Annotated in this window: 96 protein-coding genes and 1 riboswitch (1 of these 97 only partly in view); of the genes, 45 read left to right on the forward strand and 51 right to left on the reverse strand. The window is 60.8% G+C overall.

Annotated features, from left to right (window positions below; genetic code table 11):
• The 12 genes from ASE04_RS05625 to ASE04_RS05680 all read left to right on the forward strand — a co-directional run.
• Positions 1-54, forward strand: the 3' end of a protein-coding gene (locus tag ASE04_RS05625; protein ID WP_056813313.1) for a Rieske (2Fe-2S) protein. Its footprint begins 621 nt before the window's first position; 54 of the gene's 675 nt are visible here — the last part of the coding sequence; its start codon lies off the left edge, out of view; it ends in the stop codon at positions 52-54.
• Complete coding sequence (locus ASE04_RS05630) at positions 54-686, forward strand: glutathione S-transferase family protein (protein ID WP_056813316.1); 633 nt, start codon at positions 54-56, stop codon at positions 684-686. The genes ASE04_RS05625 and ASE04_RS05630 overlap by 1 nt, the downstream gene beginning before the upstream one ends.
• An 18-nt stretch (positions 687-704) precedes the next feature.
• Positions 705-2,507, forward strand: a complete 1,803-nt coding sequence (locus ASE04_RS05635; RefSeq protein WP_056813321.1) for an adenine deaminase — start codon at positions 705-707, stop codon at positions 2,505-2,507.
• Positions 2,504-3,430, forward strand: coding sequence for a LysR family transcriptional regulator (locus tag ASE04_RS05640; protein ID WP_244490349.1), 927 nt, complete (start codon positions 2,504-2,506; stop codon positions 3,428-3,430). The genes ASE04_RS05635 and ASE04_RS05640 overlap by 4 nt, the downstream gene beginning before the upstream one ends.
• Positions 3,431-3,521: 91 nt before the next feature.
• Complete coding sequence (locus tag ASE04_RS05645; protein ID WP_056813328.1) at positions 3,522-4,022, forward strand: thiamine pyrophosphate-binding protein; 501 nt, start codon at positions 3,522-3,524, stop codon at positions 4,020-4,022.
• Complete coding sequence (locus ASE04_RS05650) at positions 4,019-4,627, forward strand: thiamine pyrophosphate-dependent enzyme (protein WP_056813331.1); 609 nt, start codon at positions 4,019-4,021, stop codon at positions 4,625-4,627. Before ASE04_RS05645 ends, ASE04_RS05650 begins: the two co-directional genes overlap by 4 nt.
• Positions 4,628-4,635: 8 nt before the next feature.
• The gene (locus ASE04_RS05655; protein WP_056813662.1) at positions 4,636-6,198 is read left to right on the forward strand and encodes a GMC family oxidoreductase; all 1,563 of its coding nucleotides are present in this window, start codon (positions 4,636-4,638) and stop codon (positions 6,196-6,198) included.
• A 30-nt stretch (positions 6,199-6,228) separates the two neighbouring features.
• Positions 6,229-7,611 carry an amidohydrolase family protein gene (locus ASE04_RS05660; protein WP_056813336.1) on the forward strand — a complete coding sequence of 461 codons (1,383 nt, stop codon included), beginning with the start codon at positions 6,229-6,231 and terminating at the stop codon, positions 7,609-7,611.
• A gap of 9 nt (positions 7,612-7,620) precedes the next feature.
• On the forward strand, positions 7,621-8,490 hold the full coding sequence (locus ASE04_RS05665; RefSeq protein WP_056813338.1) for an aromatic ring-hydroxylating oxygenase subunit alpha: 870 nt from the start codon (positions 7,621-7,623) through the stop codon (positions 8,488-8,490).
• An 8-nt stretch (positions 8,491-8,498) separates the two neighbouring features.
• The gene (locus ASE04_RS05670) at positions 8,499-11,639 is read left to right on the forward strand and encodes a molybdopterin cofactor-binding domain-containing protein (protein WP_082597273.1); all 3,141 of its coding nucleotides are present in this window, start codon (positions 8,499-8,501) and stop codon (positions 11,637-11,639) included.
• A complete protein-coding gene (locus ASE04_RS05675; RefSeq protein WP_244490350.1) occupies positions 11,636-12,142 on the forward strand; it encodes a (2Fe-2S)-binding protein in 507 nt (168 codons plus the stop codon). The genes ASE04_RS05670 and ASE04_RS05675 overlap by 4 nt, the downstream gene beginning before the upstream one ends.
• Before the next feature lies 1 nt (position 12,143).
• Entirely contained in the window at positions 12,144-13,658 is a 1,515-nt protein-coding gene (locus ASE04_RS05680; RefSeq protein ID WP_056813342.1) for an aldehyde dehydrogenase family protein, read from the forward strand.
• Between the two features lie 99 nt (positions 13,659-13,757).
• Here ASE04_RS05680 and ASE04_RS31140 read toward each other — a convergent pair whose 3' ends face one another.
• Positions 13,758-13,916, reverse strand: coding sequence for a hypothetical protein (locus tag ASE04_RS31140; protein WP_200960687.1), 159 nt, complete (start codon positions 13,914-13,916; stop codon positions 13,758-13,760).
• A 384-nt stretch (positions 13,917-14,300) separates the two neighbouring features.
• Here ASE04_RS31140 and ASE04_RS05690 point away from each other — a divergent pair, with 384 nt between their 5' ends.
• Positions 14,301-15,200, forward strand: a complete 900-nt coding sequence (locus tag ASE04_RS05690) for a LysR family transcriptional regulator (protein WP_056813671.1) — start codon at positions 14,301-14,303, stop codon at positions 15,198-15,200.
• Positions 15,201-15,226: 26 nt separating this feature from the next.
• Here the strand turns inward: ASE04_RS05690 and ASE04_RS05695 are convergent, their stop codons facing one another.
• Positions 15,227-15,481, reverse strand: a complete 255-nt coding sequence (locus ASE04_RS05695) for a CBU_0592 family membrane protein (protein WP_056813347.1) — start codon at positions 15,479-15,481, stop codon at positions 15,227-15,229.
• A gap of 255 nt (positions 15,482-15,736) precedes the next feature.
• Here ASE04_RS05695 and ASE04_RS05700 point away from each other — a divergent pair, with 255 nt between their 5' ends.
• The 7 genes from ASE04_RS05700 (at position 15,737) to ASE04_RS05730 (ending at position 24,546) form a co-directional block, all read left to right on the forward strand.
• A complete protein-coding gene (locus tag ASE04_RS05700) occupies positions 15,737-17,302 on the forward strand; it encodes an ABC transporter substrate-binding protein (RefSeq protein WP_056813674.1) in 1,566 nt (521 codons plus the stop codon).
• Positions 17,302-18,249 carry an ABC transporter permease gene (locus tag ASE04_RS05705; RefSeq protein WP_056813350.1) on the forward strand — a complete coding sequence of 316 codons (948 nt, stop codon included), beginning with the start codon at positions 17,302-17,304 and terminating at the stop codon, positions 18,247-18,249. Before ASE04_RS05700 ends, ASE04_RS05705 begins: the two co-directional genes overlap by 1 nt.
• Entirely contained in the window at positions 18,246-19,070 is an 825-nt protein-coding gene (locus ASE04_RS05710) for an ABC transporter permease (protein ID WP_056813354.1), read from the forward strand. Before ASE04_RS05705 ends, ASE04_RS05710 begins: the two co-directional genes overlap by 4 nt.
• Positions 19,067-20,680 (forward strand): ABC transporter ATP-binding protein, encoded by a 1,614-nt coding sequence (locus tag ASE04_RS05715; protein ID WP_056813358.1) that lies wholly within the window; start codon positions 19,067-19,069, stop codon positions 20,678-20,680. Before ASE04_RS05710 ends, ASE04_RS05715 begins: the two co-directional genes overlap by 4 nt.
• A 34-nt stretch (positions 20,681-20,714) precedes the next feature.
• The gene (locus ASE04_RS05720; protein WP_056813360.1) at positions 20,715-22,721 is read left to right on the forward strand and encodes a CocE/NonD family hydrolase; all 2,007 of its coding nucleotides are present in this window, start codon (positions 20,715-20,717) and stop codon (positions 22,719-22,721) included.
• Between the two features lie 231 nt (positions 22,722-22,952).
• Positions 22,953-23,312, forward strand: a complete 360-nt coding sequence (locus tag ASE04_RS05725) for a hypothetical protein (RefSeq protein WP_056813365.1) — start codon at positions 22,953-22,955, stop codon at positions 23,310-23,312.
• 118 nt (positions 23,313-23,430) lie between these two features.
• Positions 23,431-24,546, forward strand: coding sequence for an RHE_PE00001 family protein (locus tag ASE04_RS05730; protein WP_056813368.1), 1,116 nt, complete (start codon positions 23,431-23,433; stop codon positions 24,544-24,546).
• A gap of 123 nt (positions 24,547-24,669) precedes the next feature.
• On the opposite strand, the gene ASE04_RS05735 is transcribed toward ASE04_RS05730, so the two are convergent.
• From ASE04_RS05735 to ASE04_RS05765, 7 genes are all read right to left on the reverse strand, one after another.
• Positions 24,670-25,386, reverse strand: a complete 717-nt coding sequence (locus tag ASE04_RS05735) for a Bax inhibitor-1/YccA family protein (RefSeq protein WP_056813371.1) — start codon at positions 25,384-25,386, stop codon at positions 24,670-24,672.
• A gap of 19 nt (positions 25,387-25,405) precedes the next feature.
• Positions 25,406-26,170: an anti-sigma factor family protein gene (locus ASE04_RS05740; RefSeq protein ID WP_056813373.1), complete on the reverse strand. Its 765-nt coding sequence runs from the start codon at positions 26,168-26,170 to the stop codon at positions 25,406-25,408.
• On the reverse strand, positions 26,157-26,696 hold the full coding sequence (locus ASE04_RS05745) for a sigma-70 family RNA polymerase sigma factor (RefSeq protein WP_056813377.1): 540 nt from the start codon (positions 26,694-26,696) through the stop codon (positions 26,157-26,159). Before ASE04_RS05745 ends, ASE04_RS05740 begins: the two co-directional genes overlap by 14 nt.
• Before the next feature lie 90 nt (positions 26,697-26,786).
• Positions 26,787-27,182, reverse strand: a complete 396-nt coding sequence (cueR, locus tag ASE04_RS05750; protein WP_056813380.1) for a Cu(I)-responsive transcriptional regulator — start codon at positions 27,180-27,182, stop codon at positions 26,787-26,789.
• A gap of 9 nt (positions 27,183-27,191) precedes the next feature.
• On the reverse strand, positions 27,192-29,678 hold the full coding sequence (locus ASE04_RS05755; RefSeq protein ID WP_056813382.1) for a heavy metal translocating P-type ATPase: 2,487 nt from the start codon (positions 29,676-29,678) through the stop codon (positions 27,192-27,194).
• 109 nt (positions 29,679-29,787) lie between these two features.
• Positions 29,788-31,869, reverse strand: coding sequence for a penicillin-binding protein 1C (gene pbpC / locus ASE04_RS05760; protein WP_056813384.1), 2,082 nt, complete (start codon positions 31,867-31,869; stop codon positions 29,788-29,790).
• Positions 31,866-37,334 (reverse strand): alpha-2-macroglobulin family protein, encoded by a 5,469-nt coding sequence (locus ASE04_RS05765; RefSeq protein ID WP_056813386.1) that lies wholly within the window; start codon positions 37,332-37,334, stop codon positions 31,866-31,868. Before ASE04_RS05765 ends, pbpC begins: the two co-directional genes overlap by 4 nt.
• A gap of 279 nt (positions 37,335-37,613) precedes the next feature.
• Here ASE04_RS05765 and ASE04_RS05770 point away from each other — a divergent pair, with 279 nt between their 5' ends.
• The gene (locus ASE04_RS05770; protein WP_082597262.1) at positions 37,614-38,021 is read left to right on the forward strand and encodes a response regulator; all 408 of its coding nucleotides are present in this window, start codon (positions 37,614-37,616) and stop codon (positions 38,019-38,021) included.
• A 9-nt stretch (positions 38,022-38,030) separates the two neighbouring features.
• On the opposite strand, the gene ASE04_RS05775 is transcribed toward ASE04_RS05770, so the two are convergent.
• From ASE04_RS05775 to ASE04_RS05790, 4 genes are all read right to left on the reverse strand, one after another.
• On the reverse strand, positions 38,031-38,633 hold the full coding sequence (locus ASE04_RS05775; RefSeq protein WP_056813389.1) for a HupE/UreJ family protein: 603 nt from the start codon (positions 38,631-38,633) through the stop codon (positions 38,031-38,033).
• A 100-nt stretch (positions 38,634-38,733) separates the two neighbouring features.
• Positions 38,734-39,615 (reverse strand): copper homeostasis membrane protein CopD, encoded by an 882-nt coding sequence (gene copD / locus ASE04_RS05780; protein ID WP_056813678.1) that lies wholly within the window; start codon positions 39,613-39,615, stop codon positions 38,734-38,736.
• Between the two features lie 63 nt (positions 39,616-39,678).
• A complete protein-coding gene (locus tag ASE04_RS05785) occupies positions 39,679-41,163 on the reverse strand; it encodes an oligosaccharide flippase family protein (RefSeq protein WP_082597263.1) in 1,485 nt (494 codons plus the stop codon).
• Between the two features lie 43 nt (positions 41,164-41,206).
• Positions 41,207-47,725, reverse strand: a complete 6,519-nt coding sequence (locus ASE04_RS05790) for a type I polyketide synthase (protein ID WP_082597264.1) — start codon at positions 47,723-47,725, stop codon at positions 41,207-41,209.
• A gap of 341 nt (positions 47,726-48,066) precedes the next feature.
• Here ASE04_RS05790 and ASE04_RS05795 point away from each other — a divergent pair, with 341 nt between their 5' ends.
• Positions 48,067-52,626: a MupA/Atu3671 family FMN-dependent luciferase-like monooxygenase gene (locus ASE04_RS05795; RefSeq protein WP_244490351.1), complete on the forward strand. Its 4,560-nt coding sequence runs from the start codon at positions 48,067-48,069 to the stop codon at positions 52,624-52,626.
• 11 nt (positions 52,627-52,637) lie between these two features.
• Entirely contained in the window at positions 52,638-53,291 is a 654-nt protein-coding gene (locus tag ASE04_RS05800) for a 4'-phosphopantetheinyl transferase family protein (protein WP_056813399.1), read from the forward strand.
• 9 nt (positions 53,292-53,300) lie between these two features.
• On the opposite strand, the gene ASE04_RS05805 is transcribed toward ASE04_RS05800, so the two are convergent.
• A complete protein-coding gene (locus ASE04_RS05805; RefSeq protein ID WP_082597266.1) occupies positions 53,301-54,095 on the reverse strand; it encodes a WecB/TagA/CpsF family glycosyltransferase in 795 nt (264 codons plus the stop codon).
• 301 nt (positions 54,096-54,396) lie between these two features.
• On the opposite strand from ASE04_RS05805, the gene ASE04_RS05810 reads away from it, so the two are divergent.
• Both ASE04_RS05810 and ASE04_RS05815 read left to right on the forward strand, forming a co-directional pair.
• Positions 54,397-55,584, forward strand: coding sequence for a glycosyltransferase family 2 protein (locus ASE04_RS05810; protein WP_274533866.1), 1,188 nt, complete (start codon positions 54,397-54,399; stop codon positions 55,582-55,584).
• 58 nt (positions 55,585-55,642) lie between these two features.
• Complete coding sequence (locus ASE04_RS05815; protein ID WP_056813404.1) at positions 55,643-57,133, forward strand: O-antigen ligase family protein; 1,491 nt, start codon at positions 55,643-55,645, stop codon at positions 57,131-57,133.
• A gap of 15 nt (positions 57,134-57,148) precedes the next feature.
• Here the strand turns inward: ASE04_RS05815 and ASE04_RS05820 are convergent, their stop codons facing one another.
• The 9 genes from ASE04_RS05820 to ASE04_RS05860 all read right to left on the reverse strand — a co-directional run bounded on the left by ASE04_RS05820 (position 57,149) and on the right by ASE04_RS05860 (position 65,781).
• The gene (locus tag ASE04_RS05820; RefSeq protein WP_056813406.1) at positions 57,149-57,658 is read right to left on the reverse strand and encodes a hypothetical protein; all 510 of its coding nucleotides are present in this window, start codon (positions 57,656-57,658) and stop codon (positions 57,149-57,151) included.
• Between the two features lie 93 nt (positions 57,659-57,751).
• Complete coding sequence (locus ASE04_RS05825; RefSeq protein ID WP_056813409.1) at positions 57,752-58,519, reverse strand: fumarylacetoacetate hydrolase family protein; 768 nt, start codon at positions 58,517-58,519, stop codon at positions 57,752-57,754.
• Between the two features lie 81 nt (positions 58,520-58,600).
• On the reverse strand, positions 58,601-59,980 hold the full coding sequence (locus tag ASE04_RS05830; RefSeq protein WP_056813412.1) for an FGGY-family carbohydrate kinase: 1,380 nt from the start codon (positions 59,978-59,980) through the stop codon (positions 58,601-58,603).
• A complete protein-coding gene (gene rhaM, locus ASE04_RS05835) occupies positions 59,977-60,297 on the reverse strand; it encodes an L-rhamnose mutarotase (RefSeq protein ID WP_056813414.1) in 321 nt (106 codons plus the stop codon). The genes ASE04_RS05830 and rhaM overlap by 4 nt, the downstream gene beginning before the upstream one ends.
• On the reverse strand, positions 60,294-61,307 hold the full coding sequence (locus tag ASE04_RS05840) for an ABC transporter permease (RefSeq protein WP_056813418.1): 1,014 nt from the start codon (positions 61,305-61,307) through the stop codon (positions 60,294-60,296). Before ASE04_RS05840 ends, rhaM begins: the two co-directional genes overlap by 4 nt.
• Positions 61,304-62,305, reverse strand: a complete 1,002-nt coding sequence (locus ASE04_RS05845; RefSeq protein ID WP_056813423.1) for an ABC transporter permease — start codon at positions 62,303-62,305, stop codon at positions 61,304-61,306. Before ASE04_RS05845 ends, ASE04_RS05840 begins: the two co-directional genes overlap by 4 nt.
• Positions 62,306-62,315: 10 nt before the next feature.
• Positions 62,316-63,851, reverse strand: a complete 1,536-nt coding sequence (locus tag ASE04_RS05850) for a sugar ABC transporter ATP-binding protein (protein WP_056813426.1) — start codon at positions 63,849-63,851, stop codon at positions 62,316-62,318.
• A gap of 74 nt (positions 63,852-63,925) precedes the next feature.
• Entirely contained in the window at positions 63,926-64,921 is a 996-nt protein-coding gene (gene rhaS / locus ASE04_RS05855; RefSeq protein ID WP_056813430.1) for a rhamnose ABC transporter substrate-binding protein, read from the reverse strand.
• A 50-nt stretch (positions 64,922-64,971) separates the two neighbouring features.
• Positions 64,972-65,781 (reverse strand): DeoR/GlpR family DNA-binding transcription regulator, encoded by an 810-nt coding sequence (locus ASE04_RS05860; RefSeq protein WP_056813433.1) that lies wholly within the window; start codon positions 65,779-65,781, stop codon positions 64,972-64,974.
• A gap of 198 nt (positions 65,782-65,979) precedes the next feature.
• Here ASE04_RS05860 and ASE04_RS05865 point away from each other — a divergent pair, with 198 nt between their 5' ends.
• Entirely contained in the window at positions 65,980-68,076 is a 2,097-nt protein-coding gene (locus tag ASE04_RS05865) for a bifunctional rhamnulose-1-phosphate aldolase/short-chain dehydrogenase (protein ID WP_056813436.1), read from the forward strand.
• A gap of 62 nt (positions 68,077-68,138) precedes the next feature.
• Positions 68,139-69,431: an L-rhamnose catabolism isomerase gene (gene rhaI, locus ASE04_RS05870; protein ID WP_056813439.1), complete on the forward strand. Its 1,293-nt coding sequence runs from the start codon at positions 68,139-68,141 to the stop codon at positions 69,429-69,431.
• Positions 69,432-69,491: 60 nt separating this feature from the next.
• Here rhaI and ASE04_RS05875 read toward each other — a convergent pair whose 3' ends face one another.
• A complete protein-coding gene (locus tag ASE04_RS05875; protein WP_056813442.1) occupies positions 69,492-69,950 on the reverse strand; it encodes a carboxymuconolactone decarboxylase family protein in 459 nt (152 codons plus the stop codon).
• Positions 69,951-70,061: 111 nt separating this feature from the next.
• Between ASE04_RS05875 and ASE04_RS05880 the strand changes: the two genes are divergently transcribed.
• A complete protein-coding gene (locus tag ASE04_RS05880; RefSeq protein WP_056813444.1) occupies positions 70,062-70,931 on the forward strand; it encodes a sigma-70 family RNA polymerase sigma factor in 870 nt (289 codons plus the stop codon).
• Positions 70,932-71,006: 75 nt separating this feature from the next.
• On the opposite strand, the gene ASE04_RS05885 is transcribed toward ASE04_RS05880, so the two are convergent.
• Positions 71,007-71,216 carry a hypothetical protein gene (locus ASE04_RS05885; RefSeq protein ID WP_056813446.1) on the reverse strand — a complete coding sequence of 70 codons (210 nt, stop codon included), beginning with the start codon at positions 71,214-71,216 and terminating at the stop codon, positions 71,007-71,009.
• A gap of 126 nt (positions 71,217-71,342) precedes the next feature.
• Between ASE04_RS05885 and ASE04_RS05890 the strand changes: the two genes are divergently transcribed.
• A complete protein-coding gene (locus ASE04_RS05890; protein ID WP_056813451.1) occupies positions 71,343-71,966 on the forward strand; it encodes a TetR/AcrR family transcriptional regulator in 624 nt (207 codons plus the stop codon).
• A gap of 74 nt (positions 71,967-72,040) precedes the next feature.
• Positions 72,041-72,229: a hypothetical protein gene (locus ASE04_RS05895; RefSeq protein WP_056813684.1), complete on the forward strand. Its 189-nt coding sequence runs from the start codon at positions 72,041-72,043 to the stop codon at positions 72,227-72,229.
• On the opposite strand, the gene ASE04_RS05900 is transcribed toward ASE04_RS05895, so the two are convergent.
• The 4 genes from ASE04_RS05900 to ASE04_RS05915 form a co-directional block, all read right to left on the reverse strand.
• Entirely contained in the window at positions 72,226-72,657 is a 432-nt protein-coding gene (locus ASE04_RS05900; protein ID WP_056813453.1) for a DUF1810 domain-containing protein, read from the reverse strand. The two genes, ASE04_RS05895 and ASE04_RS05900, sit on opposite strands and share 4 nt — an antisense overlap.
• Positions 72,658-72,978: 321 nt before the next feature.
• Complete coding sequence (locus tag ASE04_RS05905) at positions 72,979-74,025, reverse strand: flagellar hook-associated family protein (protein WP_056813456.1); 1,047 nt, start codon at positions 74,023-74,025, stop codon at positions 72,979-72,981.
• Between the two features lie 2 nt (positions 74,026-74,027).
• Positions 74,028-75,488, reverse strand: a complete 1,461-nt coding sequence (gene flgK, locus ASE04_RS05910; RefSeq protein WP_056813459.1) for a flagellar hook-associated protein FlgK — start codon at positions 75,486-75,488, stop codon at positions 74,028-74,030.
• Positions 75,489-75,500: 12 nt separating this feature from the next.
• Positions 75,501-76,796 (reverse strand): flagellar hook protein FlgE, encoded by a 1,296-nt coding sequence (locus tag ASE04_RS05915; protein WP_056813461.1) that lies wholly within the window; start codon positions 76,794-76,796, stop codon positions 75,501-75,503.
• A 453-nt stretch (positions 76,797-77,249) separates the two neighbouring features.
• Here ASE04_RS05915 and ASE04_RS05920 point away from each other — a divergent pair, with 453 nt between their 5' ends.
• From ASE04_RS05920 to ASE04_RS05935, 4 genes are all read left to right on the forward strand, one after another.
• Complete coding sequence (locus ASE04_RS05920) at positions 77,250-77,885, forward strand: TetR/AcrR family transcriptional regulator (protein WP_056813464.1); 636 nt, start codon at positions 77,250-77,252, stop codon at positions 77,883-77,885.
• Positions 77,886-77,981: 96 nt separating this feature from the next.
• On the forward strand, positions 77,982-78,821 hold the full coding sequence (locus ASE04_RS05925; protein ID WP_056813468.1) for a DUF6502 family protein: 840 nt from the start codon (positions 77,982-77,984) through the stop codon (positions 78,819-78,821).
• Positions 78,818-79,882, forward strand: coding sequence for a DUF5666 domain-containing protein (locus tag ASE04_RS05930; protein WP_056813470.1), 1,065 nt, complete (start codon positions 78,818-78,820; stop codon positions 79,880-79,882). The genes ASE04_RS05925 and ASE04_RS05930 overlap by 4 nt, the downstream gene beginning before the upstream one ends.
• Positions 79,883-80,035: 153 nt before the next feature.
• Positions 80,036-80,332 carry a hypothetical protein gene (locus ASE04_RS05935; protein ID WP_156408710.1) on the forward strand — a complete coding sequence of 99 codons (297 nt, stop codon included), beginning with the start codon at positions 80,036-80,038 and terminating at the stop codon, positions 80,330-80,332.
• Between the two features lie 11 nt (positions 80,333-80,343).
• Here the strand turns inward: ASE04_RS05935 and ASE04_RS05940 are convergent, their stop codons facing one another.
• From ASE04_RS05940 to ASE04_RS05955, 4 genes are all read right to left on the reverse strand, one after another.
• Complete coding sequence (locus tag ASE04_RS05940; RefSeq protein WP_056813476.1) at positions 80,344-80,658, reverse strand: DnaT-like ssDNA-binding protein; 315 nt, start codon at positions 80,656-80,658, stop codon at positions 80,344-80,346.
• Between the two features lie 14 nt (positions 80,659-80,672).
• Positions 80,673-82,856, reverse strand: coding sequence for a DUF1217 domain-containing protein (locus ASE04_RS05945; RefSeq protein ID WP_056813482.1), 2,184 nt, complete (start codon positions 82,854-82,856; stop codon positions 80,673-80,675).
• Between the two features lie 197 nt (positions 82,857-83,053).
• A complete protein-coding gene (locus ASE04_RS05950) occupies positions 83,054-83,401 on the reverse strand; it encodes an ArsR/SmtB family transcription factor (protein ID WP_056813484.1) in 348 nt (115 codons plus the stop codon).
• Positions 83,402-83,827: 426 nt separating this feature from the next.
• Positions 83,828-84,487 (reverse strand): TetR/AcrR family transcriptional regulator, encoded by a 660-nt coding sequence (locus ASE04_RS05955; RefSeq protein WP_056813487.1) that lies wholly within the window; start codon positions 84,485-84,487, stop codon positions 83,828-83,830.
• Between the two features lie 181 nt (positions 84,488-84,668).
• Here ASE04_RS05955 and ASE04_RS05960 point away from each other — a divergent pair, with 181 nt between their 5' ends.
• Positions 84,669-85,430: an EF-hand domain-containing protein gene (locus ASE04_RS05960; RefSeq protein ID WP_082597268.1), complete on the forward strand. Its 762-nt coding sequence runs from the start codon at positions 84,669-84,671 to the stop codon at positions 85,428-85,430.
• Between the two features lie 80 nt (positions 85,431-85,510).
• Here ASE04_RS05960 and ASE04_RS29855 read toward each other — a convergent pair whose 3' ends face one another.
• Entirely contained in the window at positions 85,511-85,813 is a 303-nt protein-coding gene (locus ASE04_RS29855) for a hypothetical protein (protein ID WP_082597269.1), read from the reverse strand.
• A 222-nt stretch (positions 85,814-86,035) separates the two neighbouring features.
• On the opposite strand from ASE04_RS29855, the gene ASE04_RS05970 reads away from it, so the two are divergent.
• From ASE04_RS05970 to ASE04_RS05980, 3 genes are read left to right on the forward strand one after another with little or no spacing between them, the layout of a single operon-like run.
• Entirely contained in the window at positions 86,036-87,406 is a 1,371-nt protein-coding gene (locus ASE04_RS05970) for an amidase (RefSeq protein ID WP_056813495.1), read from the forward strand.
• Between the two features lie 53 nt (positions 87,407-87,459).
• Positions 87,460-88,320: a sugar phosphate isomerase/epimerase family protein gene (locus ASE04_RS05975; RefSeq protein ID WP_056813498.1), complete on the forward strand. Its 861-nt coding sequence runs from the start codon at positions 87,460-87,462 to the stop codon at positions 88,318-88,320.
• A gap of 20 nt (positions 88,321-88,340) precedes the next feature.
• Positions 88,341-89,138, forward strand: coding sequence for an HpcH/HpaI aldolase family protein (locus tag ASE04_RS05980; RefSeq protein ID WP_056813501.1), 798 nt, complete (start codon positions 88,341-88,343; stop codon positions 89,136-89,138).
• Here ASE04_RS05980 and ASE04_RS05985 read toward each other — a convergent pair.
• The 5 genes from ASE04_RS05985 to ASE04_RS06005 all read right to left on the reverse strand — a co-directional run bounded on the left by ASE04_RS05985 (position 89,126) and on the right by ASE04_RS06005 (position 93,276).
• Positions 89,126-89,812, reverse strand: coding sequence for a hypothetical protein (locus tag ASE04_RS05985; protein WP_056813504.1), 687 nt, complete (start codon positions 89,810-89,812; stop codon positions 89,126-89,128). The genes ASE04_RS05980 and ASE04_RS05985 overlap by 13 nt on opposite strands.
• An 87-nt stretch (positions 89,813-89,899) precedes the next feature.
• Entirely contained in the window at positions 89,900-90,187 is a 288-nt protein-coding gene (locus ASE04_RS05990; RefSeq protein WP_056813507.1) for a hypothetical protein, read from the reverse strand.
• A gap of 90 nt (positions 90,188-90,277) precedes the next feature.
• Positions 90,278-90,919 carry a ThuA domain-containing protein gene (locus ASE04_RS05995; RefSeq protein WP_056813509.1) on the reverse strand — a complete coding sequence of 214 codons (642 nt, stop codon included), beginning with the start codon at positions 90,917-90,919 and terminating at the stop codon, positions 90,278-90,280.
• An 18-nt stretch (positions 90,920-90,937) separates the two neighbouring features.
• Positions 90,938-92,038 carry a Gfo/Idh/MocA family protein gene (locus ASE04_RS06000; RefSeq protein WP_056813511.1) on the reverse strand — a complete coding sequence of 367 codons (1,101 nt, stop codon included), beginning with the start codon at positions 92,036-92,038 and terminating at the stop codon, positions 90,938-90,940.
• A 38-nt stretch (positions 92,039-92,076) separates the two neighbouring features.
• Positions 92,077-93,276, reverse strand: a complete 1,200-nt coding sequence (locus tag ASE04_RS06005) for an ROK family transcriptional regulator (protein ID WP_056813514.1) — start codon at positions 93,274-93,276, stop codon at positions 92,077-92,079.
• Between the two features lie 225 nt (positions 93,277-93,501).
• On the opposite strand from ASE04_RS06005, the gene ASE04_RS06010 reads away from it, so the two are divergent.
• The 3 genes from ASE04_RS06010 to ASE04_RS06020 all read left to right on the forward strand — a co-directional run bounded on the left by ASE04_RS06010 (position 93,502) and on the right by ASE04_RS06020 (position 96,662).
• Positions 93,502-94,812, forward strand: a complete 1,311-nt coding sequence (locus ASE04_RS06010) for an ABC transporter substrate-binding protein (protein WP_056813517.1) — start codon at positions 93,502-93,504, stop codon at positions 94,810-94,812.
• Between the two features lie 67 nt (positions 94,813-94,879).
• Positions 94,880-95,821 carry a carbohydrate ABC transporter permease gene (locus tag ASE04_RS06015; RefSeq protein ID WP_056813520.1) on the forward strand — a complete coding sequence of 314 codons (942 nt, stop codon included), beginning with the start codon at positions 94,880-94,882 and terminating at the stop codon, positions 95,819-95,821.
• A complete protein-coding gene (locus ASE04_RS06020; RefSeq protein ID WP_056813522.1) occupies positions 95,814-96,662 on the forward strand; it encodes a carbohydrate ABC transporter permease in 849 nt (282 codons plus the stop codon). Before ASE04_RS06015 ends, ASE04_RS06020 begins: the two co-directional genes overlap by 8 nt.
• 21 nt (positions 96,663-96,683) lie before the next feature.
• On the opposite strand, the gene ASE04_RS06025 is transcribed toward ASE04_RS06020, so the two are convergent.
• The 5 genes from ASE04_RS06025 to ASE04_RS06045 form a co-directional block, all read right to left on the reverse strand.
• Complete coding sequence (locus tag ASE04_RS06025; RefSeq protein ID WP_056813525.1) at positions 96,684-97,448, reverse strand: 3-oxoacyl-ACP reductase; 765 nt, start codon at positions 97,446-97,448, stop codon at positions 96,684-96,686.
• Entirely contained in the window at positions 97,445-98,266 is an 822-nt protein-coding gene (gene thiD, locus ASE04_RS06030) for a bifunctional hydroxymethylpyrimidine kinase/phosphomethylpyrimidine kinase (RefSeq protein ID WP_056813528.1), read from the reverse strand. Before thiD ends, ASE04_RS06025 begins: the two co-directional genes overlap by 4 nt.
• A complete protein-coding gene (gene thiE, locus ASE04_RS06035; protein ID WP_056813531.1) occupies positions 98,263-98,898 on the reverse strand; it encodes a thiamine phosphate synthase in 636 nt (211 codons plus the stop codon). Before thiE ends, thiD begins: the two co-directional genes overlap by 4 nt.
• Positions 98,895-99,698, reverse strand: coding sequence for a hydroxyethylthiazole kinase (thiM, locus tag ASE04_RS06040; RefSeq protein ID WP_056813534.1), 804 nt, complete (start codon positions 99,696-99,698; stop codon positions 98,895-98,897). Before thiM ends, thiE begins: the two co-directional genes overlap by 4 nt.
• 50 nt (positions 99,699-99,748) lie before the next feature.
• Positions 99,749-99,845, reverse strand: a riboswitch (TPP riboswitch).
• 59 nt (positions 99,846-99,904) lie between these two features.
• On the reverse strand, positions 99,905-100,375 hold the full coding sequence (locus ASE04_RS06045) for an Lrp/AsnC family transcriptional regulator (protein ID WP_056813536.1): 471 nt from the start codon (positions 100,373-100,375) through the stop codon (positions 99,905-99,907).
• 28 nt (positions 100,376-100,403) lie between these two features.
• On the opposite strand from ASE04_RS06045, the gene putA reads away from it, so the two are divergent.
• Positions 100,404-104,204 (forward strand): trifunctional transcriptional regulator/proline dehydrogenase/L-glutamate gamma-semialdehyde dehydrogenase, encoded by a 3,801-nt coding sequence (gene putA, locus ASE04_RS06050; RefSeq protein WP_082597270.1) that lies wholly within the window; start codon positions 100,404-100,406, stop codon positions 104,202-104,204.
• A 52-nt stretch (positions 104,205-104,256) separates the two neighbouring features.
• On the opposite strand, the gene tehA is transcribed toward putA, so the two are convergent.
• The 7 genes from tehA to ASE04_RS06085 all read right to left on the reverse strand — a co-directional run bounded on the left by tehA (position 104,257) and on the right by ASE04_RS06085 (position 112,128).
• The gene (gene tehA, locus ASE04_RS06055; RefSeq protein ID WP_056813543.1) at positions 104,257-105,270 is read right to left on the reverse strand and encodes a dicarboxylate transporter/tellurite-resistance protein TehA; all 1,014 of its coding nucleotides are present in this window, start codon (positions 105,268-105,270) and stop codon (positions 104,257-104,259) included.
• A gap of 76 nt (positions 105,271-105,346) precedes the next feature.
• Positions 105,347-106,549 (reverse strand): MFS transporter, encoded by a 1,203-nt coding sequence (locus ASE04_RS06060; protein WP_056813546.1) that lies wholly within the window; start codon positions 106,547-106,549, stop codon positions 105,347-105,349.
• A 91-nt stretch (positions 106,550-106,640) separates the two neighbouring features.
• Positions 106,641-108,077: a M81 family metallopeptidase gene (locus tag ASE04_RS06065; protein WP_056813549.1), complete on the reverse strand. Its 1,437-nt coding sequence runs from the start codon at positions 108,075-108,077 to the stop codon at positions 106,641-106,643.
• Between the two features lie 10 nt (positions 108,078-108,087).
• On the reverse strand, positions 108,088-110,007 hold the full coding sequence (locus tag ASE04_RS06070; protein ID WP_056813550.1) for a beta-N-acetylhexosaminidase: 1,920 nt from the start codon (positions 110,005-110,007) through the stop codon (positions 108,088-108,090).
• Positions 110,008-110,040: 33 nt separating this feature from the next.
• The gene (locus tag ASE04_RS06075) at positions 110,041-110,817 is read right to left on the reverse strand and encodes an SDR family oxidoreductase (RefSeq protein WP_056813552.1); all 777 of its coding nucleotides are present in this window, start codon (positions 110,815-110,817) and stop codon (positions 110,041-110,043) included.
• Positions 110,818-110,849: 32 nt separating this feature from the next.
• On the reverse strand, positions 110,850-111,713 hold the full coding sequence (locus ASE04_RS06080) for a MurR/RpiR family transcriptional regulator (protein WP_056813556.1): 864 nt from the start codon (positions 111,711-111,713) through the stop codon (positions 110,850-110,852).
• 25 nt (positions 111,714-111,738) lie between these two features.
• Entirely contained in the window at positions 111,739-112,128 is a 390-nt protein-coding gene (locus ASE04_RS06085; protein ID WP_056813560.1) for a RidA family protein, read from the reverse strand.
• Positions 112,129-112,238: 110 nt separating this feature from the next.
• On the opposite strand from ASE04_RS06085, the gene ASE04_RS06090 reads away from it, so the two are divergent.
• The 3 genes from ASE04_RS06090 to ASE04_RS06100 are packed head-to-tail and all read left to right on the forward strand — an operon-like array spanning position 112,239 to position 115,321.
• Positions 112,239-112,724 carry a hypothetical protein gene (locus ASE04_RS06090; protein ID WP_056813563.1) on the forward strand — a complete coding sequence of 162 codons (486 nt, stop codon included), beginning with the start codon at positions 112,239-112,241 and terminating at the stop codon, positions 112,722-112,724.
• Between the two features lie 21 nt (positions 112,725-112,745).
• Positions 112,746-114,221, forward strand: a complete 1,476-nt coding sequence (locus tag ASE04_RS06095) for a M81 family metallopeptidase (protein ID WP_056813566.1) — start codon at positions 112,746-112,748, stop codon at positions 114,219-114,221.
• Complete coding sequence (locus ASE04_RS06100; RefSeq protein WP_056813569.1) at positions 114,221-115,321, forward strand: D-TA family PLP-dependent enzyme; 1,101 nt, start codon at positions 114,221-114,223, stop codon at positions 115,319-115,321. The genes ASE04_RS06095 and ASE04_RS06100 overlap by 1 nt, the downstream gene beginning before the upstream one ends.
• Positions 115,322-115,343 lie beyond the last annotated feature (22 nt).

Below are 115,343 nucleotides of genomic sequence, written 5' to 3' on the forward strand. Positions count from 1 at the left end.
ACCATCCGCACCCGCCTTGAAGAGCAGACGGCCCGCGCCGTGGAGATCGCCTGATGCCCGAAATTACGCTTTACGATTACGAGCTGGATGAATCCGGCTACCGTGCACGCCTGCTGCTCTCCATGCTCGGCCTGACATGGAAAACCCGTGCCGTCGATATGTTCCCGGGGCAGGAGCACAAGAAACGGGCGCTGCTTTCACTGAATCCGCTAGGTGCCCTCCCTATCCTGCAGGACGGAGATTTCGTGCTTTATGGCACCAGCGCGATCCTTCTCTACCTGGCCAAGGCCTACGATACGGAAAAGCGTTTCCTGTCGGACGATGCGGCTGGGTTCGGTGCGGTCTGCAAGTGGTTGGGCTTCAGCGATGCCGCACTCGCGCCCGCAATCGAGGCGCGGCTGCAGTCACTCTTCAACACGGCTGGAGACGAGACTGCGCAAAGGGCGCAGGCGCGCAAGGCCTTCCGCATCATGGACGATCACATGACCGCCCGCCATTTCGACGGCAAGGAGTGGTTCGTGGGGAACGCGCCGACACTTGCCGACATCTCGCTATTTCCTTCGTTCGCATTGAGCCGAGACTACGGCATCGATCACGACGAGTACCCGGCATTGCGGCGCTGGATCAGGCGCTTCCGAGCCATCGAAGGCTTCAAGACGATGCCCGGAATTCCTGACTATCATTGATTTCAGACTGGAGTTTTCATGAGCACTTTAAATCGCTTTTCCGTAAATCCGCTGTCGACGCTGACGCGGACCCTGGCGGACGTCGCCTTCGGTCGGCGCGATCCGGATCTTGTCATTCAGGGTGCAAGGGTCCTGTCTACCTACTCAGAGCGTATTCTTGCGGAGAAGGAAATCTGGGTTTCAAACGGGCGCATCGCAGCCGTCAAACCATCGGGCAGCTACAAGAGCGGCGCTGCGCGGCTTTATGATGCGCGCGGCGGCATTATCGCGCCGGGCCTTGTGGATCCTCACATCCATATCGAGTCCAGCATGGTCACTGCCTGCGCCTATGCTGAAGCGGCATTGCTCAACGGAACGACGACGATTTTCTGCGATAGCCACGAGATCGGCAACGTCATGGACGTCGCCGGCGTCGAGGCGATGCTCGAGGATGCCCGCCATGCGCCCTTGTCGATCTTCCTGACCGTCCCGAGCACGGTTCCGGCGACATCGCCCGCATTGGAAACTGCAGGCGGTGACCTGACGCCGGACAAGATTGCGGCGCTCTTCGACAACTGGCCGGAAGCCGTAGCGCTCGGCGAGAAGATGGACTTCGTGCAGGTCGCCATGGGTGACGAGCGCAGCCACGCGATTCTCGCCGCGGCCCTCAGCCGTGGACGGCCGGTTTCGGGTCACGTCTATGGGCGTGAGTTCGTCGCGGCTTACGCAGCATCCGGCGTCACCGACACTCATGAGGCGATCGATCGGGAGATCGCCGACGACTTGCTGGAAGCCGGCATATGGCTGTTCCTGCGCGGCGGTCCGCCAACGACGCCGTGGCACAGCCTGCCGCACGCGATCAAGACGATCACCGAGCTTGGCGCCTCGCACAAGCGCATCGCCGTTTGCACCGACGACCGCGACGCCGATGACCTCCTTCAGTTCGGCCTGGACTGGGTGACGCGGGAGGCCATCAAGGCCGGCATGACACCGGAGCAGGCCTGGGCGATGGGCTCCCTTCACGGGGCGACACGCTTTGGCATGGAAAATGAAATCGGCGGGCTTGGCGGCGGACGCCGCGCCGACCTCGTTCTACTCAACGATGATCTGGTGCCGGTCAATACATGGTACGGCGGCGAACTGGTCGTCGAGCAACGCAAAATCACGCCAATTCTGGAAGAGGCGCTTTCGAAGCCCTACCGATATCCGGAGGCCGCCTACCATACCGTCAAGCTTCCGAAGGCCTTGAAGCTGACACCCGATCTGCCGACGGAAACGGTGGTTGCCCATACTATCAAGACGGAATTGCCCGGTATCACGCTCGGCCATGTCACCGTCACGCTGGAACCTGCCAACGACTGGCAAACCCATTTCGACCGGCATAATCTATGCTTCGTGAGTGTGGTCGAGAGGCACGGCAAATCGACGGGCAATGTGGCGCATGGTCTGTTGAACAGCTTCGGGCTCAAGAAGGGCGCCGTCGCGTCCTCTGTCGGTCATGACAGCCACAACATCATCATCGCAGGCACGAACGAGAGCGACATGCAGATCGCCCTCAAGGCCATCGAGGAAAAGCAGGGGGGCGTTTGCGTCGTCATGGACGGCAAGGTGACGGCAATGGTGCCGCTTCCGATCGCCGGGTTGTTGTCCGACAAGCGCGTGCACGAGGTGGCCGAGGAGGTGAAGGCGCTGAAGGTCGAGTGGGAAAAGGCCGGCTGCACCATTGCCTACATGGGCTTCAACCTCATTCCTCTGTCCGTCATCCCCGAGATACGCATTACCGACAAGGGACTGGTGCTGGTGCCGGAGATGGGGCTGCAACAACTGTTCGAGACCATATGATGGATCCATATCGCCTGGGCCTCGTCGCGACCCGCATCCACTACTTTCAGTTGGTCGCCAGACTTGGCTCCATTCGCCAAGCGGCCCAGACGCTCAATGTTGCTCCCTCCTCGGTCAGCCGGATTCTCCGCCAACTCGAGGAGGAACTGGGCACGCCGCTGTTCGAGCGTGTTCGTCAGCGCCTGAAGCTGACAAGCGCGGGCGAACTGATGCTGTATCATGCGCGTCTCAGCCTTTCGGAGCTGAACCGTGCCTGCAGCGAAATCAATGACCTGCACGGTCTCCATCGCGGCACCGTGTCGGTGGCGGTCATCGAAAGTGTTGCGCGTGGGATCATGCCGCGTGCGTTGCAGGAGTTCTGGGAACGGCATCCGGGAATTTCCGTCAACGTCAGGGTCATGGGCTCGCAGCAAGCCGCGAACGCCGTTTCGGAGGGGGAGTGCGACCTCGCCCTTGTCTTCGACGTGAAGGTCCCGCGCAATGTTCGCCGGATCGCAACGGTGTCGTTGCCCCTCGGCGTGCTCGCCTTGCCGGGGAGCCGGTTCGCCGAGAAGAAGGAAATCAGGCTTTTCGACCTTGCCGGCGAGCAAGTGATTCTGTCGGACGCCAGCCTGACCCTTGGAAGCTGGATCGAAGAGGCCTTCAGCCGCCAGCTTGTCGACCTGAACCATCGCACGAGAACCAATTCGATCGGGCTGATGGTCGATCTCGCCAAACGAAACCTCGGCACCGTGTTGCAGACCCGGATCGGGATCGAACAGGAGATCGCCGAAGAAAGCCTGAAATTCGTGCCGTTGCGTGATCCGAAGCTGAATCCGCGGAAGCTGATGCTGCTGTCGCGCTCCGAAAAGGAAATGTCTGATGCTGCCGCGGCACTTGGCAAGCTGCTGGCGCAATCGATCGATCGGCCCCACGACGACTAGCTGTTGCCTTGTGCGCACCACTTGGATCGAAAATGAACGACTATTCGAAACACCTGCGGTTTGACATTTTTGGCGCAAACGAGGGCGCAACATGAAAAAATCCGCAGTGGATGCCGTCATCAGAGGCTTGAAGAAAGCTGGTGTCAGCATCGTTTGTTATCTTCCAGATTCGCTTTTCAAGGAACTCTATCCGGCACTCGATGCAGATCCCGATATCCGCACCATTCGCGTGACGAATGAGGGCGAGGGCGCAGCCATCTGCGGCGGTGTGTTTCTGTCCGGAAAGCGGGCCGCGCTGATCATGGAAAATTCCGGCTTACGCGCATCCGTCGAACCGCTTGCCCGCATGGGCCTTGGCGCCGGCATCCCTGTTGTCATGCTGATGAGCTACCGCGGCGAGCTTGGCGAAAACAACTGGTGGGCAATACCGCACGGTATCACCATGGAGCCGGTGCTGGATGCCTTACGCATTCCCTATCGTATCGTGCGCGAGGAAGACGCCATCGAGCAGTCGATCGCTGACGCCTACAACTGGTCCTACGCCGCCTACTACCATTCGGCCATCGCCCTTGGCGGGGAGATTGTTCGATGAAGCGCTTTGACTGCATGAAATCGCTGGCCGCGCGATTGAAGGACGAACTGGTCATCCTGTCACTCGGCGGCAGCGTCGATGAATGGTACAACGCCGCGCCGCATATGCGCGAGGCGAGCCTGTTCCAGCAGCAGCTCGGTTGCGTAACACCACAGGCCTTTGGGCTTGCCGCCGGCCTGCCACACCGCCGCATCGTCTCGCTCGATACGGACGGCGGGATGATGTTCAATCTCGGAATTCTGGCAACGCTCGGAAACGAACAACCGGAAAACCTGTTTGTCGTTGTCTGGGATAACGAAAGCTATCAATCGATCGGTGGGCCGCCGACGCACACCGCTTTCGGCCGTGTGGATATTGCCGCCATTGCGCGCGGTTGCGGCATTGAAAATGCCTATACGGCGCGCACCGTCGAAGAGTTCGATGGGCATTGCGCGGCCGGGCTTGAGGCGAAGGTGCCTTACGTCGTCGTTGCCAAGGTATCGGGCAGTGTTCAGCCCGACATCAAGCGCAAGCACAGCGATGGGCGCGAAGACAAGTATATCTTCGTGCGTCATGTCGAGGCTACGGAAGGCATCGTCATCATGGGTCCGAGCGAGCACAACTAGGACAAATGATGGAAGCGCCAATCATACCGACGAGATCCATTGCCCCCGCCTACGACTACATCGTCGTCGGCGCTGGTTCGGGTGGCTGCGCCGTCGCGCGCCGTCTGGTGGATAACAGCGACGCCAGCGTCCTGCTGCTCGAAGCCGGACCTTCAGGTATAGGCATTGCGGAGATCGATGACCCCACGCGCTGGGTTCCCCTCGGGCGCGGGACGTATGATTGGGGCTACGACTACGCGCCGACCGGGCGGGTAAATGGGCGCACGATCGGCATCCCGCGCGGCAAGGTTCTCGGAGGGTCGAGCAGCATCAATGCTATGATGTGGTATCGCGGCCATCCGATGGACTACGACGCCTGGGCGGCATCCGGCGCGGAAGGCTGGGCGTTCAACGACGTCTTGCCCTATTTCAAGCGTTGCGAGGATTGGGAAGCGGGCGAAACCGCGCTGCGCGGCGCCAGCGGCCCGCTTCGCATCGAACGCAGCCGCGCGCCGCATCCGGTTGCGGACGCCATGCTCGGCGGGTGTGCCGAGCTTGGCATTCCCGTCATCGACGATCCGAACGGGCCGTCGAATGAAGGTGCGGCTCTCGCCAACCTGAACATTTGCGGCAATGAGCGCTGGAGTTCGGCGAGGGGGTACCTTTGGCCGATCCTCGACAACGAACGGCTGACAATCCTCACAGGTGCGCTGGCGGTCGATCTGGGCATCGAACACGGCCGCTGCACCTCCGTGAGGTTCACGCATGGCGGGCAGTATCACGAGGTTCGGGCAACAACCGGTACCGTGCTGGCGCTTGGTGCCATCAACACGCCGAAGCTGCTGACCCTTTCAGGGATTGGTGATCCGCTCGATCTGGCGCGGCTCGGGATCGATATCAAGGCAGCGCTTCCCGGCGTCGGAAAGAACCTCCAGGATCATCCGCTCATACAGGCCTGCGTGTTCCGCGCGACAAAACCGCTCGGCGCGGTGCGCGACAATGGCGGCGGGACCGTCATTAACTGGAAGTCATCCCAGAGTTTGCCACAGGCAGATCTCCATGCATTTCCCGTGCAGGGCAACAGCGCCGAAGCGCGTATTCGCGAACTCTATGACCTGTCCGGCGATGTCTTTTCCATCGGCTGCGGGCTCATGCGGTCGAAAAGCCGAGGATATATGCGCGTGCTGTCGAGCGCGCCTGACGGCGCGATTGAAATCCAACCGAACTACCTGGCGGAACAGTCCGATCTGGATGCCCTCATCGTCGCGGTAGAAACCATGATGGAGCTTGCAGCGACGCAAAGTTACGCCGACTGGTTTGGCGCCTATGCGGCGCCACCCCGGCGGCTGTCTCGTGCCGAGCTCGTCGATTATGTCCGAAATGCCTGTTCGACCTTTTTCCACGTCGTCGGCACATGCGCGATGGGAAATGACGATGCAGCTGTTGTCGACAGCCGCCTGCGCGTTCGCGGCGTTGAAGGGCTGAGCATCGCGGATGCCTCCGTAATGCCGACGATCCCGACCTGCCATACCCATGCTCCCGTCACGATGATCGGCGAACGCGCCGCCGATTTCCTGCTCGGTGCCGCGTGACATGAGTAATCCTCGAAACGGACGGAAGAGATGACAATTCAAAAGCAGATAATCGCCGGCGATTACCTCCTGACGATGGACGCACAGAACCGTGTCATCACCGATGGTGCGGTCCTTGTCGAAGGCTCCAGGATCGTGAGTGTCGGGCCGCTTGCTGAACTGCAGGCAAGCCATCCGGATGTTGGCGTGCGCGTCATTTCCGATGCGGTCCTCATGCCCGGCCTTATCAACGCCCATGCTCATTCCGGCTTTCTTAGGGGCACGGCGGAACACCTGCCCGTATGGGATTGGCTGACGCTGCACATCAATCCGATGCATCGCGTTCTTCTGCCGCATGAAGCGGAAGCTGCCTCGTGGCTTTGCTACGCTGAATCCGTTCTCGGCGGCACGACCACCGTCGTCGACATGTGGCGTTTCATGGACGGCAGCGCGAAGGCCGCATCGGCGATCGGCAATCGCCTGGTAGCGGTTCCCTATGTCGGCGAGCACCCGGAATACAACTATTTCGATACGCTCGACATGAACGAGGAGATGATCGAGCGCTGGCACCGCAAGGCAGACGGACGCATCAACGTCTGGGTCGGGCTGGAGCATCTCTTCTACGCCGACGAACCGGGGCAAAGACGGGCGATCGATCTCGCCAGGGCGCACCACACCGGTTTCCATACCCACTGCAGCGAAGCTGAAATCGAGTTGGCCGAATTCCAGAAGCGCTATGGCAAGCGGCCGATGTATGCGCTTGCCGATTTCGGCTTTTTCGATACGCCGCGCACGATGATCGCCCACGGTGTCTGGCTGGACAAGGGGGAGGTGGAGTTCATCGCCCAACATCGCGTCTCGATCGCGCACAACCCAGTGAGCAATATGAAGCTGGCGAGCGGCATCGCGTTAGTGGGCGATATGCTTGCGGCCGGCGTTCCCGTCGGCATCGGCACGGACGGCGAAAAGGAAAACAACAACTTCGATATGTTCGAGGAGATGAAAGTCGCCTCCCTGCTCGGCAAGCTCAAGGATCTTGATGCCGCCGCCATGGACAGCTGGGATGTCCTGCGGATGGCCACGATAACCGGCGCCAAGGCGATCGGTCTCGACCATGAGATCGGCTCGCTCGAGGTCGGAAAGCGCGCGGATCTGATCGCGGTCCGGACCGATACGCCACGCATGACCCCGATCTTCGGAGAGGGGCCATACTTCAATCTGCAGCACAATCTCGTGCACGCGGTACGTGGTGGAGACGTCTGCATGACGATGGTCGACGGCCAGATCGTTGTCGATGACGGAAAGCTGAAAACCGCCGACATGGGCGACATCATCCGTGAGATCGGCCGTATCGCACCGCCGCATTTCGCAAGGCGCGCGGCGTGGTTGGCGGATAACCGCGAGGGCACCGCGCAATGGACTAAGGCAAGCTGAGGGCACCGCATGGCAAAGACGACGGATAAGGCCGCGCTCAACGAGTGGTATGCCATCGAAACGGCGGCGGAACTGACCGCCAAGCCCGTCCGCAGCCGTCTGCTCGGACAGGATATCGAGCTGTTCAGGCGGGAAGACGGACAGCCGGTCGTTCGCGAGATGGAGGCTGGATGGCCGACGGGTCCTGCTCTGCCTGTCCGGGAAAAGTACGGGTGCATATGGACGACGCTCGGTCATCCGAACAAGGAAATCTTCGAAATCTCGGAGGCCGATGAAACCGATCGCCGCTTCGTTCCCTGCGGTTGGGTTAAAATGCGCGCATCGGGGTTGCGCGTCGTCGAGAATTTCCTCGATATGGCGCACTTTCCGTTCGTCCACACGGATATTCTGGGCTCCGAGCCGCATACTGAAGTGCCGGGCTATCTCAGCGAAATTCGTCGCGATATCGACGAGGTATGGGCCACGAACTGCACCTTCTTCCAGCCGCGTATCGCGGCGACCGAAAGCGAGGGAGCCTTTGTCCAGCTGGCCTACCGGGTTCCCACACCGTTTGTCGTCATGCTCTACCGGGTCTGTCCAACAGCGCCTGAACGACTGGATGCGATCGCCCTCTTCATCCACCCGATCGAGGAGGATCTGTGCCGGGCACAGCCCGTCATGTATCTCGTGGACAGCAGTTCGACCCACACCGCGCTGCTCAATTTCGAACAGGTGATCTTCATGCAGGATCGCATCATTGTCGAAAATCAGCGTCCCGTGCTTCTGCCGCTCGAAGCGCGCCAGGAGATCCCGACACGGGCGGACAGCTCATCGGTCGCATATCGCCGCTGGCTCAAGGAGAAGGGCATACGCTTCGGCACGACGATGGGGGCCGGCTGATCGTGGGCATGCCGCTGACGGTGCTCAAGCCTTCCTCGTCTGCTCAATCCCTGGCGATGATGCAGGAAAGCGAGCAGGCGCGTCTTGTTGCGGGAGGCACCGCCTTGCAACTCGAATGGGCGCGAGGTTTGCTCAAGCCTCCGGTGCTCATCAGCCTCAATGCAATTGCAGGTCTCTCGGGCATCTCGTTTTGCGGAGGCGGCATGCGGATAGGCTCCGCTACGACGCTCGCTGCGCTTTGCCGTGAGCCGCTGGTTATGGAGCATCTGCCGCTCCTTGCCGCAGCTTCGCGATCGGTGGCCGCCCCTTCGGTTCGCAATCTCGGAACTCTCGGCGGAAACATAGCCGCCCGCAATGGTTGCCTTCTGCCGGCTCTCCTGGCTCTCGACGCCATTATCGAAGGCGAACGGGCGACTGGTCGGTTCCATGAGCGGTCGCTGGACTGGCTGCAGCGGCCGCCTGAACGCTGCGAGGTCATCGAGGCCGTCTACATCGGAGCCATGGCCGCTGTATCGCGCTGGACCCATCGCAAGATTGGTCTGCGGGCGGCCTTTACGCCAAGCGTCATCGGTGTTGCCGCTTCGCTCGACATAAGGGACGGCAGAATAGTGAGCGCCCGGCTGGCTGTCGGCGGCGGGAGCGTTGCTCCCGCCCGTCTGCGGGTCGCAGAAGAGTTGCTGGCGTCGCAACCCGTCGACACGATCGACTGGACCGAATTAAAGACGCAGCTTTCGCAGGAGATATCAGCGCCTGACGATGCCTTCCGGAGCGCGCGCTACCGCAAGATGGCGGCGGCGAACGCGCTCGTCTGGGGGCTTCAAGACCAGACGGCATCGAAGCGGCAAACCTCACCCGACACGGCGAAGTCGGCAGGTTCGTCCGGCGAAATCAGGCTAAGTCGCGCCGATCAGCCCTCACGCTGGCATGTCAGGCCCGATGTCGCGGCCAAGGTCGATGGCACCTTCTCTTATCTCACGGACAGGCGTGAGGAGGATATGCTGGTCGGACGCATTCTTCGGGCGGGCGTTGCGCATGCGCGGATCCGCTCGATCGATACGTCTGCAGCCGAAGCGCTCGACGGTGTCGCGGCTGTTGTGACCCACCGCGATATTGCAGGCCAAAACGCCTTCGGGATCGTCGTCCAGGATCAACCGGCCTTCTGCTTCGACAAGGTCCGCTACGTCGGTGATGTGGTCGCGGCTGTGGCGGCTGTTGATGCCGCAACCGCCGATGCGGCGCTCGCTTTGATCAAGGTTGACTCTGAGCCTCTGCCGGTTGTCGATGATCCGGCGGCAGCCCTTGAGGACGGCGCGACTGTCGTTCATCAGGCCGGCAACCTGCAGCGGGTGATCGAGTTTGGGCGCGGTGATGTCGATCAGGGTTTTGCCGCTGCGACCCACATCCTAGAACGCACCTATACCACCTCCCGGCAAATGCACGGCTTCATGGAAACCGAAGGTGGCTATGCGACGATCGACGCCGATGGGACGCTGGCGATCTTCGTCGGCGGGCAGCACGGCGCGCGCGATCGCCTTCAGCTGTCGCGCATCCTTGCGATGGACGAGGGAAAAATTCGGGTGGTGACCAGCCCGACCGGCGGCGCCTTTGGCGGCAAGGACGAGCTGACGGTGCAGCCGGCACTGGCGCTTCTGGCGCTGAAGTCTCGTCGGCCCGTGCGCATCCAGTTGTCGCGTGCGGAATCCGTGATCGCAGGCGTCAAACGCCATCCCATGACCATCCGCATGCGCACGGCCTGCGATGGTGAGGGGCGGTTGCTCGCGCAGGAGGTCGATGTCCTCGCGGATGCCGGCGCTTATGCGTCGCTTGGGTCTGGCGTTCTCGAGACGGCGCTTGAGCATGCGGCCGGCCCCTATCTCGTTGACAACGTCCGCACACGGGGACGCCTCGCTTACACCAACAATGGTGTCGGCGGAGCTTTTCGCGGCTTTGGCGCCAACCAGATGACCTACGCGATCGAATGCCAGATGGATGAGTTGGCAAAAAGATGCGGCATCACGCCTGCCGAGATCCGACGCCGGAATCTGAGAAGCCCGGGACTGCCCGGCTATCTCGGTCAGGTGGTTGCTCCATCCGAGCGGCTCAGCCAGATGCTGAGTGCAGCGACCGCAAGTGAGTTGTGGCGCAGACCAGACTCCGATGTCGACGCCGAGGAGATCGTAGGTGTCGGCATGGCGCTCAACTACCAGGGGAACGGCTTGGGCTCCGCGGTGCCCGATCCGGCCGGCGGCGCATTGCGACTGAATAGCGACGGGATGATCGAGGCAGCCTATGGGCTTGATGAGATGGGGCAGGGGCTGCTGACATCCATCCAGGCGGCGGTCTCGGCTCAGATGGGTTGCGCGCGCAACGACGTCCTTCCTGTCGTCGGTGATACGCGCTGTACTCCGGATTCCGGCTCGACGACGGCCTCGCGAGGGGGCTACGTGGTCTGGGAGGTGGCAAGGACGGCAGGGCCTGAGTTCTCGCGCAGGCTTCTGGTGGCAGCAGCTGCCTTGCTCGCGCGGTCGGAGGAAACCTTGAAGATCGGCGCCGGAGGTCTTGTGGAGGCCGGAAGCAACAGCGGCGAGCTTCTTCTGAGCTTCCGACAGCTTGCCCAATCACTTGCTCCGGATGCGTTGCCAAGTGTCACTGTCGCATTCGACTTTCCGAAAACCGACTATCAATCCGGCAACGCCCGCTACATCTTCGCTTTTGGCGCCTGCCTTGCTCGCGTTGCCATCAGCCGCGTCACTGGCGCCGTCAGGGTTCTGGACATCCACCAGCATACGGCCGCCGGCCCTGTCATCGATGTCGCTGCCTATCTCGGCCAGATGGAAGGCGGCGCTATCCAGGGGCTTGGCTTCACGCTCACCGAAGACGCCATCATGGCTGCGGGTGAGTATGTAACGAAGAACCTCGACAGCTACATGTTGCCCAGCGTGCGCGATACCGCTGCCCGGATTTCGGTCTTTGCACTCGAAGACCTCGATCCCGGCGACACTCTTGGGCCTCGCGGCGCCGGCGAACTGGGCATCGGTGCGATCACGCCGGCGATTGCCAACGCCGTCGCGGACGCAATCGGACACTTCCCGACATCCATTCCTGTCAGCCCCAAGCGGGTTCTTGATGTACTGGAGGCTGGCCGATGAGCGCGATGACTTCGCTGCCGCTACGGTTTCGGCTGAACGGCAAAACGGTATTGCTGGACGTAGAGCAGGAAAAGCGCCTGTCAGACATTCTGAGAGAAGATCTCGGTCTTACGGCAAGTAAGAACGGCTGCGGCATTGGCAGATGCGGAGCCTGCATGGTGCTGATGAACCGACAGGCGGTCAACGGATGCCTTGTCATGGCTTGGCAGATGCAGGATGCGGAGATCATCAGTCCGGAGGGCCTTGACGATCTCGATATTGCGCGCGCGGTCAAGGCCGGCTTGGTGCAAGAAAACGCATTCCAGTGCGGCTATTGCGCCCCAGGCTTCACAATCTCTCTCGTATCGCTTCTCGGTGAAAAGCCTGATGCAACGGAGGCGGATGTGCTGACGGCGCTCGAAGGCAATATCTGCCGCTGCACCGGTTACCATTCGATTATTCGCGGCGCCCTCACTGCCATAAACCAAATTCGTGCCTCACATGCACTATCCGGAGAAGACTGACATGTCCCTTTCCATCAAGGCTTTCGAGCCCACCAGTGCCGGTGCGCGTGCCTTTCTCGCTCGCCCACAGAAGCAGCTTCTTATCGATGGCTCATGGGTCGATGCGGCAGAGGGAAAGCGCTTTTCCACCTATGATCCGGCCAACGGGCGCTTTCTGGCGGAACTCTCGGAGGCAAGTGCCGCGGATGTGGATGCCGCAGTCCTTGCCGCGCGCCGTGCCTTCGAATCCGACGCCTGGCGCGGGCTCACGCCATCCGCGCGCGGCAAGCTGCTGTGGCGAATTGCCGACCTTATAGACAGCCATGCCGACGAACTCGCCGAACTGGAGACGCTGGATCAAGGAAAATCCTTCAAGACCGGCCGACTGGGTGAAATTCCCGCGTCGGCCGAGCAATTTCGCTATTTCGCCGGCTTTGCCACGAAAATTCTCGGAACGACGATACCGACATCGATTGCCTATCAACCCGCGGGCAAGCGTGTCTTTGCTTACACCACCCGCGAGCCGATCGGCGTCGTCGCAGCGATCACGCCCTGGAATTCGCCGATGCTGATGGCCGCCATGAAGCTCGCGCCGGCGCTCGCGGCAGGCTGCACCGTCGTCCTGAAACCAGCGGAAGAGACGTCGCTGACTGCCTTGCGCCTCGGTGAACTGATGATCGAGGCAGGCCTGCCTGACGGCGTCGTCAATATAGTAACGGGCTTCGGCGAATGCGTTGGTGCAGCGCTCACGGCCCATCCCGATGTGGACAAAGTGGCTTTCACCGGATCGACTGATGTCGGCAAGCTGATTGTCGGTGCGGCGCGCGGCAATCTGAAGAAGCTGACGCTCGAACTTGGCGGAAAATCGCCGGCGATCGTCATGCCGGATGCCGACATGACGTTGGCGGTTCCCGGTATTGCCCGAGGCATATTCGCCAACGCCGGACAGGTCTGCGTCGCGGGTTCGCGGGTCTACGCGCATCGAGCGGTCTATGAGCAACTGGTCGATGGCCTGACGCGTGAGGCAGAAAAGCTGACGCTTGGCCACGGCCTCGACCCGCAAACCGACCTCGGGCCGTTGGTCAATCGCAAACAGGCGGATCGAGTCGCGGGCTATATTACCGACGGTGTCGGGGAAGGCGCCGAAATCGCGGCCGGGGGCAGGCAAGTCGGGGACGAGGCGACGTTTTTTGAGCCCACGGTCGTCACGGGCGTGACGCAGGCCATGCGTATGATGCAGGAAGAGATATTCGGCCCCGTGGTCGCCGTGACACCGTTCGATGACGTCGATGCGGCGATCACATACGCGAACGACTCTCCCTACGGTCTTGCAGGCAGCGTTTGGACGTCCGACCTCAGCGCAGCTCACCGCCTTTCGGCCCGGATCCGGTCCGGCACCGTTTGGATCAACTGCCATTCGTACTTCTCGCCGGAACTGCCGAAGGGAGGCCACAAGCAATCGGGTTGGGGCTACGAAAACGGTGCGCAGGGTCTTGAGAACTATCTCGAGACGAAGACCGTCTGCGCGGTGATCTGAGAGCCGTCATCATCTCGGTAGAGCGCGGTCATCGGTCAAAGCCTGTATGATCGCGATCGCTGTCGGCAAAGTCAGTGGCCCGCCATGACTGATCTGCAGTTAATAGCTGCAGGGGCGGTCGTTGTTGAAGCCGAGCGCGCAAGCCGAGTTCAGATCGGCGGACGGATTCTGGTGATAGTTCGTCGTCGTGCAGGCTGCGACGATCAACGCCATGCTGATCAACGCGCCTGCTAACATCGGTGCACGAAATCGGTTCATCTCTGCCTCCCGTTTTTTCGAAGGCTGCCCGCGCGTGCTGCGGACAGGATCACCAAGCACTATCGCTCGAATTCGGATGAACCGCCAGCGGTTCGATGACGACAACTTTTTCTGATCTACTTGCGATGCCGTATCTATGACGACCACGGCAGCCAGAAGCGTGAGCGCAACCTGCTCCCAAGCGACGGTTTTGAGCGGCAACCGTTCGCGACAGGATTGGAAGCCGGCGGAGATCGGTCTCGCGAAAAGAGGTGCGCCGGTTCGTCAAAGCGAGTGTTTTTCCTTGAGACCAGCACCGCATGATGGGTTCTCGACACACGCAGGCATGGCATCCCGGCAATGAGCGTGCTAGCAGCACACCCAATTCAGTCTTGAGGAATGATCATGGTTCCAGGGCGTATGTTGATGCCGCCCCTCAACGCGCTTGTCGTCTTCGACAGCGCGGCCCGTCTCGGCAACTTTTCGCGCGCCGGGCACGAATTGGGCCTGACGCAAAGTGCCGTTAGCCGCCAGATTGGAAAGCTGGAGGGCTTTATTGGCTCGAAGCTGTTCATGCGGCTGCCTTCAGGTGTCCAGCTGACCGCGATCGGTGAGAGCTATGCTGCCGATGTAAGCCGTCTGCTCGGCGAGCTCGGCGCGGTTACAGATGGTTTGCGGGCGTGGTCAGGGCCGAAGCAGATCACCATCGCCTGCTCGCGCGGCATTGCCGATCAATGGTTCCTGTCGCGCATCGCGCAATTGAAGCAGGACTTTCCCGGCATCGAGATCCGTCTCCGGGTGACCGACGACGTCGCGCATCTGAGGTTAGACGAATTCGACCTTGCCCTGTTCTACCGCAAGGAACGTCCGATCGGCGTCAATCTGACGGTGCTGGCGCGTGAGGAAATCGTGCCGGTTTCCGCGCCCGGTACGAGCAACCTCATGGATATCGACGAGCCCCTGCTGATTTCGATCGAGGATCCGATGCGCGAATGGCAGGGCTGGAGCGATTGGTGGCAGGATTCCGGTCTGCGCCGGCCGTCCGCGGCGCGCGAGTGGCGCCTTGGCGACTATGGACTTTGCACGGCTGCCGCAGCGCAGGGTCTAGGCATTGCGCTTGGCTGGACATGGCTCATCCGCGATCAGCTCGACAACGGCACGCTCGTGCCGGTCCATAGTCATCTGATGCTCTCGAACGCCTATTTCTATCTGATGCGCCCAGCCGACCGGCATCAGCGAAAGATCGTCAGGGAAGTGTCTGATGGGCTGATTGCCAGCAATGGCGGCAGCTACGATACCCAATAGCCGAGCGGAAAGCGCTCGACGGGCGGTTAACCGCCCATCCGTGTGCGTGCCATGCGGAAGCGGACGTATCCGATGATCGTGAAAACCAGCCAGGCAATCTGCGTGACCAGCGAGCCGAGATTGAAGTTGCACGACAGCGAATAGATCAGGCAGATACCACCAAGAACATTCAGCAACGTCGTTCTGCTGTCTTCAACCGCAAGAACGCGGAGTTGTAGCAATGCATAGGCCGTAAGATAGAAGACAGCGCCGATGAGGCCGACGATATCCGGCAAAGTCATTTTGATCCTCCAGGATCGTATGCTGCAGGTGATAAATTGCGCTCCATCAAGCGGAAGGTGCTATTTTCCGTCCGACGTGCGGCTGCTCCTTTAGCTGCGTCGCAGCAAAAGCCAACGCGCACAAATCGCATGACCCTATGACTAAAAGTCATACCGGATGACGGTTTTGCTGGCCTAGTCATGCCTGCCGATGTGCGCTAGGCCAGCCGCTTAAATTTCCATGGCGAAAACGCCGTGAACGAAGGGAACAATACGATGTCGAGCAACAAACCCACCTTTGAACTCACGCGCCGCGGCTTCATGGCCGGCACAGCAGGGTTTGGCGTGATGTCAGCCGCGGGCCTGATCGGCATGCCCGCGCTGGCGGCCGACGAAAAACCAAAGAAGGGTGGCGTCCTCAAGCTCGGTATCGGCGGCGGCAGCACGACCGACAATTTCGACCCACGTATCCTGAAAGACTGGGTTCCCGTGAACCAGGCCTACATGGTCATGAACGGTCTGGTCGAAATCGACGCCAACAACAATGCCGTTCCCGAACTCTTCGAAAGCTGGGAAACCAAGCCCGGCGCGGTTGAGTGGACCTTCAAGGTGCGCCAGGGCGTGACATTCCATAACGGCAAGTCGCTCACCGCCGACGACATCATTTACTCCCTGAACCTTCATCGCGGTGAGACGAGCTCGGGCGCCCGCTCCGTCGCCGCGCAGTTTGCCGATGTCGCCAAGGTTTCGGAGTCTGAAATCAAGATCACACTGACAAGCGGCAATGCTGACCTTCCCTACATCCTCTCCGACTACCACTTCCTTGTGGTGCCGGATGGTTGGACCGATTTCAACAAGCCTGTCGGCACCGGCCCGTTCGTCTACGACACCTACCAGCCGGGCGTACGTGCCCGTTTCAAGCGAAACGAAAGCTACTGGAAGCCGAATGCGGCCTGGGTCGATGCCGTCGAAGTCATCGTCATCAACGACATTTCCGCGCGTACCAACGCCATGATGTCCGGCCAGGTCCACGCGATCAACCAACTCGACTTCAAGACGGTCGATCTGCTCAAGCGCAACCCGAACCTGAATATCGTGCAGTCGGCAGGCGGCCAGCACTTCACCTTCCTGATGGATTGCACGCATGCGCCGTTCACCGACAACAACATCCGCCTCGCCGTGAAGCATGCCATCGACCGCGAGCAGCTGCTGAAGACCGCTTTGCGCGGATACGGCCGCATCGGCAACGATCACCCGATCCCGAGCACCGATCCCTTCTATGCCGCTGACCTGCCGCAGCGCCCTTACGATCCTGAGAAGTCGAAGTTCTATCTCAAGCAGGCTGGCCTCGATAATCTGAAGTTGACGCTGTCGGCCTCGGATGCCGCCTTCTCGGGCGCCGTCGATGCTGCTGCCATCTTCCGCACAGGTGCTGCCGCAAGCGGTATCGACGTCTCGATCAAGCGCGAGCCGGCCGATGGTTACTGGGATAATGTATGGATGAAAGCGCCATTCTGCATGTCCTACTGGGGTGGCCGACCGACCGCTGACCAGATGCTCACGATCGCCTATTCGTCCACCTCGGCGCAGAACGACACGCACTGGAAAAACGAGAAGTTCGATGCCAAGCTGCTTGAGGCACGCGCTCTTCTCGACAACCAGAAGCGCAAGGAAATCTACGCTGAACTGCAGGGGCTGATCTCAAACGAGGGCGGCGCCATGATCCCGATGTTCGGCGACTATCTGGATGCGACGTCCAAGAAGCTGAAGGGTGTGACGACACATCCGATGTTCAACTTCATGGGCGCGCGCCTGGCAGAAAAGGTCTGGCTAGAATCGTAATGGCACGTCTTATCCTCCGGCGGATTGCTCTAGGCATCCTGACCCTTCTCCTGGTATCGGCGTTGATCTTCGCCGGTACCCAACTCCTCCCCGGCGACGTTGCCTCGGCAATCCTCGGCCAGAACGCAACGCCGGAATCGCTTGCCGTGCTCCGCGGTCAGCTCGGCCTCGACCAGCCGATCCTCCAGCGTTATGTCACGTGGCTTGCTGGTTTCCTCACCGGTGATCTCGGCAACTCGCTCGCTAACCAGCAGCCGGTCGCCGAACTCTTGTGGCCACGCTTCTGGAACACGATGGCTCTTGCCGCATTCGCAGCGGTTATCAGCGTCCCGGTCGCAATCGTTCTCGGTCTTCTCAGCGCCGTCAATCGCGGCGGGATCTTCGACCGGATCGTCAATATTCTCGCATTGGCCTTCGTGTCGCTGCCGGAGTATTTCCTGGGCCTTCTGCTGATCCTCTTCCTGTCCATCCGCTTCAACCTGCTGCCGAGTCTGGCCGACACCTATGACGGCATGACCTTCATGGAGTGGGTGCAGGCAACAGCGCTGCCTGCGTTGACGCTCGTCCTCGTGACGGTTGCGCAGATGATGCGCATGACACGCACCGCCGTGCTGTCGGTGATGGATCAAGCCTATGTGGAGACGGCCTATCTGAAAGGGCTGCGCACCCGCCGGGTCGTCACCCGTCACGCCTTGCCGAATGCCGCCGCGCCGATCGTCAATGTCGTGGCCTTCAATATTGCCTACCTGATCACAGGCGTGGTGCTGGTCGAAGCGGTGTTCAATTACAACGGCTTGGGTCGCTTCATGGTCGACGCCGTCTCCAAACGCGATCTGCCATTGGTCCAGGCCGCCGCCCTGGTTTTCGGTGCAGCATACGTGATCCTCAACATCGTGGCCGACGTTGCCGCCATCGCACTTAATCCGCGCCTGAGGCATCCTCGATGAAAGTTCTGAAGACAATTCCACTGACGGCGTGGATCGGTTTGACGATCGTTGCCGTCAACCTCATCTTTTTTGCCTTTGGTCCGCTGATAGCGCCCTATGGACAGGAGCAGATCGTCGGCGGGCCGTTTGATCCTCCTTCCGCGGATTTCTGGTTCGGCCTTGATCAGAACGGTCGTGACATGGTTTCGCGCCTTCTCTACGGCGCCCAGATGTCGATCGGCGTATCGCTGTCGGCTTCCCTGATTTCCTTTGCTGTCGGCGTGCCGCTCGGTTTCCTCGCCGCGATTTTCGGCGGTTGGGTCGACACCGTCCTGTCGCGCATCATCGATACGGTCATGTGCATTCCGGTGCTGATCTCGGCGTTGGTCGTGCTCCAGGCCCTGGGCTCGTCGCTGCCGGTGCTGATCATCACCATCGCTCTGCTCGATTCCACCCGCGTCTTCCGTCTGGCCCGAATTGTCGCCCAGGGTGTCAATGTCCTGGAGTATGCCGAAACCGCGCGCCTTCGGGGCGAGGGGCTCGGATGGTTGATCCGCAAGGAAATCCTGCCCAACACGCTGCCGCCGTTGATCGCGGAATTCGGCTTGCGCTTCTGCTTCACCTTCCTGTTCGTGGCCGGCTTGTCGTTCCTCGGGCTTGGCATTCAGCCGCCGTTCGCCGATTGGGGCGGCATGGTGAAGGATAATCAGCAGGCGATCCTCTACGGCCTCTACGCGCCGCTCTTTCCTGCTGCCGCAATCGCCATCCTCACCATTGGCGTCAATCTGGTTGTCGATTGGCTGCTAGCCACCCGAACTGCGGTACAGGGGGCCGACCGATGAGCGACGAAACGATCCTTTCCATTCGTGGCCTTGTCGTTAAGGCACCCACGGGCGCCACTCTGGTCGACGGCGTCGATGTGGACCTCGCCCGTGGCGAAGTTCTCGGCCTCATCGGCGAATCCGGTGCCGGCAAGTCGACGATCGGCCTTGCCGCGATGGGCTACGGCCGCGGTGGCTGCCGCATTACCGACGGACGTATCGTTGTCGGCACGACATCGCTGATGGATGGAACGCGCGCGACGCGAGAAGGGGTGCGCGGGGCGAAGATTGCCTACGTTGCGCAAAGTGCTGCGGCCTCGTTCAACCCCGCCAAGCGCATCGGCCAGCAGATCATGGAAGGGCCGCTTTATCACGGTCTCATGAACCGCGCCGAGACCGAAAGCTGGATGCTGGAGCTGTTGACTGCTCTGCAGTTGCCGGATCCCAGCACCTTCGCACAGCGCTACCCCCATCAGGTCTCCGGTGGTCAGCTGCAGCGCGCGATGGTCGCGATGGCGATGGCATGCCGTCCCGACATCCTGGTGCTCGACGAGCCGACGACCGCGCTTGACGTCACGACGCAGATCGAGGTCCTGGCGCTCCTGCGAGGGCTCATCCAGCGCTATAACACCGCTGCTCTCTACATCACCCACGACCTTGCCGTCGTGGCGCAGATCGCCGACCGCATCATGGTGCTGCGGCACGGTAAGATGGTTGAGTTGGGAACGGCGGCGGAGGTGCTTGAGGCGCCGAAGCAGGACTATACCCGCAGGCTCGTCGCCGAACGCGAAGCAAGCATTGTCGGGGATCGCTCGTCGCATCGGGCGGGCGACATTCTGCTCGAGGTGAAGGACGCGGTCGCGTTTTACGGCAAGAAGCAGGTGCTGACGGACGTTTCGTGCCAGATCCGGCGCGGCGAAACACTCGCCGTGGTCGGCGAATCCGGTTCGGGAAAATCGACGCTTGCGCGTGTGATCGCCGGTCTTCCACCGCATGGCACCGGCACCATCGACCTTGAAGGTCAACGCCTTGCCGCGGCCTATCGAAAGCGTTCGAAGGAGCAACTGCGTCGCATTCAGCTCGTCTACCAATTGCCGGATGTCGCGCTCAATCCGCGCCAGACCGTCGGTGAGATCATTGGCAGGCCGATGTCGTTCTACTTCGGAATGAAAGACAGGGCTCGCCGCGCTGAAGTTGCGCGCCTGCTCGAACTGATCGGGCTGCCTGCCGATTTCGCAGAGCGGCTGCCGGGCGCCCTGTCGGGTGGCCAGAAGCAGCGCGTCTGCATCGCCCGCGCTCTTGCGGCCAAGCCGGACCTGATCATTTGCGACGAGGTGACTTCCGCGCTCGATCCGCTGGTCGCCGAAGAAATCCTGAAGCTGCTTCGCAAGCTTCAAGACGAACTCAAGGTGTCCTATCTCTTCATCACCCATGATCTCGGCGTTGTGAAGCGCCTGGCGGATCGGACCATGGTGATGCAGCATGGACGCGTCGTCGAGGAAGGCGCGACCAGCGAAATCTTCCGGCCTCCGCATGCACCCTACACCGAGCAGCTGATCGCCTCCGTCCCGGAGCTGCGGCGCGACTGGCTCGATGACGTACTCAAGTCTCGCGGCCAGCCGGCCGCCTGACAGCCTATTTCCCCTCATGAATGCTGGAAAGACAATGACCGTCACGGTTGAAGAGCATATTTGGATCACCATGAGCGACGGCGTGCGTCTCGGTGCGCGCCTGTGGCTGCCTGATGGCGTTGACAACGCGCCGGTACCTGCCGTCCTGGAGTATATCCCCTACCGCAAGCGCGACGGGACACGCGGCCGCGACGAACCCATGCACGGCTATTTCGCGGAACAGGGCTATGCCGCCATCCGCGTTGATATGCGTGGCACCGGCGAATCCGACGGCCACATGGCCGACGAGTACCTGAAGCAGGAGCAGGACGACGCGCTCGAGGTGATCGCCTGGATCGCGGCTCAGCCCTGGAGCGACGGCAACGTCGGCATGATGGGCAAGAGCTGGGGCGGGTTTAACAGCCTCCAGGTTGCCGCGCGTCGCCCGCCGGCCCTCAAGGCGATCATCACCGCCTATTCCACCGACAATCGCTTCACCGACGATATCCACTACATGGGCGGCCTGCTGCTCAACGACAATCTCTGGTGGGGCACGATCATGCTGGCCTATCAGAGCCGGCCGCTGGATCCGGAAATCGTCGGCGATGAGTGGCGCGCGCGCTGGATCGAGCGCCTGGAACAGCTCCCGTTCTTCCCCGGCCTGTGGCTCGAGCACCAGCGGTACGACGAATACTGGAAGCATGGTTCCGTCTGCGAGGACTGGTCGGCGATCCAGTGCCCGGTCCTGGCGATCGGAGCGTGGGCCGACAGCTATACCAACGCTGTCCCGCGTTTGCTTGAGAACCTGCAGGTGCCGCGGCGCGGGATCATCGGCCCGTGGGGCCACGTCTATCCGCAGGACGGCGCGCCGGGTCCGGCGATCGGGTTCCTGCAGGAGGCCGTGCGCTGGTGGGATCAATGGCTGAAGGGCAAAGACACCGGCGTCATGGACGAGCCGATGCTTCGCGCTTACGTCAGCGACACGATCGAGCCGAACGGATCACGCGATTTTACCCCCGGTCGCTGGGTCGGCGAGGAGAACTGGCCATCGAAAGAGATCGAGACGCGGCGACTAGTACTCGGCGCCGATCGTGCGATGGGCCCGGCTGCCGTACGGCAGGGTATGCTTTCGGTCTCGTCTCCGCAGAGCCACGGCAAAGCGGGTGGGGAATGGATGGCCACCGGCTGCATCGGTGAGCATCCGACCGATCAGCGGTTCGACGACGGCGGCGCATTGGTGTTCGACACCGACGTTCTCGAGCAGGCGTTTGACGTTCTGGGTGCTCCTGTCGTCAAGCTGAAGCTTTCGGCCGACCAGCCTGTGGCGCAGATTTCGCTGCGTTTGTCGGATGTTCTGCCTGATGGGCGCGTGACACGCGTCAGCTATCAGGTGTTCAACCTCAACCATCACGTCAGTCACGAAGCGCCGGAAGCGCTTGTGCCCGGCAAGCCGATGGATGTCGCGATCAAGCTCAACGATTGCGGCTATCGCTTCGAGAAGGGCCACCGCGTCCGTCTGTCGATTGCGACCGGTTACTGGCCGATGGTGTGGCCGGCACCGGCAGCCGTGACGCTTTCGATCGCGGCCGGTGAGAGCGCTCTTGAGCTTCCCGTGCGTCCGCAGCGCCAACAGGAGAAGACCGTCGCATTCGAGGCTCCGGCACACGGTCCCTTCACGCCCATCACGCAAGTCGATCCCGGCAGCGTGCGCCGCTGGACGGAGCAGGACCACGTCACCGGCCAGACGACCTATGTGACGGAAGGGATCGGCGGGCTCTTTGGCGAGGGCGTTCTGCGTTTCGACGACATCGATACGCAACTCGGTCACAGCCTCAAACGGGAACTCACGGTTCATGATGATGATCCGCTCTCGGCTCGCTATGTGCTGACACAGCGCTACGAGATGGGTCGCGATGGTTGGCGGATCGATATCGCGAGCCGCACCGAAATGCGCTCCGACGCCACGAACTTCTATCTCTCCGGCACGCTGGAGGCGAAGGAGAACGGAACGGTCGTCGTAACCCGTCAATGGGATCAGACGATCGCACGCGACTTCCTCTGACACGGAACCGCCTGGTCCCAAGCAGGCGATGTTCTCACGGTGACCGGGCACGTGCTGCCCGGTCACCGTGTTCCATTCCGCACCTATATTGCAGCGTGAGTTAGCTTCCGTTCCACGCTTTCGATCGGCCGAATTGCCGTCGTCGCGGACCCTTTTGAGGGTAATTGTTAGGATTTCTCGGGTAGGTAGATTTGCCTACAGATATCCTTCGATTAGTGCCATCGGAACACCATGAGCGAATTCCAGAACAGAGCCGTCCGCCTTATCACCGCTTGCGAAGGGGAAGGTGCGCTTGCGGATCTGCCAAAGCGCTTCAGCAACCTCCTGACTGGAATCGCGGAACTGCACAATGTCGTGGGCAAGCCTGTCGACAATGTCGATCTCGCCAAGTTGCAGGGCCAATCCAAAGGCCAGGCGCGTAGCGTCGACGTCGTGATCGGCGACCTCATGAGAGAGCTGGCCGCAATCGGCTACCTCCACGACATCGATATCATGCAGGCCGGTTACAACGGGCTCGATAGCCGCCTGCAGGACATCAAGCGGTTGCTGAAGGCTGCGCAGAGCGATAAACGCGGCGCCGAGCAAGAGTAGAACCGGAAATACGGCTCGGACTTTGCCTTGCGCATCTGTCTGCGCTCTGTGCTATCGATAGACCTCGGAAGCGATTTGGCTGTTTGCTTCTCTTCGTGCAAACGATAAACCTCCAGGCATGCGATACGAAATCGATGCTTCGCTGATCAAACAGCTGCTGCCGGACATCGTTATGGCCGAGGACGGTCTGGCTCGCCTTGATGAGCGTGCGCAACGCTCGTCGGTCGCGCAGGGCTTTGCCGAACGTGGGCACTTTTTCGATGCCGTCGGCGCGATGTGGGTGGCGGGAGAACTGGTCCATGTCGAAGATCTCGTCCTGCACGACGCGCATATGGATAGCCGGGCGCCGAGCCACGAGCTGACCATCGCCCACGCCGTCTTGCGAGCGAGGCGGCGGCTTTGGACGAGCGATGCGAACTGGCCGCTGACCAGGGCTGGCCTTGCCGTGCTTTCGGGCGCCGCTGGCTACGCGGGAGAGGCTTCGCGAACCGGCGCGGCAGAACCCAATGAAGATGAAGACACCGAGACGTTGCTTTCCGCCGAACTCGCCGAGATTGATGCCGTGCTCGAGCGCTCCACCAGGCTTCTCGATGAGCATCTCGGAAAGCCGGTTTCGGATCAATCGACAAGACCTGCGCCGTCGAAGGCCGCCGGTGATCCGATGGGACTGTTCGACGACGAGGAGTGGGACGAAGCCTCGCGTTTGCACGAGTGGTGTCGTCTCATTCCTCTGGCCGACACGATGCCGTGCGTGCTTGGGGCGGCCCTCCTGTTCGAGGGTTGGGAAAAAATCGAGCCCTTGCGGCGGCAACACTGGCTAGGCGGCTTGCTGGTATCGAGTTATCTCCGCGCCCGCGGAAAGGTCACGTCCCACCTGTTTTCCTTCCACGCCGGTCTACGGACGGTTCGCCATGAACTCCGGCGCGCAAAAGACCGTCGCACGCGGCTGCAGGCTTTTCTGCAGGGGATGGCGGAAGGCGCGGCTCTGGGGATGAAGGAGATGGATCGGTTATCGCTCGCGCATACGCAGATGGAGCTTCGTTTCAGGGATCGCCGCTCCAACAGCAGTCTTCCCGAGCTTGCCGACTTCATTCTGTCCCGCCCGATCGTTTCCTCGGCAATGGTGGCCAAGGAATTGGGGGTCACCAGCCGTGGTGCGCTCAATCTGCTGAATGATATCGGTGTGCGAGAGATTACCGGCCGTGGCCGATATCGCGCCTGGGGCATTCTCTAAAAGTAAAGAGGGGCCGTGTTTCTCACACGACCCCCGATGGGTGAACACCCGATCCGCGCATCCTGTCACAGAGTGCGGATCGGGCGCTCGAGCGCTTCCATTGCCCCCAGAAGCGCTTGTCTCTTATTCCCGCTCGCCCGTGAAGTTGAGCAGCAGCTGGAAGATGTTGACGAAGTTCAGGTAGAGCGAGAGCGCGCCGAAGACGGCCAGCTTCTGGTTCGATTCCTGATCGTGGTTTTCCGAAAACTGTTCCTTGATGTTCTGCGTGTCGTAGGCGGTCAGGCCGACGAAGACGACGATGCCGATGACCGAGATCGCGAACTGCAGAGCGCTCGAGCCAAGGAAGATGTTGACCACGCTGGCAATCACCACACCGATCAAGCCCATCATCAGGAACGAGCCCATGCGGGACAGGTCACGCTTGGTCACGTAGCCATAGAGGCTGGTCGTGCCGAACATCGTGGCCGCAATGAAGAAGGTGCGCGCGATGCTGGTTCCAGTGAAGACCAGGAAAACGGAGGCGAGCGACAGGCCCATGACGGCACAGAAAGCCCAGAAAGTCATCTGCGCAGCGCTTGCCGACATCGTCTGGATCTTGAAAGAGAAGAAGAAGACGAAGGCGAGCGGCGCCAGCATGACCACCCACTTCAACGGCGACTGGAAGATCGGCACGTAAAGCGCAGGGGTGCTGCCAACGATGAAGGCCACCATGCCTGTGATGACGAGGCCGATGCCCATGTAGTTGTAAACGCGCAGCATGTGCTGGCGCAAGCCTTCGTCGAACATCGCCTGAGAGCCGGCGGCCGAGCCGAGGCCATAGCGGGGATTGATCGGGTTCATACTGATCTCCTCGAGTGAACTAGTATAAGGTTCGGACAAGCTGTTCAGCTGCCCGGTCCAATGGAATCGTGCGGTCGCCGGCGACGAGCGCATAGGCGACGTCGCCGATCTGCCAGTAGGCAACCTCCGCGTTGTCCAGCGCCATGTGCTTCACGGACTGAACGGCGAAGGCGCCGGGGCGGACCGCAAACAGCGAGAGCTGCTTGCCTTCGTTCGTGTCCAGCGAAACCTCGACGCTCGGTCCGAATTCGGAGGGGAATATCTGCACATCGGCTATCGTCCAATCCGAGGGGAGCTGCGGCATCACCACGGCGGTTGCCGCACGAATGTCTTCCGGTTTGTAGACTGTGGTCGGTTGGGATACGGACTGGCGCACGAGAGCCGTCTTGTAGGCGCGCACGGCATCTTCGACGAACGCCGGCGCCGGAACCGAGGCTGCCACTTCCGTCGCCGTGAAGGCGCCAAAAGAGGTGTGGGCGACCCATCCGGCCGCAACCATAACCGCAACCGCGGCTATGCGCTGAACGGCGTGAAAGAAGCGGCCATAAGCCAAACCTCTTTCGAGCCTGCGTGCGGCGTCGCGGGTTTCCGGACGACCAAAGGCGCTCTCGTTCACAAGGGCCAGTCTGAGTTCGCCCTTGATGCTGAGATCGGCCATGACCTTGGCCGCCGTAGCCGGGTTCTCCGACAGGTAGGATTCAACCTGAATTCGGCGTGCGACATCGAGTTCGCCGTCGACATACGCATCGAGATCGGCATCGACGATTGGATCAGTTATTTTCATTGCCGCCTCCTTCGATCAATCTCAGGTGTTTCTTTCGGGGTGCCCCTTCTTCGAACTCCCGCAATTGCGCTCGCGCTCGCGAGATGCGCGACATCAGAGTTCCGATCGGAATACCAAGAGCCGTCGCAGCTTCCTGATAGGAGAGATCCTCGATCGCCACGAGATGCAGTGCTTCGCGTTGCTCTTCCGGAAGCTCGAAGAATGCTTCGCGGACCTGCTTGAGGCGCACGGCATGTTCCTGGCCGGCCGGCAGAGACTGGTCGGCCTGGGCGGCGGCCTCATCGTGCCGCCGTATCAGGGACCGGCTCTGCCGGACGCGGTCTATGTGAGCGTTATGCAGAATCGAGAGCAACCACGTACGCAAGTTACCAGCCCGACGGAAGCTCTGCCTCTTTTCAAATGCCCGGATTAAGGCATCATGGACCAGATCCTCCGCCTCGTCCGAATTGCGCACCAGCGAACGGGCGTAGCGCCGAAGCGCTGCCAGCTGGCCAATGACATCAAAGGGGCGTTCTTTCCGTTCCATGATTGAGTATACGGAGCAGCGTGACGATTTATTCCCGGCTAGATGAAAAAAATCGAAATTACCGGTTCCGCCACGAGCAAAGGCCCGGTCTCAGGGCGCTGCTCCGTCCGATAACTCCTCAAGAATGGGACAATCCGGCCGTTCGGTTCCATGGCACGAATGGACGAGATGTTCGAGCGTCTGGCGCAATTGCGTGAGCTCCCGGATCTTGCGATCGATCTCCGCCAGCTTGGCCACGGTCAATTCGCGGACGTCGCCACTTGCGCGGCTCTTGTCGTCGTAAAGCGCCAGAAGCTGGCGACATTCTTCGACGGAGAAGCCGAGACCGCGGGCGCGATGGAGAAAGCGTAGCTTGTGCACGTCGGCCGCCGCGTAATCGCGGTAACCGTTGGTTGCGCGATCCGGCCGGATCAGTCCGATGTCCTCGTAGTAGCGGATGGTCTTTGACGGCAGGCCGGACTGGTCGGAAGCATCACCGATGTTCATGTCGCTCTCCTATAGCTTGGCAAGGCGCAGCCGCAGCGCATTGCCGATGACCGACACGGACGACAAGCTCATCGCCGCGGCCGCGATCATCGGCGACAGCAGCAGGCCGAAGGCGGGGTAGAGAAGACCGGCGGCAACTGGAATACCGAGTGCATTATAGCCGAAGGCGAAGGTGAGGTTCTGGCGGATATTCGTCATTGTCGCCAGAGCCAGCCGCCGCGCGCGAACGATGCCGTTAAGATCGCCTTTCACGAGGGTAATTCCGGCACTTTCCATGGCAACGTCAGCACCCGTACCCATGGCGATCCCGACATCGGCCGCGGCCAGGGCCGGCGCATCGTTGACGCCGTCGCCGGCCATGGCGACGACCTTGCCTTTGCTGCGCAGGTCATCGATCAGGGCCTTCTTTCCATCAGGCAGCACGTCGGCGAGGATCTCGTCGATGCGCAGGCTCTTGGCGACCGCGCGCGCGGTGCGCTCGTTGTCACCCGTTGCCATGATGATCCGCAGCCCGCTTGCGTGCAGCGCCTCGATCGCGGCGGCCGTGGTCGGCTTGACGCGGTCGGCGACGGCGATGAGGCCGGAGAGGGTGCCATCGACCATGACGAACATCACGGTCTTGCCGCCATCGCGCAATTGCTCGACTTGCGCATCGGCTGCCTCGCGGCTCACGCCGAGGTCGGCGAGCATGGCGACATTTCCCAAGGTAATAGACTGGCCTTCGACCTGTCCTTGAACGCCTTTTCCTGCGGTCGCCTTGAATTCCGAGAGATCCGGGATCGTGATGCCACGCGCAAGCGCGCCCTTCACAATTGCTTCAGCGAGTGGGTGTTCGGATCCGCGCTCGAGGGCCGCGGCAAGGGAAAGTAGCTCCCGCTCGTCGATGCCATTGAGCGGGATCACGTCGGTCAACTCCGGCTTGCCCTCGGTCAGCGTGCCCGTCTTGTCGACAATGAGGGTGTCGACTTTCGAGAGCCGCTCCAGCGCTTCGGCGTCCTTGACGAGAACCCCCTCGTGAGCACCACGACCGGTCGCGATCATGATCGACATCGGCGTTGCAAGACCGAGCGCGCACGGGCAGGCGATGATCAGAACGGCGACGGCAGAAATGAGCGCATGCGCCAGACGCGGCTCCGGCCCCACGAAGAACCAGAGGAGGAAGGCGACGACTGCCGCCAGTATGACGGCTGGAACGAAAACGGCCGAGACGCGGTCGACGACACCCTGGATCGGGGCGCGGGAGCGTTGGGCGCTTACCACCATCTCGACGATACGAGACAGCGTGGTGTCGGCGCCGACTTTCTCCGCCCTCATGACCAGGCTGCCGCTCATGTTGATCGTGCCGGCAGTGACGCCGTCGCCAACGGCTTTCTCGACGGGCAGAGACTCGCCTGTGATCATCGACTCATCGATCGTCGATTGCCCGTCTTCGATGCTGCCGTCGATGGCAACGCGTTCTCCCGGCCGCACGCGCAGCCGGTCGCCCATGACAATGTCATCGACGGGGATATCGATCTCGGCTCCGTTGCCATCAATGCGCCGTGCCGTCTTAGGTGCCAGATCCAGCAGTGCAGAGATTGCTGAGCCGGTTCTCGCTCTGGCTTTCAGTTCGAGCACCTGGCCGACGAATACGAGCGCAATGATAACGGCTGCGGCTTCGAAGTAGACAGGCACGCTCCCTCCGTGGCCGGTGACCGTATGCGGGAACAGACCGGGAGCCACCGTGGCAACGAGGCTGTAGATATATGCCGTCGCAACTCCGAGGCCGATCAAGGTCCACATGTTCGGGCTGCGATTGACCAGCGAAGCCCAGGCCCGCCGGAAGAACGGAAGGGCTGCCCACAAAACGACAGGCGTTGCCAGGATCAGTTCCAGCCAGGTAGCCAGTTGTTCGCCGACCCAGTCGCGTATCGGTAGTCCGAGCATCGGGCCCATACTCAGAGCCAGCAATGGCAGGCACAACAGGCCGCTTATCCAAAGCCGGTGAGTAAAGTCGACCAACTCCGGATTTGGACCCGCATCTGCGGGTGGCACGCCCATCGGCTCAAGTGCCATGCCGCACTTCGGGCAGTCGCCAGGGTGATCGCTGACGACTTCCGGATGCATCGGGCATGTATAAAGCGTGCCTTTCGGCACAGGCTTGTTCACGACCGTGCCCGACATATGATCGGCCGGCGTGGCCTCGAAGCGCGTCTTGCAACGCTCGGAGCAGAAGTAGAACTTCTCGCCGCCGTGTTTCAGGAAATGGCGCGCACTGGCGCGTTCGACCGTCATTCCGCAGACGGGATCCTTGGCGACGAGGTGATCCTGAGGAGCGGCCTGGAACTTCGTCCGGCACCCGTCGCAACAAAAGTGATAGGTCTTACCCTCGTATGTGAGGGTTGGTTTTCCGGCGGCGGGATCGACAATCATGCCGCAGACCGGATCGCGCACCACGTCTCCCGTCGCCTCACCATGATGGTGGTCGTGGTGATGATGTGAGTGCGTACTATCCATGACAGTCTCCTTCGCCGAACCGGCATTGGAGCTCGTTATGAACCTTCCAGCGACTGTAAGGTCAAGAACAAAATGTGCCCGTTCTTCTGAACGGCAATCTCGGATCCGTTCACTCAATGAAGACGCCGACGCTTGCGGCCCGTCCTAACGCATCGATGACCGTCAGCTTCGAATAGCCGGCGCCGTCAGGCATCCATTGATTGGTGCGCCTGCGGGAAAGTTCAGGCAGCGGCTTGCCGTTTGCGAGCCAGCGGAAGGGGGATCGGCCCCCCTGCAATTTCAACATGAGAGGCCCCAGCTCGCCGCTCGTTGCGCCCAAGTCGATATGCGCACCTTCGGGCGGATAGACAATCTGCGGCGCTTGCTCGCGGGCTGATGTCGCCAGCAAGCCGCTCGAACCGATTGCGAAGCGACGCTGACTGATGGGGAGTTCGGCCTGGGCAATTCTGATGGCGCCAAGCGGCGGGCGCGGAAGCGGTGTCGTCGCCATTCCCGATTTGGCAAAGGCATCGAACAGGATTGGCGCGGCGGTGCCGTAGCCGGTTAGCCCAGGCACCGCGCCGTTGTCCGGTCGTCCTACCCAGACGCCAAGCACATGACGCCCGTCATAGCCGACGGACCAGGCATCCCGGTATCCATAGCTCGTGCCCGTCTTGTAGGCGATGCCGCGGCGCGGGGCGCCGGCCGGCGGAATGACGCCGGAGAGAATATCCGTGATGTTCCAGACGGCCACCGGCTCCAGCAGGGCCTCGCCATCGATCGTTCCCGGCTGGCGGTCCACTCCGTTGCCGAGTCGCACGGCCTTGCCGTTGTTGGCGAGCGCCGTATAGAGCTGAACAAGATCCTTCAACGTGACGCCGACACCGCCGAGGCCGATGGCGAGGCCGGGCGTTTCATTTGGCGGCAGGACCGGGCGGACCTCGGCGCGCCGAAACCGTACCATCAGCTTGGCCGGGTTGACGGCGTCCAGCAGCTTGATGGCCGGTACATTCAACGAGAGCTGCAATGCCTCGCGCACCGTCACGTCACCCTGGTAGCTCATGTCGAAATTGCGGGGGCGATAGCCGAAGAAGTCTGCCGGTCGATCCTCGATGATCGTTTCCTGGCTGACCAAACCTTCCTCGAAGGCCAGACCGTAAATAAAGGGCTTGAGGGTCGATCCCGGCGACCGGCTGATGCGCGTCATGTCGATCCAGCCGGATCTGCTTGCATCGAAATAGTTCGCCGAGCCAACCTCGCCCAGAATTTCGCCGGTCTGCGCATCGGCCATGACCATGGCGAGCGAGAGCTTCGGACCAAGTTTCAGCTCCGCGTCGCGCGCTGTCGCCTCCAGGCCTTCCTGAACCTGCTTGCGCAATGTGGTTGCATGGGTGCGATCCCTGGGCTCAAGGCGGACTGCCGTTTGCGCGAGATGGGCAGCGAGAGACGGCAATTGCAGCCTGCGCTCGGGAAGAAGAACTGCTTGGGCGCGCTCCGCCTCACCCTCGCCGATGGCGTGCGAAACGGCGGCGCGCTCAAGCACGCGTTTGCGCGCCGTCTCCGCCGCAGCGAGATTGCGATCCGGGCGACGTCTCTCGGGAAGTTGCGGCAGCGCAACCAGCAGCGCTGCCTGCGCAACGCTCAAACGTTTGGGTTCCTTGCCGAAATAGGCGAGGCTTGCCGCGCGCACACCCTCGAGGTTGCCGCCATAGGGGGCGTGAGTAAGGTAGAGATCAAGGATTTGCTCCTTGGACAGGCGCCGCTCGATCTGGATCGCGCGTGCTACCTGTAGCAGCTTGGCAGCGAAGGAGCGGCCTTGCCGGGGTTCAATCAGCCGCGCGACCTGCATTGAAAGGGTCGACGCGCCCGAAACGATGTGTCCGCTCGTCACCAACTGGTACGCGGCACGACCGATCGCTCGAATATCCACGCCGCCATGCTCGTAGAACCGGCGATCTTCATAGGCGACGAGCATGCGCAGGAGCAGCGGATCGACATCGTCAACCGTCGTCTTCAGGCGCCAGCGGCCTTCCGGTGTCGCAAAGGCACGCAGAAGCTGGCCGTCCCGGTCCAGGACTTCGGCCGAGACTGCCCCGGCCGTTTCCAGCGGTGGCGGGAAGGCGCGATCTGCCGCCCTCAACGCAAGAATTCCGACGCCGGCAATGAATAGGCCGGTCGCGATCGCAATCGCCGATGCGCGCTTCCAACTCATGGCTGCGCCGCGACGACCTCCATTTTGCTGGTCGCCGTGCGGGCCGACAACTGCGGACGGTACATGTCCTCCACCACGGCCGCCGGGTGATCGTAAACGCCAGGGCTGACCGCACGTACGACATAGGCGACGTTGATTTCCCGCTCATCCGACGCGGACCGGTTGAAGGCAGCCACGAAGCGATCGCTGCGGAACTCGGTGTGAGCCGCGGTGACCTCGCCCAGCCAATCGAAGTTCGAGAGCTGCGCGCTGTCCACGAGGTTCGGATTGTCGATCTGGAATCCTGCCGGCAGCAGGTCGGTGATCACGATCCGCGATGGCCAGGCGTTGCTTTCGGTGACATGCAGAACGGCCACGTAACGTTCGTTCTGCTTTGCTTCGCTGACATTCACCTGCTCGCCGTCCATCGTGTAGTAGGTGCGCTCGATGGCGAAGCCGTCTCCACCTGCCGGTAGCGGCACGCTGGGCGCGGCCACCGTTGTCACGACCGCCGAGACGGGGTCGCTGGTGCGGTTGGTGAGCTCGAGCGAGTTGGTGAGCAAGGCGTCGCCCGACATCCGCGCCATGTAGGCGCCGCTGTGGGACGCGCCGTTGACGTCGATCTTCAGCGAGTCATCGCCGCCCTGGATCGCGCGCGCCGCCAGCAGCATCCACGCCTGCTCCTGGGTGCTTGTGTACTTGTTGCGACCCCATTCCTTGGCTACCGCTTTCGCCAGTTCCGGGACGATCGGCGGAACGGGGCGGCTCTCCGCCGCAAGGGCGAGAATGGCTGCGCCATCACGGAGGTTCGAACCGTAGTCGGTGCGCGACAGGTTCACGCGGGTGATCATCGACTGTTCCGACATCTGCAGGGCGTCGACGAAGATGTTCTTCGAGCGCGTCGCATCGCCATACAATGCCAGGGCAGCGGCTATGTGTGCCTTGGCCAGCGGCGTCGGGAAGTCATTGATCATCGTGTCCGCATAGTAGCGCAGATCGCTGACCGCGGCTTTCTTGTTGCGTGCCAGGACATAGAGCGCATAGGCGATCTGATCACCCTGATCCTTCACGTTGACATCGTAGCTCAGCGCGTTCTGGAGGTTCTCCAGGGCTTGCGAGAGCGCCCGCTCGGGAACATCGTATTTCTGCTCCCGGGCGCGCGTCAGGAAGTCGGACACGTAGGAATCCAGCCAGAGGTCGCCACTGTCCGGTCCCCACAAGCCGAAGCTGCCCGCCGATGCCTGATAGGAAAGAACGCGGTAAATAGCTTCCTGCACACGCTTCTTGACGTCGGCATCATCCTCGAGGCCAGCCTGTTCCGCCAGCTCGCTGAGATAAAGCAGAGGCAGCGCACGGCTGGTCGTCTGCTCGGCGCATCCGAAAGGATAGCGGTCGAGCGACATCAGCAATGCGGGAATGTCGAACGCCGCCGAGCGCGTTACGCTCACACTTACCGAGGCGCCGGGCAGGACGCTGTCTGCCAGCAGCGCCTTGTCAATCGAGAGCTTGGCACCCGGGTTGACCGCGATCACCCGTCGTTCCGTTACCGGCAACACGGCTGGGCGCACCGGGACGTCCACGCTCTGATCGAGCGAAAGGCCGTTGGCTCCCGACAGATTGATCGAGACACTGCCGTCACCCGGTTGGAGCCCGGTTACGGCGAGGGTCAGCGACGACTTGGCGGCCGCCTCCAGATGCAGCGTCTGAGACTTCGTTTCCACAGAGACGGCGTCGTTGCCGGTGAGCGAAAGCTGGTAATCGCCCGCTGGCGCATCCGTGTTGGCAACGTCGAGCCGAAGCTCGGACCGGTCGCCAGGCGCCAGGAATTTCGGCAGGCTTGCGGTGACGACGACGGGATCGCGGATGATCACGTCGCGCGTCGCATGGCCGACGCCGGATTTCGTCCAGGCCGCGACCATGACGCGGGCCGTGCCGTTGAACTGTGGGATATCGAAGGAGACATGCGCCTTGCCATCCTGATCGAGCTTAACCGGCCCGGCGAAGTACGCGACGAGCTTTTGCGTGGGCGGGCTGCCCTGAAGGGCGACCGCACCGCCATCACCGCCCGTCCGGAGCTTTCCGGTCTGGCCCAGCGAGCCGTCGATCAGACGCCCGTAAAGATCGCGAATTTCGAGCCCGAGTTGGCGCTGACCGAAATACCAGTCTTCCGGGTTCGGCGCTTCATATCGCGTCAGGTTGAGAATGCCGACGTCGACGGCTGCGACCGTGACATAGGCTTCTTCGCCGACTCCCGCGCCGGCCACCGCGAGCTCGATCGGGAGCGGGCCGCGCGGCAACATTTTCTCTGGTGCGTCCACCTTGACCTGCAGAGCCCGTTCGGCCGGATCCACCTTCAGCCATTTCACACCGATTGCCCGCATCGGCATATGGTTGTCGCGGGCATCACCGGGGCGAAACAGTGTTGCAGTAATATAGGTACCGGCGCCCCATTCGGCAGTTATCGGAATATCGACCTCGCCGCCGGTTTCGCCGATCGATGCTTGCTTCACGGCAATCAGGTTCTCTGTCCCGGCAGCGATCATCAGTTCGCCGGCGTAGCGCGACGAAACTTTCAGCTTGGCCGTCTCGCCGATCTTGTAGCTGTCCTTGTCCAAGGCGATCTCGAGGCCGTCAGGGGTCTCGGTGGAGGTTGCCTGGACGAACCAGCCGGCATCGAACTCGACGCTTGAAGTTGGACCATCGGCCTGCGTGCTTTCGACTTCGAGGCGATAGCGTCCCCAGGCGACTGCCGACGATATCTTGCCGCCGTCTGTTCCGGCATCGATGGTGCCATTCGCAACCTGTTCCGCCGTGTAGACGGGCTCGTATTTCCAGGCGGTGCCGTCGCGGTACCACTGATAGTCGCGGTTGAGCTTCAGAAGCTTCCAGCGAAGCCCGGACATCTCCTGGCGCTGGCCTTCCGCGTCCAGACCGATGACCGTGAAATTCGCGATCGAGTTCTCGGCGAGGTCGCCGGAGAATTCGGGCTTGATACCGATCATCGGCCCCTGGTTCTGTACCGGTATGGTCAGGGACCGCTCGATCGCCCGGCCGCCGGCTTCCTGCATGCGAATGTAGACCGTCGCGCTGAGAAGCTGCGTCGTTGCCGGCAGATCCCCGACTGTCAGGTCGGTGACGCCTTCGCCCTTTTCATCGAGGTCGGGTAGTCCTTCGATCGACTGGCGGCTGTCCTCACTTGCCTCCTCATCGGCGAGGCCGAACTGATAGCCAGGAAACTGGTCGCTCTGCCGCGTCGGCTTGATCACGACATCGCCCTCAAGAGTGAGGCCAGCGGCCGGCGCTCCATAGAGATACTTGCCGTTGATGTTGATCGTCGCAGGCGTTTCCGGCCCGATGACCTTGGCCTCGGTGGCAAGCGTCATGTCGGTGCGATCAGGAACGAAATCATCGACCAGAAAGCTCTTTGAAGCGATCGGGCTGCCCTTGGGATCGGTATGGATGTTCATTGTCCAGGTGCCGCGCATGGCATTTAGCTGGACGGGCAGGTCGATCGTGTAGCCGCCGGCAGCACTTGTCTGGCTGACGATACGCCGGTCTTCGACACCGTCGGGGCGTAGGAAAATGAAAGTCAGTGGCAGGTTTTCGATCGCCTTGCCGTCGCTGTCGCGAGCAAGGGCCGCCGCATGCACGGTCTCTCCGACCCGGTAGATGCCGCGCTCGGTCCACGTCAGAATGTCGATCGCGCCTGGTGATGCACGGCCCGTTACCCCGCGATCAGAAAGATCGAAGCCGGCCCGGGTCATATCCAGGAAGACATAGTCCGACGAACCATTCTTCGCCGTGACGACAGCCGGCGTCAGCGCCGCTGTGCCACGGATCAGGCCCGCGGTGAATACAGCGCGGCCATCCTGGTCTGTCGTCGCGGTTCCGAGAACCTCGTTGTTCTTGGCGAGCAGCTGCAGTTCGACGCCGCCAAGCGGCTTGGCCGAGGCGAGCGACCGCGCAAAGACGTTCAGTCCATCGCTACCGGCGTAGGTCGTGACACCGATATCGGAGACGACGAACCATTGGGTTGCCTGCGAATTCCATTCCTGGTCCGGTGCGTTTGGCTGCGTCGCAGTGAGCACATAAACTCCGGCCTTGCGCTCCGGAAGTGCCTCGTCGACCGGGAAGCTGGTCACGATGTCCTTGTTGAGGTCGTTGGCGATGTCGATCGAACCCTGCCAGACCAGTTCACCGCTCTCGTCCTCGATTCGCTGCGCGCTGTAGCCGTCGAGCTGGGTCAGGAACTGCGAGCTTGTCAGCAATGGTGCAATCGCACGGTCGCCGATGCGGTAGAGCTTTAGATTGGCCGAGGTGAGGTTGACCGACACGAGCGGAATGCCGCGCCGTGCGGTCGACGGCAGAACGAAGTTGTCGCCGGTGAAGCGCAGGCTCGCGCTCCTGTCCTTCACGTAGACATTCAGGCTTACGGGCGCTTCGAGCACCTCGTCGACCGAGGACGGCAGGCCCGTGCGGAAGCCGATCTTGTAGTTCTGCCCGTGCGTCAAGCCCTCGATGCAGATCTGCCGGTCCTTGGCTTCCATCGCCTTCGGCGCAGCGCCATCCAGCGTTACGAACGGAGCATAATCGGCTGTCTTGACGAGCGCTTCCGAGAACGTCACGCACACCCGCGGTGCGGCACTGTCGGCGTCGACGGTATGGTCGGTAACCCGGAAGCCCTGAGTGGCTTTCAGCTGCAGGAATGCCGCCTGGACTTCCTTGGAACTGACGAGCGCCAGACTTGCCTTGTAGGCATTGAGCGCGCCGCGATAGTTGCCGCTCTTTTCAAGCGCTGCGGCGAGAACGGCCAGAGCGTCGGCGCGGTTCGTCGTTGTACGGGTCAGGTCGTATCCGTTGATCGCGGCGAGCACCGCCTGGCCGTAGATGTCGCTGCCGTTGTTGGCGTCTGTCTTCACGAAGCTGTCGCCGGCTCTTGCCGTTTCGAGCCAGAGGTCGGCGCTCTCAGGTGTCAGCGCCAATGCGCTGCGAAACGACTTCAGGGCGTCTGTGACGTTTCCGGCGGTAAGGTCTATGCGGGCATTGGCGATCAGGCTGTCTGCGGTTTGGTCCTTCAGATCGTCGGCGACCTCAAGATTGGTCTTGTCGTCGCGTGCCTGTTGAAGGACGTCGCCGGAGAGGAACGTGATGCGTGGCGCGGCGCCGAGGTCCGGCTCCTGCTGACCGGCGGTCTCGACGATCTTGCCCGCGATCGCGCCCGGGAAGGCATTCATCGTCTTGAAGTCGGACTTGAGGAAGCACCATTTCACCTTGGGATTATAGGTGAACGCCTTGCACGACTTGTCGCCTATGCAGCTGGATTTGCATTGCTCAAGCGTCAGGTTCTGCTCGGTTCGAAGATCGAAGCCGAAGAAGTCTGCATCCTTGATCGTTTGGATCTCTCGCTTGGTGTCGGCTGCGTGGACACTGCCGAGCGTAGCCATGAGCGCGACCAGACCAGCCGCAAAGATTCGACGTGCAGACATGAGACCCCCCGAGGTGCTGGCGCCCTGTAGACCTTACTCTTCCGGCGTTCGCCGAAGCTTGTCAACTCGCGGCGTACCCGCTTTTTGGTCGACGCCTTTTCGATGCCGACAGGGTTTCCCGGCCTGGCGCACAGCTCACAAAGATGAAGAGAAAGTAATTATTTCTTAACGTTAACAATATCTTAAACGAAAATAAATCTGCTCCGCCCCGGAACATATCTCACCGCCAGCCGTTCATCCGGTCTAAGTTCCTTGTCGAAATGAACAAAGGGGAGCGTCGTGGGCGCTTTAGTAGATCGTAACCCGGAAGATGAGAGCTTTGCTGGCCATCGCGTGCTGATCGTCGAAGACGAGCTGTTCATCGCGCTGGATCTTGAGGATACCGTCAAGGCGATGGGCTTTGATGTTGCCGGGCTGGCCAATAGCAAGGACCAGGCCATGCGGTTGGCACCTCATGCGGATATCGCATTCGTCGATGTCAATCTTGTGGACGGGGCGACAGGTCCTGAAATCGGACGCAGGCTTGTCGAGGACTATGGGGTTACGGTCGTCTTCATGACCGGAAATCCGGAAGTGGTCGAAGGCCGGGTGACGGGTGCGCTCGGGGTGGTCACCAAACCCGCGATGCCTTCGGCTGTCGAGAAAACGCTGCGCCGTGCTGTGGAGGCACGCCGCAGCATGTACTGAAGGGCCGTCTTAGATAAGGCCGGTCAGAAGTCCGATGCCAGCGACCGTGGCGATACCGCCTGCCGCGCGCGTCAACAGCGGACCGCGACTGTCTCCGAGCCTGCCGACGAGATAGCCGAGCGCCAGCCCGACGCCGTGTAACAGTGCCGTCGCGATCATGAAGCCTGAGGCATAGGAGAGAGCGCTGGCAGCCGCCGGCATTTCACTGCCATGTGCGTGGCCGTGAAAGACCGCGAAAAGGCCCACCAGACCGCAGACAATCGCAACAGGAGCCTGAATGCCGAAAGCGACGATCGCACCTAGCACGACAACGGACAATGCGATTCCGGCCTCAACGAATGGTACGGAGATACCCCCGACACCGAGTGCGCCGCCGAACGCCATCACCAGCACGAAGGTGGAAGGCATAATCCAGGTCGCGCGCCCGCCGAGCTGCCAGGCCAGAACGCCGACCATCACCATGGCGAGCAGATGATCCAGCCCCGACATCGGGTGCGAAAATCCATGCGCAAAACCGCTGGTCCCGCCAACGCCAGTATGGGCAAAAGCCAGCGTCGGCGCCAACAGAAGTGCCGCGAAAGCAGCATTGAACGTAATATTTCTTAAAGACATGAGTGCCCCTTTTTATATCTATTGCTGCAAAGCAAAATGGCATGCCGGCGCAGCAGCATAAAGGAAAAAATCGTCCGCCTCCGTCATTTGACGTAGGCTGTCAGGCGGTCGGGGCCAAGGTACCAAACACCGCGACGAGGCCGACGACGGAAAGCCCCAGGGCAATCTCGAACCATGTGAGCCGTTTCAGTAACGCGGGGGCCGAGGTTGATGCCAACCGGGGCACCAGAACGTAGCGATTTACGAGCGCCAGCACGATCATGGCGCTTACAAGGATGATCTTCACGCCAAGCAGCAGCTGGTAGGGCTGCGACCAATCGGTTGGAAGGTCTCCGACCACCAGCAGCGTATTGGTGGCACCCGAAATCACAACGGCAGCGACCGCGAGGTGCCCGATGGTGGAAAAGCGCATCAGCGCTTTCCGAGCTTTTTCTTGCCAGCGCGCATCGCCAAGCAGTCGCAGCAGCAAGATCACGGGGACAAGCGCGCCCAGCCATGCGCCGCCGCACAGCACATGAGCGACATCGTTGAGCCGGTGCAGCGTTCGCAGACCGGCGTCGTTCATGGCCGCATGTCCCGTGATCGACAATGTCGCAAGCAGCAAACCTGCGCAGAGCGTATGGACGTAAAGCCGCTTTCGCGGTTCCACCAGCCAGGAAACGGCAAGACAAAGAACGAGCCCGATCTGCGCCAGCCAAGCTGTGCCGTTATTTGTGCTGAACAGGACAGCATCGAGAACCGTCGGCGATACCGCGTCGAGCCACCCGTCGCCGATCGCGGCTGCCTGTAACGGCAGGGAGACGATCGTTGTGGCGCATAACAGTGCGACTGCCGCGATACGCCAGCGGTGAAGCCGAGGCTCGATGTATGATGTCAGGTCGTAATGCACGCACGTCGAAAGATAAAACGACGCTCCCCACAGCCCGAGCGCCGCGCTGTCGAAAAGAAACCGGGAAACGATGAGTGCGAGTTGAGGTGTCACGGTCTGGCGATGCAAAGGAGGCGGTTGGACTATCCGCCTTCATATCCAAGCGGCGCGCCAACCTCAATGCGGCAAGAAGCTCGATGCGTCGTTCACGATCATGGAGCCGAGCTTGAAGCCCAGCGGCCAGGCAACAAGAACGAAAATCTCGAAGATCCAGCTGTTCAGGTTATGACGGGAGTTGAAGTAGTAGATGAGCGGCACGGTGGGGAGAGCATGAAGGGCGATCGCCCACAGTGCTCCGTCAAAACCGAAGATCAGGTAGGCGAGAGGAACCAGGGTGAAGAGCAGGGCCGCCCTGGCGATATTGAGTATGCCAAAATATCGCGGCTGGCCGATCGCGATATAGACCGGTGTCATGATGTTGAAGCGCGCCATGAACAAGGCGAAGGACAGCGTCTGCAGCATGGGGCCGGCGGACGCGTAACGATGGTCGTACAACAGATCGATGATCGTCTGCCCGCAGGCAAAGAGAAAGCCGGCGCTTCCGATCAGGAGAAGATCGAATGGCAGACGAAGCTTGAAATAACTGCGCCGCAAGCCGGCCGGGTTTTCGCGCGCGAGCTTGCTGAGGAGGGGCGTGCCGACCGACCCGTAGAGACGCGCTCCGACGCCATCGATCATGGAGACGAGATTGAGCGCCAGTCCATAAAGTCCGAATGTCGTCGAACTCGCCCAGTTCCCGAGCAGGATCCTGTCGCCATTCGCGGAGAAGATGGTGAAGAACGACGACACCATGATCCAGCGACCGAACGTCAGGATTTCCAAGGCATCGTTTTTGTTGATCCTGAAGCGGTTCGGTGTCCCGGGTATCCAACGATGGCTGAGGATCGCTGCGATCAACGACGATATCAGGTTGGAGATGACGAGCGCCCAAACGGACTGTGTCAGCCAACTGAGTATGATGGCAACGACAAGCCCGAGCGCCTGACTCGTCAGATCGATCTTGGCAATCATCGACAGGCCGAGATTGCGGTAGCTGGAGATATATTTGGTCGATTGAAAGCCCCCGATCACGAAGGCGAAGGACGCGCCTATGATGATGTACGGCAGGTCAGGTGTCGCGTAGACCGACTGGGCCGGAACCCAGCCATGCGTCGCGAGCGAACCAATGCCAAGGGCAATCAGGATGCTTGCGAGCCAGCCGACCCATCCGCGGACAATCTGGATCACCCATGCCGTGTCGAGAAAGCGCTGGTCTTCTCCTCGCGGGTTCTGAATGACCGCCGGATGAAGGCCGATGTCGGACAGCAGCGCGACGAACACCGACGTCATGGTGGCAACCGCAGCGATGCCGAAAAGGTCGGGCGCGAGGATGCGCGTGAGAACAAGGTTGCCGGCAATGCGAAGGATTTGGCCGGCGATGTATCCCATCATGGACCAGCTTGCCGCCGTAAGGACGAGCTTGCGGATTCCAGTGGCCGCAGGCGCGACCGGTCCGGTCGCGCCTGGTCCTGACGGCGAGACCTCAGCGGGAGCTGTCGCGCCTGACGTTGAGGATCGGCTTTCCGAAGACCCGCCAGATCGCGTCGAGAACGCAATTGTCATGGCATTGCTCCATGAAGCCGCAGGAGACGGATATGGCCCATCCTCATGCCGGAACCGTTACCCGTCGCCTGCGTGACCGTACCTTTGCGCGTTCTTCCGGTTTCGTGACCGCTTCGCCGGATTGCCCATCACGCTCCGCCAGAGACCGGCGCATCCACTCCGCAAGAACGGTGGCGTTCGGCTGCAGCACCATATTGTCGTGGTCGCCCGGGACCTCGATGATCTTCAGGTTCGGCAGATATGGCGTCCAGCCGTTGTCGGGCAGGATGATGTTGCGGTTCTCAAGGAGGATGCGGCCCCCCTTCAGGCGATAATATGCCATCGGCTTCGGCCGGAAGAGCTGCACGTCCCCTTCGTAGTAATGCAGGTTGTAGCCGGGCAGCGCGCGCCTAAAGGCGAGACCGATACGGTCGCTGTTCAACTGATCCGTCGATGCCTGTTCGGTGACAACCTCGCGGTCGCGACGCTTTTGCCGCCCATGCTCGACGTGGTTGCGGACCCATCTCATGAAGTAGGACGCTTTGTGTCGCCTGAGATCCTGCAGCTTCATCGTCAGGCGGTCCTGTAAAGATAGCCCCGGCTGTGTCGGCAGCGGCGTGTCGATCATCATCAGGCTATCGACCTTCTGGCCTTCGTTTTTCAGCTGACGGGCGATCTCGTAGGCCGTAAGGCCGCCGCCGGAATAGCCGGCGAGCAGATAGGGTCCCTCCGGCTGGATCATCCGGATCTCAGCGATGTAGTCGCGAGCCATCTCCTCGAATGTCTCGTGGGGTTCCTGCCCACCATAGAGGCCTCGTGCCTGAAGACCGTAGACGGGGCGATCCTGCCCGAGAATGAGGGCAAGATGCCGAAGATTCAGGATGTTGCCGAACATGCCGGCGCATATGAAGAGCGGCCGCGCTTGCTTCTGTGCCCCATGCATCATCACGAGATGCGTGAACTTCGGCTGGGTATCTGCGGCCTCAGTCTCGCTCGTCGCCTGGCTTTCATCCGAGGTATCGGGAATGAGGACGGCGCATTTGGCGATCGTCGGCGCTTCGAACAAGACCGAAATCGGGAAATCCACATCGTAGCGCTTCTTGATCATCCGGAAGAGGCGCACGGCGATCAGCGAATGACCTCCCAGGTCGAAGAAATTATCGTGAATGCCAACCTTCGCGACGCCGAGCAGTTCTTGCCAGAAGCCGGCGATGGTTACCTCCACGGCGTTGCGAGGTTCGACGAAGTCGGTGTCGAGGTTCGGCCGATCGAAGGCTTCTGCCGTCTGGGTTTCGGTGTCGGCCGTCCGCTCGGTCGCAAACTTGCGCAAGGCCTCGAGGTCCATCGACGTGACGATCGGCTGCGCTTCCGCGCTTCCCATGGCGCGCATCAGCAGGTCGAACCCTTCGCTCCTCGAAATGCCGTTTCGAACCTGCGCAGCGAAGCGAGCGCGAGCGGGTGACATCGTGTCAGCCTGTCGGGTCGGTCCCGCAACCGCCGGCTCCGAATGTTCGGCCTCCGCGACATCGAAGGTTAGGTCATCGGCAAGGCGTTTCATCAGAAACCGCTCGATATCGATCAGGACCCGCCCATCGGGATTGACGATGGTGATGTCGAACGCAGCGTAAGCGTCGCCGAAATCGGAGCTGTCGGCCAGCCTCACCCAACTCACGACCTTCTCGGGAAGCGGCCCGCAAACATCCAGCAGGCCATATTCGAGTGGGGCCCACAGAACGGATTTCGAACCATAGGATTGAGCCAGTTCGATAGCAAAGCCGGTTGCTATGTCGAGGAGAGCCGGGTGGGCCACGAAGCCGCGAGCGACGTCGTCGCGCCCTTCGCTGGTCAGTTCGAGCTCCGCCAAGGCTTCGCCGTTGCCTGCGGCAACCGACTTGAGCACGCCCCACCGCTTTCCGAAACGGATGTGATCCTCTTGCGCGGCTCGCAACGACTGGCCGTCCAACGACACGCGCGCTTCCCCACAACGGGAACGGATGGCGTCGATATCGAGAACCTGATTGTCCCTATCGGCGGCGGGTACCAGTTGACCCTCGGCGTGCAGCTCGAAGACAGGCGAGGCAAGATCTGCCGGCGTAGAGGTCACCAGTATCCGGTGGCCGCCTGCCGTCGTCTCCAGCCTTGCGCGGACGACACGCCGCGTTCCTGCCGGAATGATCAGTGGTCGAATGAACTGGATATCTTCGAAGGTGGCGCTCGGCGCCAATTCATATTCACGCACCACCTGAAGCATCATTTCGATGAAACCGGTTCCGGGCAGTACCGGCAGGCCGGAGACAAGCCGGTGCTCGTCGAACATCCAGTGGTCGTCGCCGAAGGTGGTTTCGAGCCACGGCGCACCGCTTTCGTCTTCCGCCCAGCGCTCGAAGATCGGGCCGCGCGCAGGCCCGGCGATCGGCTCAATGGCATCCTGATGGGCGACGTCCAATGCACGGGCGGCAAGGCCGATGTCGGACCAGACGCCCCAATGCAGGGCGATCGTCTTGCGATCCTTGCGACCTGCCGCACTCTCGGCCACCGCATTGAGATAGGCGTTGGCCGCGACATAATCCGCCTGGCCCGCCGGCGCTGTATCGGTGCTGGTCGACGAGAACATCACGAAGAAATCGAGCGGTACGTCGGCAAGAACCTCGTTCAGTACGGCCGTGCCAAGCGTTTTCGGTGCTAGAACGGTGTCGATCCGCTCCTGCGTCTTCATCTGCATCAGGTCATCGTCGACGACGCCGGCGGTGTGGAATACGCCGTTGAGAGCGCCGAATTTCAACGTGGCCTGTGCCACGACATCGCGCATGGAATTTGGATTGCTGACATCCGCCGCGAGATAAAGGACTTCGGCCCCCAGGTTCTCAAGGCTCCGGATCGCCGAGATCGCGCGCCTGACCGGATCGTGAGGGTGAAGCCGCGCATAGGCATCCCATTCCGCGCGTGCCGGCAGACGTGTCCGGCCAACCAATACCAGCTTGGCGCTCCAGTTGAGAGCCAGTCCGCCCGCCATCTCGAGCGCAAGTTCGCCCAGGCCACCGGTCAGCATATAGACGCCGCCATGGCGCAGCATTGCCTCGCCGGCTCCCGCGTCGGTGAGAGGCAGCTTGCTGTAGACCCTGCTCCAGCGCGTCCCGTTGCGATAGGCAACGATCTCGTTGGCAGGCTCCGCGAGAAGGTCTTCCCACAGCAGATCGATCAGCCCGGTGTTTGGTGTGACTGCAGCTTTGTCGCGTAGCCGCCAGTCGAAAGTCGCGGATGTTTTCTGCGCACTCACACGCGGCAGGTCGATCGCCTTGACGCTCGTTCCGGCCATTTCCTTCGGCAGAACTAGGGCCGGCCCAAGTACGGTGCTCTTTTCGGGGTAGGGCACCGCTTCGTCGGCCACCCTTTGCATTCCGTCCGTAAGAACGATCACGTTTGGCCGCAAGGCGTCATCGAGCTCGCCGAGGGACTGGGCCAGATAGAGCAGGCTATAGAAACCGCATTCCTGGTTGCGGTGGAAGAAGTTTGATCCGGGCCGGAACGTCTCGTCCTTTGTCACCAGCCACATGTGAAGAATATCGGTCGGCGCCGCGCCGTCGGCCGCGAGGCCCCTCAGCATTGCCAGATAGCCGGATTTACCGAGTTCCGGGCAAAGCACGTATTCGTCGGCGCTTCGACGCAGGAAGGCATCCCCGAGTGATACTGTGACAACCCGGTGCCCGCTAGCCCGAAGCTTGGTCGAAAGAGTGCGGCCCAAACCCGTGTCGTCAAGGAACACAAGCCAGGTGCGCGCGCGACTTTCGCTGCCGGCAATGTAGTTGGCGAGCGACTTTTTCCAAGCCGGCTTGTAGCCCCAGTCGGCGATGTCGGGGATCCTCGCCGGAACATTGTCTTCCGCAACCGGGCCAGTGCGGCTTTCGTTGCGTTCGACGAAGTAGCGTTGGTGCTGGAAGGCATAGGTCGGCACCGTCACGCGCTGGGGGGAGGTGCCTTCCCACAGTTGCTCTAGATCGACGGGAAGCCCGGTTGCCCACGCGCGTCCGAACGCTGCCGTGACATGCATCCGGTCGTCCCAGCGATCATCGACATGTGGAAGGCTGTTGATCACGCGATTGGGCTCGATCGTGCCCTGCTGCTTGATGAGGGAAGAGAGTGTCCGGCCCGGCCCGAGATCGACATAGACCCGGCCGCGATCCGCAGCCAACAGCGAGATGCCTTCGGCAAACAGGACCGTGGAGCGCAGATGGCTGACCCAATATTCCGGATCGGTCGCCTCCATTTCGCTCAGCCAATCACCCGTCCGGTTGGAGACGATCGGGATGCCCGCGGGACGCAGCTTGATTGACTGCAGGAAGGCCCTGAAACGGGGCAGAATGAAATCGAGCATGCGCGAGTGCGCGGCAATGTCGATCGGAACACGCTTGCAATCGATGCCCTGGGCTGAAAGCGTCTTTTGAAATGCATCCAGTGCTTCGTTGCGGCCGGACACCACGCACAACTCGGGGGCGTTGATCGATGCGACGTCGAGATCGGCCGGGAGCATGGAGCGCAGCCTGACGGCATCGAGCGATACGCTGAGCATGCCGCCGGGTTCGACGCTGTCGAACAGTTCTCCGCGCAGCCGGACCAGCTTGACGGCATCCGAGAAGCTGAAGACGCCTGCGATGCAAGCCGCCGCGTTCTCGCCCATGGAGTGGCCGATCATCGCGGCAGGACGAACCCCGCGCCGTATCCACAAGCGGGCCATCGCCACTTCCACGATCAGGATCGCAGGCAGTTGCAAGGATGGCCGCAGGAAACGCTTGGACGCTGAGCCATGATCTTCCGCCGCGGCAAACCACACCGCGCGGATGTCGTCGGCAGCAGCTTTCGGCAGGTAGGAGAGCCCCTCATCGACGCTCGCACGGAAATGGCCATCGCCGCGATAGAGATCAGCGGCCATCCCGGGGTGCTGGACGCCGCCGCCGGAGAAGAGGAATGTCGCCTGAGGGCTGGTGCCGACCGGAAAATGAATGAACGCCCGTCCGCCTTCGATATTGGACAGGGCGGCAATCGCGTCCTCCCTGCCGGATACCGACAGAATGAGACGATGCTCGAAGTGCTTGCGCGCTGTCAGCAGCGTGTGCCCGACGTCAGCAAGAGAGAGCGTCGGGTCCTGCGAAATTGCCGCCGCAAGCTTTTCTGCAGCGGCCCCCAGGCCCTTCTTCTGACGAGACGACAACAGCAGGAGGAGAGGTTGCGCAGCCGCTGCTTGCTTGTCTGTTCCGCCGAGGCGGCGCGGCGCTTCCTGGAGAATGGCGTGAGCATTGGTGCCGCCGACGCCGAGTGAATTGATGGCGGCGCGGCGTGGCGTCTCCTGCTCGGGCCAGGCGACGAGACGGTCGGCCACGACAAACGGCGTCTTCGCAAGTTCCAAAGCCTCGTTCGGGCGTTCGAAGCCGACGGTCGGTGGAATCTCGCCGTGCTTCAAGGCGAGCGTTGCCTTGATAAGCCCGACAACGCCTGCGGCCGTGTCGAGATGTCCGATATTCGATTTGACGGAGCCGATATGGCAGAAGCCCGTGCGCGTCGAGCTTTGGCGGAAGGCCTCCGTCAACGCCCTGATTTCGATCGGATCACCAAGCGGCGTGCCGGTTCCATGGCATTCGACATACTGCACGGAGTCCGCGGAAATGCCCGCAAGACCCTGCGCCTCGATGATGGCTTCCGCTTGGCCGGTCACGCTCGGCGCCAGGTAGCTCGCCTTGCTGGCGCCGTCATTGTTGACGGCTGTTGCCTTGATGATGGCATGGATGACGTCGTTGTCGCGGATGGCATCCGTCGCTCTGCGCAACGCAACAACGCCGGCGCCACTTCCAAAGACCGTGCCGGCGGCACGGTGATCGAATGGACGGCAGTGTCCGTCCGGCGACAGGATTTCGCCCTGCTGATAGAGGTAGCCGCGCCGGTGCGGGAATTCGATGGTCACACCACCCGCCAACGCCGCATCGCATTCGCCGTTCAACAGGCTCTGGCAAGCGTAGTGAATGGCGACTAGCGAGGTCGAGCAGGCCGTCTGGATATTGATGCTCGGCCCGTGCAGGTTCAGCGAGAACGAGGTGCGCGTGGCGAGGAAGTCCTTGTCGTTGCCGGTATGGCGCAACAGGAACATGCCGACCTGGTCGACGAGCTGGCGGTTGCTGCAGACATTGAAATAAAAGTAACTGCCCATGCCGCAACCGGCGAACACGCCGACCGGGCCTTCGGCTTTGTCTGGATTGATGCCGGCGTCCTCAAGGGCCTCCCAGGCACATTCGAGGAAGTGGCGGTGCTGCGGATCCATGACCGCCGCTTCCTTCGGGCTGAGGCCGAAGAACTCCGCATCGAACATTTCCATGTCCGGCAAGTCGGCGGTGCGCCGAACGTAATTCTTGAGATGAATGCGATCCGGCTTTTCACCGGCCTGCGCAAGTTCTTCCGCGGAAACATCGCGGATCGACTCTACGCCTTGCCGGAGGTTCGACCAGAAATCGTTGATATTGCGCGCACCCGGCACCCGCAGTGCCATGCCCACGATGGCAATGTCGTTGCTACCGACGTCTCCGAATTTATCCAACATCTCGAACCAATCTGTTACTAATCGAAATGCTCGTCACGGCCGACGGCCGTTCCGCCGTTTTTGCGCGCAGCTCTGCGCACGCTGTCGGGATTTATTGTGCCCACCCAGGTATCTCAGCTCAATTACGTCTTTAGGGTATTGATCGCGTCTGATCGTACAAAGAAAGAGTAGATTGATCGCTGAATTGTGCGAAGCAATACTTTCGGCAGCGGCGGAATATTTACGGCTTCACCAAACTGTTGCTCGAATTATGCCGCCGGCGGCATCCGTGCCTTGTTTGTGTTCATAGTAAAAGTGAGAGGGCCATGGCCAATTTCAAGTGTATTTTGATTGGGGATGGATTGTTACTCGCGCAATGTGGGGAAATGCTTGCCAATGCCGGCCATGAAATACTGGCGGTCGTCACGGCAAATCCCGCGGTTCGCAACTGGGCAAGCACCCGGACCACGCCTGTCATCGATCATGACAAGGACTACGGCGCGCGCCTTGCCGACCTCCACTTCGATTGGCTTTTCAGTATCAGCAACCTCAAGATCGTCCCTGAAGTCGCATGGCGCAGCGCCAAGGCCGGCGCCGCCAATTTCCACGATGGTCCGCTTCCGGCCTACGCTGGCCTCAACACGCCATCGTGGGCGATCATGGCCGGCGAAACGCGCCATGCCGTGACATGGCACGAAATTACCGCCGGTATCGACGAAGGCGCGATCTACGCCCAGCAGTTCTTCGATGTGGCTGAAGACGAGACGGCGTTGTCGCTCAATGCCAAGTGCTTCGAAGCCGGCATGACGGCGTTCCAGGGCCTTGTTCACGACATCGAGAATGCCGCCCTCAGACCGGCTCCCCAGGATTTCTCCACACGGATATATTATGGCCGTGAAAAACGGCCGCATGCGGCCGGCACTCTTTCATTCTATCGTTCTGCGGCCGACCTCGATCGACTTATTCGCGCGCTCGATTTCGGTGCGGATCGCGACAATACGCTGGTGACCGCAAAGGTTCGTGCCGGTGAACGCCTGCTTTCGGTTGCGCGTATCGAGGTTCTCGATACGCCCGTTCTGGATGCACCTGGCACCGTAATTTCCTGCGACGCAACAAGCGCGGTCATTGCTGCCGCCGACAGGGCTGTGCGTATCGAATTTGCCGATGAGGATCTGGATATTCGCCTGCTCCTCTGGAGCGGAATGGTGCTCGAAGAGCTGGACGCTGCCTTTGCGTCGACATTGTCGCACGCCGTCGAGGCGGCTGCCCGTCACGAGAACTGGTTCCGCAAAGCGATCGCATCCGCCGCCGATGTCACCCTGCCGCAGATCAGCGGTTACATGCCGACGCGTGCGGCCGCAGCAGCCAGCCTTGATCTCGCGCTGCCGGAGCGGCTGACGCCCACCCGCGCTGTCGCGATCGTCTCTGCGTTTATCGGGCGCCTTTCGAAGCGCGAGGCGCTCAGCCTGGCATTCGTTGACGATGGAGTTCGCGCCCTCTGCGATAGTTTTGCAGGCTATTTCGCAAATGCAGTCCCGGTTTCCGTTTCGGCATCGGCGGTCGCTTCCAAGGCGGAGTTCATCGACGGCGTTGAAGATGCCGTCAATCAGGTCGCCCGCCGTGGCGCCTATCCGCTCGATCTGACGCAGCGCTATCCGGGTTTGAAGCGACCGTATCTGACATTCGGTATCGACCTCTCCAGCCAACCATCGCCGACGGGTATCGATGGATGCGCACTGACTTTCGCCATCGGCGGGGGCAACGCCCGGCTGATCTACGATCAAAACCGCATCGGTGACGACCAGGTTCAGCAGCTAGCCGAACGCTTCGCGGTATTCGCCGCAGCATTTGACGGCGCGCGTAGCCTCGCGGAGCTGCCGATCATGTCGGAACAGGAGCGTCACGAGGTTCTGTTCGGCTGGAACGACACGGCGCGTCCCTATGATCGCGACGCCTGTGTGCATGACCTGATCGAAAGACAGGTGCGTCTGACCCCCGATGCTGTGGCTCTAGCATTCCAATCGCATAGCCTGACCTATGCCGAGATGGATCGCTGGGCCGAGGCCGTCGCCGCGGTTCTTGTCGCGGAAGGCGTTGGACCCGATGTCCTGATCGGTCTCCATATGCCCCGTTCTGTGGAATTGGTCGTTGCTGCCTATGCTATTCACAAGGCAGGTGGCGCTTATGTTCCGCTCGATCCGGCCTTTCCCGCCGAACGCCTCGCCTACATGGTTCGCGATAGCGGCGTGAAGCTCGTGATGGGGCTTCGCGGCGCCGTCAACGACACTCTGCTCCAGGATTGCCGCGTTCTCTTCATCGATGATATCGCGGCGGCGGCCCCGACGAACGTTGTCCGGGATCGCAAGGTTCGACCGGAGAACCTCGCCTACGTTATCTACACGTCGGGCTCGACCGGAAACCCGAAGGGTGTGATGGTCGAACACGGAAACGTCGTCAACTTCTTTGCTGGCATGGATGACCGCATATCCTGCGACAGCGAGCGGCAGAACGTCTGGCTTGCCGTGACCAGCCTCTCGTTTGATATCTCCGTTCTGGAGCTCTTCTGGACATTGTCGCGAGGTTTCAAGGTCGTCATTCACGCTAGCGAAGTCAGTGCCGGTAAGAAGAGCGGTCGTGCCGCGAAATCGTCCAAGATATTGGATTTCGGCCTGTTTTATTGGGGCAACGACAGTGGCTCCCAGGCAAGCAAGTATGATCTGCTTTTACGCGGCGCAAAGTTCGCGGACCAGCATGGCTTCCAGGCCGTCTGGACGCCGGAGCGGCATTTCCATGCATTCGGTGGGCCTTATCCGAACCCTGCCGTGACCGGGGCCGCGGTTGCGGCCGTGACCGAAAATGTGTCGATCCGCGCCGGTAGCTGCGTTCTGCCGTTGCACCATCCGCTGCGCGTGGCGGAGGAATGGGCTGTCGTCGACAATCTGAGCGGCGGCCGCGTCGCTGTCGCCTTCGCTTCCGGCTGGATGCCGGAGGACTTCGTTCTCCGGCCGGAGAACGCGCCGCCGCGCAACAAGGCGAGTATGGTCAACGATATCGAGGTCGTGCGGAAGCTGTGGCGCGGGGAAAGTGTCGAATACTCGTTCGGATCCGGCTCGGCTGCCGTCCTCACGCAGCCCCGGCCGGTCCAGAAAGAGCTGCCCGTCTGGTTGACGACGGCAGGCAATCCCGACACCTACCGGGAGGCTGCGCGTCTTGGCGCCAATGTGCTGACGCATCTGCTCGGTCAGTCGATCGACGAACTGGCGGAAAAGATCCGAATTTATCGCGAGACGCTTGTCGAGTGCGGCCGCAATCCTGATGACCACAAGGTCACCCTCATGCTGCACACGCTGCTGGGCGAAAATCGCGAGGAGGTGCGCAACCTCGCACGCGAACCGATGAAAGCCTACCTCAAGAGTGCGGCGGCCCTGATCAAGCAATATGCCTGGGCCTTCCCCGCGTTCAAGAAGCCCCAAGGTCTGGCGACGCCAGCCGATATCGACCTGCAATCGCTATCGGCCGAGGAGCTGGATGCGATCTTGGAATTCGCGTTCCTGCGCTACTTCGAGGACAGCGGTCTGTTTGGCACCATCGAGGACGCCCATGTCAGGCTTGCACAAGCGTCAGCCGCCGGCGTCGACGAAATTGCTTGCCTGATCGACTTCGGCGTCGAGGACGTTGTCGTTCTCGACCGGTTGCAACCGCTTGCCCAGCTGGTCGAGGAAAACCGTCACCCGGTCGTCGAGCCGCTTGCGGCGATCGGCTTTGCCGAAGAAGTCCGCCGACATGGGGTGACGCACTTCCAATGCACGCCGTCCATGGCTCGCATGTTCATGATTTCAGACGAAGATCGCCGGGCATTCGCCGGTCTCTCGCAGATCTTTATCGGTGGCGAGGCATTGCATGGCTCGCTTCTCGAAGAGATCGCTCGCGAGACGACCGCGTCGGTGACGAATATGTATGGCCCGACGGAGACGACGATCTGGTCGGCGACCTGCCGTGCGCAGCCCACCGACGGCATCGTTCCGTTGGGCGAGCCTATCGCGAACACCCAACTCTATGTGCTTGACGCGAACCTCAATCCGGTTCCGCTTGGCGCCGATGGCGAACTCTTTATCGGTGGCGATGGGGTAACCCGGGGCTATCTGAACAGGCCGGAACTGACGGCCGACCGGTTCCTGCCGAATCCCTTTGCCGAAGGGCGGATCTACCGCACAGGCGACGTCGTTTCCATGACGGCGCAGCGAGAGTTGTTGTTCCTCGGACGCGTTGATCACCAGGTCAAGGTCCGCGGTTATCGCATCGAGCTAGGCGAGATAGAGGCCTGCGCGAACGCATTTGCCGGCGTCGAGGAAACAGTTGTTCTCGCCCGCGAAGATCAGCCGGGGGACGTCCGGATTGTCGCCTACATCCGCACGACTGCTGTCGGAGCCGATGAAAAGGAACTGACCGCATATCTCACGACCAAGTTGCCGGACTATATGGTTCCGAGCCATATCGTCCACATGGATGCATTCCCGCTGACGCCGAACGCAAAGGTCGATCGGGGCAAGCTTCCCGCGCCGAATGCGCAGGTCGCACGCGTTTCGGAGGCGGCCTTCGTGGCTCCAGCGGACGCTTTGCAGACATCGATTGCCGATGCCTTCAAACGTGTGCTCGGGGTAGAGCGCGTCGGCATTGCCGATAACTTCTTTGCGCTTGGTGGCCACTCGCTTCTTGCCGTTCAGGTTCACCGCGATCTTAAGGCATCGATCGCACCTGATCTGGCGATTACCGACCTGTTCCGGTTCCCGACCGTCGGGCAGCTCGCGGAGTTCATTGCCGATCGTGGCAAGAGCGAGCAGCATCTGGCGAAGGTCGCGGACCGCGCCGCGATGCGACGTAACGCGATGGGTGAAAGACGTCGCGAGTTCCAGCGAAGCTAAAGGGCGTCGGAATGCTTTTCGATGGCCTGCTGGACGCCAGGATAGCAGTCGCGGAGTCTTCAATCGGCTCCGCGATCTCAGTTCTTATGCCGGAAGAGATGGTCGCCATGCGTGGCGCCGTTCCGTCTCGCCAAAACGAGTTCGCGGCGGGACGTCATTGCGCTCGTGTTGCGATGGCGGAGCTCGGTAGACATGCCCTTGCGATTCCGATGGGCAGCGATCGAGCGCCGATCTGGCCCGATGGGCTGGTTGGCAGCATCAGCCATTGCGGCTCATGGTGCGCCGCAGCTGTGGGCCGTGTCGCTGAGGGGTTCGCGGCAATCGGCATCGATATCGAAGCAGCAAGGCCGCTTGACATTGAACTTGCTGAAGAGATTTGCACCGATGGCGAACGGGAATGGCTGACGAAAATGCCGGAAGCCGATCGTGGAGCGCTGCTGGCGGCCATATTCAGCGCCAAGGAAGCAACCTACAAATGCCAGTACGCCTTGACCGGCAAGCTGGTCGATTTCCAGGCTATATCCATAGAGTTCGACCTGGCCCACGGCCGTTTTCAGGCTCGGTTCGAGACCGACGTTCTGCCCTATAGAGTAAGAGACACCTTGCCCGGCACCATCAGGCTCGGTGCGGAGCACATTACGACAGCCGTCGTCGTTCAGCGGTGACCATCGCCTTCAGGCGTGGCGCTGCATCCGGCTCAACAATTCCCTGAGAAAAAGATGCGCCAACGGCGGTACCGCGAAAACATAGCGCCGCCACAAACGCTTCGGATCCGATCCAAGCCGATGAACCCATTCCAGTCCGGCGTGCCGCATCCAGAGGGGCGCGCGCTTCTTGGTGCCGATCAGGAACTCGAGCGATGCGCCGATGCACAGGCCGATGCCGGATGCGTCTGGCCTCTGGGCAAGCGCGTGGGCGATCTTTTCGGACTGTGGCGATCCGATTGCTATAAATATGAAACGGGCGGGTTCCGCCGCGATGAAGTCGACACAGGCCTGCAGTGCCACCGGATTGTTGATGACGCCTTTCGGCGGTACGTGGGCGCGAAAACGGATATTCGGATAGGCGACTTCCAATTGCCCTACGATGGCGGTGTCGGCCGCGATCAACGTAATGAGATCGCCATCCTTTATCACGCTCTTGAAAAGCCGGGCCGTCAAATCCGATCCCGTCACCAGCGGCAGGTTGAGCGAAACGGCATGCGCGAGCGTGGAGATCGGGCGGCTGTCGCACAAGGAAATCCAGGCGTCATCGTAGCACTGCGCCAGAAGGCGATCGCCGCTCAGACGTACAACATGGTCGACATTCGGGGTGACCACATAGCGGAACCTCGTTTGAACCTCGCTGGTCTCAACAAGGTCGATAGCAGCATCCTGAGCCAGGCCGTCGAACGGCGCCCCAAGAAAATAGTGGCGCGCATGAAGCCCGGAGTAATCCTTGCCGCCTGAGGGCATTGGCGTTGCTGGCATGAAAATCCCTTGCAAATGAACGCACGCCGGCCTTTTCGCGCACGGCTACGCGGCGAGATGACAGACTTCTGTTTTATTTGGTGTTTCCAGACTATTGGATTGTGCTGTCAGTGCAATTGACCGACCGTCAGCAATTGGAAGTAAATGAGGTGGCGGTTGCTGTGTTCACGACTGGGTATATCGCCCGATATCATCACAAAGCATTACGTGACAGCGTCAGGGATATTTGTGCACTCTATGCTATGAAGGCGGTAGATGCTTCCGCGCGTTGTGAGTTGAGAGGGGCAATACTATGATTGGAATGGCAGTACTGTACGTTTCGGCAACATTGGCTGTTATTGTTTCGATTCCCGTTCTAATCTTCGCTTTCGAATGTATTGTTGGGAGCTTGCCGTCAAAGCCGCGGCCAAGCCGTGGGATTACCATACGCCCTCCCGTCGCCGTGCTGATGGCGGCCCACAACGAGAGCCTTGAAATTGCCGAGGCGCTGAAGAGCATCAAGGCGCAGATGCGCGAAGGCGATCGCCTCGTCGTTGTTGCCGACAATTGCACAGACGATACCGCCGAAATCGCACGCGGGATCGGCGCGGAAGTTGTCGAGCGCTTTGATAATGAACTGCGCGCCAAGGGATATGCCGTGGATTTCGGCGTGTCCTACCTGCGCCAGTCACCGCTTCCGGTCATGGTCATCATCGACGCGGATTGCAAACTGGGTGAGGGCGCGCTCGATCGCCTCGTGGCCGATGCGTTTGCAAAGCAGCGGCCGATTCAGGGGCGCTATGTGCTGTTTGCGCCAGCGGGATCGGGAATTCATCTCGCCGTCGCGCAGTTTTCTTTTCATCTCAAGAACCATGTCCGCCTTCGCGGTCTGACGCGGCTCGGACTTCCTTGCCTGCTGACAGGCTCGGGCATGGCCTTCCCATGGGCGCTGCTTGAAAAGGTCGATCTCGCAACCGGTCACCTTTCCGAGGACACCAAGCTTGGGCTGGATCTCGCCAAGGTGGGACACAGCCCGACCTTCTGCGAAGACGCCTTGATCGCCAGCCTGTTTCCCTACACGGCCTCGGGCGAGCTGCAGCAGCGTCGCCGTTGGGAAGGCGGCCATCTCCGGATGCTGCGCAAATCGCTGCGTGAACTGCTGCGCCCATCGACATGGATGAATGGTGGCTACCTGACGCTCGTGCTCGATATCGCCGTTCCGCCGCTTACCTTGCTCTTCACCATCGTCACCGGATTGCTGATCGCCGGGGCGGCGCTTGCGATGGCCGGGCTTGGGTATTTCGCACTCTTCGTAGCGATCGTGGATATCGCCCTGTTGCTGACAGCCCTTGTTGCCACCTGGTACGCACACGGCAGGGACGTGCTTCCGGCGCGCAACCTTTTTGCCATTCCGCGCTACGCGGCGGTGAAATTCATGCTGTATCCGCGTATGCTGTGGGCAGGCCACCCACGGTTCTGGATCAGAACCGATCGCGCGCGTCGCGGCTGAGTTCTGGCTTCCCGCGGGTAAGGTCGTAAAGAGTTGTTGCAGTTGAAGGGGCCGCGGAATGCCTGACTATCTCAGGGCGCTCATCTACACGCTGATCGTCACGCTGCCGGCTCTTTTTGTCGCAGGGCGTGTCGCCGTCCCGACGATCGACGCTCGCGAATTCCGCGTCTGGAGTGTATGTTGGGTCGCAACCATGGTCGCGGCGTTTCTCGCGCCGAGCTTCATGGTGTTCTCACTGCTGCTCGTCCCGATCTGCATATATGGCAATATCAGCGCAAAACAGCCGCTCTATCTGTTTGTCGTACTGATGTTCGCCGCGCCGTGCTGCTCGGTTCTATTCGGTATCCCGGGCCTGATGCACAGCATCGTCTATCTGGACCCGCCGAGGCTTCTCGTCATTCTTGTGCTGCTGCCAGTTGCGCTTTCGCTACTGGGTGATAGGGACAATCGCCGCCTGAGCCTCATGGATCTCCTGCTCGTCGGCTATGTCGTGCTGACCGCCTTGCTTGCCACGCGTCTGGTCGGCATGAACGATCTTCTTCGTCAGTTGGCCTCCAACGTCTTGACGATGGTGATCCCGTATTTTGTGTTCAGTCGCGCAATACGTTCGAAGGAGGATGTCAATCGGCTGCTCCTTGCTTTCGTCGTTGCGTCCATGCCGCTTGCGACGCTCGGTGTTTTCGAGGTTCTGAAGGGTTGGCGCGTCTACGTGACTATTCTCGACCGCTGGGAAATTCCGATGCTGACGGCTTACCTGTTTCGCGACGGCATGCTGCGCGCATCCACCAGCGCGATCGAGTCCATAGCCTTCGGCTTTCTCTGCATGACCGGCACGGCATGCCTGTTCCTCCTGAACACCGGTCGCTCCGATATCTGGCGCAAGGTCGCCATCGGTATAATGCTCTGCGGCTTGCTCTCAAGCCTGTCGCGCGGACCCTGGCTTGGCTTCGCGCTCTTCCTGGCTATCCTGTTCGGGGCGAATCTCAAGGCATCGTTCAAATATGTGGCTCTCGGAGCCGCCGCGATCATGGTTGTTCTGCTGTCGTCGCCTTCCCTCATGGGCCGCTTCGTGAACCTGCTGCCTTTCGTTGGTTCCGCAGACAGGGGCAGCGAATCCTACAGATCCGAACTGTTTGAGCGATCACTGATGGTCATCCAGCGCAATCCTCTGTTCGGATCCGTCAATTTCATGAAGGCCCACGAACTGCAGGCGATGATACAAGGGCAGGGCATCATCGATATCGTGAACACCTACCTGCAGATTTCCCTCGAGTTCGGGCTGATAGCGCTTGCGCTCTTCGTCGCGTTTTTCGGCCTAGTCACGGCCAAGCTGGCGATCATGTCGCTGAGGACATCAGCGCCGGAGGCCAATCATCTCGGCGTTGCAGCACTGCTCCTGGCGATACTGTTCACCATCGCGACGACGAGCAGCGTGACCGTGATCCCCTACATTTATTGGACAGTGGCCGGGCTTGCGGTCGCACTCATTCGTAAGGCACCGGTGGTCGTGCCACCGCCGCGCATGCGGGTGGTCGGAGCTCGATTCTAGCTCAGCGTTTCTTGTTCATTGCCGATCGAGGTCTATCTGGCTCGTGACGACCTGCTTTCCCGATTGGGGATCGCGGTCGACCGTCGTGATGCGGATCGAATTGTCGCTGACGCGCTGGATCGTCATGTTGGCGTTGCGATCACCGTTGATGATTTTGGACCAGCGAACATCGAGCTTGATCGCATTGCCGGCGCGGCTGCCGCTGAGCGCCGACACGCCACCTGACGGACCGATATAGCGCCCGGCATAGCGACTGCCTGTTGTCTTGATCTCGGCCGAGACGACCTTCGAGACAACGATCAGTCCCCTGCAGGTGCCGTTCATCGATAGTTCCTGGCCGGTTGCGCGGGACTTGAAACTACAGTCGAGATTGATGGGGGAGGACGAAGTGGTCCGTTTCATGCTGCCGTGACCAGTCCAGTCGCCAGCCAGGGTTTTCAGAAACGGCTCTTCATTGGCGGTGCCGAGGCCGGCACTGCAGCAGAGCACCAGCCAGGCCATGGCAGTTGGCAAAACATGCTTCATCTGATCCTCCCCTGATAAGGCCAGAAATGCAGCAGATCGTCCTTGGTTCCCTCCGCGGCGACGCGATCCGTCGCCGCTTGGTCTCGATGGTCGCTAAGCTATGGAAAGGCTTAGACGGGCTGTTTCGCCAAGCACAATATCGATTGTTCCCGGCGCTGTCAGTTCGATTGCACCGCAAAGCGTACCAGTCGTGATAAGATCGCCGCTTTTCAGCGAGGTGCCGGGGCGGAGCCGGTCGTTGGCATAGTCCAGCAGCCAGGTCAGTACGTCGCCCTTTGGATGTTTGGCAATGCCGTCGTAAATGGCGTGACCGTTATGATTAACACGAAGCGGCGTCTCTCCGACGGTGTCGATGACGTCCTTCGGCAACGACGGACCCAAAACGTAGCCACGGTTGCCGATGCGGTCGGCGAGGTAGAGCAGGAAGGAGAGCTGTCCGTTTTCCTCGATGCTGCTCGCGAGCAGTTCGGCACCGAGGTAGGCGTCGCCGATCGCGGCAAGGACGTCGGAGCGCGAATAGCGGCCTTCCTTGCGTACCGGCAGGTCCTTGCTGAGGCGAACAGCGATCTCGGCTTCGAACTTGATGCCACCGACCCAGGCAATCGTGGCGCCGGAGTTGGCTTCGGAATAGGGATGCAGCGGCGCCGTTACCGGTTGGCCATCAGGCGACATCGCGACTTTCCACGCTCTCGACGAAATACGTTCTTGCGCGGCGAGGAAGTTCTGCGCGTCCATCGCATCTTGCAGGGTCGCCGGCAAAGCGAACTCTTCGGTGCGTGCCTTGCGGGCATTCTTCTGCAGATCGTACAGTCGCGATGCCAGGGCCCTCGGATCGAAACCCTCGGTCGATGAACTTGTCATTTTGTTTGCTTCCTCACCTAGAATGGAAGCATGACCTTATCGGCATTCGGTTTTCCCGCAAAGTGCTTCTGCAGGCAGAGCCTACGCGACAGCGGAATACCAGTCCTGCCGATAAGCTCGCAGCCCCGGAATTTCGCGTGGCGGAACGACCTTCTTGGCGCCAGGCACGGGTTTCACACCCGCAAGAAGCGCAGCACCGGCGCTTGTGCCTGTTGATCCGGGAATGGCGATTACTTCGCGACCTGTCAGGCTGGCGAGCAGCTCCAGATAGGTCGTGTTCAGCGAGAACGGGCCTTCGACGATAATTGGACCATCGGCACCGATCAGACCGAGGCAGGCCTCGGTCATCAACGCCAGATACAGGGACACACTTGCATGGCGCTGTGCAGCCGACGCGCCTTCGGCAGCGATCCAGCGGCTTTGCTGTCCGGGAAAGGGACCCGATCCGGACGCGACGTTCGGAAGCAGCATGATACCTTTAGCGATTGCTGCGGCAACGGCGGAATCGACATCATCGGAGACAACAGGCCCGATCTCGGCAGACAGCGACTCAAACTCGCGTCCACCCATGAAGCGGGAGGAGGGCACGGCTCTGCCGTAGGCATCGACGTTGGCGAGCGTATCCCTGCTCGGATCGAGATGGTCGAGATCGCCTCCGACGCCGAAGTTGATCACCCACGTACCTGTCGAGACGACAGCGAACGGCGCTGCTCGGTCGACAAGATGCGGCAAAAGCGATGCGTTTGAATCGTGAATGCCGCAATAGACGGGGACTTCACGGGCAACGCCAATTGCCTCGGCGATTTCGGGCAGAAGTGGCCCCAGAGCGTCGAAAGCCGAGTGGATCGGTGCCATGAGATCGCGAATATCAAGCGTGTCGACGAGCGAGGAATAGTGGCCTTCACGCGGGTTCCACAGGTCGGTGTGGCAGCCGAGCGAAGTAACCTCGTTCGACAGGACGCCGGTCAGCCGAGCGGTCCAGTATTGCGGGTAGGTTACGATGGTGGCTACCTTCGCGAAAAGGTCGGGAAACGCCTTTTTCTGGTAGTGCAACTGTGCGCCGATGTTGAGACCCATCGCCTGGTGTGGCGAGAACGTCTCTTCGAATGCCGGGCGAAGCTTTCCGTAGGTGTTTCGGATTCCCTCGGGATACTCGTGCTCATAGTCGAGAACGGGCATTGCCAGATTTCCGGACGCATCGAGCAGGGCTGCCGATGCACCATGCGTCGTTACCGAAATCGCGTCGAATCCGGGCTCTGTGGCAAAGGAGCGGAGCGCGTCGATCGCAAAGGCCCAGAGACGATCGGTATCGTAGTGCGGATAGATTCCGTCCTTCAGGACCGTATTCGGCGTCTTCGCCTGGGCAATTTCGGTTCCCGTGGCGCTGTCGAGAACGACGACCTTGGCGTTTGTCTTGCCGATATCGAGAACGGCGATGCGCGGATTGGTCTGCGTTGTCATGGCATGTGGAAGACGGTGACGAGATCGCTCTGGACGGGGGAATTGTCCGGGTTGGTCGCCATGATGTCCCCCATATGCGCCCACCACTTCTTCATGACGGGGTGCTCCGGCAGGCTTGCCATAGTGTTGTCGCTCGTGCGCGTCAGAACGCCGAAGAGCGTATTGGTCTCGCGGTCGAGGTGGATTGAATAGTCTCTGGCGCCCGACTGGTGCAGCAAATCGACCAGCTCAGGCCAGATTTCGTCGTGACGCTTCTTGTACTCGGCTTCCATGCCCGGATTGAGTGTCATCTTGAAAGCGTGCTTTTCGAGCGTCATTTGGAACTCATGGCTTTGATGCGGCGGGCAACGATCGGGATCGCGATGGTAATGATCAGCAGCAGGCCGATGAAGATCGACATGACGATGCCGGGAACGTTGAGGAGGCCGAGGCCGAAGGTGACGAGACCCATCACGAAGGCCGCGATGACGACGCCGCCGATCTTGCCGGAGCCGCCAAGGATCGAAACGCCGCCGAGAACAACCATGGTCACGACTTCAAGCTCCCAGCCCTGCGCGATTGACGGACGGGTCGAGCCGAGACGCGAGGTCAGGCAGACCGAAGCTATGCCGCTCATCACGCCTGTCAACACGAAGAGAATGAACTTCACGCGCTCGACCGGGATGCCGGAGAAGCGAGCGGCAAAATCATTGTTGCCGATCGTGTAGACCTGACGGCCGAAATTCGTGGCGTGCAGGAGGATGGCGAAGAGGATCGCCAGCACGATGAACAGCACGAACTCGAAGGAAAAGACCCAGACGACGTAACCCTGGCCGAAAAAGGCGAAGTCCTCAGGGTAACCACCATAAGCCTGGTCGCCGAGGACGATGTAGGAAATGCCGCGAAACAGGCTCATCGTACCGATGGTCACGACGATCGACGGCAGTTTCAGCACCGAGACCAGGAATCCATTGAACATGCCGCAGAGCAAACCGACGCCGACGCCGATGGCGACAAGACCCGGCGCGCCGACACCCAGCTGAGCGGCAGCACCCATGGCTGTCGACGCCAGCGCGATGATAGCCGCGACCGAAAGATCGATCTCGCCCGAGATGACGAGCAGCGCCATGGCGAAGGCGATCATCGCCTTTTCGGTGAAGTTGAAGGTCGCGTCGGACAGGTTCCAGGCATCCAGGAAGTAGGGCGATGCCAGCGAATTGAAGATGAAGATCAGGACGGCAACACCGAAGAGCAGGACTTCCCAGCTCGACATGATGCGCTTGAACGGCGTTCCGAGACGGTCCGGGATGACGCGCTTTTCAGCGGGCGTGGAAACGACGGTGCTCATGCTGCCACCTCTGCTGGAGTCTCTGCAGCGGCCTTGTCACGCAGGATGATGCGGCCACGATTGCGCTCGCGCCTTGCGTTGAAGACGACGGCGAGGATGATGACGGTGCCGGAGATTGCCATCTGCGTGAACGGCGAGATGCCGATGACAGGCAGTGCGTTCTTGATGACACCGAGGAAGAGGGCGCCGAGTACGGTGCCGATGACGGAACCCACGCCACCGGCGATGGAAATGCCGCCGATGACACAGGCCGCAACGCTGTCGAGCTCGAAGCCGTTGGCGATATCGACATAGGCGACCGCGTAGCGCGAGACCCAGAGATAGCTGGCAAGACCAGCGAGCGCGCCGGACAGAACGAAGGCGAGGAATTTCGTCCAGCCGACATCGATACCGGCATAAACAGCAGCGGTCGGGTTGCCGCCGGCCGCATAGGTCGAGCGGCCGAACTGGGTGTATTTCAGCACCACGTAGATCAGCGCAACAATAATGATCGCCGCCCAGCTCAGGATCGGCATGCCGAGGACGACCGTGCGCGGCACATTGAGGAACGTCGGCGTCATCTGGTGCGCATTCACCCATTCACCGCCGGACAGCACGAACGCCATTCCGCGATAGATGGTCAGCGTGCCAAGCGTGACGACGATCGGCGGGATTTCCAGCGCCCAGACCAGGAAGCCGTTGATCGCGCCAAGAAAGGCGCCGATCAGGATGGCTGCGAGGATCAGGACGATCAGCGGCAGATCGGGATAGGCCGCGTTCATCATCGCGATCGCCATGCCGGTGAAGGCAAGGTTCGCGGCAACCGAGAGATCGATCGACTTGGTCAGGATGACCGTCATCTGGGCAAGCGCCAGGATGATCAGGATCGACGTATCGTTGAAGATACCGGCGAGGTTAGCAGGCGTCGCGAAGCCCTGGGCTCGCGTCGAGAAGACGGCGATCATCACCGCAATGATGATGAAGAGCAGCGTTTCGCGTTTTTTCAGGAGTCTGGACATACTGGTACCCTCAAGCGTTACCGGTGGCAGCGCGCACCAGCGTTTCCGGCGTCAGGTCCTTACGGTCGAAGAGGCCGGCAGACAGGCCCTCCTTCATGACAAGAACCCGGTCGGACATTCCGATGATCTCCGGCAGTTCGGACGAGATCATGATGATGGACAGGCCTTCGGCGGCGAGCTCGCTGATGAAGCCGTGCACGGCAGCCTTCGAGCCGATATCGATGCCCTTGGTCGGCTCGTCGAGAATGATGACCTTCGGCAGCGTCGCCAGCCACTTCCCGATGACGACCTTCTGCTGGTTGCCACCCGACAGCGTGCCGACAGGAACCGACAGGGCCGCGGCACGCAGATCGAGACGTTCAGCGTATTTGCGGGCAAGCGCGAACTCGTTGGCGGCTTTCAAGAAGCCCTTGCGCGAGGTGCGCCCGAGCGAAGGCAGGGTCATGTTCTGGTAGATCGGCATCGGCAGCGCCAGACCATGGCGGCCGCGCTCTTCCGGCACGTAGACAATGCCGGCCTTGATCGCGTCGAGCGGCGAGTTGATGCTGATCTGCTTGCCGTCGAGCGTGAGCTTGCCGGATAGAGGCTTGGTGATGCCGAACAGGGACTGGCAAAGCTCGGAGCGACCGGCGCCGATCAGGCCATAGATGCCCAGAATCTCGCCCTTGCGCAGCGTCAGTGAGATGTCGCGGAATTCCGTCTGGTGACAGTATTTCTCGACCTGTAGGACCGGCGCGCCGATGGCGACATCGATCTTCGGGAAGGCATTCTCGACGTCGCGGCCGACCATGAGGCGGACAATGTCGTCCTGCGGCGTGGTCTTCAGCTTGCCGTGGCCGACGGCCTTGCCATCGCGGAACACGACGAAGTTGTCGGCGATCTCGTAGAGTTCGTCGAACTTGTGGCTGATGAAGAGGATCGCCTTGCCCTGCGCCTTCAGGCCTTCGACGATGCGGAAAAGATCGTCGATTTCCTTGCGTGACAGGGCTGCGGTCGGCTCGTCCATGATGACGATGCGGGCCTCGATCGAGAGCGCGCGAGAGATCGCCACGAGATGGCGCTGCGCAATCGAGAGGTCTTTCAGGCGGATCGTCGGATCGATGTTGCTTTCAAGCGAGGTGAGCAGCGCCTTGGCGCGGCTGTTCATCAGCTTCCAGTCGATCGTGCGGAATTTCGTTCGTGGCGCGTGGCCGAGGAAAATGTTTTCGGCAACCGTCAGCTCGTCGAAGAGTACCGTTTCCTGGTGGATGGCGGTCACGCCCGCGTCGATCGCCGCCTGTGCGTTGGCAAAGCTGGTCGGCTTGCCGTCGACGATGATCTCGCCTTCGTTCGGCCGGTAGATGCCCGTCAGGATCTTGACGAGGGTCGATTTGCCGGCGCCGTTTTCGCCGATCAGGGCGGTGACCTTGCCGGGGTAGAGCGCGATGCTGACGTTGTCGAGCGCCTTCACGCCGGGGAAGATCTGCGAGATGCCGCGCATCTCCAGGATGGCGGGCGCATCAGCGGCCGTGATATCCGCGACAGGTTGTTGAAGGGCAGTGTTCATCAGCGTTTTACCAGTGTTCAATGGGAACGTCCCGGCGGCGTGAACCGCCGGGTTTTTGCTTGTATCGCGGGGTCTTAGAAAACCTTCGAGAACTGGTCGATGTTCGAAGCGTTGTAGATGAACGGATCGGCCATTGCGGCTTCGCCCTTTTCATCAACCTTGATCTTGCCCATGCGGCCGGCTTCGATTTCGGTGCCCGGCTTGCCGGTCGCGTCACCCTTTACGAGGTGGTAAGCGATCTGCGTCGCGGAGTAACCGAGGTCGATCGGGTTCCAGATCGCGAATTCCTTCGTCGCACCTGACTTGATCGCGCCGGCCATTTCGGACGGCAGGCCAAGACCCGTTACGTAGACCTTGCCGACGAGGCCCTTGTCTTCGACAACCTTGGAAGCAGCCAGAACGCCGACCGTCGTCGGAGCGACGATGACCTTGACGTTCGGGTTGGACTTCAGCAGGCCTTCGGCTTCGCGGTAGGACTTGTCGGAGAGGTCATCACCGTAAACGGTGGTGACGAGGTTCATGCCGGCGAAGTCCTTGAGCTGCTTCTTCATCTCGCCGATCCAGATGTTCTGGTTCGTCGAGGTGGTGGTTGCAGACAGGATCGCGAAATCGCCCTTGCCGCCTTCAAGGTGGTCCTTGACGAGCGTCAGGCACATCTTGCCGATCAGTTCGTTCGACGACGGGTTCAGCTGCAGGATACGGCCGTCCTTGTTGACGCCGGAATCCCACGAGATGACCTTGATGCCACGCTGCTTGGCCTTCTTGAGGGCCGGAATGACAGCGTCCGGGTCGTTGGCGGAGATCGCGATGGCGTCAACGCCCTGCGCGATCAGCGAGTTGATGACTTCGATCTGGCCTTCGGCCGTCGTCGAGGTCGGGCCGGTGTAGATTACCTCTACGCCGCCGAGTTCCTTGGCTGCTTCCTGTGCGCCCTTGTTGGCGGCTTCAAAGAAGCCGTTACCGAGAGACTTCACGACCAGGCCGATCTTGATGTCCTTGGCGCTTGCAGCACCTGCCATCAGCGCGACTGCAAAGGCGACGCCTACTGCCAGTGTTTTTGCGAGTTTCATGCTTCATCCTCCCACGTTGTTAAGACTTAAATACATCCTGCCGGCGCCATTCACGCGACCGACGAGGAATCCTCCTTCGCTTGCGAGATCGTGCTCGCAACGACGAGCTTGATGCCCGCATCTTCGATCATCCGCCCGGCTTCCTCGGAAATGCCGTCATCGGTGATGATCGTCGAGACACGGTCGAGCGGGCACAGAATGAGGCTCGACCGGCGGTTAAACTTGCTGGAATCGACCATGACCACGAGTTCGTCGGCCTGGTGCATCAGCTTCTGTTCGCTCTGAATGATCTGCGCATCAGCTTCCATGATGCCGAGCGGACCGACGCCCTGCGCTCCGATGAAGAAGCGACGGGCGTAGAAATTGCGGATCGCATCGTTGTCGAAGGGCGACAGGATCAGGCTCTGCTCGCGATAGATCACGCCGCCGGGCACGGTGACCGTGTTCTTCGAGTGCTTGACCAGATGCTCGGCGATCGCAAAAGAGTTGGTCATGACCTGCATGCGATGCGCAGCCATGAAATGCACCATCTGGAAGGTGGTCGTGCCACCATTGATGATGATCGCATCGCCCGGATCGCACAAATCGACGGCTGCCCGCGCGATTGAGCGTTTTTTATCGATGTTGACTGATTCTGAAACCCGGAAAGGGCGCCCGGCGAGATTTCCGAGCTGCGGCGGATGCACAGCCTCGGCGCCACCCCGCACACGGCGGATCTTTCCCTGCACATGAAGGGCCGCGATGTCACGCCGGATCGTCGCCTCGGAAGCCTCTGTCAATTCGGAAATATCCTGAATCGTGATGACAGACTTTTCCTGAACGGCGCTGAGTATGATGCGATGGCGTTCGCGTTCGTGCATGGGGTCCTCCTAGCTTGCTTATTTCGCAGTTGTGATAACCTGTCAATCAAAAACGATCAGAAAATTTCATATTGCGCTGCACAATAATCGAATTTGATCGTTTTCGATTGACAATGTCCATTTCGATGAGCGATACCGTCACCGCAAAGGGCGCGAAGTTCGTTCGTGCGTCCAAGAAATTTTACATGGGAGGATGACATGGCGGCAACCGTCCGGCTTCTTGATAATCGTTGGGACGATTCATATGCAGCAGGCCTAGATGAGCCTGGAAAGCTGCTTTATCGCTCGAACCTGCTGGGTGCTGACAAGCGCATCACCAACTATGGCGGCGGCAATACGTCGGCCAAGGTCATGGAAACCGATCCGCTGACCGGCGAGAAGATCAAGGTTCTCTGGGTCAAGGGTTCGGGCGGCGACGTCGGCACCATCAAGCTTGACGGCTTTGCGACCCTTTACCAGGACAAGCTGGACTCGCTGAAGGGCATCTATAAGGGCGTTGAAGACGAAGACCGCATGGTCGGTTTCCTCCCGCATTGCACCTACAACCTGAACAGCCGCGCCGCTTCGATCGACACGCCGCTGCATGGTTTCGTACCCTTCACGCATGTCGATCACATGCATCCGGATGCGATCATCGCGATCGCCGCTTCGAAGAACTCCAAGGAATTGACCCAGCAGATCTTCGGCGCCGACATCGGCTGGCTGCCATGGCGTCGCCCGGGCTTCCAGCTCGGCCTCGACCTCGAAGCCTTTGTCAAGGCAAACCCGAATTCGAAGGGCGTCGTGCTCGAAAGCCATGGTCTCTTCACCTGGGCCAACGATGCAAAGGCTTGCTACGAACTGACGCTCGACATCATCAACAAGGCGATCGTCTGGTTTGCCGAAAAGACCGAAGGCAAGACGATCTTCGGTGGCGTTGCAACTGAGAGCCTTCCGGTTGAAGAGCGTCGCGCCATCGCGGCCCGACTGATGCCCGAAATTCGCGGCCGCATAGGCAAGGCGGAACGCAAGCTCGGCCACTTCGACGACCAGGATGCCGTTCTCGAATTCGTCAACTCGAAGAACCTGCAGCCGCTTGGCGCGCTCGGCACCAGCTGCCCCGACCACTTCCTGCGCACCAAGATCCGCCCGCTGATCGTTGATTTCGACCCGGCGAAGCCGGATGTGGATGCGATCGTTGCCGGTCTCGACAAGGCGCTCGAAGACTACCGCGCCGACTACGCGCGCTATTACAACGACTGCAAGCATGACAATTCGCCCGCCATGCGCGATGCGAACCCGGTCATCTTCCTCGTTCCCGGCGTCGGCATGCTGTCGTTTGCCCGCGACAAGGCAACGGCCCGTATCGCCAGCGAGTTCTACGTCAACGCCATCAACGTCATGCGCGGCGCGTCGACCGTTTCCGAATATCAGGGCCTGCCTGAGCAGGAAGCCTTCGATATCGAATACTGGCTGCTCGAGGAAGCCAAGCTTCAGCGCATGCCGAAGCCGAAGAGCCTGGCCGGCAAGGTCGCCTTCGTCACCGGCGGTGCCGGCGGCATCGGCCGTGCGACGGCTGCCCGCCTGATCGGCGAGGGTGCCTGCGTGGTTCTGGCCGATATCGACCAGGAAGCGCTCGACGGCACGAAGGCCGATTTCGCCAAGCAGTTCGGCGCCGATGCCGTTCGTGGCGTCAAGCTTGACGTGACCAAGGAAGACGGCGTGATCTCGTCCTTCGCGGAAGCCTGCGTCGAATTCGGCGGCGTCGACATCCTCGTCTCGAACGCCGGTATCGCTTCGTCCGCGCCGATCGAAAGCACCGAGCTTTCGATGTGGAACAAGAACATCGACATCCTGGCGACCGGCTACTTCCTCGTTTCGCGCGAAGCCTTCCGCCTGTTCCGCAAGCAAAACCTCGGCGGCAACGTCGTGTTCGTCGCCTCCAAGAACGGCCTGGCATCGTCGCCGAACGCCGCTGCCTACTGCACGGCCAAGGCTGCCGAGATCCATCTCGCCCGTTGCCTGGCGCTCGAAGGCGCGGAAGCCGGCATTCGCGTCAACACCGTAAACCCCGATGCAGTCCTGCGCGGATCGAAGATCTGGAACGGCGAGTGGCGCGAGCAGCGTGCGGCATCGTCGAAGATCGAGATCAACGAGCTGGAGGAGCACTACCGCAAGCGCTCCATGCTGAAGCTCAACGTGTTCCCTGAGGACATCGCTGAGGCGATCTACTTCCTGGCGTCCGATCTCTCGGCAAAGTCCACCGGCAACATCATCAACGTTGATGCCGGCAACGCGCAGAGCTTCCCGCGCTAAGTCAAATTGCTGCGGCGGGCGCCTCGCCCGCCGCGTCTTATCATTTATCTCGGGAGGAACTCATGGCCGAGTCCAAAATCGCGCAGGATTTGATTGCGCAGGAAAACGACAAGCGCGCATCCGCGCTCAAATCCGATTACGAAGCGCTGGGCGCCAATCTTTCGCGCCGCGGCGTCGACATTGAAAACATCACGCGTCGCGTCTCCGAATTCTTCGTCGCCGTTCCCTCCTGGGGCGTCGGCACCGGCGGCACGCGCTTCGCCCGTTTCCCCGGCACCGGCGAACCACGCGGGATCTTCGACAAGCTGGACGATTGCTCGGTCATCAACGAACTGACGCGCGCCACGCCGAACGTCTCGCTCCACATTCCGTGGGACAAGACCGACGTCAAGGAACTGAAGGCCAAGGGCGAACAGCTCGGCCTCGGCTTCGACGCGATGAACTCCAACACCTTCTCCGACGCGCCAGGCCAGGCCCATTCCTACAAGTACGGCTCGCTGAGCCACACGGACGCAGCAACCCGTGCGCAGGCGGTCGAGCACAACATCGAATGCATCGAGATCGGCAAGGCGATCGGCTCCAAGGCACTGACGGTCTGGGTCGGCGACGGCTCGAATTTCCCCGGCCAGAGCAATTTCACCCGCGCCTTCGAACGCTACCTCGCCTCGATGGCCGACATCTACAAGGCGCTGCCCGAGGACTGGAAGCTGTTCTCCGAGCACAAGATGTACGAGCCGGCCTTCTACTCGACCGTGGTCCAGGACTGGGGCACCAACTACCTGATCGCCCAGACGCTCGGCCCCAAGGCGCACTGCCTGGTCGATCTCGGCCACCATGCGCCGAACACCAATATCGAGATGATCGTCGCCCGCCTGATCCAGTTCGGCAAGCTCGGCGGCTTCCATTTCAACGACTCGAAGTATGGCGACGACGACCTCGACGCCGGCGCGATCGATCCTTACCGCCTGTTCCTCGTCTTCAACGAACTGGTCGAGGCCGAGCAGCGCGGCGTCAACGACTTCAACCCGGCGCACATGATCGATCAGTCGCATAATGTGACCGATCCGATCGAGAGCCTGATCAACAGCGCCAACGAAATCCGCCGCGCCTATGCTCAGGCGCTGATCGTCGACCGTCAGGCGCTCACGGGCTTCCAGGACGAAAACGACGCCCTGATGGCAACCGAAACCCTGAAGCGTGGCTACCGTACGGATGTCGAGCCGATCCTCGCCGAAGCCCGCCGTCGTGCCGGCGGCGCGATCGATCCGGTCGCAACCTACCGCGCCAGCGGCTACCGCAAGAAGGTCGCAGCGGAGCGTCCCGCATCCGCGGCCGGCGGTGGCGGCATCATCTGATCCCAGCCTCCCAAGGCTTTTCGTAGGGCCGCTGTCGATGAGACAGCGGCCCTATTTTGTTTACGGCTTCCACTGGCCGGCAATCTGCCGGGTTGCGATGTTCAGCCGGTTCCAGACGTTGATGTTGGCGATAGCAATCACGAGCGCTCCCAGGCTCTTGCTGTCGAAGTTCCGCGCGGCTTCGTCCCAGATGTCATCGGGCACCGGGTCGGCGCGATCGCTGACGCGGGTAACGGCTTCCGTCAACGCAAGTGCGGCGCGTTCCGCATCGGTGAAATAGGGTGTGTCCCGCCACGCGCTGACGGCAAACAGCCGCTCGTCCGTCTCTCCTGCCTTCTTGGCAATTCGGGGATGCCCATCGATGCAGACGCTGCATCCGTTGATCTGGCTTGCACGCAGATTGACGAGCTCCAGCAGGATTGGCGACAGGCCTGACTTGGCGGGGATCGTTCCGAGCGCGTGTAGCGCCTGCATCGCTTCTGGAACGACGACGGCTGGATTTCCCATTCTTGCTTGCATGATGTTTCTCCTTGATGTGTTTTCCAAAATGACGCTGCCCGCCGTGCTTTGTCACATCGGTCGGGTTTCGTTCGTCATGGAGTTGACGGAACAGGCTGGAGGAATGTGACAATGAACGAGAAAAATTGGCTGGCGGGCGAATTTGAGGCGAACCGGGCGCACCTTGGCGCTGTCGCCTTTCGTATGCTCGGCTCCCGGACGGAGGCCGACGATGCGGTTCAGGAGGCGTGGTTGCGGCTTGGTCGCTCGGACGCGGAAGCGATCGACAATGTCGGTGGGTGGCTGACCACCGTTGTGGCGCGCATCTGCCTCGACATGCTGCGCTCACGAAAGACGCGGCGAGAAGATCCGTTTGATCCACTGGCGCATGAGCATGTTGTCGATACGTCGAGAACGACGGACCCGGAACGGGAAGTTGCCCTTGCAGACTCCGTCGGCCTGGCGCTTCTGATCGTTTTGGAGAGGTTGGTGCCGGCCGAACGTATCGCATTTGTCCTGCACGACATGTTCGATCTGCCGTTCGACGATATCGCGCCGATCATCAATCGCTCATCGATGGCGACGCGCCAGCTCGCAAGTCGCGCCCGCCGACGGGTCCAGGGGCGGACTGACGCTCCAGAGGCGGACACGTCCCGCAAGAGACAGATCGTCAACGCGTTCCTCGCAGCCTCGCGGCTGGGCGATATCGGCGCGCTGCTCTCGATCCTCGATCCGCAGGTGGTCTTCGTTCCCGATGTGACTGCGATGCGCTACGGCGCCGAGAGCGAGCTTTACGGCGCGGCGGCTGTTGCCGATACCTTCAAGGGCAGGGCTCAAGGCGCGCAGCCGGCACTTATCGATGGCGAGTTCGGGCTTGTGGTCGTGGTTGGAGGGCGGTTGCACGTCGTGCTGCTCCTCACGTTCGACGGCGAGAAAATCGCGGGCATCGATGCTGTGGCTGATCCGGAATATCTCGGAAAGCTGCGGTACGAGTTGATCTGAGAGCTGAGCCTAAATGGAAAGAGCCGCCGCTTGCTCAGCGGCGACTCTCATAGGGGCAGGGAAACGCCCGAAACTTCAGCAAAAGCTGCACATGGCAGCCGGATTGTTGGAAATCACGTTCAGAAATTTGCCCACCGGAGAGGTTCTCTGCTCGCGCTTCTTGGCCGCCGTCTCGAGGAGACGCTTGAAGTCATCGAGTTTCACGCCGTCGGCGCGGAGCACCATGGCGATCAGGGGATCACGAAGGGCTTCTGTAATGGTCAGGTCGTCTCTGGTCTTGCTCATGGTTTGCCTCCTTTCGTGGGCTGTAGCCCGTGTTCCACCGCAGTCGCATATTCATCGACATTGACTTTTACGAAGGGTGGTGTTACCGGTAAGTAACAATGCATTTGTTACCGATCGGTCACATGGATGTCAAGGACCTTGTCCGCAAAAAAATCTGAAACTTTGAGCCTGCTGTCTCCCGCAAATACCGACGAGAAAATCCCGCCCAGGGAGCGTATCGTCTCGACCGCTGCTGAGCTTTTTCGTGAGCATGGCATCCGCGGTATCGGCGTGGACGCAATCGCAGATGCCGCTTTGACCAACAAGATGACGCTCTATCGCCACTTCGGCTCCAAGGATGAGCTGGTCTGCGAGACGCTTCGTCGTGCCTCGGAAAAAGCCGAGGCGATCTGGCGAGATCTCGAAACCGCTCACCCTGATGACCCCAAGGAACAGCTCCGGGCATGGGTCGAAGCGCGAACGCAAAGTCTTTGTGGCGAACACGTCGGTTGCGACCTTGCGAATGCAGCGATCGAGCTGAAAGGTGAGGGGCACCCGGCCTATGGCGTGATCGAACGCCACAAGGCCGAGCAACGCGACAGACTGGAAGCGCTCTGTCTTGCAGCCGGCGCGCGCGAACCCAAACTATTGGCAGATACATTGACGCTCCTTCTGGAAGGCGCTCGCGTCACGCGCCAGGCGATGGGCAACGACACATGTTGCAATCATTTCTCCAAGGCCTGCAGCGCTGCCATCACCGCTTTTGCCTAGCAGGTACGTCGCCGGAACCTGAGCCCATGCCATGCGTTTTCACGATAAGTGAAATCATGGGACATCGGGAAACGATGAACTACACCTATCTCCATCGCCTCTATGCGAAGCGAGCGGAACTAGAGGCAAAGCTTGAACTCTACGATGCGCGCGACTGCTTCGGAGACGACGACATCAACGATGGTACCGGTGACGAGCTGCGTGAGCGGCTAGGTGAAATATACGACGAAATCGAGCAGCTGGAGCACTCCTCGACAGGTTAGCTGCGTGCATCCAGCAGTTCGATCGTCCTGGTGTCGAAGGCGCCGTCGTAGAATTTCTCAATGACCTTGTGAAATGCCGAATCATGATCGCTGATGGCGGCAAACAGGGTCATGGATGAGCGCAATTTGAGGTCGTCCGGCGAGCCGAAGATGTCGTGAGCCGATTGCTCCTTTGTTGCCAGCACTGCGTCGACGCATCGATGCAGTCTGGGTCCGAGGATAGGATCTGCCAGAAACGCGCCAGCTTCCTCGATCGACCGGATGGCATATTTTTCTGCCATGAAAGACGATCCCAGTCCGGCGATTTGCGGAAAGATGAACCACATCCAGTGCGACCGTTTTCGCCCCGCCTGGAGTTCGCGCAGAGCTTTGTCGTAGATCTCATTCTGCGCGTCGATAAAGCGGTCTAAATCGAAGTCTATCGTCATGGTGCACCTCCGGGACGTTAATTGTGGTGATCGATCACAAAGTCCAATCCGTCGGGGCTGGCGATGATAAACGCGGCCTATCGCTCTCTTCGTTGAGGCTTGGCGGTTTTCCGCTATTCCGGGCCCTGCAGAAGGTGAGCGTCGACAAGACCGAGCGACGCGGCTTGTCGACTTATGGAAGGGACCGTCCGCGCAAAGTCCGATACTACGAGCGTGCTGTTGGCTGTAGGGGCTGGAATAGAGATCAGCCGGTTTCAACCGAAGTGAGAGGCAGGCAGGCGCCCGCGTCTTCCTGTTGCCGGGCAAGCTGCTGGAATCCCATCAGAGATAGTTGACCAAGCTCAGGCTTTGCAGCTTCGAGACCAGCGTATAGGCGGTCTCAAGCTGTGTTTGAAGCGTGTTGACCAATGTCGACGCCTCATAGGTATCGACGCCCTGCAGATCGCTGAGCCGTGTCGTGAGGAGTGAAGACTGAGCATCCAACGCGTCGTTAGCCTTTTCGACACGCTCCTGTGAAAGCCCGAGTACACTCTGTTGGGTCACCAGCGCCGAGCTTGCCTGCGAAGCGTAGCTAATTGCCGATGATGTCACGGCGCTCAGGGCATCCGCGCTGATGTCCTGCGATCCGATGGCCGAGATGACGGTCGCGGCCAGAGCGAGATACCGCATGCCTTCCGAATTGGCATTCGTTGAGGATGTAACGGTTTCGGATGTGCTGATCCGGCTGGTCATGTTGGTGCTGGAGGCGCTCGACCATCCGCTGGAAGAATCTGTCCAGACGGATTCGGAGAACATCGGCTCGACGGTATCGGAGATGAATGTCGTCATCTCGTCGCCCGTCAGTTCGTTCACCGACTTGCCGAGCCCGCTCGCGTAGCTTTGAAGCGCATCCGAAATGGCCGATGTCACCGATGCGCTCTGGTCCGTGAGCGGCGCGACGTCGACGTTGGTGCCGGCAAACAGATACTCCCCATTCACCATCGTGTTGGCGCTGGAGATCAGCTGGGAGATCGTGTCGCTCGCCGATTGCTGCGCTACCGCTAGGCTCGTCGAATCCTGGCTGCCCTGCAGGGCAGTCAAATTCGAGACGAGCGAGTCCGCGACATCCTGAAGGCTGGAGAGTGCCGATTGGGAGGCGTCAAGACGGACGCTGACGACGGAGTTGTTCGCCTTCAGCGAAGCGGCCTGATCAATCGCGGTGCGCAGGTTGATGCTTGTGGTCGCACCCGATCCCAGCGACGCGCCAAGGTCGGCGTAGGTGCCGGTCGTCGCTTCCGTCGATGCGGTGATCAGACGCGTCTGGGATTGATTGATGGTCTGGCGAAGGCTGGTGGCGAGCGCCGTGCTCGAAACGAACGACAATTTCATGGTCAGGTCCCCAGGTCGAGCAGCGATTGCAGCATTTCGTTGATCGTGTTGAGCAGCTTCGTCGCGGCCTTGTAGGATTGCTCGATGTCGAGAAGCAGCGTCAGTTCCTCGTCCAGATTGACGCCCGTCTCGTTGGAGTAGGCTTCGTCGCTGCGGGACAAGGCTGCCGATGTGTTCTCGGCCGCGGATGTCGCGCCGCTCCTGTACTCTTCGAGCCAGCCGATCGATGCCGATGCGTAGGACATGATGCTGACGCTGGATGAAAGACCGGCATCGGACGAGAAGCTGCGGGACGTATCCAGCGCGGAATAGAGCGTGTTCAGGTTATCGGAAAAGCCACTGTTGCCATCGCTGTTCAGATCCGTGATTCCGCTCACGGATCCGTCCCGAAGGTTCATCGGATCGCCGCCTTGGCTGGTGACGACGCTCGAATTCACCGAGATGGTCGCCGCAATACCGTTGATCACATCGCTCGACGTTGGCGTTTCACCGTCGGCGCCGGTCGATGTCGTCCACACGAACAAGCCCGGCACTGTCGTCGTGCCGTCTGTTTCCGAAAAGGCCGAGACCAGAGATTTGGCGATTTCCTCGAGCTGGGCCTGAAACGTCGGCGCGACTTCGTCGCGGAGCTGAAGCAGAGCTTGCAGGCTTCCGTCGGCCGAGGTCGTGGAGCCCTCTCCGGCCTTCAGCGCTACGCCGTCGATATAGACGGCATTCCCTTCCGTGCCGGCAACATAGGTGGACGTTGCCTTGAACGTGACGCTACGTGCCGTGCTCTCGAACAGCGTCGTGCCATCGCTCGTGTAAAGCGCCATGTCGTTGTTGTCACGCGTGACCGTGGTGACGCCGATGATCGACGAAATCTGCTTCAGCAGTTTTTCGCGCTCATCAAGCGCACTCGACGTATCCGCTCCGGTCGCTGTCGCGACTTTCACGGCATCGTTCGCCGTTTGGAACTGTGAGAGAAGCGTGTTCAGCGTATCGACCTGGGTGGCAATCTCCGCGTCGGCGTCCTGCCGAACGGATTGAACGCCGTCGCTGGCTTCATTCAGCGAGTTCGCCAGGTCCTGCGCCGCCGTCACAGCCGATTGGGCGGCAATCGTGCTGCTTGGCGACGTCGCGAAGGTCTGCAATGCCTCCTGGAAGGAGGCAAGGTATGTGCTTGGGGACGTTTCATAGTCGTTGCCCCCAAGGATCGATTTCAATTGTTCCAGCCCATCGAGCAAAGTCTGTTGCCCGCTATCGCTTGCATTCGACTGCAGATATTGCGTCAGCAGCGCATCTTCCTGGGCGCGGGAGACGGCGACGACCTGTGCTCCATCGAGCGAGGTCGTGACCGCCGCTTCCCGGCGCACATAGTCGGTGTTGCTGGAGTTGGCGATGTTGTTGGCAACGATGCTGCTTTGGTAGCTCGTCGTGCTGAATATGCTTTTCGTCGTATTGAGCGCGGCGGACAGTGACATGGGCGGCCGTCCTTATCGCTTCAGGTTGACGAGGACGTCCATGATGTCCGAACCGGTCTGGAAGACCTTCGAGTTGGCGGTGTACGAGCGCTGCGCCTCGATCATCTCGGTCAACTCGCCCGCGAGGTCGACGTTGGAACTCTCGAGTGCGCCCGATTGGATGGAGCCGAGACCGTTCGACTGGGGGAAGCCAGTGACGGTGACGCCGGAGGCGCCGTTGGCGCTGTAGACGTTGCCGCTCAGCAAGGTGAGATTGTCGGGGCTGGCGACCGTTGCAAGCGGGATCTGGTAAAGCGATTTCGTCGTGCCATTCGAATAGGACACGGAAACGACGCCATCGGTTCCGACACTGACGGAGCTGACCGTGCTTGCCGCCTGACCGTCGGCCGATCCCGTGGCCGAGAAATCGGACGCGAGCTGCGTGAAGTCGGAATAGTCCATAGTGATCGTCTTGGCGGTGACCGGATCGACAATGTCGGTATCGGTCGCCGACGTGAGCTGGCCGTTCGCATCGAAGCTCATGGTCGCCACGCTGACGGCGCTCGACGAGTAGGGGAAGGATATCGTGCCGCCGGTCGTGGCGTCGGCATTGCGGTAAACGGCCACCTCCCAGGTCGAGCCCGTGATGGCGCCGCTTGCGTCCGTGGTCTCGCCGGTCTTGGTAAAATAGTAGTCGTACTGGATGGTGTTGCCGAGACTGTCGTAGGCAACCAGCGACATCTTCTTCGTGTCGTCGGTGACTGCAGATGCATCGTTGGCGCTTGGCAGCGTGCTGGTGTCCGAAACGACTTCTGCGCCGGAATCGAGGTTGCCGCTGAAGTAGGCCGACGTCGAAGCGACCGCGCTGAGGCCGGACTGGGTGACGTTAACGGGAACGAGGCCGTCAAAGCCGTTCACGACGACTGCCGGAGCGCCGGAGTCATAGGAGTAGCCCATCAGCGTGAAACCGGCGCTATTGACCAGATTGCCGCTGGAATCGACGGAGAAATCGCCGGCGCGCGTCAGGACCGGTGTGCCGTCGGCACCCGACACGATGAAGAAGCCGTCGCCTGAGATCGCGAGGTTGTAGGCCGATGTCGTGTAGGAGATGTCGCCCTGCTCGGCGACAGCCTGGCGTACCGTCGTCTGCACGCCGCCGGAATTGTAGTTGCCGGTCGTGGATGGCAGTACGAGAGAAGAAAACGCAGTGGAAACAGACTTGTAACCCGTTGTATTGGAGTTGGCGATGTTATCGGCGACCGTGCTCAAGCGGTTTGCCTGCGCGGCCATCCCAGATACTGCTGTTTTCATGCTGCCGAAGATGCTCATAGCGTTTTCCTTGCCAAGACTGGTGGTACATGCCGCGTATTCGCACGCAAGCGACAGCCGCACGGAAAACGTGTGACGAATCGTGACGCCTGGCGTAGAATAGGATTGGCTTTATCGGTGCGGTTCATCCGCACGCCCGCTGGTATTCGACCAAGCAGCGGCCGATCAGCGGTGAATCATTAAAGAACTTAGTGGTACCGTAAAGACAAAGCTAACTTCCGCAACCCTAGAAATCGCCTGTCACTTCTTGGGCTCTCCGACGTGCTCACAGATCACGTCTGGACATAGCAGAGCCGTGGACAGTTGCGTCCGCACCGCCCCTATTTAGGGATAAGTAGTTGACGTATCAGCGGATGCTGTGATTGTCTCGGCAGGTCAGGGTGCCGTTCGGCGGAAATATCGCTGCATTCTGTCGCTGCTTTTCGTGATGCCGCCAAGGGAACGTTTGAAGTTATGAACGTGCATGAATCCCAGAAAGTCGTCTCCGAGGTGAAGCGATCGCGCGGTCGTCCGCCGGCCCACGACGAAGCGACGCGTCGGGCGCAGATCGTCGAGACGGCGCGCGGAACTTTCTCGGAATTTGGCTACGCAGGTACAACCACAGATATTGTCGCCGCGCGTTGCCAAATTTCCAAGCAAACGCTCTACCGTCTGTTCCCAAGCAAGGAAGATTTGTTCATCGCGGCGACGATGATGCCGGCACAGGCATTGCTCGATCTGCCTCGACCCGACGGCGAAGACGTCCCCATGGAGGAGGTGATCGCGAGGATCTTCCGCATCGATAGCGCACCCGTTCATGCCGCGTTGATCCGTACCGCTACAGGCGAAGCGGCAGATATTCCAGAAATGGCAGAGGCCCTGGCTCTTCGGGAAATTCAGCAGGCGAGGAGCTGCCTGATCGAGTGGCTGCGCGGCGAGGTCGCGAAGGGGAGCCTTCGTCTCGATAGTCCGGAAAGCTGTGCGCGGTTGCTGATGGATATGATGTTTTCTGGGATGAGCCCGCGAGGCGGATGGGATCATGCGACCTCCAGGAAAGAACACCTGGGGAATTGCATCCGGTTTTTCCTGCGGGGCGCCTCCGCATCTTGATTTTTGGTACGGATAAGTACTACGTGTGGTTGGCATGATGCGAGTGGATGTTCATCCGAGGAGCTGCGGCCTACGGCGTCCAGCGCGAGCGGGACGATGAAGCAACGGCCGAAACCTCCGTTTTCAGAAGACGCGTTGCAGCGTACGCTCCTCCGTGTCTTGAGGCCGCTGGTGCGGCTTTGTTTGGCAAGCGGCCTGAACTACGTCGCGTTCTCGGCCCTCATGCGCAGGCTGTTTATCGATGTTGCCGAGAAGGACTTCGCGCTTCCTGAAAAGCAGCAGACGGACAGTCGTATATCTCTGCTAACAGGCATTCACCGCAAAGACGTCAGCCGGCTGCGCGGGAGTAGCCTTTCGGTTGATTCTCTGCCTGCGCCGGCCTCCCGCACCAGCCGCATCGTTGCGCGGTGGCTGGCCGATCCACGCTGCTGCGATGAGACCGGTGCGTTTAAGGCCTTGCCGCGGTCGTCAACGGATGGCGGGTTCTCGTTCGAAACCCTCGTCGGCGAGGTGACGAAAGATCTGCATGCCCGCGCCGTTCTGGATGAATGGCTCGATCGTGGCCTTGCCGCGCTTGACGAAAACGATCATGTCCACCTTCGCGTCGATTCACTCGTCTCAAGCGCGGACATGCAAACGCGGCAGCACTATTTTACGCGGAACCTTCATGACCATGCCGTGGCGGCGGTCGAGAACATTCTTGCCGAGGCACCGCCTTCCTTCGAGCGCGCGGTTCACTACAACAACATTTCCGATGCTCTTGCCAAGCGCCTCGAGGCGGCCAGCCGGGAAGAAGCGATGGCGATGCTGCTGCGGCTGAATCGTCTGGCCAACCAAGCCATCGAGAGCGACCCGGGCGGCGATCACCGGTGGATTGCCGGCGTCTACATCCTGCGGGCTGATGACGATCAGCTGGCATCGGAGGCCGGCGAATGAAGCGCTTGGCCACGTCACGCCGCGGTTTCATGCAAGCGGTTGCTCTCCTGCCATTCGCTTTTGGCGCAAAGGCGGCGGAGAAGCCGAAGCCGCACGATCATGGCATCGGCGGCACAGGTGCGTCTTTGCGCGGTAACGAAGACCAAGGCATCGGCGGGACCGGGATCGTCGGGACGATCACCGGTTTCGGCAGCATCATCGTCAACGGCGTGCGGATTCCGTATCCGACGGATGTGCCCGTCTATCTGGATGGCCAGCGTGCCGGTACAGACAAGATGCGCGTTGGGCATGTGGTCCGCGTCCTGCTCAGCCGCACGCAGGCGCAATCGATCCACGTCACCAGCGAGGTGATCGGCCCCATCTCCGGGATCGGGAAGGGGCGGATAGACGTTCTTGCCCAGTCCGTCGATGTCACGAACCTGGCTGCGCGTCCGCGCTTGAGGGCTGGGCAGGTGATTGCTGTCTACGGGATCAGGAAGCCCGACGGCACTATCGTTGCCAGCCGCATAGAGGGCCGCCCGGCTTCGACAGCCCCAATTCTGCGCGGTATTGCGGAGCGTAGGAACGGAAACCTAGCGGTCGCGGGCTTTGTCGTCGGTCGTCCGTCCGCGAACCTCCTTGGCAAGCGGGTTGTCGTAACCTTCCTCAACTCCGGTGGGCAATGGCGCCCCGGCAAGGTGAAAGCGGACGATATCGTCCCCGGGCTGACGCGCGGAACCGTCAATATCGAGACGTTCGTGGAGAGGAACGGGTCGACCATACGGGCCGGTCTCGGATTCCACTTGAATGAGAATGGCATACAACCGCCCGGTAGAGACGGACGCGCGTTTGTGAACCTGCCAGTGGCAGGTGGCAACTTCGATCCCGGTCCGCCCGGTTTCGGTCGCGCCGATGGCCGGTTTCGCTTCAACCGAATGGGACCAGGCGGGCCGCGCGGTCATTTCGGCGGCTTCAATCGTCCAGATCCGGGCCCTTGGGGCGGGCATATGGGACCGCCCGGTGGTCCTCCGGGTGCGCCTCCCGGGCCACCGCCGGGCCCACCTCCAGGTCCGCCTCCTTAATAAGACAGAGTGGGTGATGCCCCGCCGCCGCGCGCTCTATTTAGCATCAGCTTGACAAATGGGAAAAATTCCCATTTATCTTGAGTCCTCCCGATGCTGCTTCGTTTCGGGCTGGGGATCATACGTACTAGCTTGATGGAAAAGGAGCTTCCCTTGAACGACGCGCCGCGGCTCAACGTCATCGCCCTACCAAAAGGCGAGTTCATTCAAGCAGCCTACCCCTGTGATCTGCCTGCCGATGGTTCGGACACTTCCGATGTCATCGTCACCTGGGAGAACCACGACGAAATCGTGGAGCTCTTTCGGCGAGCCAACAGCGTTGCCGTTCAGATTTCCGAGCTGTGGCAACTCAAGAAAGACGGTCGCCTGAGCCAGGATGATGTCGACTTCCTGGCGGAGCTGATGGGCCTTCAGGCACGTTTGTCAAAGGCCCTGTCCCAGGTGATTTGAGCTTCGCGGCCTCAATGCAGTTGAGGTTTTGTCCGAGGCTCGAGGAGCGGCGCGACCTCGCTCGACAGCAATTCCATATCGAAATAGCAGTCGGCCAGCAGGCAGGTGACGATGGCTTCGCACAGAAGCTCGATCTCCTGTGGAATGCCATGGATTTCGTCACCTCCCGCTTCATAAACGCCGACCCGCGGCCAGGCGCGCTTTTGCTGCGGATGCAGCTTTTCCCCGAGAAACGGCAAAAGGTCGATAAGCTCGGAAGCGATTGTGACGGCCTGTTCGAGCTCTTCTTCCTCTGTTGTCGGAAAATATGGACGATCAATGGACATCCCGGATGAGCTCCTCAGCCGCTCTTGAGCTGCGCGACAGCCAGAAGCGTATCGGCGCTGATCGAGGTGGAGCCGCCGCTGAGAATCGTTGAGGCGCTCGAGGTCGTGGCGCCGTTGCTCGTGTCGTACATCGCTGTAAAGCGCTTGATCAGGTCGCTGACCTTGTCGGGGTCGCTGAGATCATCAAGGTCGATAAAGTTCGTGACCATCTCGGCCTGCTTCTCGACGTCCATGTTGGACACGTAGCTCGATAGGCCGAACGACGTCGTAAAAAACTCGAACAGTGCGTCATCGCCAAGGATGTCGTAGGCACTCGATACCGAGGGTGCCATGCGTTCGAAATAAAGTGCCAACCGCACGCCGGTGTTGCTGTCACCCTGATCGCTCTCCAAGGTCTGCCTGACGTAGTTGTTGACAGTCTCGATGACATCACCGCGCTGCTGGACGGTTCCTTCCTCGTCCGAAGAGAGATTGCCCTCCGTGTCGAAGTTGAAGGAGCCGACGATCTCCGCAAAGCGGTTGTCGGAGAGGCCGTTGACGTAGCTGTCGGGATCATCAGGATCGGAAGCAAACATCTTCTTCAACTCAGTGTCGGTGACATCGGCAGGATCGATGCCCTTTGCCTCGAGCATCAGGTTCACCAGCCGGTCATCGGCAAGCACGTCCGATGCCGTTTTCAATGTCGCCATCTGCGTCGCGAAATAGCTCATCTCGGTGTCCGCGGCGGTCGACGCCTCGGTCTTGTCCGTGCCGGACAGGTGGCGGATCTTGTTCTGCTTGTAATCGGCGACGAAGTCGTCGATCACCGACTGTGACATTGCCAGCAGAGGAACGGAGGTCTTGCCGTCGGAATCGAAATTGTAGGCGGCACGCAAAGCCGTAAACCGGTCGTCATTGAGTTGGTTGACGTAGCTGTTCGGATCGTTGGGGTCGCTTTCGAGGATCTTGCGAAATTGGCTCTTCGTGATCTCCGATGACCCGATACCAAAGGCGCATGCCGCCATTTGCCAGAGCTCGGCGTCATCATCGTTACTGCTGTCGTCATCGTCGGTGTTCGAGGTCAGGAAGTCCTCGATACTCGTGACGCTGGCGAGCCGTGTCTGATAGTTGGAGACGGAAGCATCTATCCACGTGTCAACATCGCTGACGTTGTAGTTGTCCGTGAAGGCTGTCGTGGTGGACGTCGTCTGATCGTTCGTCTGGGCGGTTGTTCCATCCGCCAGTGCTCCGTCGGAATCGAAGTTGAAGGCATCGTGAAGATCGCCAAGCCCGATAGCGGTTGCCAGCGACGAACTCTTCAACGATGCCGAGATGTAGTTATCCGGATCCGAGTCCGCCAAGCCGTACGCCGTGCGCAGATAGGTGACGAGCTTGTCGTCGGCCATGAGTTGGTCCACCGACGTGATGCTGCCAATTCTCTCCTGGAAGTACGTGGTGTACGACTCGCCAACGGACGTGGAAGCGAAGGTCGATGAGGAGATGGCGTACATGCTTTCGACCAATGACTTCTGGTCGTCGCTTTGCAGCGGATCGCTGACGCTTCCGTCCGTATTGAAGTTGAACGCCTTCGCCAGATTGACATAGGCGTCGTCGCCCAGCTGATTGACGTAGCTGTCGGGATCGTCGACGTCGCTGGTCAGGACGTCGCGCAGGAAGCTCGTCGAGGTATAATCGGTGCTGAGACCGAAAGCCTCGAGAACATAGTTCCGAAGTTTGGTGCTGCCGAGAAAGTCATCCACCGAGGTGACATCGTTGATCGAGCTGTCGTAGTAGTCGGTCGTCTCTGTAATAGAGTCTGTCTCTTCATCGAACGAACTCTCATATTCGGCCAAGAGTGAGGACTGCTGCACGCTGGTTTGAGCGGTTGCATCCTCGCCGACGAATTTGAACGCCGACGCTAACTGCGAGTATCGGTCATCGCTCAGGGTGTTCGCGAAGCTTGTGGAATCGCTGAGGTCACTTTCCAAAACCTTCTTCATGAAGGCCTTGGCATAGGTCATGTCCTCCAGCCCGTATGCCTTCATCGCATAGGAGTACAGGCGGTAGTCATCCATGAATTCATCGACAGTTGTGACCTTGCCGATGTTTTCCTTGTAGTATGTCGTCTCATTGGCGACCGCGCCCTTGGAGGCGACCGCCGACAGCGACTTGTTGAGATTGTTCGCGACCGAAAGATAACTGAGATAAGTGGAAACCATGGACCCGCCCCCGAGAGCAAAGGCGACGTTCAAGCCTTTGCTTGCCTCATGTCTGATGCAGGGTGGCGAACCATTCGGCCAAAGGAGCGATCGGAGATGCAGTTCCCCGAGGCAACCTACCTGTAGTTATTACAGAACCCAATGGTTCTATAAATGATTCACCACGGCGGCGCTAGGGTTTTGTGAGGGGGAACAGTTCAGCCCCGCGATGCCGCCTCGGTCCCGTGGCGCGCCATGTCCGGCTCATATTGCTGATCGACCAGCAACGCGTGCGCGCGGGCGAGGGCAAGCGCAATCGGCTCCTTCTGTATCGAATAGAAGATCGCCTGCGAAGCGCGCCGGGTTGTGACGAAGTCGCATGCTCTCATGATTGCCAGATGTTGCGACAAGGCCGACTGACCAAGGTCGAGTTTCTTGGCGAGCACGTTCACCTGCATTTCGCCATGCGTGAGATGTTCGAGGATGGTCAAACGGTTGGCATTGCCGAGAACGGAGAGTTGGTCGGCGAGCAGCTTGATATCGGGATTCGCGGGGCGATACTTCATGGTCGTCCTCAAGAAGTCAAAGTGATGCGTGCGCGGGCACCAGCGCCGGGCAACGCAAGACGGGTCTGATCTGAAATGGAGGTGCTGCGACCTAGATGAGTCGCGCGTTCGGCGCTCGGGCCGAGGCTCGTTCTGGATCTGGGCAGACAATGCGCCGAGGTCGTCGCGTCTGCAGCGGAATCACCGGGCCCAATGGCGGCCGGCCATGCTGGTCATAAGGAGTGGACATCATGTTCACCTGGTTGGATGGGATAATCAGACCATCCGCCAGAGCATTAAACAGATCGTTAAAACTGCAGGTTTTTTGCCGCCAAAGCCCTTATTTCCCGCCCGTTTATGCAGCGAGAAGCAATTTCGCGTACTTTTCGGTTCCAAAATATAGCAGCGCGCACCTTCGATCGGCGCTGATGCCGCGATCGCCGCGAATCACTTTGCGCCAACACCTCGGGCGAATATGCTCAGGCAGCGCTGAAGATGGTGCCGTCGCGCTTGGCGGTCTGGCCATGCCTGGGAGCGTCCTTCCGGTGGTCCCATGCCGCCGAAGATCATGTCCATGAGCATGCGTGCACCACTGTCGGCATCATCGATAGAGAGCTTGCCGCGTTCCTGTTGGCTGCTCAGCCACTCCGCGAGCATTTGCCTGGACTTGATCATGCCCTCGTTGTGAAGCACCTCGCGCAGTTCCAGAAACTGGCCGGATTCGCGCATGACCAGCTGGATGAAGGTAGCGCGCTCGTCGTCCTCGGCTTCGTTGATGTCGATCATGAATATCGATTGCAGCGCATCGCTGACCGACAGGTTTTCTTCCTCGGCGCGAGGGAGATCCAGCATCATCTTGCGGTGGGCGACAACAACGGCCGTGAAGAGATCTTCCTTGCTGGTAAACAGCTTGTAGAGGGTCTGTTTGGAAACGTTGCAGACGCGCGCGACCAGGGCGGTCGTGGTGCCTGCGTAGCCATGCTCGACGAAAATCTTGCGAGCGGCATCGACGATCTGGGCTCTCTTGTCCTCGTCGCTCGACACTTTCGGTCGGCCACGCGGTCGCGCGGGCTTGCCGGCTGCCGGATTGTTTGTTGATCCATCCATGTCGGCCCACCGCTCCAAAGCGTTTCGGCTGCCGAACCGGCAACAGAATGTTCTGGCTGCGTGTCAACTACGACTTCTTGCCGCCAGGGTTGTTATTGCGGGCTTCGCGGCAAATAATTAAAGAACTGTTTAGTTCTGTAATGCGTCGCCTCATTCATCACCCGTCGCATAGGAGCGCATTGTGACGACGATCACATCTACTTCCGCAGCTACATCCTACCGTTATACGAAACTGGCTTCGGACACCACCGATGCCCAATCGATTTCCTCTAATATTGTGTCCTCCGGGTCGTCTTCCGATACGTCTTCGACGTCCACGGATGACACCGCGCTTGTAGACAGCGCGCAGAAACTTCTTTCGCAACTGATGTCGACGCTGATGAGCATGCAGCAGAACCAGACGTCGTCGGACAGAGCATCATCTGGCAGCGAGCAGTCGCAGACCGATATCGCGACCTCAATGGACAGCGATGGCGACGGCCAGGTGAGCCTTGCCGAGTTCGTGGCGGCGGGACCGTCCGATGTCAGCGAGGACCAGGCGAGCAATTTGTTCAGCAGCTTCGATACCGAAGATTCTGGCTCGCTGTCGGTTGATGATCTCAACGAAGCCATGTCGCGCAACCAGCCGCCGATGGGCGCCGGCCCGCCGCCGCCACCGCCGTCTTCCTCGTCCTCGGACGATTCCCTGTCGGATATCTTCAGTTCTCTCGATACGGATGGTGACGGCGTCGTCAGCCAGGCGGAGTTCGCGGCTTCGCGCCCCGATGACGTCAGCGAAGATCAGGCGAACGCCCTCTTCGATAGCCTGGATACCGAAAGCAGCGGCTCGTTGACGGAGGATCAGTTCGTCGAAGCGTTGAAGCGGCAAATGCAGCCGCCGCAGGGTGACTTCCAGTATCCGGATTTCGATAGCCAGGAAACGAGTCAGCTGTTGACGATTTAAGCACTTATGCTTGCGGCTGCGGCGGGTTGATATCAGTCCCGCCGCCAGCCGAAAATGTCATCGCTCTCAGGCCGCGAGGCTTAGCAGGAGCGGTCCGGATAAGGGCTATGTTCCCGGCAGTAATCCAGGGAAGGAAGCGATTCGGAGATGGATCCGACCGTTTGAGGGTCGAGATTTGCTGGCGTACTGCTGAAGTGGGCCGTCATGCCGGCGATGCCGAGCATTACCAATACGCCCACGACAAAGAAGCGCTCTCCAAGGGAGAGCCGTTGTGCGCTCACATGGTCGGCATAGTCATGTTCGCCGGCGCCGCTTGCGTGATCGTCATTTAGATGTTGATGCGACATGCCGTCCTGCACTGCCCAAGTGTTGCTATCAGTCATTTTTGGTTACTCCCAACACTGCGCATATCAGTCGCGGTCTGCCCTTTCGACGAATCTGCGCACGCAACGGCATTTGTGGTCGCAACTGCCCGAGTATAAGCCCTGTTGGATAAACTCAGTGTTCACAAAATCGAACCAATCGGTTTAATCCGACATTTGGGGGCTTGGCGGGGCTAAGAAAGTCGGATTAGTTCGCGCTATCCTCGATCCATGGATGGACCAATGTCAGATACGTTCGGTGCGATGTCGATCGCGCAACTCTCCGCCTTGATTCAAAATCGTGTCGTGGATCCCGTCGAGGTAACGGAGGCGGTGCTGGAGGCGATCCGAAAGCATCCCGATCAGTCAATCTTTACCGCGGTCTTTGCAGATCGCGCTCTCCGCGAAGCGACCGCTTCATCCGAGCGCCTGCGCCAGGGGCGCTCGCTTGGCATTCTTGACGGTATCCCCATCGCCTGGAAGGACCTTCTCGATATCGAGGGTCGCGCAACGCGAGCGGGATCTAAAGTGCTCGCCGGGGCGGCGCCAGCCGAGAAGGACGCCGCCGTCGTCACGGCCTTGCAGCGAAGTGGAATGATCGCCATTGGCTCGACAAATATGAGTGAGTTTGCTTTTTCCGGGCTCGGGATAAATCCGCATTACGGCACCCCGTCCAATCCAGCCGGAAAGGGAGCGCCGCGCATTCCCGGTGGTTCATCGTCAGGCGCCGGTGCTGCCGTTGCCGCAGGGTTGGTGCCGGTTGCGATGGGAACCGACACCGGCGGATCCGTCCGAATCCCGGCGGCGTTCAACGGCATCGTCGGCTATAAGGCGACCCGCGGGCGCTATCCGATGGATGGCGTATTTCCGCTGGCACGGAGCCTCGATTCGCTCGGGCCGCTTTGCCGCAGCGTTCAGGATGCCGTCTGGATCGATGCCGCCATGCGCGGCCTTTCGATTCCGCAGGTCGCGGCGGGCGATGTTTCGACGCTTGAGATCGTCATTCCAACGAATGTGGTTTTCGACGGCGCGGAAGCCGGTGTCATCGATGCCTTCGAAACAGCAGTCGAACGGCTGAAACAGGCGGGCGCTTCCTTCACGCGGATGGCGATCCCCGCATTCGACGAAATCCTGGCGCTGATGGCGAAACACGGGACGCTGGTGACGGCCGAGGCCTTCGCATTGCATCGGGAAAGGTTGGCCGGGCCGGAAGCAGCGGAGATGGATCGCCGTGTCGTCATGCGCACGCGCCTTGGCGAGAAGATCTCGATGCCGGACTACGTCGCGATCGTGGAGGCGCGCGATCGGTTGGTGCAGGAGGTAACCAGTCTGCTCGGCCATCGCCTCGTGGTGTTTCCATCCGTTGCACATGTTGCCCCGCTGCTCGCTCCGCTTGAGGCGGACGACGACCTTTTTGTCGCCGTGAACGGCAAGACGTTGCGCAACACGATGCTTGGCAATTTCCTGGACTGGTGCGGGGTCTCCATTCCCTGCGGGACAGGCGAGGCCGGTATGCCGGTGGGCTTCCTTCTGTCCGCGCCGCCACGCCACGATGAAACGCTGTTGAGTGCGGCGTTATCGGCCGAGGCGATTATTCGCGGAGATTTTGTTTGATATTCCAACGCGTTGAAGCCTAGATAGGGCGGACGACGAGGAGGAGGAAACAGATGAATAGGCAACTGAAAAACGGGCGCTTCGCGGTGTCCACATGGTCCCTGCACCGATTGCTGGGGCCGGTTTATCGCTATAGCCCAGATCCGGACAAGAGTGCGGCGCGCTCCGAGCCCTATGGCCCTGGGAGCGGCAATCTTCTCGATATTCCACGCCAGCTCGCATCACGCGGGATCAATCGTCTGGAAATCTGCTCTTTCCATCTGGAGAACCTGAGCCGAACCTATTGCGAGGAACTGCGCGACGCCCTGACCGCTTCGGGTGTTCTGCTGCAGACATTGCTGGTCGAGGACGGCGATCCCAGCGATCCGCAAACTGCTGAGAGGGATAGCCGCTGGATCGCCGATTGGGCCGAGACAGCAGCTTATCTTGGCGCCGAGCGCATGCGTGTGATTGCAGGCAAACAGGCGCCGACCGAAGAGAATCTGGAGCGCTCCGCCAAACACCTGAGGCAGATGGCGGTTCACGCAGAGGCATTCGGCATACGCATTGTGACCGAGAACTGGTTCGATCTCCTGCCTGCCCCACGGCAGATGAACTGGTTGCTCGATCGTTTGGAAGGCAAGGTTGGTCTGAACGGCGACCTCGGCAACTGGTCTGCGCCCGCCAAATATGACGGGCTTGCCGACATCATGCGCCGTGCCGAGATCTGCCACGCCAAGGCGAACTACGATGCATCGGGTATCGATGCGGACGATTATCGCAAATCTCTCGAAGCATGCCGGATTGCGGGATACGAAGGGCCCTACACCCTGATCTACGACTCGCCATTTTTTGCAGATGAATGGGATGGCATTCTGCTGCAGAAGGCATTCATCGAACAGTTCCATCAGGAAAAGCAGCTTAGCAACGTGTGAGCTGCGAAAAGGAGAATGGCATGAGCGCTTCAACCACGATCGATGGCTTCGCCACGCGCATCAGAAACGGCGAAGGCGGCGGCATGATTTCGGCGTGGATCGGCGTCCCCGATCCTCTGTTCGTCAGCCATCTGGCGCAAGAGGCGTTCGATGCGGTGGTCCTCGACATGCAACACGGCGTATGGGACGTCGTACCGGCCGCCAATGGCATCGCTCAGGGTCGGCTCGCGGGCAAACCTGTGCTGGTCCGCATTCCGGTTGGAGAGTTCTCGCTGGCGTCGCGGCTCCTTGATGCCGGAGCTTCCGGAATCATCGCGCCGATGATCAATTCGGTGGCCGACGCCGAAGCCTTTGTGAAATATGCGAAATATCCCCCGCTCGGTGAAAGAAGCTGGGGGCCGACGCTTGCGATGAACCACATGAAGCTGCCCGCCAGCGACTACCTCGCCGGCGCAAACGAAAAGACCGTTGCGATCGCCATGATCGAGACGCGCGCGGCGCTTGATGCGGCAGATGAAATTCTGCGCGTGGAGGGGATCGACGGCATATTCATCGGTCCTTCGGATTTGTCGATCGCGCTTTCCAATGGTGCGAAGCTCGCTCCGGATACGCCCGAGATGGACGCTGTACTGAAGCATCTGGTCGCCCGCTGCCGCGCGCATGGAAAGTTCGCATGCGTGTTCGGCAGCAACGGCGAACGTGCAGGGGAGCTTCTCAAGATGGGCTTCGATTTCGTTATCGCCGGCGCCGATACCCATCAACTTCGCAGCGGCGCCGCAAGCGCCATTTCTGCTGCCCGAAAGGTTCAGGCTGGATGATGGGGCGTCTTGGCCAACCAGATAACGTGGCGGGCGCCGCCACGTTTGCCGTTGGCGCGTGTGTTCACGACATCGACGGCAAAGCCGCAATCACGCAGTCGGCGTGTGAAGCTTTCATCGGGGCCGGATGACCACACACCAAGTATGCCGCCCGGACGCAACGCGTTTCTGGCGGCCCGCAGCCCGTTGAAATTGTAAAGCTGATCATTGGATCGGCGCGTCAGTCCGTCCGGGCCGTTGTCTACGTCGAGCAGGATGGCATCGAACTTTCGCTTGCTGCTGCTGATCAGCTCCGCGACATCGCCCTCGTGGATTGCTACGCGTGGATCGTCCAGGCAGCCATTGAAAACCGACGCCATCGGTCCTCGCGCCCAGGCGACCACGGCAGGGATCAGTTCCCCGACGACGATGCTGGCATTCTCGGGCAGCACGCCGAGCGCTGCTCGCAGCGTGAATCCCATGCCCAAGCCGCCGATGAGCATTGTCGGTCGTTGGCGGTCCTTGATGAGTTCGAAGGAACGGGTCGCAAGCGCTTCCTCCGATCCGCTCAGCCGACTGTTCATCAGCTCGTTCGAGCCGAGCATGATCGAGAATTCCTGGCCGCGCTGTTTCAGGCGCAGGTTACCCTGCTCTCCTGGTATCGGGGCGGAATCGAGCTCAATCCAAGGGAGCATAGCAAAGGGGCCTTTCGTTGCCCGGCCCCACTATCACGAAAGCGACGGGTCCGGGAAACGAAAACCGTTTCTGCTGCTCAGTCAGCCTCACCGGTTTGTGGCACAGGCCTGGCTTGCGTTCCGGTTGGCGGAATTTCGCTGGTACTGGCCGCAGCGTGGAACATAGACCGGTGCGGAATAGGAGGTGCTGTTGGTTTCGAACGAGTCGAGTGGGATCGACAAGCCGCTGTCGGATTGATCGGTGCCGAAAGAGGTTCCAATCGGTGGCGAACCGTCGAAGCGACCGCTGCTATCCATGCCCATGCTCGCTTGCGCCATGGCGCTGCCTGCAAGTGCGAGTGTGATTACGGAGGATATAACGAAAAGCCTGCGCATGCCGAATCCCCTTCAAGTTGAAAACCCAAGAAGGAAACTAGCGCGCCGCGTGGCTTATTCCAGCGGCGCGCGCTACGTCTTTTTGACGGCTCAGCGAGCGGCCCAGTTGGCGCCGCGGCGGAAGATCGTTTTCATCTGTGGGACCGAAAATTCCTTCGCCTGGTGCCCGAGCGACGAGTAAAAAACGCGACCCTTGCCATAGCGGCGCTTCCACGCAACCGGCATCACGACGCCGTCGATCCAATAGGCGTGATCACCGGTGAAGGTGGTCGTGGCAAGCACCTCGTTCGAGGGATCGACATGCATGTAATATTGCTCGGACGTGTAGGGGAAGTCGGCGATGCCTTCCATGATCGGATCGTCCGGGCGGGTGATGTTTACGGTGTAGTCTATGATATTGCCGGGATGGGCGACCCACTGACCACCGACGATAAACTGATACTCGACGCATTCGCGGAAGCTGTCTCCAGCGCCGCCGTGATACCCAGCGAGCCCGACGCCGCCTTCCACTGCCTCGGCCAGATTCTTGATTTCCTCTTTCTCGATCTTTGACATGGTGACGATCGGGACGACGAGAGAAAGATCGTGGACAGAGGGATCGGCAAAAGCTTCCGTCGTATGCTCGACATAAACCTTGAAGCCGTCTTCCTCCAATATGTCCTTGATGATGGCGGCGCATTCCTGCGGCTCGTGCCCGCTCCATCCGCCCCAGACGATCAGTGCTTCACGCATATTTCTTCCTCCTGATAATTATCGGCCCAATCGTCCGTCGACGAGCGATTCCGCGAGCGGCGCCGGGCGTTCGGTGTGTGTGCCAATCGAGACGGTACGACCGGTCTCGGACGCTGTTTGGAAAGCCTCCATGACTTCCAGGACGTGGAGGGCAAGGTCGCCGTTGGCGCGGTGCGGCCGGTTTGAGCGGATCGCATGCGCAAGGTCGGCAACACCGATCGAGCGGTAGTTGCCGTCAGCGTAAGGCGCCGTGAGAGGCTGCTGCTCGAAGCTGCCGCCCTTTTTGGCAAGCTCGACATCGCCGCCGAAGTGGTTCGGATCGGGAACGATCAGCGTGCCTTCCGTGCCGTAAATCTCCAATGGGACATGCTTGTGCGCAGCGACGTCGAAGCTCATGCCGATCTGCACGACGGCACCGTTGGCAAACGCCATCATTCCGGCCACGTGGGTCGGGATGTGAACCGGGATATGCTCGCCGTTGCGCGGTTCGCTGGTAATGACGCGCTCCTTGCGCGGCGTGATCGCGAAGCCGGCGACCTGAGCGACCGGGCCAAAGAGATTGACCAGATCCGTGATGTAATAGGGGCCCATGTCGAGCATCGGCCCGCCGCCGACTTCATAGTAAAAGGCCGGATTCGGATGCCAGCGCTCGTGACCCGGGCACATGAAGGTCGCGGTTCCGCCGACAGGCTGCCCGATGACGCCCTGATCGATCAGGCCGCGGGCCGTCTGGTGGCCGCCGCCGAGAAACGTATCGGGCGCCGCGCCAATCCGCAGCCCCTTTGCCTGCGCTGCCTGCGCCAGTGTCTTGCCCTCGGCGAAGTTGATGCCAAGCGGCTTTTCCGAATAGGTGTGCTTTCCAGCCGCCAGGGCCTGCAGGCCGACAGCCACGTGTGCCTTCGGTATGGTCAGGTTGACGATGATCTCGATCGCCGGGTCGGCTAGCAACTGATCGATGCTTCTTGCCGGCACGTTGAATTCGGCTGCCTTCGCTTCTGCAAGCGCTTGGTTGAGGTCGGCGACGCCGCGAATGTCGAGAATGGGGAACGAGGCCATCGCCTTCAGGTAGGCACCGGAGATGTTGCCGCACCCAATGATGCCTATGCCGACTTTGTCCATGTTTTCCTCCCGATGGATATGATCTGTTGTTGGAAGCGTCAGAGAGCCGGCCCGGTCGTGTTCCAGGGTGACTCGTAGAGTTCGTAAAGCGCGACCGCCGCGGCGCCCTGCGCCCAGAAGTCGTCGCTTGAATCGTCGAAGACGAGTTCTGCCACGCCCTTCAGCGAGGGCGGCGTGGCGAGTGCGTAAGCGTTTCGTAGGCTTTGCAGAAACGGCTCGCCAAGCGCCAGGCTCGAGCCGACCAGAATGACGCGGGGCGGAGCGAAGATGGTCACGATATTGGCGATGGCGACGCCGACGGCTTCACCCGCCCGGATTGCCGCGGTGATGAGCGTGCTGTCCTCGGCCTTGATCAGCGCCTGCGCATGAGCCATGCCACGCCCGAGCCGGATTGCTTCGGCAAAACGACCACCTGCGGGCTGATCTCCGAGGATTTCGTTTTCACCGGCCTGGCTCGATAGCCGAACCACCCCCTGCGGTCCCATCCCGAGAACGAGATCGCCGAGATTGTGACTGAGGCCGCCGGCGCCGCGGAACAGCTGATTGCCATGCAGGACTCCGAGCCCGACGGTCTGCTCCAGCGAAATAACCACCATGTCCTCGAGGTCGCGCGCCTTGCCGAACCAGTGATGGGCAAGCGTGATCGCATGCGCGTCGCTTTCGACAATGGTCGGGGTGTTGAGGCGCGCGGTCATCTCGCTTGCGAAATCCACGTTCGTATCGCGGAAGATCGGGCTGCTGCGAATGTGCCCCGTTCGGTGTTCGATGACGCCGGGCAAGCCGAGACACACGGTTTCGACGTCTTCGAGAGACAGCCCCGCATCGACCACGCATCGGCGAACGCCATCTTCCACGAGGTCGGCAATCACGCCGATAGGCTGACGGTCGACGCGTATCGGCAGCGTCAGTTGCGACAGGACATCGCCACGAAAGTTGGTCACCACGAATACCAGCCTGTTGGCGGTGATCTTGGCGCCGACAACGCGTGCTGCGTCCGGGTTCAATTCCAGCATGACACGCGGCCGGCCACGCGCCGCTTCGTTGCGGATGTCGCCTTCATGACGGGTGAGGATGAGGCCGTCATCGAGCAACGACGCCGTGATTGCCGAAACCGTTGTCGTCGACAGCTGCGTGCGCTCGCTGATCTCGACGCGGGAGATCGGCCCATGCCGGCGGACCGTATCCAGCACGTTCAAGCGATTGATCGCGCGCATCAATTCCGGATCTGCGGTCTTCATGAGATCTAGCGTGGCTCTTCTGTGGCGCAGGTCCCGACATGCATCGTGACCAGCTGTGATTTTCATCGGTATGCGAATTAAATAGCGTGAGTGCTTGGCCCTCTGTCAAGCCAAATTTGGCAAATTAACGGTGGGGAGTTGACATTCCGGCAAACCTCCCGATGATTTAATCCGCATAAGGGAAAAAATTGTAGAGGACGATTTTCCCCTTGAGGAGGAGAACCCATGTTTGACAATCAGAGGGCGAAAGCCCTGCTTCGCAGCCGTTTCATTGCCCGCTCCGCAGCCACCGGACTGGCGCTTCTGATTGCCGCCGGCAGTGCCGCGGCTGATACCACGATCAAGTGGATGCATCTCGAAATCGACCCCAACTATCTCGCCGTCTGGCAGAAGATCGTCGGCAAGTATGAGGCCGAGCACCCCGGTGTGAAGGTCGAAATGCAGTTCCTGGAAAACGAGGCGTTCAAGGCCAAGCTTCCGACATTGCTGCAATCGAGCGACGCGCCCGACCTGTTCTACAGCTGGGGCGGCGGCGTGTTGAAGCAGCAGCTTGCGACCGGTGCGCTGATGGATCTGACGGAAGCCATGAACGCCAAGGACGGCGCCTGGCTGAAGAGCTACAATCCCGCGTCCGTAAAGGGCTTGAGCTACGATGGAAAGATCGGTGCGGTACCCTACAGCGTCGGCACGGTATCGTTCTTCTACAACAAGGCGCTGTTCGCCAAGGCCGGCGTCGACGCCACGACAATCAAGACCTGGGATGACTTCCTGGCGGCCGTGAAGAAGATCAAGGATGCCGGCATCGTGCCGATCGCCGGCGGCGGCGGCGAGAAATGGCCGATCCATTTCTACTGGAGCTACCTGGTGATGCGCGACGGCGGCCAGAAGGTCTTCGACGCCGCCAAGAATGGCCAGGGCGAAGGCTTCAACGATCCGGCGTTCATCAAGGCCGGCGAGCAGCTCGCCGAACTGGGCAAACTCGAGCCCTTCCAGCCCGGCTATCTCGGGGCCACCTGGCCGCAAACACTTGGTGTGTTCGGTGACGGCAAGGCAGCGATGATCCTCGGCTTCCAGAACACCGAGGCCAACCAGCGCACCAATTCCGGCGACAAGAAGGGTCTGGCCGGCGACAATATCGGTCGCTTCGCCTTCCCGGCAGTCGCCGGTGGGGCAGGGGCCGTGACCGATACGCTCGGTGGCCTGAACGGCTGGGCGGTGACCAAGAAGGCGCCCCCGGAAACGCTCGACTTCCTGGCCTATCTCACCAACGCCGAAAACGAGCGGGCTATGGCCAAGGCCGGCATGATCATTCCGGTCGCGGTCGGAGCCGAAGACGGCGTTACCAATCCGCTTTTGCACGAATCCGCCGAACAGCTGGCGCACTCGACCTGGCACCAGAACTTCTTTGACCAGGATCTCGGTCCATCCGTCGGTCGCGTCGTGAACGACGTCTCGGTTGCGATCGTCTCTGGACAGATGAGCTCGGAGGACGGCGCCCAGCAGATCCAGGACGCTTTCGAGCAGGATCAGTTCTGATCAGGACCATCGCGGCGCGGGTTAAGTACTCGCGCCGCTATTTTCTATTCGGAAGGTAAGGTCACCCATGGCCAATGTCAGCGCCGCCACCGCCATTCGGCCCCTGCGCGTTCCCGCCACCGCGTCTGCCCGGCGCAAGCACCCGGCGGTGGCCGGTCGCCTGCCGGTGCTGCTGTTGTTCCTGCCGCCGGCGCTGCTGTTGTTTTCCGTTTTCGTCATCCTGCCGATGGGGGAAGCCGCATGGTACAGCCTCTACAAATGGGACGGCTATGGTCTGCCGACGCAGTATGTCGGCATGCGCAACTTCGAGCTTCTGTTCAAGAACGGCGCTTTCCTCACTGCGTTGAAAAACAACGCGATGATCATGGTTATCTCGATCGCGATCCAGATCCCGCTGGCCATCTGGCTGGCGATGATGCTGGCGCACCGGATCGCCGGTGTTGTGGTGTTCCGGCTGATCTTCTTTCTGCCATACGTGCTTGCCGATGTCGCAGCCGGCCTGATCTGGCGTTTCGTCTATGATGGTGACTACGGCCTGTTCGCCTCCATCGCGCATCTGCTCGGCGTCGAGACACCTTATGTGCTGGCCGACAAGGACCTGGCAATCTACGCGGTGCTAGGGGTGATCGTCTGGAAGTATTTCGGCTTCCATATGATGCTGTTCATCGCTGGATTGCAGTCTCTGGACAAGAGCGTTCTCGAGGCAGCCGAGATCGACGGCGCCAGTGGCTGGCAGCGTTTCCGCTACATCACCCTGCCGTTGCTCGGATCGACGGTCCGCCTGTCGGTTTTCTTCGCCGTTGTCGGCTCTTTGCAGCTCTTTGACCTCATCATGCCGCTGACGGGCGGCGGACCGTTCAATGCGACGCAGACGATGGTGACGTTCCTGTTCAACTTCGGTGTCGCCCGCATGCAGGTCGGACTCGGAAGTGCTGTCGGCGTTGTTCTCTTCCTGATCTGCGTCACCCTTGCCTTCGGCTACAAACGGATATTCATGCGCCATGACTGACGTCGTCACATCCGAGCGGCTCAGCGCCGGTACCAAAGCCTATCTCTACACCTCGCTGGTCATCATTTCCGCGATCGTGCTGATCCCGCTGGTGACCACGGCACTCGGCGGCTTCAAGGATCTGGGCGATCTGCGCACCAATCCCTTTGGCTTGCCTGTCGAGTGGCATGCGGAGAATTATACCGACATTCTGTTCGGCGACCGATACTGGCGCCAGATGGTCAATTCGCTGATCATCGCTGCACTGACGGTGTTCCTCACCGTATCGGTGTCTGCGATGGCCGCCTTCAGCTTCGCGCATGTGCGTTTCTTCGGCGCCGATTTCCTGCTGAATTACTTCCTGATCGGGCTCATGTTTCCGGCTGCGACCGCGATCCTGCCGCTCTTCATTCGTATCCGCGATCTCGGATTACTCAACACCTATTGGGGCGTTGTGCTGCCGCAGGTCGCCTTCGGGCTCGGCATGAGCATTCTTCTCTTCAGAAACTATTTTCGCAACCTTCCGGAAGAATTGTTCCAGGCGGCCGTTGTCGATGGCTGCGGCTACATGCGTTTCTTCTGGCACATCTGCCTGCCGCTCTCGCGCCCGATCATCGCAACCGTCAGCATCATCTCCTTCGTTGGTAGCTGGAACAGCTACATCCTTCCGCTGATTATGCTGAATTCGGAGAAGATGTATCCTTGGCCGCTGGGCATCATGGTCTATCGCGGCGAATTCGGAACGGCCTGGCAGCTGGTGCTTGCCTTCATCACGCTCACTATCGCGCCGACCATCGTCGTCTTTTTCCTGGCGCAGAAGCATATCATCGCCGGCTTGACCGCAGGCGCGGTCAAGTCCTGACGCGAACGGGCGTGACGGTGGCTAGCCGAAGACGAGGCCGCCGTCGACGATGAGGTTTTGCCCGGTGACGGCTCGTGCCCACGGGCTTGCGAAGAAGAGAACCGCGTCGGCCGCTTCCTCCGGCGTCGTCACCCGGCGAAGTGGCGTGTTGGCGGCGATCAGCTCGAACACCGCGTCCGGCGTCGCGCTGCTTGCCTGGGTCGTCCGCAACAGGCCACCGGACACCATGTTGACGGTGATGCCGAGTGGCCCGAGTTCGGCCGCCGCGGTGCGGGTCAGCGACAGGAGGGCAGCCTTGGCCGCCGTATAGTCGTGATAGGGAACGACCGGGTTCTGAAAGAGGTTGGTGCCGATCGTCACGATGCGCCCGAAGCCGGCCGCGGCCATGGCCGGCCGTGCCGACTGGATCAGGTTCAATGCTCCCTTAACGGCCGTATCGAGTTGTGCCGTCATCGCCTCCCATGCGAGTTGATCGAGCTTCGGGCGTTGGTCGCCGTTGAAGCTGAAATCTGTCAGGGCGTTGTGCACCAGCGTGGTCGGCGCGCCCAAGGTGTTCGTGACGTCAGACACCATGCGCCGGACGGCAGCGGCATCGCGGATATCGGCCTGGAATGCCTTGGTGCGGTCGCCAAGGCTGGCGGCCAGCGCTTCGGCTTCGCTGCGGCTATTGCGATAGTTGATCGCGACCTTCGCCCCTTCGCGGGCAAAGGCAGTAGCAATGGCTGCGCCGAGGCCGCGGGCGCCGCCGGTGACGATGACCGTCTGTTCGCTGAGCGCTAGTGTCATTTCGAATACCCTTCTTTCGTCTGCCAGAGTTCATGAAAATGCTGTACCGGCCCGTGCCCGGTGCCGACGTCCAGCGTGTCGGCCTTGGCCACCGCCACAGCCAGATAGGCCTTGGCGGTGGCGATCGCCTGCACCAATGTCGCCCCCTTCGCGAGTTCCGCGGCCAGCGCGCTCGAGAGCGTGCAGCCGGTGCCATGGGTGTTGGCCGTTGGTACGCGGGCCGCTTCGAACCAGCTCAGCCCATCGGCGCTCGCCAGCACATCAGGGCTCTCGGGTCCGGCTAGGTGGCCGCCCTTGACCAGCACGGCAGCGGAGCCTAACGCGCGCAGCTTTTGTGCCTGATCGGCCATCTCCGCGCGGCTCTCTGCCGGCTGCACCTGAAGCAGTGCTGCCGCCTCCGGAAGGTTGGGTGTCAGCAGTGTCGCGAGCGGCAGCAGCCGGCGCGTCAGCACGTCGATGGCCTCGGGGTCGAGAAGATTGGCGCCGCCCTTTGCGACCATCACCGGATCGAGAACGATCGGAATATCGCGATGGGACCGCAGCACGGTGGCGACCGCGTCGGCGATCTCGGCATTCGCAATCATGCCGATCTTGACCGCATCCACTCTCACATCGGCGAAGACGGCCTTTATCTGGTCGCCGATGAAGGCGGCCGGCACGAGATGCACGCCGCTAACACCCTTCGTGTTTTGCGCGGTCAGCGCGGTCAGCGCCGCCATGCCATAGACACCACGTGCCGCGAAGGCCTTGAGATCGGCTTGAATGCCGGCCCCGCCCGATGGGTCCGAGCCGGCGATGGATAGAACGTTGCGGATCATTTCTGTGCCTTTCGAATAGCACTGGCTATATCGCGAGCGGCTCTCTCCGGATCACTCGTGCCGCAGATGGCGGAGACAACCGCCAGCCCGCCGGCGCCGGCGGCGAAAACATCGCCGACATGCGTGGCCTTGAGCCCGCCGATCGCCACTGTTGGTACCGGGCAGACATCGACAAGCCTAGCTAGGCCGTCAAAGCCGATCGGCTGCTTGTGATCGGGCTTGGTGGCGCTGGCAAAGACCGGTCCAATTCCGGCGTAGTCGACGATGCCAGGGTCGACCGCAGCCGCCAGCGCTTCGGTCTCGACCGAAAGACCGAGGATCATGTCGGGGCCGATGAGCTTACGTGCGGCGCGCGCACCGAGATCGTCCTGGCCGATATGGAGGCCATCGGCGCCGATGGCGATCGCCGCGTCCACGTCGTCGTTGACAATGAGCGCCGCCCCCGTGCCCGAGAGCACCGTTTTCAGGGCAAGGCCGGTTTCGATCATCCGCGCTGTGTCGGCATTCTTGTCGCGCAGCTGCACGATCGTCGCACCGCCTGCAACCGCCGCACGGGCCGTCTCGACCATGCCGATACCGGCGCAAAGATCCGGATCGAGAACGAGGTAGAGCGATAGGTCGAACTGTTTCATGCCTGACGGATCCTTGCGTGGCCGTCGAGAAACGCGCCATCGATCCGCGCAAGACTATCGAGGAAGCGGACGGCGAACGAGCCCGGTCCCTCGGCATCGCGGGCAGCTGCTTCGCCGGCGACGGCGAAGGTCGCGAGCGCTGCAATCGTTGCTTCGAAGGGAGCGTCGGGGCGGATCGCGGCAAAGGCGCCGACAAGGCAGGTCAGGGAGCACCCAAGCGCTGTCACTTGCGGCATCAACGGCGAGCCGCCGTCGATGCGAACCGCCCTGATGCCGTCGGTGACGAAATCGGTAGCGCCGGTCACGGCAACGACGGCTCCATGCGTCTCTGCCAGCGACCGGGCGGACGCCTCTGCCTGTTCCACCGGATCGCGGCTGTCGACACCCTGGCCTCGGCTCGCGCCACCGGCCAGCGCGATAATCTCGGAGGCATTGCCGCGGATCACCGCGGGCTGGAGCTCAAGCAGCGACGCCACCGCTTCCCGCCGGAACGCCGTGGCGTAGTGGGCGACGGGATCGAGCACCCAGGGTTTGCGATTGTCCCTTGCGGCGGTCGCGGCGGCGCGCATGCCTCGCATCCATCCGGCCGACAGCGTGCCGATATTGATCGTCAGTGCGCCGGCGATGCCGGCGAACTCGCCGGCTTCCTCCTCGGCGTGAACCATGGCAGGCGAAGCGCCCGTTGCCAGCAGCACGTTGGCGGCAATGTTCATCGCGACGAAATTGGTGATGCAGTGGACGAGCGGCGGCTGTGCGCGCAAGGCTTCAAGCAGCCTGCCCGGTGATGTCTGGTCTTGCATATTGCCCCTTTCAAGCGGGGCGAGACGCGAGGGACGACACGCAAAGGGCGGGCAAGTCCCGAGCGACTCCCTCCGCCAGCATTATCTGGTTCAGGTTCAAAGGGTACTTCTCAGCCCGCCTTTCGGCGTGCGCCCCTGTCTCTCATCATCTGTCTTGTCGCAAAGATAACCGGCCTTGTCATCTCAAAAATGACGGCCACGACGTCTCAGAGGCCGTTCTCCTTGATCGCTTCCATCGCGACGAAGGTCGACGTGTTGGCCACGAAAGGCAGGCTGGAAATCTTCTCCCCAAGGACCTGACGGTAATTGGCAATGTCGGACGTCCGGATTTTCAGCAGGTAGTCAAAGGCGCCGGCGATCATGTGGCATTCCTCGACCTCCTGTAGCTTCCGGACCGCGACGTTGAAAGCGTTCAGCGCGTTCTCACGCGTGTCCGAGAGCTTGACCTCGGTGAAGGCGACGTGATTCTTGCCGAGTTTGTTGACGTCCACCACCGCGCGGAAGCCGAGGATATAGCCGTCTTCGATCAAACGTCGTAGTCTCACCTGGCAGGGCGTGTTGGAAAGACCGACGCGTTTTGCCAGGTCGGTAACGGACATCCGGCCATCTGATAGCAGAGCTTCGATGATCCTGTGATCGAACTGGTCGATTTCTCTACTGTGGCTGGTTGTATTCACGTGAATTGCCCCCAAATTCCGCCAATCAATGGCGAATTATATTCAATGGGCATTCAAATCAAGTGAAATTGACTTCTTAAACCCTGTTAGCTTCAGGCTCTATGCGGATCAGGAGAAATATATGACGACCGTCGACGGCGCAGTGGCGCCCGGTGCCACCCCAGAGCAACCTCATAATGCTGAAAATCCGTTCAGCGCATTTGCACCTACGATCCGCGAACAGAGCGAGTTGCGTCGCGCCATCACTGCTGCTTACCGGACGCCTGAGACGGTATGCGTTCCGCGCCTTGTCGAAGCTGCCGCTCTTTCTGACAAGGTCAGGCAGGCCGCCGCCGCAACGGCGCGCAAGCTGATCGAAGCGTTGCGTGCCAAGCACAAGGGAACGGGCGTAGAAGGACTGGTCCACGAATACTCGCTCTCCAGCCAGGAAGGCGTGGCGCTGATGTGCCTTGCGGAAGCGCTGCTGCGCATTCCGGATACGGCGACGCGCGACGCGCTGATCCGCGACAAGATTTCCGAAGGTGACTGGAAGGCGCATATCGGCGGCGGCCGATCTCTCTTCGTCAACGCCGCGACCTGGGGTCTCGTCGTTACCGGCAAGCTGACGTCAACCGTCAACGATCGCAGCCTCTCGGCAGCCCTCACGCGTTTGATCGCGCGCTGCGGCGAGCCTGTGATCCGGCGCGGCGTCGATATGGCGATGCGCATGATGGGCGAGCAATTCGTCACCGGCGAAACGATCGATGAAGCGCTCCAGCGGGCCCGGCCGCTCGAGCAGCGCGGCTTTCGCTATTCCTACGACATGCTCGGGGAAGCCGCGACAACGGCCGCCGACGCCGAGCGCTACTACAAGGACTACGAAGCCGCCATCCATGCGATCGGCAAGGCTTCCGACCGCAGAGGAATCTATGAAGGGCCGGGCATCTCGATCAAGCTGTCGGCGCTGCATCCGCGTTACGTTCGCGCTCAAGGCGCGCGCGTCATGGACGAACTGTTGCCCAAGGTGAAGGCACTGGCGCTGATCGCCAAGTCCTACGATATCGGCCTCAATATCGACGCCGAGGAAGCCGATCGCCTCGAGTTGTCTTTGGATATTCTTGAGTCGCTTTGCCTCGACGAGGATCTGGCGGGCTGGAACGGCATGGGCTTTGTCGTGCAGGCATACGGCAAACGTTGCCCGTTCGTCCTGGATTACATCATCGATCTCGCCCGTCGTGCGGGACGCCGCATCATGGTTCGTCTCGTCAAGGGCGCCTACTGGGACGCGGAGATCAAGCGCGCACAGGTGGACGGTCTGGCTGACTTTCCGGTCTTCACCCGCAAGATCTATACCGATGTTTCCTACATCGCCTGCGCCAAGAAGCTGCTTGCCGCGACCGACGCTGTATTCCCGCAGTTCGCTACCCATAACGCCCAGACTCTGGCGACGATCTACCAGATGGCGGGCTCGGATTACTACGTCGGCAAGTACGAGTTCCAGTGCCTTCACGGCATGGGCGAGCCGCTTTACGACGAGGTTGTTGGCCGCCAGAACTTGAACCGGCCGTGCCGCATCTATGCGCCCGTCGGGACGCACGAGACGCTGTTGGCGTATCTCGTCCGCCGTCTTTTGGAAAACGGCGCGAACTCGTCCTTCGTCAACCGCATCGCCGACCCGAATGTGTCGGTGGACGAGTTGGTTGCGGATCCGACCGAGATTGTCGCGAAAATGCCGGTTGTCGGTCAGAAGCACGACAAGATTGCGCTTTCCGCAGGCCTTTACGGCGCCCGCAAGAACTCCAGTGGGCTCGATCTCTCGAACGAGACGACGCTGGATGAGCTCACGGCCTCCCTCGAACGTAGCGCCGCGATGAGCTGGACTGCTTCGGTCGGCGCCACGGCCGCAGGTCCGGCGCGTGAGGTTCGCAATCCGGCCGACGAGAGAGATGTTGTTGGTTCCGTACGAGAGGCTACGGCCGAGGAAGTTGCTGCTGCGGCTGCGCTTGCGCTGAAGGCAGCACGGTCATGGTCCGCCGTCGCGCCCGCAGAACGCGCCGGCGCGCTCGAGCGTGCCGCCGATCTCATGGAAGAGCGGATGGAGGTCCTTCTCGGCTTGATCATGCGCGAGGCAGGCAAGTCGGTTCAAAACGCAATCGCCGAAGTTCGTGAAGCGGTCGACTTCCTGCGCTACTACAGCGAGCAGGCCCGCCGTACCCTCGGCCCTTCGCACGCGCCGCTCGGTCCAGTGGTCTGCATCAGCCCGTGGAACTTCCCGCTGGCTATCTTCAGCGGCCAGATTGCCGCTGCCCTGGTTGCCGGCAACCCCGTGCTCGCCAAGCCGGCGGAAGAAACACCGCTGATCGCTGCCGAGGCTGTCCGTATCCTGCATGAGGCCGGCGTTCCGGCAGATGTGCTACAGCTGATCCCCGGTGATGGGCGCGCGGGCGCGATGCTTGTCGCTGCGTCGGAAACGGCAGCCGTCATGTTTACCGGCTCCACGGAAGTTGCCCGGATCATCCAGGCGGAGCTCGCAAAGCGGCTCTCCGCCGATGGGAAGCCAATTCCGCTGATCGCAGAGACCGGCGGCCAGAACGCGATGATCGTCGACTCCTCGGCGCTCGCCGAACAGGTGGTCGGCGATGTCATCGCGTCCGCGTTCGACAGCGCCGGTCAACGCTGCTCGGCTCTTCGCGTGCTGTGCCTGCAGGAAGATGTCGCCGATCGCACCCTGACGATGCTGAAGGGCGCGTTGCGTGAATTGAACATCGCCAACACCAATCGGCTTTCGGCCGATATCGGCCCTGTCATTACGGCGGAAGCCAAGGGCATCATCGAGACGCATGTGAAGGCGATGCATAGCCTCGGTTGCCCCGTCGAACGCGTCGAGTTGCCGGCGGCGACCGATGTCGGGACCTTCGTCGCGCCGACGATCATCGAGCTTCGCCAGTTATCCGACTTGAAGCGGGAAGTCTTTGGGCCTGTGCTCCACGTCATCCGTTGGCGCCGTCAGGATCTCGACCGGTTGATCGACGATATCAACGACACTGGTTACGGTCTGACCTTTGGCTTGCACACTCGCCTCGACGAGACGATTGCGCATGTCACCTCGCGGGTGAAGGTTGGCAATGTCTACGTCAACCGTAACGTGATCGGAGCCGTCGTTGGCGTTCAGCCGTTCGGTGGTCGTGGATTGTCCGGCACCGGCCCGAAGGCGGGCGGTCCGCTTTATCTTGGCCGACTGGTCAAGAATCCTCCGATCCCGCCGCAGCACAGCTCTGTTTACAGCGATCCGGGCCTCTCGGATTTCGCCAAGTCGCTCGATCAGAAGGGCTTGGCGGACGATGCGGAAATGGCGCGCAACCTGGGCAGCCAGTCGGCGCTTGGGCTGGAAAGCGAATTGCCGGGACCCGTCGGCGAACGCAACCTCTATGCCTTGCATCCTCGCGGCACCATCTATTGCCTTCCGATTTCTGAGGTCGGCTTGCGCCGGCAGATATCGTCGGTCCTTGCGACCGGCAACAGTGCCGTCGTCGAATGCGATGACCGGTTGCGCGCGAGCCTCGATGGCCTGCCGGCGACGGTGTCGAACAGGGTCGTCTTCAAGGATGCCGCCTCGGCGGGTGCGAGCTTTGCAGGTGCCTTGATCGAGGGCGAGGGCGCCCATCTGAGCACGATGCTGAACAAGATCGCGGCGATGCCGGGCGCATTGTTGCTCACACAGTCCGCGTCGTCTGACGCACTTGCACGTGATCCGGATGCCTATTGCCTTAATTGGCTGCTGGAAGAGGTTTCGACCTCGATCAACACTGCGGCAGCCGGCGGTAACGCAAGCCTGATGTCGATCGGCTGATCGCACGCAGATTATGGTCGCAACGCGTGCATCGCGTTGTGACCATTGATGCTCAAGGCGTGGCAGGGGTAGGTTTCGGGAGCAGTTTGCCGCGAACGAGCAGCAGCACTGTCCCGATCGCTATAAGACCCACGACCACATTTGCGGCGACAAACAGAATGGGCGCCAAGAGATGAAGTGCGCCTGATGGGTCGCTGCGCGTCACCATCTTGCTTGCCGCGGTCGACAGGGCGGTCACACCGAAGGTGAAGGCCCAGTAGGATGCCGCGAAGGGCTGCTGCCGGATCCATGGCAGCAGGCGCAGCATCAGCAGAAGCTGCAGGATCGCGTAGCCCAGCATGGCATGGGCGAGTATGTCAGGCGTTCCGGTCGTAACGCTGAGATAGGCCACGCAGCCGACAGCGGGTGGTGCAAGCTGGATGCCGAGGGTCGGACGCAACGGCTCAGACAGTGTCTGAGCGTTGTACAATCGGTTCAGAAGCACGGATTCGATCGCCAGCCACGAGAAGAATCCGGCGCCGAAGGCAAGCTGGCCCCAGTCGGGCGAGTTGAACGCGGATAGAGCTATCGCCATGACGAAGGAACCGGCAACCGCCGGCAGGTAAAGCACCGCCGTCGTCGCGGTCGGATCGCGATCACCTCGCCAGAGAATACCTGTCCGCCAAAGGGCGAAGACTAGCGTGAACACCGCGCCGGCGGCAAACAGCACCACCGCGCCGGCATGGCTGTGGGGTTGCAGCACAATCGCGGTCAGCATGGTGGAGACGCCGATGAGGCCGATGAAGCAGCATTGCACCGGATGCTGCGCTTCAGCTGCAACAGCTTTCGCGTCGATCAGCCATTTGCCTGCGTAGAGAAGGATGAGCAGCAGCCACACGACACCTGCCACGATCCCGATGGCCTCGCCGATCTGCGGCGGCAAATTCCAGATCGGAGCCGCGGCGCGCCAGCTGTTCGTCAAGCCTGCCAACCCAAGCACGATACCGAAGAAAGCGGCCGGAATACGTGGCATCCGGACATGCAAGCCCGCCATGCCGATAGGAGATTTGGCTGAAATATTGGACATGCGAGAGCATCCTTTGCCGCGATCGTGGCCGGCAGCATCGGTTACTCCTGGACGAGTGACAAGAGGAGGTCCACCTTTATCTGAGCCGTCTCTTGCCCTCGAAGAACAGAAGCATGACGAGACCGAGCAATCCGGCGGCCGCAGCGATCAGCGCGGTACCCGAATAGCTGCTCGTGGCCGTTCCCAGCGCGAAAAGCAGAGCGCTCAGCCCTGCACCGAGAAAGAGGTTGACCGAGATGAGCGCGCTTCCGAGACCGGGACGCTCCGCGATGAGATCCTGGAGATAGGTGATCGGAATGCTGATCAGTGCCGCCGCCCCAATCCCGCTGAGAATTGTGAGCGCGTAGACGTGCCATGGTGCGGATGCCAGTCCGAGCAGCACGAGGTAACCGACATAGATGACGGTGCCGATCGCAAGGGTGGTCACATGGTTCATCATTCTCTGCGCACGCCCCCACACGAAGATGAAGATGACTTCGAGAAGTGCCACGATCCCGATGAGAACGCCGATATCAGCCACCGTTCCATGGGCCGCGCCGGTGACGATCAATGGAAAGACGGCACCGTTGACGTGCAACATGCTGCTGATCAAAGCGACCGCCACAACCCGGACCAGAGCGGGCGGTGAGACGACTGCCCCCAATGCCGCGAGGTAGGACAGATGATGTGTCGCCGCATTGTCGGTTCCGCGTTGCCGGGGCAAAAATCCGGCGATCAATGCAAAGCAGGCGACGCAGGCGAGCGCTGCAAAAAGGTAGGCCGGCAGCATGGTTTTGGAATTGGCGAGAAGGGCGGCTGTCAGCCCCGGCACCAGCACCCAGGCGAGCGAGATCATCGCTCGAACACCAGAGTTCACGGTGGCGACGTCGTTTCGCTCCATGTCGCGGGTTGCCGCTCGCACGTTGCCGAAAAGCAGGGAGTTGAGCGCCCAGAAAACCGGCAGGAAAACCAGCGCAGCGAGCAAGAAGGTTGCCTGTGTCGGCACGAAGTAGACCGCGCCATAGCCGACGATGCCGAAAACGGCCACCGTCAACATCATGGTTCGGTATTCACCCAGTCTGTCCGCCAGGTTCCCGAGCAGGATGCTGACGATGACGTTCACACCGGCCGCGCAGAAAATCAGTGCCGAGTAAAGGCCATTGCTGAGGCCAAGCTCGCGAATTCCGATGATGGACTGGTAAGGCGCTGTCGACGCGCCCGCGAAGCCGAAGGCGAAAATTGAAAGCATGCTCACCCGAATCCTGGGATCGCGGAAAACGGTAGGGAGGAGGCGGGTCATCGGGACTGTCTAAAGGGTGGTCAAATCACCCGGTTGTCGGGTAAGCGAACTCTGGCAGGTCTCGCGTGAGCCGAACCTGCCAGAGTGAATTTCAGCCCTGCCAGCGCGCTGAGAGACGTGCGCGTGGTTGAAAATCGAACTCACGATCGAAAGGGAAGGCGGGTCGCATACGGCGTTTGCTCTCGAGGTTCTCGATATCCTGGTTCACCACGCCCTCGGTCAGCGCCATCAGGTTCGGGTTCGCGATCGGAGCTAGCTCCGGCGAGAGGTAGCCAGACTTGACCGCAAGGAGCCTGACCGTTTCAGGTGCAAGGGAAAGGCGGGTGAAGTCCGCTATGTTGTGGTAGGGGCGCCGGCGGGCCGCCAGAACGACCGTGACGCCGCCGATACGAACGACTGCCTGGCGTTCCGGCAACGCGCCCGGATTGTCGAGGAACAGCACTTCGGCCTCCACCAGTGCTGGAGTGCTCGATGGATCAAGGCTGCCGCCGATACGCAGCGCCAGCGTCTCTCCGAGACCAGCCGCAAAGCATGCTTCGACGGCAGGGCGGTCGGTGATGCCTGCCACCAGTGCATGTTCAAACTTGCGAGCGAGGAGGGCGTTCAAGACGTCCGCACGGTCTCCGACGCCGCCACCGGTCGGGTTGTCGGCAGAATCCGCGAGAATGAGCGGCGCGGTTTCACACGCCTCGGCGATATCAAGCATTGCATCGAGCGGCCCGGTCACCGGGCCGAACTGGCAGCCTTCGCGAGCATCCCAGTAAGAACGAGCGATTTCCTCGGCCACCGCAGCTGCCGCAGCCTTGTCAGTGCCCGTCACGACGCCGCAGGCCGTCGCGCGCGGCTCGTCCGCCCAGACGTAACCGATCATGAGATTGGCATCCAGAATGCCTGGATGCTCGTCGAAACGCGGCAGCATGTCGTAGAGCGCGCGTGTTGGCTCATCCTCGGTGGAGGTTCGCTCGCCGGGCAACAGAACCGGCACGGCGGCCCAGGCGACGCCGGGGCGTTGCCCGCTCTTCAAAGCGTCGACCAGCATCGACCAGGCACGCACCATCGTCTCACGGACATCGATATGCGGCGCGGTGCGATAGGCCGCGAAGATATCGAGCTGGTCGATGATCTGCTGGCTGACGTTGCCGTGGAGATCGTAGCTTGCCGCCACGATGCAGTCAGGCCCGACGACCGCGCGCGCCGCGGAGATCCAGTCGCCCTCGGCGTCGTCCATGCCATCGACGTTCATCGCGCCGTGCATGGCGAGATAAAGGCCGTTGATCGGCAGGGACGCCTCGAGGCGCTCAAGGAATTCCGCCTTGAACGTTTCGTAGGCGGCATGCGAGACGGGACCACCGGGCACGGCCCGGGCGTGCAGAAGCGGGAGATGCTCAACGCCATCGGCGTTGAGAAAGTTGAAATACTCGGCGTTGAGTAGATCGGTACCCCGGAGGACGCGAAAGTCCTCGGTCGTCATCAGCACCGGGGAATAGGTGCTGCACTCGGTGTGAATTCCGCCTACGGCAATTCGCATGGAAACTCTCCTAGAGTTTGGGGCTCAGGGGAACGATAGCGGCAAAGCGCTGCCAGTTCTTTTTAGCTTTCGGGGTCCAGGCCGCCTCGGCGATTGCCGGAAGGCGCGGGAAGACCAGACGGTTGAAATAGGCCCGCGATAGGTAGTGTTCGGACCAGATGCATGCCTGCACGCCCTTCATCCTGTCCTTGAGGTCCTCAGGGAAGTCGCCCTCGGCCTCGTAGGCGTAGGTATGCGCCGGCGGAACTGTTCCGGCCCAGCTGGCGCCAGGTTCCTGGAACGCTTCCGCCTGGACCATGTCCAGATAGTAGGCCTGCCCGGGCGTCATCACCACCTCGTAGCCCTGACGCGCCAGCTCGATCCCGACTTGCGGGTTCTCCCAGGCCATCAACAGTGTGCCCTCTGCAGCGACACCGCCGCCATGAGCGACTTCGTTCCAGCCGGCCAGCTTGCGGCCACGAGCCGTCAGCATGTCCTTGATGCGCTTGAGGAAGAACGACTGCAGCGCGAAGGTGCCTGAAATTCCTTCCTGCTCCATCAGCTTCTTGGCGAGTGGAGAGGCAAGCCATGAGCCGTTCGCGACCTCGTCCCCGCCAATATGGAGATAGGAGGAGGGAAAGAGCTCGACCATTTCGTCGAGCACTTTTTCGAGGAACTCGTAGGTGAAGGGAACAGCGGGGTTGAGGGCGTTGTTCGGATAGCCCTGGACCGAGTGATAGCTGTCCGGCGCTTCCTGCCCGTCGCTCAATTCCGGAAGGGCGGTGAGGGTGGCGGAGCTGTGGCCCGGAATATCGATCTCCGGAATGACCTCGACGCTCAGGGATGTCGCATGCGAGACGATGTCGCGGGCGTCGTCCTGCGAATAGAAGCCGCCGACCGGTTGCGCGCCATTGCCAAGTTGCGGAAGCAGTGGCTCGTCGGGGCCGCGAAGGACGCCTGTGGTCGTCAGTTCGGGATAGGCCTTGATTTCAAGGCGCCATGCCTCGTCATCGGTCAAATGCCAGTGGAAGATATTCAGCTTGAACCAGGCAAGAATATCGATGAGCCGCTTGATGTCAGCGCTTGGATAGAATTGCCTCGAGACGTCCAAATGGCAGCCGCGCCAGCCATAGCGCGGCTGGTCGGCGATGGTGCCGGTTTCCGGAAAGCGGAACGTCTCCGGGGTGCCGCGTGCGCCTTGCAGGAGCTGCGCGAGCGAAGTCAGAGCATATTGCCGACCAGCGCTGCCGCCATGGCGGATCGTAATGGCGCTCGTCGTGAACTCCAGCCGGTAGGCTTCCTTTGCCAGCCCGTTGTCGGCGACGAAGCGCAGTGCTCGTCCCTGCGGGGAAGGCGCCAGGTTGAACGGCGCGTGGCTGCCGTCAAAAAGACGATGAAAAAGTGCCAGAACGGTCGCTACCGCGCGGATATCGTCAACGGATGAGCCGTCGGCGGGATAGAGAACGACCGGGAAGCCGTCGCCCGCCGTGGCGTCGATTTCCGCAGGCCAGGGCTGCAACGCAAATGGCAGGTCCAGTTCGCCTTTCGGCAGGAGCACGGGCGGCGGCTCGTTGACACTCCCTTCCAGCAGAAGATCGGACACGGCCACATCGACATGGCTGCCGTCGGCCAGAGTGACATAGGCCGATTTCGCGCCATCGGTACAATGGCGGGCAGGTCGGTGAAGGCCGCTGACGGTAAAGATCCAGCTGTCACCTGCATCCAGCGATAGTCCGGAAGGCGGTGCGAACTCATGGAAGTTCGCATTGCGACGGAGGAATGTTGCGTTGTCGCAAGCCTTCGGATCGATGACACGCGTCAGCGAGGTGTAGACCAGCTTGAAGTTCGAAAGCTGCCGATCTGACAGGTTGAAAAGCGTGAAGGTGAACCGACCGTTCGGGCCGCCGTCAGGTTGCCACGTGCTTTCCAGGCGGTAGGGAGCCGTTCCCATATCCGTTCCTCTCTTATTCTTTATTTTGGAGTATCAGTAGTCTGCCGATTGGGAGAAGGTCCGGGCGAGTTCGGCCTGGCCTGCGGTGAGGCCGCAATCGACCGGCAGACAAACGCCGCTGATGGCCGCAGCCTGCGGACCGGCAAGGAAGCCAACGGCATTGGCAACGTCCTTGGGGTCGACGACGCGCTGCAGCGGATACCAGCGGCGTGCTTCTTCGAACACGTTGGGGTTGGCAGCCGCGCGGGCTTCCCAGGCCTGTGTTCTGACCGTGCCGGGAGCAACGGCGTTCGAGCGAATGCCGAACTTGCCGTATTCCACGGCTATCAGCTTTGTCAGGTGGAGCAGGCCTGCCTTGGCGGCGCTATAGGCGGGATGTCCGAAAACGCTCATCCCGTTAACCGAGGCGATATTGACCACGGAGCCCTTGGAAGCCTTCAGGAGGTCAGCAACCGCGTTGAAGCAAAGGAACGGCGCCTCGAGGTTCAATGCGTTGTCGGCACGCCAATCGTCCGCCGTCGTTGCCTGCAGGCTGACGGCGCGCGCCGCACCGGCGTTGTTGACCAATGTCTTGACCGTGCCGAGTGCTGCGGCCCGCTTCGCCATTGCCGTGGTCCCTTCGACGCTCGTTACGTCGCAGGCGACGGCTACGAAACGATCCGATGATCCGAGCGCGGCGGCCGCCTTTTCCGCGGCAGCAATGTCGATATCGACCAGGAGGATGATGTCATGGTCGTCGGCAAGCCGGCTGGCAATAGCCCGTCCGATATCGCCCGCAGCGCCGGTGACGATCGCTACCGTTTTTGTCATTTCTACATCATCCTTTCATTGGCATGAGACGCTCAGTCACCGAGGAGCTGGCGATCGTCGCCATCGCGGTGAGCGACGAGTTGTTGTTTAATTCGACGAAGGGTCACGGCCGCTTGCGGCTGTATATTGTAGGCCACCAGGCTGGCGAGAATGTCGACGGCAGCGAGATAGGCAATCCGAGTGGACGTCGGGCGAAAGATGTTGTTGCCCTCGGCAAGGTCGATCGGGACGACGATGTCGGCCGATTTAGCCACCGGGCTATCGGCCTGGGTCAACGCAATTGTCGTGACTTTGCCTTCCCGTGCAAGCGTAAACGATCGCACGAGTTCGGCGTTGCGGCCGGAAAACGAAGAACCAATCATCACGTCGCCGGGCCTTGCAGCGGCGGCCAGCATGAGTTGCATGCCATGGTCGGAGCTGGCAGTTACCCGAAGGCCGAAACGAAACAGCCGGTTCTGCAGTTCGCTTGCGATCATCGAGGAATTTCCGCCGGATCCGAATGCGTAAATCATTTCGGCCTTGGCGAGACGTTCAGCCGCCGCCTCGACGGCTGCCAGATCAAGCGACCGATGCAGAAGGAAAAGCGCGTTTTGCGCCTTGGTGATGATGTCCTGGGCGACATCGGCCGGATTGCTGCTTTTCGGTTCCGGGCGAAGGTAGCGCATGCCGACATAGGCCGTGCGGGCGAGTTGGACCTTGAAGTCCGAAAAGCTCTCGCAACCGACCCTGCGACAGAAGCGGGTCACCGTCGGCGGAGAGACGTCTGCCTTCTCGGCGAGCTCGATGATCGATGCGTTGACCGCAAATTCGAAGTCATTGAGGAGAATATCCGCGATGCGGTTCTCGGATGGCGAAAGCCGGGCCTTTTCTTCCTGCAATGTCGAAAAAATATCCATGCCCGGCTCCTCCTGATCGTTCGCGCTACTTGTCCTTTGCCTTATAGGCAACGCAGTCGATCTCAACCTTGCAATCGACCATCATCGACGATTGGACGCAGGCGCGCGCAGGCGGGTGTTCTCCGAAATACTCCTGATAAATAGTGTTGAACGTCCAGAAATCGCGCGGGTCATCGAGCCAGACACCACAACGCACGACATGCTCGACGCCGTATCCGGCTTCTTCGAGAATGGAGAGGACATTCTGAATTGTCTTATGAGTTTGGGCGACGATGTTGCCGTCGATGATCTCGCCATTTTCCATGGCAACCTGACCGGAAACATAAAGCCAGCCGTCGGCTTCGACAGCCCGCGCGAAGGGCAGCGGCTTGCCGCCCGCGCCCTTTTGAACCGTGCCATAGCGAGTGATGGACATAGACCGATCCTTGCAAATTATTTTCGTGATGCGTTGACAAATGACCATACAAAGCGGAATTTGACCAGAGAAAAACAACATTCATGAAAAGAATTTCAATAGGGAACCTCATGCGCGATCCTTTCAAGAATCCTTTCCCGGCTTCCGATGTTGCCCGTCATTCGATCTGGGAGATGCTTGTCCACCGCGATATCGACGCCTTCCTGGCGGCCGATTGGTCGATGGTGGAGCATGATTTCGTGGAAGAGGGGTTCATCGGTATCGATGGCGGCAAGAAGGTCAGCCCCGATGACTGGCGGCTGGCGTTTCCGACGCTCACGGCCTATCGCGACGAATGGCTGCGCCAGGCCAAGGAATTCGCCAAGGAGAGCTTTGCCGAAGACACCCGCACGGCGATCTTCACCACGACCACGCTGGAAGACATCGAAATCTCTGGCGACATGGCGTTGGTGCGCAAGAAGTTTAATGGCGGCATCGCCAAGGCGGACGGCACGCGCGATGTCATGCAATGGCAGACACTCTATTACTGCCGCTTGCACGATGGTCGCTGGAAGATCTCGGGCTTCACTGGCTATCTGCCGAACCCAATGGGCTAATCTAACCTGAAGGCCAAAACCTTGCGGATATTCACGGCAGCGCTCGCCACCGAAACCAATACCTTCTCGCCCATCTGCATCGACCGACGCGCCTTCGAGGCATCGCTTTACGCGCCGCCCGGCCAGCACCCGGAAACGCCTACCTTGTGTTCGGCCCCCATAACGGTCGGCCGGCGCGTATGCGCTGAGAAGGGATGGGAACTTGTCGAGGGAACGGCTGCCTGGGCGGATCCCGCAGGCCTGCTCAACCGCGCAGCCTACGAAGGTCTGCGCGACGAGGTGCTGGGGCAGCTGAAGGCGGCGATGCCAGTCGATGCGGTTGTCCTCGGCCTTCACGGTGCCATGGTTGCCGCGGGCTATGAAGATACCGAAGGCGATATTCTTTCGCGCGTACGTGAAATCGTTGGCCCCGACATACGCGTGTTTGCCGAACTGGATCCGCACAGCCATCTGACCGCCAAACGCCTGGCTGCCGCTGACGTGTTCGTCTACTTCAAGGAATTCCCTCATACGGATTTCGTTGATCGGGCGGAGGACCTCTGGCGGATTGCTGTGGACACACTAGAGGGACGGATCAATCCGGTCATGTCGGTGTTCGACTGCCGGATGATCGACGTCTTCCCGACGTCGCGAGATCCGATGCGCTCCTTCGTCGACAAGCTCATGCAGATCGAACGCGAGGATGACGACATCTTGTCGATATCTGTCATTCACGGCTTCATGGCCGGCGATGTTCCGGAAATGGGTACGAAGCTCCTCGTCGTGACGAACGACAATGCCGCCAAGGGGAGCGCGCTCGCCCGCGAACTGGGCATGGAGCTGTTTGCAAAGCGCGGCACCTTCATGATGCCGCAGATCGACGAGAAACAAGCCGTCAGCGAGGCGCTTGCCGCGACGTCCTGGCCGGTTGTCATTGCCGACATGTGGGATAACCCGGGTGGAGGCACCGCCGGCGATGCGACCGTCCTGTTGGAAGAGCTACTGGCACGTGGCGCAACGGATACGGCGATCGGGACGATCTGGGATCCGATGGCGGTGCAGATCTGCATGGCTGCAGGCGAGGGCGCGGAGATTCCGCTTCGCTTCGGTGCCAAGTCGTCGCCGGGCACGGGCAATCCCATGGATGGCATCGTGAAGGTGGTCAAGATCGTTCCGAACGCTGAGATGCGGTTTGGCGAGAGCTTTGCGCCCTTCGGCGATGCCGCGCATATCGTGCTTGATGGCATCGACATCATCCTGAATTCGACGCGGGCGCAGAGTTTCGATCCGACGTTGTTTTCGGTGATGGGGATCGAGCCGACCTCCAAGAAGATCCTAGTCATCAAGTCGACCAATCACTTCTTTGCATCTTTCTCCAAGATTGCAGCCGAGATCATTTACTGCGCGGCGGGAACGCCCTATCCGAATAACCCGGCGAAGACGCCGTACCGTCGCGCTCGCAAGGATATTTGGCCGATGACAGCCGACCCGCACGGGTTGGAGCAGGGAGCAGTTTGATGAGTGACAATCCGTTCGCCGTTGTTGCAAAGGCCGGTGACAAGCTGAGCGAGTTGTCGACCCCCCGGCCGATCATCGACGAAGATCGTTTGGCAGCGAACATCGCGCGGGTGCAGTCTTACCTGGACAGCCATGGCATCGCGTTTCGTCCTCATATCAAGACCCATAAAATTCCCGCCCTTGCCGCCGAGCAGATCGCCGCTGGTGCCAAGGGTATCAACTGCCAGAAGATCAGCGAGGCGGAAGTTTTCGCCGCCGCCGGATTTGATGACATCCTGATTACGTTCAACATTCTCGGGCCGCAGAAACTCGAGCGCTTGGCGGCACTGAACGAGCGCATCGGTGGCCTGAAGGTGGTGGCCGACAGCGCGGTGACCGTTGACGGCCTTTCGGATTGGTTTAGCGCGCGCAAGCCGCTTGTCGTTCTGGTCGAATGCGACACCGGCGGCGGACGCTGTGGCGTCCAGACGCCGCAGGAAGCCGCCGCGCTTGCCGGACGCATCGATGCAGCGCCAGGCTTGTCTTTTGGTGGGCTTTTGAACTACCCGAAGGCGGGTGCCGCCCAAGAAGTGCAGTCCTTCCTGAGTTCGGCTTTGAAACTGCTTGAGGACGAAGGGATTGCCTGCCCGATCGTCAGCAATGGCGGAACTCCTAGCCTTTTTGATGCACACCTTGTGCCGGCGGCAACCGAGCATCGTGCCGGAACCTATATCTACAATGATCGCTCCATGGTCCGGGCTGGCCACTGCAGTTTCGACGAGTGCGCCATGCACGTTCTGGCAACCGTCGTGTCACGGCCGACGCCGGATCGCGCCGTGATCGACGCGGGCTCAAAAGCGCTGACGTCGGACCTGCTCGGGTTTTCCGATTTCGGCAGCGTCGTCGGATATCCTGATGCGGTGATTACCGGGCTTTCGGAAGAGCACGGCGTTATCGATCTCTCGAAATGCTCCGGCGAACGGCCTGCTATCGGTGAGAAGATAAGGATCGTTCCGAACCACACCTGCGTCGTCTCCAATCTCTTCGATACAATGGTGTTTCATCGCGACGGCGTCGTCACGCGTGTCGAGGGTGTCGCGGCTCGCGGCCTCGTCTGGTAACTCCGCCTTTAGCAAGATTTAT

The sequence above is a fragment of the Rhizobium sp. Root708 genome, assembly GCF_001429725.1.
In the GTDB taxonomy this organism is placed as follows: domain Bacteria; phylum Pseudomonadota; class Alphaproteobacteria; order Rhizobiales; family Rhizobiaceae; genus Rhizobium.

Coding starts and splice junctions, on each gene's coding strand:
- thiE (WP_056813531.1), bottom strand. CDS start 98,898: ATGAAACAGTTCGACCTATCGCTCTACCTCGTTCTCGATCCGGATCTT.
- ASE04_RS05815 (WP_056813404.1), top strand. CDS start 55,643: ATGCCTGACTATCTCAGGGCGCTCATCTACACGCTGATCGTCACGCTG.
- ASE04_RS05775 (WP_056813389.1), bottom strand. CDS start 38,633: ATGTCTTTAAGAAATATTACGTTCAATGCTGCTTTCGCGGCACTTCTG.
- ASE04_RS05915 (WP_056813461.1), bottom strand. CDS start 76,796: ATGAGCATCTTCGGCAGCATGAAAACAGCAGTATCTGGGATGGCCGCG.
- ASE04_RS05885 (WP_056813446.1), bottom strand. CDS start 71,216: ATGAGCAAGACCAGAGACGACCTGACCATTACAGAAGCCCTTCGTGAT.
- cueR (WP_056813380.1), bottom strand. CDS start 27,182: ATGAACATCGGTGATGCTTCCGACCAGTCCGGCCTGCCGTCAAAGACC.
- ASE04_RS05700 (WP_056813674.1), top strand. CDS start 15,737: ATGTCGAGCAACAAACCCACCTTTGAACTCACGCGCCGCGGCTTCATG.
- putA (WP_082597270.1), top strand. CDS start 100,404: ATGGCGAATTATATTCAATGGGCATTCAAATCAAGTGAAATTGACTTC.
- ASE04_RS05765 (WP_056813386.1), bottom strand. CDS start 37,334: ATGTCTGCACGTCGAATCTTTGCGGCTGGTCTGGTCGCGCTCATGGCT.
- ASE04_RS05645 (WP_056813328.1), top strand. CDS start 3,522: ATGAAAAAATCCGCAGTGGATGCCGTCATCAGAGGCTTGAAGAAAGCT.
- ASE04_RS06000 (WP_056813511.1), bottom strand. CDS start 92,038: ATGGACAAAGTCGGCATAGGCATCATTGGGTGCGGCAACATCTCCGGT.
- ASE04_RS05980 (WP_056813501.1), top strand. CDS start 88,341: ATGAGCGCTTCAACCACGATCGATGGCTTCGCCACGCGCATCAGAAAC.
- ASE04_RS05930 (WP_056813470.1), top strand. CDS start 78,818: ATGAAGCGCTTGGCCACGTCACGCCGCGGTTTCATGCAAGCGGTTGCT.
- ASE04_RS05940 (WP_056813476.1), bottom strand. CDS start 80,658: ATGTCCATTGATCGTCCATATTTTCCGACAACAGAGGAAGAAGAGCTC.
- ASE04_RS05990 (WP_056813507.1), bottom strand. CDS start 90,187: ATGCGCAGGCTTTTCGTTATATCCTCCGTAATCACACTCGCACTTGCA.
- ASE04_RS05875 (WP_056813442.1), bottom strand. CDS start 69,950: ATGCAAGCAAGAATGGGAAATCCAGCCGTCGTCGTTCCAGAAGCGATG.
- ASE04_RS05660 (WP_056813336.1), top strand. CDS start 6,229: ATGACAATTCAAAAGCAGATAATCGCCGGCGATTACCTCCTGACGATG.
- ASE04_RS05745 (WP_056813377.1), bottom strand. CDS start 26,696: ATGGAACGGAAAGAACGCCCCTTTGATGTCATTGGCCAGCTGGCAGCG.
- ASE04_RS05905 (WP_056813456.1), bottom strand. CDS start 74,025: ATGAAATTGTCGTTCGTTTCGAGCACGGCGCTCGCCACCAGCCTTCGC.
- ASE04_RS05995 (WP_056813509.1), bottom strand. CDS start 90,919: ATGCGTGAAGCACTGATCGTCTGGGGCGGATGGAGCGGGCACGAGCCG.
- ASE04_RS05850 (WP_056813426.1), bottom strand. CDS start 63,851: ATGAACACTGCCCTTCAACAACCTGTCGCGGATATCACGGCCGCTGAT.
- ASE04_RS05665 (WP_056813338.1), top strand. CDS start 7,621: ATGGCAAAGACGACGGATAAGGCCGCGCTCAACGAGTGGTATGCCATC.
- ASE04_RS31140 (WP_200960687.1), bottom strand. CDS start 13,916: ATGAACCGATTTCGTGCACCGATGTTAGCAGGCGCGTTGATCAGCATG.
- ASE04_RS05810 (WP_274533866.1), top strand. CDS start 54,397: ATGGCAGTACTGTACGTTTCGGCAACATTGGCTGTTATTGTTTCGATT.
- ASE04_RS06100 (WP_056813569.1), top strand. CDS start 114,221: ATGAGTGACAATCCGTTCGCCGTTGTTGCAAAGGCCGGTGACAAGCTG.
- ASE04_RS05865 (WP_056813436.1), top strand. CDS start 65,980: ATGGCGGCAACCGTCCGGCTTCTTGATAATCGTTGGGACGATTCATAT.
- ASE04_RS05740 (WP_056813373.1), bottom strand. CDS start 26,170: ATGAAAATAACTGATCCAATCGTCGATGCCGATCTCGATGCGTATGTC.
- ASE04_RS06065 (WP_056813549.1), bottom strand. CDS start 108,077: ATGCGAATTGCCGTAGGCGGAATTCACACCGAGTGCAGCACCTATTCC.
- ASE04_RS05945 (WP_056813482.1), bottom strand. CDS start 82,856: ATGGTTTCCACTTATCTCAGTTATCTTTCGGTCGCGAACAATCTCAAC.
- ASE04_RS06070 (WP_056813550.1), bottom strand. CDS start 110,007: ATGGGAACGGCTCCCTACCGCCTGGAAAGCACGTGGCAACCTGACGGC.
- ASE04_RS05840 (WP_056813418.1), bottom strand. CDS start 61,307: ATGAGCACCGTCGTTTCCACGCCCGCTGAAAAGCGCGTCATCCCGGAC.
- ASE04_RS05640 (WP_244490349.1), top strand. CDS start 2,504: ATGATGGATCCATATCGCCTGGGCCTCGTCGCGACCCGCATCCACTAC.
- ASE04_RS05950 (WP_056813484.1), bottom strand. CDS start 83,401: ATGAAGTATCGCCCCGCGAATCCCGATATCAAGCTGCTCGCCGACCAA.
- ASE04_RS05735 (WP_056813371.1), bottom strand. CDS start 25,386: ATGAACCCGATCAATCCCCGCTATGGCCTCGGCTCGGCCGCCGGCTCT.
- ASE04_RS05755 (WP_056813382.1), bottom strand. CDS start 29,678: ATGGATAGTACGCACTCACATCATCACCACGACCACCATCATGGTGAG.
- ASE04_RS05975 (WP_056813498.1), top strand. CDS start 87,460: ATGAATAGGCAACTGAAAAACGGGCGCTTCGCGGTGTCCACATGGTCC.
- ASE04_RS05985 (WP_056813504.1), bottom strand. CDS start 89,812: ATGCTCCCTTGGATTGAGCTCGATTCCGCCCCGATACCAGGAGAGCAG.
- flgK (WP_056813459.1), bottom strand. CDS start 75,488: ATGTCACTGTCCGCCGCGCTCAATACGACGAAAAGCATATTCAGCACG.
- ASE04_RS05675 (WP_244490350.1), top strand. CDS start 11,636: ATGAGCGCGATGACTTCGCTGCCGCTACGGTTTCGGCTGAACGGCAAA.
- ASE04_RS05880 (WP_056813444.1), top strand. CDS start 70,062: ATGAACGAGAAAAATTGGCTGGCGGGCGAATTTGAGGCGAACCGGGCG.
- ASE04_RS05725 (WP_056813365.1), top strand. CDS start 22,953: ATGAGCGAATTCCAGAACAGAGCCGTCCGCCTTATCACCGCTTGCGAA.
- ASE04_RS05680 (WP_056813342.1), top strand. CDS start 12,144: ATGTCCCTTTCCATCAAGGCTTTCGAGCCCACCAGTGCCGGTGCGCGT.
- ASE04_RS05655 (WP_056813662.1), top strand. CDS start 4,636: ATGGAAGCGCCAATCATACCGACGAGATCCATTGCCCCCGCCTACGAC.
- ASE04_RS05630 (WP_056813316.1), top strand. CDS start 54: ATGCCCGAAATTACGCTTTACGATTACGAGCTGGATGAATCCGGCTAC.
- ASE04_RS05635 (WP_056813321.1), top strand. CDS start 705: ATGAGCACTTTAAATCGCTTTTCCGTAAATCCGCTGTCGACGCTGACG.
- ASE04_RS06085 (WP_056813560.1), bottom strand. CDS start 112,128: ATGTCCATCACTCGCTATGGCACGGTTCAAAAGGGCGCGGGCGGCAAG.
- ASE04_RS06020 (WP_056813522.1), top strand. CDS start 95,814: ATGACTGACGTCGTCACATCCGAGCGGCTCAGCGCCGGTACCAAAGCC.
- rhaM (WP_056813414.1), bottom strand. CDS start 60,297: ATGACGCTCGAAAAGCACGCTTTCAAGATGACACTCAATCCGGGCATG.
- ASE04_RS05690 (WP_056813671.1), top strand. CDS start 14,301: ATGGTTCCAGGGCGTATGTTGATGCCGCCCCTCAACGCGCTTGTCGTC.
- ASE04_RS05670 (WP_082597273.1), top strand. CDS start 8,499: ATGCCGCTGACGGTGCTCAAGCCTTCCTCGTCTGCTCAATCCCTGGCG.
- ASE04_RS05785 (WP_082597263.1), bottom strand. CDS start 41,163: ATGACAATTGCGTTCTCGACGCGATCTGGCGGGTCTTCGGAAAGCCGA.
- ASE04_RS05650 (WP_056813331.1), top strand. CDS start 4,019: ATGAAGCGCTTTGACTGCATGAAATCGCTGGCCGCGCGATTGAAGGAC.
- ASE04_RS05890 (WP_056813451.1), top strand. CDS start 71,343: ATGTCAAGGACCTTGTCCGCAAAAAAATCTGAAACTTTGAGCCTGCTG.
- ASE04_RS29855 (WP_082597269.1), bottom strand. CDS start 85,813: ATGACTGATAGCAACACTTGGGCAGTGCAGGACGGCATGTCGCATCAA.
- ASE04_RS05705 (WP_056813350.1), top strand. CDS start 17,302: ATGGCACGTCTTATCCTCCGGCGGATTGCTCTAGGCATCCTGACCCTT.
- ASE04_RS06080 (WP_056813556.1), bottom strand. CDS start 111,713: ATGGATATTTTTTCGACATTGCAGGAAGAAAAGGCCCGGCTTTCGCCA.
- thiD (WP_056813528.1), bottom strand. CDS start 98,266: ATGATCCGCAACGTTCTATCCATCGCCGGCTCGGACCCATCGGGCGGG.
- thiM (WP_056813534.1), bottom strand. CDS start 99,698: ATGCAAGACCAGACATCACCGGGCAGGCTGCTTGAAGCCTTGCGCGCA.
- ASE04_RS05925 (WP_056813468.1), top strand. CDS start 77,982: ATGAAGCAACGGCCGAAACCTCCGTTTTCAGAAGACGCGTTGCAGCGT.
- ASE04_RS05920 (WP_056813464.1), top strand. CDS start 77,250: ATGAACGTGCATGAATCCCAGAAAGTCGTCTCCGAGGTGAAGCGATCG.
- ASE04_RS05955 (WP_056813487.1), bottom strand. CDS start 84,487: ATGGATGGATCAACAAACAATCCGGCAGCCGGCAAGCCCGCGCGACCG.
- ASE04_RS05970 (WP_056813495.1), top strand. CDS start 86,036: ATGTCAGATACGTTCGGTGCGATGTCGATCGCGCAACTCTCCGCCTTG.
- rhaI (WP_056813439.1), top strand. CDS start 68,139: ATGGCCGAGTCCAAAATCGCGCAGGATTTGATTGCGCAGGAAAACGAC.
- ASE04_RS06090 (WP_056813563.1), top strand. CDS start 112,239: ATGCGCGATCCTTTCAAGAATCCTTTCCCGGCTTCCGATGTTGCCCGT.
- ASE04_RS06025 (WP_056813525.1), bottom strand. CDS start 97,448: ATGACACTAGCGCTCAGCGAACAGACGGTCATCGTCACCGGCGGCGCC.
- ASE04_RS06005 (WP_056813514.1), bottom strand. CDS start 93,276: ATGAAGACCGCAGATCCGGAATTGATGCGCGCGATCAATCGCTTGAAC.
- ASE04_RS05830 (WP_056813412.1), bottom strand. CDS start 59,980: ATGACAACGCAGACCAATCCGCGCATCGCCGTTCTCGATATCGGCAAG.
- ASE04_RS05895 (WP_056813684.1), top strand. CDS start 72,041: ATGAACTACACCTATCTCCATCGCCTCTATGCGAAGCGAGCGGAACTA.
- ASE04_RS05715 (WP_056813358.1), top strand. CDS start 19,067: ATGAGCGACGAAACGATCCTTTCCATTCGTGGCCTTGTCGTTAAGGCA.
- rhaS (WP_056813430.1), bottom strand. CDS start 64,921: ATGAAACTCGCAAAAACACTGGCAGTAGGCGTCGCCTTTGCAGTCGCG.
- tehA (WP_056813543.1), bottom strand. CDS start 105,270: ATGTCCAATATTTCAGCCAAATCTCCTATCGGCATGGCGGGCTTGCAT.
- ASE04_RS05730 (WP_056813368.1), top strand. CDS start 23,431: ATGCGATACGAAATCGATGCTTCGCTGATCAAACAGCTGCTGCCGGAC.
- ASE04_RS05860 (WP_056813433.1), bottom strand. CDS start 65,781: ATGCACGAACGCGAACGCCATCGCATCATACTCAGCGCCGTTCAGGAA.
- ASE04_RS06075 (WP_056813552.1), bottom strand. CDS start 110,817: ATGACAAAAACGGTAGCGATCGTCACCGGCGCTGCGGGCGATATCGGA.
- ASE04_RS06015 (WP_056813520.1), top strand. CDS start 94,880: ATGGCCAATGTCAGCGCCGCCACCGCCATTCGGCCCCTGCGCGTTCCC.
- ASE04_RS05790 (WP_082597264.1), bottom strand. CDS start 47,725: ATGTTGGATAAATTCGGAGACGTCGGTAGCAACGACATTGCCATCGTG.
- ASE04_RS06060 (WP_056813546.1), bottom strand. CDS start 106,549: ATGACCCGCCTCCTCCCTACCGTTTTCCGCGATCCCAGGATTCGGGTG.
- ASE04_RS05825 (WP_056813409.1), bottom strand. CDS start 58,519: ATGACAAGTTCATCGACCGAGGGTTTCGATCCGAGGGCCCTGGCATCG.
- ASE04_RS05820 (WP_056813406.1), bottom strand. CDS start 57,658: ATGAAGCATGTTTTGCCAACTGCCATGGCCTGGCTGGTGCTCTGCTGC.
- ASE04_RS05695 (WP_056813347.1), bottom strand. CDS start 15,481: ATGACTTTGCCGGATATCGTCGGCCTCATCGGCGCTGTCTTCTATCTT.
- ASE04_RS05710 (WP_056813354.1), top strand. CDS start 18,246: ATGAAAGTTCTGAAGACAATTCCACTGACGGCGTGGATCGGTTTGACG.
- ASE04_RS05845 (WP_056813423.1), bottom strand. CDS start 62,305: ATGTCCAGACTCCTGAAAAAACGCGAAACGCTGCTCTTCATCATCATT.
- ASE04_RS05900 (WP_056813453.1), bottom strand. CDS start 72,657: ATGACGATAGACTTCGATTTAGACCGCTTTATCGACGCGCAGAATGAG.
- ASE04_RS05720 (WP_056813360.1), top strand. CDS start 20,715: ATGACCGTCACGGTTGAAGAGCATATTTGGATCACCATGAGCGACGGC.
- ASE04_RS06010 (WP_056813517.1), top strand. CDS start 93,502: ATGTTTGACAATCAGAGGGCGAAAGCCCTGCTTCGCAGCCGTTTCATT.
- ASE04_RS05805 (WP_082597266.1), bottom strand. CDS start 54,095: ATGCCAGCAACGCCAATGCCCTCAGGCGGCAAGGATTACTCCGGGCTT.
- pbpC (WP_056813384.1), bottom strand. CDS start 31,869: ATGAGTTGGAAGCGCGCATCGGCGATTGCGATCGCGACCGGCCTATTC.
- ASE04_RS05800 (WP_056813399.1), top strand. CDS start 52,638: ATGCTTTTCGATGGCCTGCTGGACGCCAGGATAGCAGTCGCGGAGTCT.